Annotated in this window: 90 protein-coding genes and 1 tRNA gene (2 of these 91 running past the window's edge); 35 read left to right on the top strand and 56 right to left on the bottom strand. The window is 31.7% G+C overall.

Features of this window, described 5'->3' with window-relative positions; translation table 11 throughout:
• The 3 genes from N456_RS11550 to N456_RS11560 all read right to left on the bottom strand — a co-directional run.
• Window positions 1–101, bottom strand: the start of a protein-coding gene (locus N456_RS11550; protein ID WP_062057032.1) for an acyl-ACP desaturase. Its footprint begins 901 nt before the window's first position; only the first 101 of its 1002 coding nucleotides appear in the window; its start codon is at window positions 99–101; the stop codon falls past the left edge of the window.
• A 12-nt stretch (window positions 102–113) separates the two neighbouring features.
• Window positions 114–854 (bottom strand): lysophospholipid acyltransferase family protein, encoded by a 741-nt coding sequence (locus tag N456_RS11555; RefSeq protein ID WP_338021419.1) that lies wholly within the window; start codon window positions 852–854, stop codon window positions 114–116.
• Between the two features lie 581 nt (window positions 855–1435).
• On the bottom strand, window positions 1436–1846 hold the full coding sequence (locus N456_RS11560) for a BrxA/BrxB family bacilliredoxin (RefSeq protein WP_062057034.1): 411 nt from the start codon (window positions 1844–1846) through the stop codon (window positions 1436–1438).
• 341 nt (window positions 1847–2187) lie between these two features.
• Here N456_RS11560 and N456_RS11565 point away from each other — a divergent pair, with 341 nt between their 5' ends.
• Complete coding sequence (locus N456_RS11565; protein WP_062057036.1) at window positions 2188–2922, top strand: tellurite resistance TerB family protein; 735 nt, start codon at window positions 2188–2190, stop codon at window positions 2920–2922.
• A 109-nt stretch (window positions 2923–3031) separates the two neighbouring features.
• Here N456_RS11565 and N456_RS11570 read toward each other — a convergent pair whose 3' ends face one another.
• The gene (locus N456_RS11570) at window positions 3032–4177 is read right to left on the bottom strand and encodes a lycopene cyclase family protein (RefSeq protein ID WP_062057038.1); all 1146 of its coding nucleotides are present in this window, start codon (window positions 4175–4177) and stop codon (window positions 3032–3034) included.
• Between the two features lie 107 nt (window positions 4178–4284).
• Between N456_RS11570 and N456_RS11575 the strand changes: the two genes are divergently transcribed.
• Both N456_RS11575 and N456_RS11580 read left to right on the top strand, forming a co-directional pair.
• Window positions 4285–4701, top strand: a complete 417-nt coding sequence (locus N456_RS11575; RefSeq protein WP_148639302.1) for a hypothetical protein — start codon at window positions 4285–4287, stop codon at window positions 4699–4701.
• Between the two features lie 127 nt (window positions 4702–4828).
• Window positions 4829–5755: a DMT family transporter gene (locus tag N456_RS11580; protein ID WP_062057042.1), complete on the top strand. Its 927-nt coding sequence runs from the start codon at window positions 4829–4831 to the stop codon at window positions 5753–5755.
• On the opposite strand, the gene N456_RS24075 is transcribed toward N456_RS11580, so the two are convergent.
• From N456_RS24075 to N456_RS11595, 4 genes are all read right to left on the bottom strand, one after another.
• A complete protein-coding gene (locus N456_RS24075; protein ID WP_148639303.1) occupies window positions 5752–5907 on the bottom strand; it encodes a FeoB-associated Cys-rich membrane protein in 156 nt (51 codons plus the stop codon). The two genes, N456_RS11580 and N456_RS24075, sit on opposite strands and share 4 nt — an antisense overlap.
• A 38-nt stretch (window positions 5908–5945) precedes the next feature.
• On the bottom strand, window positions 5946–8042 hold the full coding sequence (gene feoB, locus N456_RS11585; protein ID WP_062057044.1) for a ferrous iron transport protein B: 2097 nt from the start codon (window positions 8040–8042) through the stop codon (window positions 5946–5948).
• 14 nt (window positions 8043–8056) lie between these two features.
• On the bottom strand, window positions 8057–8284 hold the full coding sequence (locus tag N456_RS11590) for a FeoA family protein (RefSeq protein ID WP_062057046.1): 228 nt from the start codon (window positions 8282–8284) through the stop codon (window positions 8057–8059).
• Window positions 8285–8391: 107 nt separating this feature from the next.
• A complete protein-coding gene (locus tag N456_RS11595; RefSeq protein WP_062057048.1) occupies window positions 8392–9063 on the bottom strand; it encodes an SCO family protein in 672 nt (223 codons plus the stop codon).
• A 159-nt stretch (window positions 9064–9222) separates the two neighbouring features.
• On the opposite strand from N456_RS11595, the gene rseP reads away from it, so the two are divergent.
• Both rseP and N456_RS11605 read left to right on the top strand, forming a co-directional pair.
• Window positions 9223–10575, top strand: coding sequence for an RIP metalloprotease RseP (gene rseP, locus N456_RS11600; RefSeq protein WP_062057050.1), 1353 nt, complete (start codon window positions 9223–9225; stop codon window positions 10573–10575).
• Window positions 10576–10942: 367 nt separating this feature from the next.
• Window positions 10943–11016, top strand: a tRNA-Asn gene (locus N456_RS11605).
• A 432-nt stretch (window positions 11017–11448) separates the two neighbouring features.
• Here N456_RS11605 and N456_RS11610 read toward each other — a convergent pair.
• The 3 genes from N456_RS11610 to N456_RS11615 form a co-directional block, all read right to left on the bottom strand.
• Window positions 11449–11652, bottom strand: a complete 204-nt coding sequence (locus tag N456_RS11610; protein WP_062057052.1) for a hypothetical protein — start codon at window positions 11650–11652, stop codon at window positions 11449–11451.
• Window positions 11653–11815: 163 nt separating this feature from the next.
• Window positions 11816–11986, bottom strand: coding sequence for a hypothetical protein (locus tag N456_RS24450; RefSeq protein ID WP_158447878.1), 171 nt, complete (start codon window positions 11984–11986; stop codon window positions 11816–11818).
• A gap of 121 nt (window positions 11987–12107) precedes the next feature.
• The gene (locus N456_RS11615; RefSeq protein ID WP_062057054.1) at window positions 12108–13697 is read right to left on the bottom strand and encodes a thioredoxin domain-containing protein; all 1590 of its coding nucleotides are present in this window, start codon (window positions 13695–13697) and stop codon (window positions 12108–12110) included.
• Between the two features lie 541 nt (window positions 13698–14238).
• Here N456_RS11615 and N456_RS11620 point away from each other — a divergent pair.
• Entirely contained in the window at window positions 14239–17058 is a 2820-nt protein-coding gene (locus N456_RS11620; protein WP_062057056.1) for a carboxypeptidase-like regulatory domain-containing protein, read from the top strand.
• A gap of 4 nt (window positions 17059–17062) precedes the next feature.
• Entirely contained in the window at window positions 17063–21649 is a 4587-nt protein-coding gene (locus tag N456_RS11625) for a TonB-dependent receptor plug domain-containing protein (RefSeq protein ID WP_062057058.1), read from the top strand.
• Between the two features lie 324 nt (window positions 21650–21973).
• On the opposite strand, the gene N456_RS11630 is transcribed toward N456_RS11625, so the two are convergent.
• The 6 genes from N456_RS11630 to N456_RS11655 all read right to left on the bottom strand — a co-directional run bounded on the left by N456_RS11630 (window position 21974) and on the right by N456_RS11655 (window position 25361).
• Window positions 21974–22363, bottom strand: a complete 390-nt coding sequence (locus N456_RS11630) for a RidA family protein (protein ID WP_062057519.1) — start codon at window positions 22361–22363, stop codon at window positions 21974–21976.
• A 170-nt stretch (window positions 22364–22533) separates the two neighbouring features.
• Window positions 22534–23097 (bottom strand): Crp/Fnr family transcriptional regulator, encoded by a 564-nt coding sequence (locus tag N456_RS11635; RefSeq protein ID WP_062057060.1) that lies wholly within the window; start codon window positions 23095–23097, stop codon window positions 22534–22536.
• Window positions 23098–23208: 111 nt separating this feature from the next.
• On the bottom strand, window positions 23209–23778 hold the full coding sequence (locus tag N456_RS11640) for a Crp/Fnr family transcriptional regulator (RefSeq protein WP_062057063.1): 570 nt from the start codon (window positions 23776–23778) through the stop codon (window positions 23209–23211).
• A 111-nt stretch (window positions 23779–23889) separates the two neighbouring features.
• A complete protein-coding gene (locus tag N456_RS11645) occupies window positions 23890–24279 on the bottom strand; it encodes a TfoX/Sxy family protein (protein ID WP_240315516.1) in 390 nt (129 codons plus the stop codon).
• On the bottom strand, window positions 24251–24916 hold the full coding sequence (locus N456_RS11650) for a DUF2461 domain-containing protein (RefSeq protein ID WP_062057065.1): 666 nt from the start codon (window positions 24914–24916) through the stop codon (window positions 24251–24253). The genes N456_RS11645 and N456_RS11650 overlap by 29 nt, the downstream gene beginning before the upstream one ends.
• An 82-nt stretch (window positions 24917–24998) precedes the next feature.
• On the bottom strand, window positions 24999–25361 hold the full coding sequence (locus tag N456_RS11655) for a VOC family protein (RefSeq protein WP_062057067.1): 363 nt from the start codon (window positions 25359–25361) through the stop codon (window positions 24999–25001).
• Window positions 25362–25456: 95 nt separating this feature from the next.
• Between N456_RS11655 and N456_RS11660 the strand changes: the two genes are divergently transcribed.
• From N456_RS11660 to N456_RS11680, 5 genes are all read left to right on the top strand, one after another.
• Window positions 25457–26848, top strand: coding sequence for a hypothetical protein (locus N456_RS11660; protein ID WP_062057069.1), 1392 nt, complete (start codon window positions 25457–25459; stop codon window positions 26846–26848).
• Window positions 26849–26918: 70 nt separating this feature from the next.
• Window positions 26919–27722 (top strand): molybdate ABC transporter substrate-binding protein, encoded by an 804-nt coding sequence (modA, locus tag N456_RS11665; protein ID WP_062057071.1) that lies wholly within the window; start codon window positions 26919–26921, stop codon window positions 27720–27722.
• Between the two features lie 22 nt (window positions 27723–27744).
• On the top strand, window positions 27745–28143 hold the full coding sequence (locus N456_RS11670) for a TOBE domain-containing protein (protein WP_062057073.1): 399 nt from the start codon (window positions 27745–27747) through the stop codon (window positions 28141–28143).
• Entirely contained in the window at window positions 28143–28814 is a 672-nt protein-coding gene (gene modB, locus N456_RS11675) for a molybdate ABC transporter permease subunit (RefSeq protein WP_062057075.1), read from the top strand. Before N456_RS11670 ends, modB begins: the two co-directional genes overlap by 1 nt.
• On the top strand, window positions 28811–29686 hold the full coding sequence (locus N456_RS11680) for a sulfate/molybdate ABC transporter ATP-binding protein (protein ID WP_062057077.1): 876 nt from the start codon (window positions 28811–28813) through the stop codon (window positions 29684–29686). Before modB ends, N456_RS11680 begins: the two co-directional genes overlap by 4 nt.
• 368 nt (window positions 29687–30054) lie before the next feature.
• On the opposite strand, the gene N456_RS11685 is transcribed toward N456_RS11680, so the two are convergent.
• The 4 genes from N456_RS11685 to N456_RS11700 all read right to left on the bottom strand — a co-directional run bounded on the left by N456_RS11685 (window position 30055) and on the right by N456_RS11700 (window position 35087).
• A complete protein-coding gene (locus N456_RS11685; protein WP_062057078.1) occupies window positions 30055–32085 on the bottom strand; it encodes a T9SS type A sorting domain-containing protein in 2031 nt (676 codons plus the stop codon).
• Window positions 32078–32794 carry a hypothetical protein gene (locus N456_RS11690; RefSeq protein ID WP_062057080.1) on the bottom strand — a complete coding sequence of 239 codons (717 nt, stop codon included), beginning with the start codon at window positions 32792–32794 and terminating at the stop codon, window positions 32078–32080. Before N456_RS11690 ends, N456_RS11685 begins: the two co-directional genes overlap by 8 nt.
• A gap of 449 nt (window positions 32795–33243) precedes the next feature.
• On the bottom strand, window positions 33244–34398 hold the full coding sequence (locus tag N456_RS11695; RefSeq protein ID WP_062057082.1) for a hypothetical protein: 1155 nt from the start codon (window positions 34396–34398) through the stop codon (window positions 33244–33246).
• 284 nt (window positions 34399–34682) lie between these two features.
• Window positions 34683–35087 carry a hypothetical protein gene (locus N456_RS11700; RefSeq protein ID WP_062057084.1) on the bottom strand — a complete coding sequence of 135 codons (405 nt, stop codon included), beginning with the start codon at window positions 35085–35087 and terminating at the stop codon, window positions 34683–34685.
• Between the two features lie 1372 nt (window positions 35088–36459).
• Here N456_RS11700 and N456_RS11705 point away from each other — a divergent pair.
• The 7 genes from N456_RS11705 to N456_RS11735 all read left to right on the top strand — a co-directional run bounded on the left by N456_RS11705 (window position 36460) and on the right by N456_RS11735 (window position 44271).
• Window positions 36460–36921, top strand: a complete 462-nt coding sequence (locus N456_RS11705; RefSeq protein WP_062057086.1) for a PAAR domain-containing protein — start codon at window positions 36460–36462, stop codon at window positions 36919–36921.
• A gap of 12 nt (window positions 36922–36933) precedes the next feature.
• Entirely contained in the window at window positions 36934–39915 is a 2982-nt protein-coding gene (locus N456_RS11710) for a TIGR02594 family protein (RefSeq protein ID WP_062057088.1), read from the top strand.
• Window positions 39899–40390, top strand: coding sequence for a hypothetical protein (locus N456_RS11715; protein ID WP_062057090.1), 492 nt, complete (start codon window positions 39899–39901; stop codon window positions 40388–40390). The genes N456_RS11710 and N456_RS11715 overlap by 17 nt, the downstream gene beginning before the upstream one ends.
• 129 nt (window positions 40391–40519) lie before the next feature.
• Complete coding sequence (locus N456_RS11720; protein WP_062057092.1) at window positions 40520–41848, top strand: M23 family metallopeptidase; 1329 nt, start codon at window positions 40520–40522, stop codon at window positions 41846–41848.
• A 17-nt stretch (window positions 41849–41865) separates the two neighbouring features.
• Window positions 41866–42486 carry a hypothetical protein gene (locus N456_RS11725; RefSeq protein WP_148639304.1) on the top strand — a complete coding sequence of 207 codons (621 nt, stop codon included), beginning with the start codon at window positions 41866–41868 and terminating at the stop codon, window positions 42484–42486.
• A 101-nt stretch (window positions 42487–42587) separates the two neighbouring features.
• Entirely contained in the window at window positions 42588–43544 is a 957-nt protein-coding gene (locus N456_RS11730) for a DUF5675 family protein (protein ID WP_148639305.1), read from the top strand.
• Window positions 43534–44271, top strand: a complete 738-nt coding sequence (locus N456_RS11735) for a hypothetical protein (RefSeq protein ID WP_062057098.1) — start codon at window positions 43534–43536, stop codon at window positions 44269–44271. The genes N456_RS11730 and N456_RS11735 overlap by 11 nt, the downstream gene beginning before the upstream one ends.
• A gap of 258 nt (window positions 44272–44529) precedes the next feature.
• Here N456_RS11735 and N456_RS11740 read toward each other — a convergent pair whose 3' ends face one another.
• A complete protein-coding gene (locus tag N456_RS11740; protein ID WP_062057100.1) occupies window positions 44530–47121 on the bottom strand; it encodes a fibronectin type III domain-containing protein in 2592 nt (863 codons plus the stop codon).
• Between the two features lie 347 nt (window positions 47122–47468).
• Here N456_RS11740 and N456_RS11745 point away from each other — a divergent pair, with 347 nt between their 5' ends.
• Complete coding sequence (locus tag N456_RS11745) at window positions 47469–48005, top strand: hypothetical protein (RefSeq protein ID WP_062057102.1); 537 nt, start codon at window positions 47469–47471, stop codon at window positions 48003–48005.
• Window positions 48006–48011: 6 nt separating this feature from the next.
• Window positions 48012–48506, top strand: a complete 495-nt coding sequence (locus N456_RS11750) for a nuclear transport factor 2 family protein (RefSeq protein WP_062057104.1) — start codon at window positions 48012–48014, stop codon at window positions 48504–48506.
• On the opposite strand, the gene N456_RS11755 is transcribed toward N456_RS11750, so the two are convergent.
• From N456_RS11755 to N456_RS11780, 6 genes are all read right to left on the bottom strand, one after another.
• Window positions 48503–49156: an HAD family hydrolase gene (locus N456_RS11755; protein WP_062057105.1), complete on the bottom strand. Its 654-nt coding sequence runs from the start codon at window positions 49154–49156 to the stop codon at window positions 48503–48505. The genes N456_RS11750 and N456_RS11755 overlap by 4 nt on opposite strands.
• A gap of 77 nt (window positions 49157–49233) precedes the next feature.
• A complete protein-coding gene (locus N456_RS11760; protein ID WP_062057107.1) occupies window positions 49234–51642 on the bottom strand; it encodes a TonB-dependent receptor in 2409 nt (802 codons plus the stop codon).
• A gap of 2 nt (window positions 51643–51644) precedes the next feature.
• A complete protein-coding gene (gene recO / locus N456_RS11765) occupies window positions 51645–52364 on the bottom strand; it encodes a DNA repair protein RecO (protein WP_062057109.1) in 720 nt (239 codons plus the stop codon).
• A 79-nt stretch (window positions 52365–52443) separates the two neighbouring features.
• Window positions 52444–53580 carry a DUF5018 domain-containing protein gene (locus tag N456_RS11770; RefSeq protein ID WP_062057111.1) on the bottom strand — a complete coding sequence of 379 codons (1137 nt, stop codon included), beginning with the start codon at window positions 53578–53580 and terminating at the stop codon, window positions 52444–52446.
• Between the two features lie 195 nt (window positions 53581–53775).
• Window positions 53776–55119, bottom strand: a complete 1344-nt coding sequence (gene gdhA / locus N456_RS11775; protein ID WP_062057113.1) for an NADP-specific glutamate dehydrogenase — start codon at window positions 55117–55119, stop codon at window positions 53776–53778.
• Between the two features lie 102 nt (window positions 55120–55221).
• On the bottom strand, window positions 55222–56361 hold the full coding sequence (locus N456_RS11780; RefSeq protein WP_062057115.1) for a cystathionine gamma-synthase: 1140 nt from the start codon (window positions 56359–56361) through the stop codon (window positions 55222–55224).
• A gap of 114 nt (window positions 56362–56475) precedes the next feature.
• On the opposite strand from N456_RS11780, the gene N456_RS11785 reads away from it, so the two are divergent.
• The gene (locus N456_RS11785; RefSeq protein ID WP_062057117.1) at window positions 56476–57255 is read left to right on the top strand and encodes a DUF3298 and DUF4163 domain-containing protein; all 780 of its coding nucleotides are present in this window, start codon (window positions 56476–56478) and stop codon (window positions 57253–57255) included.
• Here the strand turns inward: N456_RS11785 and N456_RS11790 are convergent.
• Entirely contained in the window at window positions 57252–57707 is a 456-nt protein-coding gene (locus N456_RS11790) for a DinB family protein (RefSeq protein WP_062057119.1), read from the bottom strand. The two genes, N456_RS11785 and N456_RS11790, sit on opposite strands and share 4 nt — an antisense overlap.
• Before the next feature lie 89 nt (window positions 57708–57796).
• Between N456_RS11790 and N456_RS11795 the strand changes: the two genes are divergently transcribed.
• Together N456_RS11795 and N456_RS11800 are read left to right on the top strand one after the other, a co-directional pair.
• Window positions 57797–58144 carry an arsenate reductase family protein gene (locus tag N456_RS11795; protein ID WP_062057121.1) on the top strand — a complete coding sequence of 116 codons (348 nt, stop codon included), beginning with the start codon at window positions 57797–57799 and terminating at the stop codon, window positions 58142–58144.
• Window positions 58145–58147: 3 nt separating this feature from the next.
• The gene (locus tag N456_RS11800) at window positions 58148–59041 is read left to right on the top strand and encodes a DMT family transporter (RefSeq protein ID WP_062057123.1); all 894 of its coding nucleotides are present in this window, start codon (window positions 58148–58150) and stop codon (window positions 59039–59041) included.
• Here the strand turns inward: N456_RS11800 and N456_RS11805 are convergent.
• Window positions 59033–59509 (bottom strand): acyl-CoA thioesterase, encoded by a 477-nt coding sequence (locus N456_RS11805; RefSeq protein ID WP_062057525.1) that lies wholly within the window; start codon window positions 59507–59509, stop codon window positions 59033–59035. The genes N456_RS11800 and N456_RS11805 overlap by 9 nt on opposite strands.
• A 191-nt stretch (window positions 59510–59700) precedes the next feature.
• Here N456_RS11805 and N456_RS11810 point away from each other — a divergent pair, with 191 nt between their 5' ends.
• The 6 genes from N456_RS11810 to N456_RS11835 all read left to right on the top strand — a co-directional run bounded on the left by N456_RS11810 (window position 59701) and on the right by N456_RS11835 (window position 73000).
• Complete coding sequence (locus N456_RS11810) at window positions 59701–60702, top strand: bestrophin family protein (RefSeq protein WP_062057125.1); 1002 nt, start codon at window positions 59701–59703, stop codon at window positions 60700–60702.
• The gene (locus N456_RS11815) at window positions 60702–61667 is read left to right on the top strand and encodes a YheT family hydrolase (RefSeq protein WP_062057127.1); all 966 of its coding nucleotides are present in this window, start codon (window positions 60702–60704) and stop codon (window positions 61665–61667) included. Before N456_RS11810 ends, N456_RS11815 begins: the two co-directional genes overlap by 1 nt.
• Window positions 61668–62022: 355 nt before the next feature.
• Window positions 62023–64716, top strand: coding sequence for a M4 family metallopeptidase (locus N456_RS11820; RefSeq protein WP_062057130.1), 2694 nt, complete (start codon window positions 62023–62025; stop codon window positions 64714–64716).
• A 464-nt stretch (window positions 64717–65180) separates the two neighbouring features.
• Window positions 65181–67985: a S8 family serine peptidase gene (locus tag N456_RS11825; protein ID WP_205410269.1), complete on the top strand. Its 2805-nt coding sequence runs from the start codon at window positions 65181–65183 to the stop codon at window positions 67983–67985.
• A 1116-nt stretch (window positions 67986–69101) separates the two neighbouring features.
• Window positions 69102–72143 carry a M14 family zinc carboxypeptidase gene (locus N456_RS11830; RefSeq protein ID WP_062057134.1) on the top strand — a complete coding sequence of 1014 codons (3042 nt, stop codon included), beginning with the start codon at window positions 69102–69104 and terminating at the stop codon, window positions 72141–72143.
• A gap of 248 nt (window positions 72144–72391) precedes the next feature.
• Window positions 72392–73000 (top strand): hypothetical protein, encoded by a 609-nt coding sequence (locus N456_RS11835; protein ID WP_062057136.1) that lies wholly within the window; start codon window positions 72392–72394, stop codon window positions 72998–73000.
• Between the two features lie 127 nt (window positions 73001–73127).
• On the opposite strand, the gene N456_RS11840 is transcribed toward N456_RS11835, so the two are convergent.
• The 10 genes from N456_RS11840 to hemB all read right to left on the bottom strand — a co-directional run bounded on the left by N456_RS11840 (window position 73128) and on the right by hemB (window position 82340).
• Window positions 73128–73841 carry a 3'-5' exonuclease gene (locus N456_RS11840; RefSeq protein WP_062057138.1) on the bottom strand — a complete coding sequence of 238 codons (714 nt, stop codon included), beginning with the start codon at window positions 73839–73841 and terminating at the stop codon, window positions 73128–73130.
• The gene (locus N456_RS11845; RefSeq protein ID WP_062057140.1) at window positions 73831–74997 is read right to left on the bottom strand and encodes a serine hydrolase domain-containing protein; all 1167 of its coding nucleotides are present in this window, start codon (window positions 74995–74997) and stop codon (window positions 73831–73833) included. The genes N456_RS11840 and N456_RS11845 overlap by 11 nt, the downstream gene beginning before the upstream one ends.
• Window positions 74998–75501: 504 nt before the next feature.
• The gene (locus tag N456_RS11850; protein WP_082422516.1) at window positions 75502–76263 is read right to left on the bottom strand and encodes a LytR/AlgR family response regulator transcription factor; all 762 of its coding nucleotides are present in this window, start codon (window positions 76261–76263) and stop codon (window positions 75502–75504) included.
• Window positions 76226–78193: a histidine kinase gene (locus N456_RS11855; RefSeq protein ID WP_062057144.1), complete on the bottom strand. Its 1968-nt coding sequence runs from the start codon at window positions 78191–78193 to the stop codon at window positions 76226–76228. Before N456_RS11855 ends, N456_RS11850 begins: the two co-directional genes overlap by 38 nt.
• A 27-nt stretch (window positions 78194–78220) precedes the next feature.
• On the bottom strand, window positions 78221–78700 hold the full coding sequence (locus N456_RS11860) for a methylated-DNA--[protein]-cysteine S-methyltransferase (protein WP_062057146.1): 480 nt from the start codon (window positions 78698–78700) through the stop codon (window positions 78221–78223).
• Complete coding sequence (locus N456_RS11865; RefSeq protein WP_062057147.1) at window positions 78697–79776, bottom strand: CNNM domain-containing protein; 1080 nt, start codon at window positions 79774–79776, stop codon at window positions 78697–78699. The genes N456_RS11860 and N456_RS11865 overlap by 4 nt, the downstream gene beginning before the upstream one ends.
• A 163-nt stretch (window positions 79777–79939) precedes the next feature.
• Window positions 79940–80455 (bottom strand): DinB family protein, encoded by a 516-nt coding sequence (locus tag N456_RS11870; RefSeq protein ID WP_062057149.1) that lies wholly within the window; start codon window positions 80453–80455, stop codon window positions 79940–79942.
• Complete coding sequence (locus N456_RS11875) at window positions 80455–80859, bottom strand: c-type cytochrome (RefSeq protein WP_062057152.1); 405 nt, start codon at window positions 80857–80859, stop codon at window positions 80455–80457. The genes N456_RS11870 and N456_RS11875 overlap by 1 nt, the downstream gene beginning before the upstream one ends.
• A gap of 11 nt (window positions 80860–80870) precedes the next feature.
• The gene (locus N456_RS11880; protein WP_062057154.1) at window positions 80871–81257 is read right to left on the bottom strand and encodes a tellurite resistance TerB family protein; all 387 of its coding nucleotides are present in this window, start codon (window positions 81255–81257) and stop codon (window positions 80871–80873) included.
• Window positions 81258–81365: 108 nt separating this feature from the next.
• Entirely contained in the window at window positions 81366–82340 is a 975-nt protein-coding gene (gene hemB, locus N456_RS11885) for a porphobilinogen synthase (RefSeq protein ID WP_062057156.1), read from the bottom strand.
• Between the two features lie 166 nt (window positions 82341–82506).
• On the opposite strand from hemB, the gene N456_RS11890 reads away from it, so the two are divergent.
• Together N456_RS11890 and N456_RS11895 are read left to right on the top strand one after the other, a co-directional pair.
• The gene (locus N456_RS11890; protein WP_062057158.1) at window positions 82507–83391 is read left to right on the top strand and encodes an ABC transporter ATP-binding protein; all 885 of its coding nucleotides are present in this window, start codon (window positions 82507–82509) and stop codon (window positions 83389–83391) included.
• A complete protein-coding gene (locus tag N456_RS11895) occupies window positions 83388–86990 on the top strand; it encodes an ABC transporter permease/M1 family aminopeptidase (RefSeq protein WP_062057160.1) in 3603 nt (1200 codons plus the stop codon). The genes N456_RS11890 and N456_RS11895 overlap by 4 nt, the downstream gene beginning before the upstream one ends.
• 420 nt (window positions 86991–87410) lie before the next feature.
• Here the strand turns inward: N456_RS11895 and N456_RS11900 are convergent, their stop codons facing one another.
• From N456_RS11900 to N456_RS11910, 3 genes are read right to left on the bottom strand one after another with little or no spacing between them, the layout of a single operon-like run.
• Complete coding sequence (locus N456_RS11900; RefSeq protein WP_062057162.1) at window positions 87411–88475, bottom strand: acyltransferase; 1065 nt, start codon at window positions 88473–88475, stop codon at window positions 87411–87413.
• Window positions 88476–88526: 51 nt separating this feature from the next.
• The gene (locus tag N456_RS11905) at window positions 88527–90308 is read right to left on the bottom strand and encodes a 3D domain-containing protein (RefSeq protein ID WP_082422517.1); all 1782 of its coding nucleotides are present in this window, start codon (window positions 90306–90308) and stop codon (window positions 88527–88529) included.
• 57 nt (window positions 90309–90365) lie between these two features.
• The gene (locus tag N456_RS11910) at window positions 90366–92126 is read right to left on the bottom strand and encodes a glycosyltransferase family protein (protein ID WP_062057166.1); all 1761 of its coding nucleotides are present in this window, start codon (window positions 92124–92126) and stop codon (window positions 90366–90368) included.
• A gap of 501 nt (window positions 92127–92627) precedes the next feature.
• Here N456_RS11910 and N456_RS11915 point away from each other — a divergent pair.
• A complete protein-coding gene (locus N456_RS11915) occupies window positions 92628–94139 on the top strand; it encodes a carboxypeptidase-like regulatory domain-containing protein (protein WP_062057168.1) in 1512 nt (503 codons plus the stop codon).
• A gap of 353 nt (window positions 94140–94492) precedes the next feature.
• Here the strand turns inward: N456_RS11915 and N456_RS11920 are convergent, their stop codons facing one another.
• The 9 genes from N456_RS11920 to N456_RS11960 all read right to left on the bottom strand — a co-directional run bounded on the left by N456_RS11920 (window position 94493) and on the right by N456_RS11960 (window position 109237).
• Window positions 94493–95158 carry an ABC transporter ATP-binding protein gene (locus tag N456_RS11920; RefSeq protein WP_062057169.1) on the bottom strand — a complete coding sequence of 222 codons (666 nt, stop codon included), beginning with the start codon at window positions 95156–95158 and terminating at the stop codon, window positions 94493–94495.
• Between the two features lie 103 nt (window positions 95159–95261).
• Window positions 95262–97769, bottom strand: coding sequence for an ABC transporter permease (locus N456_RS11925; protein WP_082422518.1), 2508 nt, complete (start codon window positions 97767–97769; stop codon window positions 95262–95264).
• 27 nt (window positions 97770–97796) lie between these two features.
• The gene (locus tag N456_RS11930; RefSeq protein ID WP_062057173.1) at window positions 97797–100223 is read right to left on the bottom strand and encodes an ABC transporter permease; all 2427 of its coding nucleotides are present in this window, start codon (window positions 100221–100223) and stop codon (window positions 97797–97799) included.
• Between the two features lie 66 nt (window positions 100224–100289).
• On the bottom strand, window positions 100290–102680 hold the full coding sequence (locus tag N456_RS11935) for an ABC transporter permease (RefSeq protein WP_062057175.1): 2391 nt from the start codon (window positions 102678–102680) through the stop codon (window positions 100290–100292).
• Window positions 102681–102725: 45 nt separating this feature from the next.
• A complete protein-coding gene (locus N456_RS11940) occupies window positions 102726–103475 on the bottom strand; it encodes a head GIN domain-containing protein (protein WP_240315517.1) in 750 nt (249 codons plus the stop codon).
• Window positions 103476–103486: 11 nt separating this feature from the next.
• Window positions 103487–105916, bottom strand: a complete 2430-nt coding sequence (locus N456_RS11945; RefSeq protein ID WP_062057178.1) for an ABC transporter permease — start codon at window positions 105914–105916, stop codon at window positions 103487–103489.
• A gap of 55 nt (window positions 105917–105971) precedes the next feature.
• Window positions 105972–106667, bottom strand: coding sequence for an ABC transporter ATP-binding protein (locus tag N456_RS11950; RefSeq protein WP_062057180.1), 696 nt, complete (start codon window positions 106665–106667; stop codon window positions 105972–105974).
• Window positions 106668–106683: 16 nt separating this feature from the next.
• Window positions 106684–107934: an efflux RND transporter periplasmic adaptor subunit gene (locus N456_RS11955; RefSeq protein ID WP_062057182.1), complete on the bottom strand. Its 1251-nt coding sequence runs from the start codon at window positions 107932–107934 to the stop codon at window positions 106684–106686.
• A 1-nt stretch (window position 107935) separates the two neighbouring features.
• Complete coding sequence (locus tag N456_RS11960) at window positions 107936–109237, bottom strand: TolC family protein (protein WP_240315518.1); 1302 nt, start codon at window positions 109235–109237, stop codon at window positions 107936–107938.
• Between the two features lie 273 nt (window positions 109238–109510).
• Here N456_RS11960 and N456_RS11965 point away from each other — a divergent pair, with 273 nt between their 5' ends.
• Together N456_RS11965 and N456_RS11970 are read left to right on the top strand one after the other, a co-directional pair.
• Window positions 109511–110875 carry a sigma-54-dependent transcriptional regulator gene (locus N456_RS11965; protein ID WP_062057186.1) on the top strand — a complete coding sequence of 455 codons (1365 nt, stop codon included), beginning with the start codon at window positions 109511–109513 and terminating at the stop codon, window positions 110873–110875.
• Window positions 110875–112227, top strand: coding sequence for a sensor histidine kinase (locus N456_RS11970; protein ID WP_062057188.1), 1353 nt, complete (start codon window positions 110875–110877; stop codon window positions 112225–112227). Before N456_RS11965 ends, N456_RS11970 begins: the two co-directional genes overlap by 1 nt.
• 43 nt (window positions 112228–112270) lie before the next feature.
• Here the strand turns inward: N456_RS11970 and N456_RS11975 are convergent, their stop codons facing one another.
• The 4 genes from N456_RS11975 to N456_RS11990 all read right to left on the bottom strand — a co-directional run.
• Complete coding sequence (locus tag N456_RS11975) at window positions 112271–112678, bottom strand: hypothetical protein (RefSeq protein WP_062057190.1); 408 nt, start codon at window positions 112676–112678, stop codon at window positions 112271–112273.
• A 52-nt stretch (window positions 112679–112730) separates the two neighbouring features.
• Window positions 112731–113333 carry a hypothetical protein gene (locus N456_RS11980; RefSeq protein ID WP_062057192.1) on the bottom strand — a complete coding sequence of 201 codons (603 nt, stop codon included), beginning with the start codon at window positions 113331–113333 and terminating at the stop codon, window positions 112731–112733.
• Between the two features lie 222 nt (window positions 113334–113555).
• Window positions 113556–114458, bottom strand: coding sequence for an oxygen-dependent coproporphyrinogen oxidase (gene hemF / locus N456_RS11985; RefSeq protein WP_062057194.1), 903 nt, complete (start codon window positions 114456–114458; stop codon window positions 113556–113558).
• Window positions 114459–114723: 265 nt separating this feature from the next.
• Window positions 114724–115343, bottom strand: the 3' portion of a protein-coding gene (locus tag N456_RS11990; protein WP_062057196.1) for a hypothetical protein. 523 nt of this gene lie beyond the right edge of the window; 620 of the gene's 1143 nt are visible here — the last part of the coding sequence; the start codon falls outside the window, past its right edge; its stop codon occupies window positions 114724–114726.

Raw genomic sequence — 115343 nt, forward strand, 5'->3', positions numbered from 1 at the left:
TGCCATATCTTATCTACCGGAATCAAAAATCTATCTATAAAAGATTCAACTTTCTTTTCTAGCAATTGCATTACCTCTAATCTAATATTATCTATAGCCATGATAGGGTGGTATTATGTTCTGACTGCTAAAGTAATCCTTTCTTCTATTTTTTCTAGTAATATTTCGGGAACTTTATCTATTGACATTGGTTCTAATACTTCTAATGTCATATGTACCCCTATCTCCATAGGGAAATTACCTAATCTAACAAGTTTCCAACTATTATTAATCGTTATTGGTACTATCAATGCATTTGGTGCATTTTTGAATAAAATTTTTAAACCTGTCGGAGCAAATGATTTAAGCTTTCCGTCTTTACTACGTGTCCCCTCAGGAAAAATAACTGCCGAAAAATTGTTCTTTTTTATAAATTTACCAAATTCTGACAAAGCAGGAATCGATTGTTTAGGGTTTTTTCGATCAATCAAAACATTTCCTCCATGCCGTAAATTAAAAGAGATACTCGGGATACCTTTTCCTAGCTCTATTTTAGAAATAAATTTTGGCTTATATTTACGTAAATACCAAGATATCATTGGAATATCAAACATGCTTTGATGGTTAGAAACCAAAATCAAAGGTTGATTTTTTGGTAACGAATATTTATTTTTAAAACTAAAGGTTACCCCTAAAGTGTGTAAACATCGTAATAAACACAGATTCATAATATTTACAACTCCTCTATGTCCACTAGCTCCGCCTAATTTAGCTCCTAACCACTGTAGTGGGTGAAAAATCACGAGTGTTAACCCAAAAAATAAATAAAAAACTATAGAAAGCGGATACCTTAGTACCTTTTTTATTGCCCCCATTATACTATATAATTAATAAATTTAACTTGTGTAATTGCTCTGCAAGGTCTTATATTATTTTTAGTTGACCAATAGTTTGAGAGACTAAAATTATTCATTATAAAATATTATTCTTAAATATTAAAGTATCTTTTCTTGACTCTCATTAATATAGAGAACACTGCTCAGGAAATTAATTTTGATTAATAACATATAATTAATTCTTAGACTTATCGAAATCTCTCCTTAAATAGGAACTAAAGTCTGTAACATCGATAAAACAAATATACTTAGTATATTAAAAATTATTTTTTTACCCTGTACTAAAATCTCATTGATAATTGAAAGAAATATAGACATACCTACTGAATGTCTATAAATGATCAGGAAACACATAAATTATTAAATAATTCGTTATGTTAACAAACATTTTAAGTACAAGTACTTAACAAAGCTACACTAACACCGGTTAATGGAGGAGAGAGATTGTTGTTGTTCTGCAGGTGGTACTCATCTAGGTGTTCCTTTATGCTAAATGTGCTAAAAGAGTAAAGAACAAAAATCCGGTAATGTAACCAGATTTTTGTTTCATTCTTTCAATTTTAGCAATGTTCGTTATATGCATCTTTAAGGTTATCTGCGATCATCTCTGCAGGGCGTCCTTCAATATGATGACGTTCTAACATATGTACTAGTTCTCCATTTTTGAATAATGCCATAGATGGTGATGATGGAGGAAATGGCACCATAAATCCACGTGCCTTATCTGTTGCTTCTCTATCAACTCCTGCAAAAACAGTTACTAAATGATCTGGTTTTTTATCATTCTCTAACGATGCTTTTGCACCAGGACGAGCATTTGCTGCTGCACATCCACACACTGAGTTTACAACTACTAATGTCGTTCCTTCTTTTGCTATTGCTACTTCTACTGATTTTTCTGTATGTAATTCTTCAAAACCAATAGTAGTAAGATCTTCTCGCATTGGTTTTATTAAATCTGCTGGATACATATCTTTTATTTTTTCGTATATTATTAATCCACTACAATTTTTAATTATTAGATGAAATCTATCTAAAATCTTGACTTTTAATTAGAATAAATACTTTGACTATAGTGATTCCTAATCATCAAGATATATTACATCTTATAATCTGATGCAAAGTTACAAATTATGTACCACATAAAAACAACTGACAAGTCGTCTGAAAAATTCATCTAAAATTGCCAAAAAATAAAATCTAATCTACATTTAACTTCTTAATAAATCCAAAGAAAGTTTTATGAATACTAAAACATTAAAAAATACTTTTTTTAATAATTAACTTATCTTTGACCCATAAATAAGAATCAATGATTAAATGGTTTGCCGCTATATTGGGCTCTATATTTTTCAGATTTCCTGGAGCAATTGCTGGCTTTATACTAGGGAGTTTTCTAGACAGTGCACTACGAAAAAATAATATCGAATTTAAAACGGTTTTTTCACAAAAACCCACAATAACCCCTGCAGATTTTGAACTTAATTTATTGTCATTATCATCTATCGTTATTAAAGCTGATGGAAAAATAAATCAAACAGAACTCGATTACGTAAGAAGCTATTTTGTAAGTGCCTATGGCAAAGAGCGGGCTAATGCTACCTTTAGAACGTTTAATGAAGTGATCAAAAATAGGGAGATTTCTGCACAACGTATCTGTATGTATATCAGTCAGCATACCCGATATCCTTCTAGATTACAGATCTTACATTTTTTATTTGGTATTGCTAATGCTGATGGAATGGTCAGTACCTCTGAAGCTGAAGAAATTAGAAAAATTGCTGGTTTTTTACGAATAAATTTTAAAGATTTTGAAAGTATTAAAGCCATGTTCTTTAAAACTGATGACCATGCTTATAAAATTCTAGAAATTGATAAAACTGCTACTGATACAGAAGTAAAAAAGGCATTTAGATCTATGGCAAAAAAATATCATCCTGATAAAGTACAGCATATGGATGAAATTCATATCAAAGGCGCTGAGGCCAAATTTAAAGAAGTACAAAAAGCATATGACCAGATTAAAAAAGAACGGGGAATTACTTAAATCCACGTTATGTAATAAAAATCACATCCTGAACTACTGCAAATACTACTTACTTATCACCTTGCTAAGTTTTATAGTTTTATCACAAAGTTATATTACATAATGCATGTTAAATCTTAAAAAAACGTTGTGAAAGCGCTTTTAAAAATTTTCCAGCAGGTAAACTTGTTGTAATTTTAAGATCTTCAAAAAGCGTAGTCTTTTCATCTAGGAATTTTAAAATTTTTGAACTTTTATTTTTCTTAAATAAACTCGAAAACAAAGAAGCTCCAATATGATTATCTCGATAAAGTACGTCAATAAAAAGTAAATCATAATACCAAAATCTAGTTTTTTGATCAAATTTTGAGAAATCTTTAGCTTGTTTCAGAAAAGGAATTAGTTGCTGTACTTTTTTTAATGAATTACTAAATGTATATCCTGTACTAGGTTTGGTCCATCCTCCAGCAGTACCTATATGTAATACATTTTTAGAATTATACTTATTAAAGTTATAACAGGTCATTGGGATACATCCTTTTTCTTTTTCAGAGATTTTATATCGAGTAATCCCTTTATTTTGTAAATATTTTTTGATTTCATCTTCATACTCCTGTTCTTCTAAGAGATCTTTAGAAAATAAGGTGTACTCAAACAGTGCTTCTGTTTCAGAAATAGGGAGCACATACATAAACCGTGTGTTTTCTTTCTGAGCTACTGTAAAATCCATAAAAGTAGCCATCTTAGTATCAAAGGAAGGTTCTTTTGTCTTTACAAACCATCCAAGAAAATGTTGATTCAAAACAGGATAACGACTCTGATTTTTATATGCTAATGATAGGACTACACTATTAAAGACTTTATTTCCTAGATATGCATGAGCGTCTGTTTTTATACTAACAATATCTCCTTGATCTACTATAGAAATGATCTTTTCTTGTATAATCGTTATATTCGATTTTTCTTGTAAAACCTTTAAAATAAAATCATAAAAGTCTTTACTTCTAATGAGTTTATAGTAATAAGGTGAAATCACTATTTTTTTTGAAAAATTATCACTTCCAAAATAAATAGAATCCCATTTTTTATGTACTATCTCATCCCAAATGCCTGAACCTTTTTCCCAAAAACACCAAGTACGATCATTTTGATTTTTTAATACTTTATCTATCAGTAAAATCTGCTTTTGATCAAAAAAAGGGTCTAATATCATGTGATACACCAACATTAAACCTGAAGCTCCTGAGCCCGAAATTATATAATCGTATTTTTTCATATCTTATCAATATAAAATATAAAATGAAAAATTCAAGCATAGTATGTATATGATACTATATTTTGATTCGTTATTTATACATGTCAGCATCTAATTATATCAAAATCATGAAAAAAATCATATTTATACTATTCCTATCTATACCATTTATTGCTTTATATGCGCAAGATTCGATAGCGACTACTCCTCCAAAAATTATTACAAAACTCAAAATTGGAAATACTGCTACTTTTGATACTAAAAGTATTAAAATCATTAAATTAATAGGTGACTCTAGATGCCCTGTAGATGCAACTTGTATCTGGGAAGGAGAGGTAACACTATTAGTCGGGTTGTATGAAAATGATGCTCTAAAAGAAGAAAAAGAGCTGGTTTTTTCTAGTAAAAATATTAACCCAGACCATTTAGAAAAACTATTAACTTCTGGTCAAAAAACTATATATGCACATAGTATAAGTCCTCAGGCCTCTACAGAGGAATCTATCGATTCTTATGAATATTATCTAAATTTATTGGTGAGATAAAATTTATACTGTGATTATATAGGTTACAAACACTACATCTAATAACATTACAGTCATGGCTGTAATTAGTTAATTTTTAATGCTATTTTTAAAACTTTTTAAAACAGAGTTTTACTAACTTTACCAAATGGTTTCTAACAAGGTAAAAGCTCATTTAGCGTTATTAAGTGTTAATATTATATATGGAGCAAATTACTTAGTCGCTAAGGGTTTGATGCCTAATAAAATTGAAGCCTCTGCATTGGTATTTCTTCGAATTAGTGGTGCTGGATTATTATTCTTGATCCTTAAGCTATTTATTAAAGAAAAAATTGATAGAAAAGATATCACTCGCTTGGCATTATGTGGTTTTTTAGGGGTTGCGGTTAATCAATTTTTTTCTATGAATGGATTAAGTCTGACTTCTCCTGTAGACGCTGCTATCATTATTACTGCCATACCAATTTTTACAGTAGTCATTAGTTATTTTTTATTAAGAGAACCATTAACATCACGACGTATTCTCGGGATATCTATTGGAGGAATAGGAGCTATTTTACTAATATATTTAGGGAATTCGGGTTTAGGAACAGGCTCTTTATTAGGTAATATTTTTGTCTTTATTAATGCTTTAGCATTTGCATTCTATCTAGTCCTCGTAAAACCACTAATGCTAAAATATAAACCTGTTACTGTAATTGTTTGGACGTTTTTATTTGGTTTTATATTTATGTTTCCGTTTTGTGTAGAAAAACTAATGTATACTGATTTTACAGCTTTTACAGTTCCTAATTGGGTTTCTTTATGTTATGTTGTGATTGGGCCTACTTTTTTAACATATTTACTCAATATGTTTGCATTACAATTCGTAAAACCGACTGTTTCTAGCAGCTATATTTATCTTCAACCTGCTATAGCCATGATACTAGTTGCACTTACATCGTATTGGGTTGTCAATAGCCAATATAAAGGGGATCTTACTATAGGAAAACTATTATGTTGTCTATTAATTTTTAGTGGTGTATATCTAATCAGTAGTGGATCTCTTAAGTGGTTAAAAAATAAAAGAGATTAATGACAACCACAACCATCACTACCACAAGAGTTTGATGGTTTTTTACTTGCAGAAGAAGTTGAAGAGGTTCTCCAAAAAAACTTCTTAATTAAAAACCCAATTGCAATTGCAAAAATTAAGATTACTAATATGTTTTGGATTAAAATATTCATAGTATATATAAGGTTGTATAAAAATACTAAAACTTAATTTATTTTAACACTTGATATGCAATCAATGCTACTCCATATGCAAAAATACTCATAAAAATAAGTTGCGTCATTGGCCATTTCCATGTATTGGTTTCTCTTTTTACAATAGCCAATGTACTCATACATTGCATCGCAAAGGCATAAAACAACAATAAAGAGATACCACTGGCTAAATTAAATAAAGGACCTCCTGTCTGTGAGTTTACCTCTGATGCCATCCTATTTTTTATCGTTTCCTCCTCTTCACTCCCTACACTATATATCGTTGCTAATGTTCCTACAAAAACTTCTCTAGCTGCAAAAGAACTAATAATCCCAATTCCTATTTTCCAATCATATCCTAGAGGGGATACTATAGGCTCTATTGCCTTACCTGCATACCCAATAAAAGAATACTCGAGTTTATATGATGCTATTTTATGATCTAATTCTTCTTGTGCTAGATTAGGATGTAACTCTGATATAATCTCTTCGGCATTATTAAAATTCTCATTAGGTCCAAAACTTGCTAATACCCATAAGATAATAGAAATTGCCAAAATGATTTTTCCTGCACCAAAAACAAAAGCTTTTGTTTTTTCGATTACATTTATCGCTACATTTTTAAATAATGGCACCTTATATCCTGGCATTTCAATTACAAAATAGGATTTACTTTTAATTTTCAGCACCTTATTAAGTATCCATGCTGATCCTACTGCTGTTCCAAAACCTAAAAAGTATAGCAACATTAATGTCAGACTCTGGTAACTAAATATCCATCCTACTTTTTCATCAGGAATAACTAATGCAATGATAATTAAGTATACTGGTAATCGTGCCGCGCAAGTTGTAAATGGAACTACAAGAATTGTGATTAATCTTTCTTTCCAGTTTTCAATATTTCTTGTAGCCATTACTGCAGGAATAGCACAGGCTGTACCCGAAACTAACGGCACAACACTTTTACCACTTAATCCAAATCGTCTCATTATTCTATCCATAAGAAAAACTACCCTACTCATATAACCGCTTTCTTCTAGAATAGAAATAAATAAAAATAGAAATGCTATCTGAGGAATAAAAATAACGATCCCTCCTAATCCAGGAATAATTCCTTCGGTAATCAGATCAACTAATGGGCCTGATGGTAATATTTCTCTTGTCGCTTCACTAAGCCATGCAAAACTTTCATCAATAAGATCCATAGGATAAGATGACCAATCATAAATTGCTTGAAACATTACTAAAAGTATTACTAAAAAAATAAAATACCCCCAGAATTTATGAGTCAGTATTCTATCTAGTCTTTCTCGCATTCCTGTAGCTGCTTTCTGATCTATTGTAAGCCCTTTTTTAAGGATTGTATTAATAAACTGATATCGTTTAATAGTTTCCTTTTGTTGTAATCTTTTAAGTTCACTTTTAGATTTAATTTCAAAATCAGAAGTTATAGATATTTCTTGCTTATCTACTTTTCTAAAATTAATATCCTGTGTGATTACTAACCATAGTTTATATAATGATTGATCAGGAAATGCTTTTTGTAATTTATCAAAATACTCCGGAGCAAAAGATAGTGCATTAACACAAGGTTTTTTAGACAACGACGTATACGATTCTATTAGTTCTTTTAACTTATCTATACCTTCGCTTTTGCGAGCACTAATTAAGGCTATTTTTGTATTTAATTCTTTTTCTAACAGAGGAATATCTAATGAAATCCCTTTTTTAATCATACGATCTGCCATGTTGATTACTAAAATCGTAGGAATTTCTAAATCTTTAATCTGCGTAAAAAGAAGCAAATTTCGTTTAAGGTTTTCTACATCACTTACTACTACAGCAACATCAGGGAAATCTTTATCACTTCTATTAAGTAACAACTCTATAACTACATTTTCATCTAATGAAGATGCATTTAAACTATAAGTTCCTGGTAAATCTAAGATATGTGCTTTAACACCACGAGATAGTTTACAAACTCCTTCTTTTTTCTCTACGGTAATCCCTGGGTAATTTCCAACTTGTTGATTAAGTCCTGTCAGCAAATTAAAAACAGATGTCTTTCCGGTATTTGGATTGCCGATGAGTGAAACTTTAATTTGCTTGGCCATAAAAAGAAATGCTGTTATATAATTTCGACTTCAATCTGAGCAGCAATTTCTTTACGGATTGCAAGATGACTACCATTTATATTAAGATACATAGGACATTGAAAAGGAGCTATCTGTAGTAACTCGACTTCGTTTCCTGGTAAACACCCCATCTCTAACAACTTAAGCGGAATACTATCCGAAGTAATTTCACTAATTAAAGCACGTTGACCTCGCTTAAGCGTAGCAATTGTAGTCTTCAAAATTTATTTAGATTAATTTTAAACAAAGCAAAAGTAATGTAAAAAACTCTATTGAAAAAGTTAAAGCTTTAAAATAAAACTCTTGTCACAACAGGAAAAAGGTTCTCTTACTTATTTTCGTTTTTTAGAACAGAGATATCTTCTAATAACTGATCAATATCTTCTGGTTTCGTACCATCATAAAAACCTCTAATCCGTTTTTTTGTATCAACAAGAATAAAGTTCTCAGTATGCACCATATCATAAGGGCCGCCATCTCCATCAGACTTAGCCGCCAAATATGATTTACGTGCTAGATCATAAATTTCTTTTTTATTGCCCGTAACTAGGTTCCATTTAGTATCATCTACCCCTTTTTCAATAGCATATCTTTTTAATCTGGCAACACTATCTATTTCTGGGGTTACAGAATGAGAAAGCAGTAGTACTTCTTGATCATCTTGTAATCTATCCTGAATTTCTTTCATATGCCCAGTCATAATAGGACAAATCGTTTGGCAAGTAGTAAAGAAAAAATCCGCTACATAAATTTTGTCTTTATAGTTCTGTTGGGTTATCTCTTCGCCATTTTGATTCGTCAACTTAAAATCCGAAATTTTGTGATATTTACGCACATCTTGCACAGTAGTATCAACCAACTCTGTATTAACCATATCCGGTTCATATACAGGCAGAATTCGGTTAGGTTTAAGAATAGAATATATTATAGAAATGATAATAGCGGATAATACAAAAAGTACTACTGCAAAAAATTTATATTTAGAAAAAAATTGAAGCATACTAAATTATTGTGTTCGCAAAATTACAAGTATTATCAATATCTAAGCCTTATATTTTCATTAAAAAAATCCTAAATCCTAGAACTGTATAGCAGATTTTTTTCATATACTCTTCTAAAAGGTTACTTTTGCGTGATTTAATTTTGAATATACGACTATATGAGTCCATTTTTTATAAAAGCGATACAATTACTATTAAGTTTATCTCTTCTGATAGTATTACATGAATTAGGGCATTTTATTCCTGCTAAACTATTTAAAACAAGAGTAGAGAAATTCTATTTGTTTTTTGATGTAAAATTCTCATTATTCAAGAAAAAAATAGGTGAAACTGTATATGGTATTGGTTGGCTACCATTAGGAGGATATGTAAAAATTGCTGGAATGATTGATGAAAGCATGGATAAAGAGCAAATGGCTGGACCACCACAACCATGGGAATTTAGATCTAAACCTGCTTGGCAACGATTGATTATAATGTTAGGTGGAGTAACTGTCAATTTTATTCTGGCAATACTAATTTATGCAGGAATTGCATATACTTATGGTGATAAATTTATCAAAGCAGATAGCCTAAAAGATGGGTTCCATGTTTCTAACACCGAGATAGGAGATAAACTAGGTATACAAACAGGTGATAATATAATTACAGTAGATGGTAATCCTGTAAAAGAATTTAGCAAATTACCTTTAGAAATTATCAATGGTAGCCAGTTTACTATAAAAAGAGATGGAGCTACTATTACAAAAGAGATTCCTGTTGATTTCATAGCTAAATTATTAGATATGGAAGAAAAAACTTCTTTTATAGAACCTCGGGTACCTTTTATTATCGCTGATGTCCCTAAAGAATCTCATAACACAGGAATTGATTTAAACAAAGGGGATGAAATTATAGCAATCAACAACCAAAAGGTAACCTATCTTGATCAGATACTTCCTACCATTAATCAAAACAAAGGAGGCTCTGTATTGCTATTAGTAAAAAGCACTACTGGACAAGAAAAAACGATTACTGCCAAAATAAATGAAAATGGTAAGATCGGAGTAGTCAGAAATATCGATTATACAGAATTAGAAAAAAGAGGATTACTTACTATAGAAACAATTGAATATTCTTTTTTACAGTCTATCCCAGCAGGTATTCATAAGGGTGTATCTATTCTTAGCAGTTATGTTAAGCAAATGAAAAAGATATTTAACCCTAAAACAGGAGCATATAAAGGTGTAGGAGGATTTGGTGCTATAGGAGGTCTTTTTCCTGATCAATGGAACTGGGGAGCTTTTTGGAGTACTACTGCTTTCATATCAATTATTTTAGCTTTTATGAACATATTACCTATACCTGCATTAGATGGTGGACATGTAATGTTTTTATTATATGAAATTATTACTGGTAAAAAACCAAATGATAAATTCATGGAATATGCACAACTAGCTGGCTTTATAATACTAATTACTCTATTACTGTTTGCAAACGGTAATGATGTCTATAAAGCTATTTTTGAGTAGGCTTACTCTTGCTAGAATATTTAGCAAATAATATATATCGAAACAGCGATTAAAAATATTTTTAATCGCTGTTTTTTTATTTTTATAAAGCGAGTCTTATAATTTAAAACTAGCTCGCATTGATTTTATTATGGTATTAGTTATATAAAAAAAGACATCCTATTCAACTATATTCAAAAAAAACAACTCATATTCAGCTATATATACATTTTCTTTTAATGAATCATAATTATAAGCAATATCGTATCCATAAAATAAGAACGTAAATAATATGAAAAAAGTAAAAAAAAGTTTTTGAGATCTAAAATAATAGTATATATTTGCACTCGCAAAACGAGAAAACTAATCTCTATTTGCAGAGGCAAATTCCTCCTTAGCTCAGTTGGTTAGAGCATCTGACTGTTAATCAGAGGGTCCTTGGTTCGAGCCCAAGAGGAGGAGCAAAAGTTCAGCAGAAATGTTGAACTTTTTTGTGTTTATAGGCGTATCTCAGTAACACAGGATCAAGGAATGATCCTGAAAAACACTCTGGCTTATTTTCTAATGCTCTTATTTAAGAACGATTCATGGGAGCTATCTATTAAAATTTCAAAAAAAATAGGTAGACTGTAAAACCTACCTATTTCTTATAAACGTAACCCTACTTAGAGCTTTTCCTAAGCTTAACAGTATTTTTTTCATGATTATAAAATTAATACTTGTTTAGCCTTGAACATTTTAAAAACATTCAAGATTTGTATCTCTTCTTCATAAAAGGATACTTTCCTTAATCAACAACCTCAGAACAAACTCACAAGGTTATATTTCTGAAATGATTTTTTACTACCGGAACTTACCTCTAGGAATTAAGCTGTTTATGAGGGTTAAAAAAAGTTATCTGCAGCTAGCACAACAATATCCTGTAACAGTACTATCATTTCCTCCATCATAAAGGAATTGTGCATCTTCTACTGAATAGTTCTTAATCCACCCTGTACCTTTTACATAAACACTACAAGGTCCATCTCCTCCTCCATTAATTTGTTTTTGCTCTATTCTACTTAAAGCTTTCCCTACGTTTAAAATTGATTTTTTCATGATTATAAAATTAATATTTATTTAGCCTTGAACATTTTTAAGACACTCAAGGTTTATGTCTGTGACTATACAAAAAATTGATACTTTTTAACTGATAAAAAATAGCCTTATCAATAGTAAATCCTCTACAATGATAACCTAACCCCCTCTTTTATATCAATCATTATGAAATATAAAAGCGCGTTCCTACACATTGATCTTTATGATTACAATATCCGCCATCTTTTTCGCATAAGCTTACATTACATGGATCCTGTTTCATTGAACCACCATTAATACTTTTTTGCGCTACTTTACTTAAAACTTCTCCTAGATTTAAAATTGATTTTTTCATGACTACGTTTTATAAATTACTTTTATAGTGAACAATTAAAGACACTCACCAATATGTCTATTCTTCGCTAGAGAATATTGTTATACAAATCTTTTTTATAAGTTTTGTTTTTTTATATTATTTACTGAGCTATGGCAACTGCTCCGTAATTTTCTTCTAGATCTTCTATAAAAAAGATAAGGTCTGATCGCTTGTATTCTTTGGGGTAGAATTTGCCATTAATTAAGATTTCTGGGGTAAAATTGATAGCATTATTTTTACACCAAGTATTTTCTTTTTCTAATACCGATATAAACCTTTCTTTATCAGTGCATTCTCTCCATGTCTTTAACCAATGATCAGGCTTACCGTTCTCATAGATTTCTGTCATAGCTTGTAGACATTCTTTTGCTCCTTTTTGAGAATAGATTTCTAACATTCTACAGGTTATTTTTACCACATTACTATCTTCATCTTCTGTATTTATATTAAATCGTATGATAATCTTCACTTTGCCCTTGTATTTATGTAGAATTTCATCTACCTGCTGATGCACCGGTTTACAGTGTCCGCAAAATGGGTTAGTCACTATCACGATTTCTAAATTCGATACTGGATTACCAAAAACAATCTCTTGGTTTTCATCAATTATAGTATCTATCTGATGCGATTTATTTAACATCCCTTCGAACAAGACAAAGTTTCTTTTAAATTTAATTGCTTCTATTTTATCTTTACGTAATGTTGTTATCTCTAAGATAAGTGGTTTAATAAAGCTCCATAATAGCCATATACTGACTACTATTATTCCTAAAACCACAAAATCAACAAGTACAAAATTGGTAATATACATATCTGTTATTACAGAAATCAATGCTTGTAACCATAAGACTCCTATAATACTTAAACATAATAAGCACCATTTTTTCACTACGATATATTGATAGTATAACGAGTATAGTGTTATTGGGATAGTCAGTAAACTTATTGAGTAAGACAATACTGGATTAAGTATCTGGATAAAAGTTAGGGTTACTAATACCGAAAAATATAGCATACTAAAATCGCTTAACTTATATCCTTTAATAATTTCTGCTCCTTTTGAGCTTAACACAGCATCACAATCTTTCTGATCATCTGTTTCTGAGCAAAACGCATCTCCAATTGAGGTTTGCAATCCTAACTCTTGTTTTACAATAGCAATACTTACTACAACTCCTATTATAGATAATACGAGATGACAAATACTAAAAACAGAATCTGTAGTTTTAAAAAGTAAGAAAGCAACAAACAATCCTAATATTCCAAAAGCAATATATTTCCTTTTTGAATTTGATTCTAATAAGGATTGGTTATTTCCTTGTTTCTCTACAGCAACGATGATTCCTGTAAATTTTTTCAAAAACTCATCCTCAGACAGTATCTGTTTTTTATCTGTTGTAGTATAAACAAGATAAGCGCTCTGCTTTTTTTCAACCACCACTAAGTCTTGTTTTTCTGACTCTTGTATCTGCGCAATAAAGTGATTTGGTAATTGCTGTAGTGTTGCCGAATCTATAGAAACTTTGGCTGCCACATTTTCTATACTAAAATGGTCTAACACCCCCGTTATTGCATGTAGACTAGGGTAAGATGGATGGCTTTGAATTTGAAATTCGAGCTCTGTTCTATCAAAGTAAATTTTATTTCTTTTGAGTAATTTCTGTACTAAGTCTGTTAATGAAGGCTTCAATAGAATCTAATTTTATTTACTAATTACTATCTCATTGCATAGCATTTTACCCTAACAACATCTCCTTATTATATGACTACATTTTTAACAAACACTTTCTAAATCAAGTGTAGATGTTCAGTAAAAAATCTAAAAAATAATACTGATAAAAATCGTCTTAATAGTTTAAAATATATTTTATGCTATTCTTTTCTGATTGCAAATAAAGATAGAAGTAAAAGCCTTGTTATAGCAAGGAGAAGAACTAATGATTTATAAATTTTGATATATGTATTTATAAATTTTAACTACTTTTTTTAAACCATAAAACAATTATTGTTGCTTAGTTAGAAATCACATATTTTATATCTACTCTAAAACTTCGTATAATTGATGTTACACAATTTTATGCTCTAAAAACCTGTACATTCATTTTCTATCCTACTGTGATATTCCATTATTTGTATATGATCGAGCACTTACCTCATCAAAATACCCCTTTTACTCATTCTTATTTTTATAAACCTACCAATATATCTAGATTTGAGCAAAGATTCAATCTATGCTATTCATCAAACAGTACTTTATTTCTTTTATCATTTTACTCTTTACCAACATAGTAGGGTATACCCAAAATGGTATCATTTCTGGAGTTTTAGAATATGAAGACGGACCATTACCTGGTGCTAACATTATCGTTAAAGGAACATCTAATGGTGTTACTACTGATTTTGATGGTAAGTATAGTATAGAATGCAAGGTAGGCGATACACTACAGTTTATATCCATAGGTATGACTCCCAAAGAAATTAAAGTAACAACAGAAATGTTTGGTAATCAAAAGCTAACTCCTTTTCATCAAACAAAACCAGTACATAAAATCATAAGTAATGACTATCTACAAGCATTAAAAACAGTTATTGATTCTCTATCAACAACTCCAGAAATATCCAAAAATGGAGTATCATACAACAGTGATAATGGCTATCTTGATATTGATAGAATTAAATACATTAAAGAAGATCATCAAAAAATTAAGATAACCTATTTCAATCCTGATATATATTATCGAATTAGATTTAATAGTAGTGTTGGACTACAATTTGTAGATCGGCAAAAAACTCCCAAAACACAAAACACATATGCCCAAGGAAGACCTTTTAATGGCACAAATCAGTGGTTTGGCGCAGATAACAACGAGCTGTTTTCATATGGCCCTACAATTAATTCCCTAACCTTTGATGGCTCTAACTACTCATATGACACTAATGGAAGGTTAATCAATGGAGTTTCTAGGGATCGTACATTACCGTATAACAACCAACTATTCGAGCCTAGCTTAATCCTATCCAATACGTTAAACTTAGCTGCTTTTAATTCTAAACACTCAATTGACTTAGATGCCAAAAGAAAAACTCAGGAGGACATATTTCAGACCACAAAAAACAATACCACTAAGCTTGGCATTACTTACAAGTTTAAGAAAAAAATCACAGCCTTCTTTACATCTAATTTCAAAACTAACAATCAACCAAATACAAACGGTTTTCTTACTAATGTTTTACTTGCATCTTATGTAACTCCTGTTACATTTCAGAATAATCAAGGGTATATAACAAACAACACTGCACAACGTAGTTTTAGCCCTACTCGATTTAACAACCCCTTTTGGCTATTACACCTTAATCAAAACAAAAACTCTTCGACATCAACTACCATAGGCGCTAAAAGCAAATTTAAAACCGATAAACACTTAAATATTCACTCTTTTTTAAGCTTCAACAAACAAAAAAACAAGCTTAATTTTGCACTACCAATACATACTGTTGGTTTTGAAAATGGCTATGTTAGTAGAAAATACTTCTCTGAGTACACTCTCCACACTGATATCGGAGTAAACTATCAATTTTGGAGTGATAATTTCTCGTTAATTAAGGTCAACTCATCTCTAAAAAACAAAAACACATCACTTAATTACAGCTTATCAGAATATGGCAATTTCTCAGATCTTAGTTTTAATCGTGCTATTGACAACACTTTAAATGATCATCATTTAAGAAACAATACTTTACGCATGTTAAATGAAATAACATTTGACTTTGATGTAGGTTTTGATGCAGATCTAACACTTAGAAACAACTCAGTTACATCCTCTTTACAAGGTAATCAATTCTTCCTACCATCAATATTAGCATATATGAACATATCACAACTATTAAGACATTCTGACTGGCTAGACAGGCTTTCAATTGCAATAGGTGTTTCTAAGGAAGCTAAAGGAATTCCCTTATACTACAATAACTTAAGCCATAATAGCCTTACCATTACTCCTCTAGAGTCTCAATCATTATTAGCTAATAATGATTTGTTCAATTCTAAAGAGTTAGAATTTGAAAAGAGCACCACATTTGACATCGAAAATGCTATTGGTTTGTTTAATAATCGTATAGAAATAGGCTTAAATTATTATTATTCAAAAACAAAAGGGAGTATTTTTCCTATTCTTACCAATGGAACATTTAAACTTCAGAATAGTGCAACTATAAAAAACGAAGGAATAGAAGGTAGCTTAGAATTTCGTCTAAATGATGAGTGGAGAAACTTCCAATATCAACCTACTTTTCTTTTTTCTAAAAACAGATCAAAAGTTATAGAGCTCTCAGACAATAAAACTTCAATCCCCATTGCTGGATTCAAAACCATATCAAAAAACCTAATTGTTGGTGAACAAACAGGAGCAATTGTAGGTTCCGCATTCCTAAGAGATCCTAATGGCTCAATTGTAATTGATGACGACGGATATCCAATGGTAGATCCTGAACAGAAAATTATAGGAAATACAACTCCTGATTTTAATATCAGTATAAATAATAGCTTTAGGTTCGGAAAACTGAAATGCAATTTTTTGATCGATTATCAACAGGGTGGCGATGTATGGAATGGAACCAAAAATGTTTTAAATTACATGGGTAGATCACAAGAATCTGCTCACCTAAGAAATACTAGGAATTTTATTTTCACTGGCGTCAATCAATCAGGAACACCAAACACCAAACGCGTTGATTTTGCAAATACAAGCCAAGATGTATCACTTAATAGATGGGTAAGATATGGTTATACCGGAGTAGACGAAGAGGCAATAGTCGATGGAACTTTTATAAATCTTAAATCTATTAGTATCTCATATGATACTAAAGGTAAAAATACATTTTTTAGACAATTAGAACTAAGTCTATACGCTAATAACCTATTCTCTTACACAAAAGAGAAAGGCATCTCTCCATATTCTTCATTATTTGATTATTCTGCAGGTAAGGGGTTAGACTACTTCAATACTCCATTGATAAAAGAAATCGGTTTTAAGGTTAATATAAAAATATAAGACTATGCATATTAGAACAATCATATTATCTATTCTAACGCTACTATCACTATCATTCAATAGCATAGAATTTAGATCTAATAATCATATTGAAAAAATATACACCCAGACAGATAGATCTTTATATTTTCCTGGAGAAACAATTTGGTTTAAATCATACATTACCAATACCGAAAACAAAATTTCTACACTGAGTGAGGTAATGCATGCGGAGCTACTATCTCCAAAAGGTACTGTTGTCAATGCCATAAAGCTATCCATTAATCAAGGATACGCTTACGGAGATTTTGAAATTGATAATGATTGGGTTGGTGGTATCTATAAGGTAAGAATGTATACCCATTGGATGAAAAACTTTAGCACCGATTGTTATTTCGAAAAAGAAATTGTAGTTCAGAAAGTAATTAGTCCTAACCTATTAATGAAACTAGAGTTCGAAAAGAAAGCATATGGAAGTGGATCAGAAGTCACTGCTCATTTTGAAGCTAAAAACTTAAAAAACATTCCTTTATCAAATCAAGAAATTAAATACGAAGTTAATATCAAAGGAGAAAAGTTTCTCTCAGAAACCATCAACACTAATGCTAAAGGAAAGCAAGACATCACATTTAAACTGCCTGATCATCTTACAACAACCGATGTGATTCTAAACGTATTAGTGCCGCATAAAGGCTCTAGAGAATCAATTTCTAGAAGTGTTCCTATAACATTAAATACTATCGACTTGCAGTTTTTTCCAGAAAGCGGTACTGCTATTATCGGAACCGAGAATACAATTGCTTTTAAAGCAGTCAACAAATTTGGAAAACCTGCTGATATTAGTGGAGAGATTGTAAATGAAAAAGGAGAAATCATCAAAACCTTCGACAGTTATCACGATGGCATGGGAAGTTTTATCTTTACCCCTACTTCAGAAAAATATTCTGCTCGGATCACAGCACCCTTTAAATCTGATTCATTAATTCCCTTACCTTCAATTGATAAAATTGGGACAAAATTTAGCCTTAAAAAGAAAAAAAACACCTATCTGATTGATATTTTTTCCTCCAATACTAATATCACAAAACTATCTGTATCCAATTCGTATAACGAAATATTTACTAAGAAAGTAACATTATCTAATCATAAAGCCACAATCAGACTCAATAAAAAAGTTTTACCTACAGGAATTATCAAAATTGCATTGCATGATGTACATAATACCATAATAGCAGAACGATTAGCCTTTGTAAATAAATCAAATCAACTGAATATTGATATTTCACTCGATAAAGAGCAGTATGAAACTCGCGAAAAAGTTACTGTAAAAATCAAAACTACAGATCAATCCAACACTCCTATTCCTTCAAATATATCTCTTAGTATTGTTGACAATAAACTGGTCTCATTTGCAGATGACAAACAAGACAATATATCCTCATACCTTCTAATGTCATCTGAATTAAAAGGTAAAATTCATAAACCATCGTTTTACTTTGATCCAAACGAGAATAAAGCAGAAATTGCTTTAGACTACGTAATGTTAACTCATGGTTGGAGAAAATACATAAAGAATACCATAACACTACAGAACGCTATTTTTCCACCCGATACACAAGCAACTCAATACGGAAAAATTGTTGACAAAAACAACATCCCAACACAATCTCATATCCTGATTTTTGATCAAAACTCAGAGAAGGTTACAAAATTTGAGACTAATGATAAAGGAGAGTTTTCTTTTAAAATAAACCGTAATGGTAACCTAGTAGTACTTGCTTATACTGATACTGGTAAAAAGCTATACATTCAGAAAACAAAGTTTATACATAGCACATCAAATAAAGATGAACAAAAAGCCTATGACCAAACAAAAAAGCTAGATTTTAAACAATTAGACATAAAAAAACCACTACAAAAAACAGTTAAAGAAAAAGCAATAATATCTGACGAAATAGAAATCCAACTAAGTGATGATGATGCTAATCTAGAGGAGGTAATCATCACCAGTTATGGATTACAAAAAAGAAAAATTCTTTCAGGAGCAGTGGCTACTTTGGTCAATAATACTACTATCTCCACAATGCGTATTGATAATATTGCGCAATTACTACAAGGAAGAGTTTCTGGCATCACCACTACCAATACTCCCAATCTATACGGAAACAGCTCTAATATAGCTATCAGAGGAGCAAATTCTATAACTGGGAGTTCTCAACCTCTACTTATAATAGACGGTATTCCACTTGATCTAAACGAAAAAAATGGAGCCACTTTGCACAATATAGAATCCTCTGAAGTCGAAAAAATTCATGTATTAAAAGGTGCAGCAGCAGCTTCTTTATACGGCTCTAATGGCATTAATGGAGTTGTACTCATTACCACAAAAAACCAAAATTTCAATCATTTTTATGATAGTAAATCATTGAACAACAAAAAATATAAAAACTATACCGCACAAACATTCTATTATCATAATAAGATCAACACCCACACTAGCAAAAAGTTTTATATCCCCATATACAATAGCAAAGAATTACCTTTAGATAGAAATGATTTTAGACAAACTATCTATTGGAATCCTGTAATCCAAACAGATAAAAACGGAGAAGCCTCTTTCGAATATTATAACTCCGATGCAATAACCTCATTTATTATTACCGCTGAAGGTACTGGTTATAATGGATTAGTTGGAAGAAAAGAACTGAAATATGCTACAAAAAAATTACTCCATATTGATTTAAAAACACCAAACTATATGGCTCTTAATGACACTATACAATTATCAATTGTAGCCTCTAACGAATCTAACACTCTAATAAGCACAGCACTTAACATAGACCTCCCAGAGGAATTAAAATTAATCAGTAATTTTAAAAATGATAGCCTACATATAGCACCTAATTCTAATCAAACCAAAACAATTACAGTAGTTCCCATAAAAAAATCTCAAAACACTACCATAAAAATCAGTGCACATAGTAATAACTATACTGACTACATTGATAAAAACACTATCATTATTAGTCCTTACTTCCCTACTCAAACCTCTATCTCTGGGCACACCAACAATTCTTATCGATTACATATCAACAATCTAGTTGATGGAAGTTTAAAAGCTGATTTCTCTATCTATACAGATATTGTTGGAGATGTGATGGATGGTATTGAATCGTTACTAAGACAACCATCCGGATGTTTTGAGCAAGTTTCATCAAGTACCTATCCCAATATTTTGGTTCTAAAATACCTTAAAGAAACAGGAAAAAGCAATCCTGATATAGAAAATAGAGCTATGGATTTTATCAAAACAGGATACAAAAAACTTGCTGCTTATGAAACCTCTGAAGATGGTTTTGAATGGTACGGGCACACCCCCCCGCATGAAGCTCTATCAGCATATGGACTTATGGAATTTATAGAAATGAAAGAGGTCTACAACAAAGTAAGTGAACCGATGATCAACAGAACGATTAACTACCTCCTAAGTAGAAAAGATGGAAAAGGGGGATTTAAACAAAATAAAGGAAAATATGGATTCTCTGCCGCTCCCGAACATATCAACAACGCCTATATAGTATACGCCATTACAGAATCCGGCACAAAAGTAGCTATTGAAGAAGAGTACAACCACTCTTATAATGAAGCTCTAGAAAGCAAAGACTCTTATAGAATGGCATTGATGGCATGTGCCAGTTGGAACTTAAACAAAACCGAGAATGCTCGCAAGCTAATGGATGAAATCAAAAAGAATATTGAAGAATATGGATTCCAAAAACTACCTACTGAACATACCATTACGCGTTCATATGGTAATGCTAAAGAAATTGAAACTACTGCTTTTACCATTTTAGCATTACTAAAACAAGGTAATTCTGAATACATCATTAGCCAAGGAATAGAATTTATGTTATCCAAAAGAAAATACAATCGTTTTGGTTCTACTCAATCTACCTCTATGGCTCTAAAAGCATTAATTGAATATACCAAAACTCAAAAACAAAAAACAATACCTCCTAATAGCATTATTGAATTAGACATAAATGGTAAAACAATACAAACTGAGCTAAAGGTAAATAACGAAGGAAAAATAGTTCTCAAAAATATAGAACAATATATCTCAGAAGGACAACAACATATAGAAGTGCGTTTTTCTAATGCTGATACTACATTTCCATATCTATTAAATATAACATGGGATAGCACTATTCCTAGTTCTTCTGCCAAATGCAAGCTAGAATTAAAAACCGAAATCACAGATGCGGTTCATAGTGTAGGCGAAAATTTTAGAATGAACATTAGCGTACACAACAAAACCAATCAACCCCTACCAATGACTACAGCCATTATAGGAATTCCATCAGGAACTGCTGCTCAGCCATGGCAATTAAAAGAAATCTTAGAACAATATAAGGCAGATTATTTTGAAGTTTTTGACAACTACCTAGTCTTCTACTGGAAAGAATTTGGAGCATCCGAAGTAAAACAAATTCAATTAGATCTAAAAGCAGAAATCTCAGGGAGCTATCAAGCACCTGCAAGCACTGTTTATTTATATTACACTGATGAAAACAAACATTGGATAACAGGAAACAAAGTGATTATTAATTAAACCACATTGTCAGAAACAAGCCCCTAAATAAAGAAACGTTATTCGCAGAAAAGCAATTTAACCCATGTAGGCATTGGGATTATGCTGAGACAGATTATGCTGCTTTATCCGAACTCAATTATTATACAAAAAAAGAAAGGCAATATTATTTCTATAAAAAAACAACGGGTTTGTATAAGAGTAGTAACGGGTAAAATGCATTTGCTTTTCGGATAACAATATACTAAATTAAAAGAAAATAGTAGTTTGAGTTAAGCCCTAAACCGCTATTACTTTTATACGTTGTTGGGCATTCATTTTTTATCCGAATATCTTAATCAAATATTACTTTACTACAGTAACCTCTAATTCTACTTTTAATGTTTCAAAAAGACTTTTTACTTCTAATAAGGTACTTGTCTGCTTTATATTATGTTTAGTTATCCAATTTTGGAAAATATCAAAACAAGAAAAAAGCTCATCTGTCGAAGTGGTATATACGTTTAATCTAACTATATTTTCACATTTGTATCCAGCTTCCTTAATAACTTTTTCTAAATTAGTCAAAGATTCGATTAGTTGAGTTTTCATATCTTCAGTACTTGATTTTCCATCAGCATTTGTAGCTGTTTGTCCTGAGATATATAAAGTTCCTTCAGGTTTCGTTACTTCTATTGCCTGTACATAGCTTCTTTCGTTCTGCCATTTCCAAGGATTAATTATTCGTTTTTCCATTTGTTCCTTTTTTTTGTTTTGTGCATATGTTGACACAGTAGTTAATAATATAATTGCTAATAATTTTACTTTATTTTTCATAACTATAATTTTGTATTTACACTACAAATATTTCAATAATAATATTGTTCGGGCGTGACAAATATCACAATTATAAAGAGATGAAAAATTTAAGAAGAAAGTCGACTCAGTGTCTCACGTGAAACCCCTAAATAAGAAGCTAAAAGGCTTTTTGGAACTCGTTGAAATAATATAGGATGTAGTTTAAGTAATTGTTCATATCTCTCCTTAGCATTTGAAGTTAGAAAAGATAAAATTCTATTTTGTGAAGCAATATGTCCTGAGTTGGATTTTTCAAGAAAGAAACGCTCCATTTTGGAGAATTCAGTTGATAGTTTTTTGTAGTTTTTAAGGCTTATGGAAAATGATATAGTATCTTCAATACATTGTAATGACATTTTAGCTTTAGTTTGTGTAAAATAAGCTGAAAAATCACTTTCCCACCAGTCTTCCATTGCAAATGAGACAACATGTTGTTTCCCTTCTTTATCATTATAAATTAATTTTAATAGTCCACAAACAACAAAATAACAGTGTTTTACATTTTCTCCTTCTCGAATTAGGAAATCATTTTTTTTGTGTTTTTCAAATGAGAAATGTGATAAAACAAAGGAAAATTCATCATCTGTAAGAGGTACTAAATTTTCAATATGTTCTTTTAATTTTTCTTTCATTATGCAAGAATACTAATTTGGGATATTACCCTTAAAATGATGCCCAACTCCTGTCTATGAGCAATTCAAAATTTCTAAACGATTGTGTTTTTTTAGCAAAACAGAATCTTATCAAAGATTTGCTTTAACCTTACTGACAAATTCTGGTGATAATCCTAAATAAGAAGCCACCATATACTGAGGTACTCGTTGCATAAATTTAGGATTTGCCTGTATAAATTTCTTATACATATCTTCTCCCGAAAGACTATGCATGTATTTTATTCTATTGAGATATGCAATATGGGTCTTTTCCATAATAAGTCTGAATAACCGATCAATCTTAGGGAGTTTTTCTAACAACTCATCAAAACAATCTCGATGTAATTGTAGCACTTCTAAATTTTCAATAGCCTGAATAAAATTTTCTGATGGCTTATTATTAATTAGACTCACATAATTAGTAAACCACCATTTATCAATTCCAAAATCCAAAATTCGTTCTACCCCTTTTTCATCTATATAATAAGAACGTATACATCCTTTTATAATAAAATATCTTGCCTTACAAATTTCCCCTTCTCGTAGGAGATACTCTTTCTTTTTAAATTTTCTTACCGTAAGATATTTATAAAATAGTTTCATCTCCTCGTCAGAGATATCAATATAATTTCTAACATATTCAGCTAATCCTGTATCCATAATTTAGTACATAAAGTGCCATAAAAGAAGTATTCCAAACATTCATTCTTTCACTACATAAATATAAGTACCTCTCATAGAACTACCCAAGTAAAAAATGATAAAGAAATCTTATTTTTTCTTACTTCGCTTTGCTAGAGGGTTAAAATCTAAACATAATTGAACCCAATATTCTAGATCTTTATCTAGATCAAAACCATCTGGAGTAACAAATACAAACCCCCTCATAGGTCTACCAGTAAAATCCATCGGTTGGCAACCTTCTCTTTTCATAGCTTCTTCAGTAGCCTCTATTCCAATACGAGCCATCAATAAATCCATCTCCTTTTTCTTACTATAATGAATGCCACAACACATCTTATCATCAACCATAAAGCATAATCCTCCCATCATTTTTTTTTCATAAAAATCTGCCTTTCGTTCTCTAAAAATCTGCCGAATACGATCGGCTATAAACTCATTATATGCCATATTATTGAATTGCTTCTGATAAATACTCATTTACAGGACGCATCGTTTTCCAATATGCTAGTAGCACTTCAATCAAAGTAGTACTAGTAATCAAACTTGCATCTTCTTCTCCTACAAAATAAAACTGTTTATTAGCTATTAAAGGTTCATTACTATAAGCATCCTTCCACTCTTTAGGAATACGCTTAATGGTTTCCCCTTTAATCTCCCCAAACTTTTGTATAAAATCTTTATGCTCTATAAGTCGTCTAAATTCTTTTGGATCCTTACTAATTACTGTTCTTATTTTTTGTAATTGTTCTTTTGATGGACTAAAACACCCTCCCATAATTCCTATCGATTCTGATGAGAAACGTAGAAATATCCCAGGAATACTTTTATCCTTGCGCCCTCCACTAGAAACAAAAGCCGTGTAATGAAGATTATAGGGTGATTTATCTTTAGAAAAACGGATATCTCTATGAATCCTAAGCACGCAATCCTTAGGTTCAATCTGTAGATCCGGATCTAGTACCTGTAGTTCTTGTATAAGTTTACTCAAAAACGCTTCAAAAGGTTTCTTTACACTAGTTTCATATCGTTTTTTGTTTTCATCAAACCAATCCCTTTGATTATATGTGGCTAGTTCTTTAAAAAAAACTAAAAAATCTTCTGTAAAATAATTCATTCTTCTTTAATTCAGAAAAGGCTTGATAGTCATCTCCAGTATTCACTATAGAGGTAACTATCAAACCTAGCAGTTATACATCTTATTTCATAGAATGAAATGCCACTCTATTTCCCTCTGTATCAAGAAAAGTGGCCATATACCCATTTTCTCCTAATGAGGTTTTAGGCATTAGAATCTTTCCTCCTGCTTTTTCTACACGAGCCAAAGGAATAGAAAGATCATCACCACCATTAAGATATGCAAAGGTTCCTTCTTGCGATGGCTTATTACCATTACCATGAGTAATACACCCTCCTACTCCTCCATCCTTGTATGGAAAAAAGGCCATTTTAAAATCCATCTCCATAGGTTGTAGTTGAACATCCAACAATTCATTATAAAATTGTATAGCTCTTTCAAAATTAGTACTTGGTATTTCAAACCAACTGATTGCATTAGACATAATAATATAAGTTATTGATTAGTATTATTTTCCAAAGATAATATGATCATATGTGTCAAAAAAAATATATTTTTGAAAAAACATAGGATTCTAACATGAAAAAAAACGAAGAATTATTCTATTTGATCAAGTCGTTATCAAAAAGCGAAAAACGATATTTTAAACTAAGTTCGCAAGCAAATGATAACACAGAATACCTGCATCTTTTTGACGCCATAGAAATGCAAAAACAATATGACGAACCTAAAATAAAAGAGCTTTTCAAAGACAAAGCATTCATCATACAACTAACCACTATTAAGAACTACCTAAAACAGCGTATCTTACAATCCCTACGCAACTATCACTCTAGAGTTTCTAAAAATGCAGAACTCATGGATATCATCCGTAATGTAGAAATTCTATATCACAAGGGACTGTATACTATCTGCTTAAGTGAATTAAGTCGAGCAGAAAAGAAAGCTACCAATTTTCAACAAGATGTCCTATTATTCCACATCTATGACTGGAAAAGAAAAGTACATCAAGCTGTACGCCCTCAGGATTTTGAAACTCTAAAAACAATCACCCTCCAGCAAAAAAACACCTTAGAATCCACCAATGAATATATCGAATTATTACTAGCCAATATTGATCCAGATAAATTCTCATTATCCCATAAGAAAAATCTTTCTCTACAAAATAAAACCCTTAAAACACTGCATAAATACAGAAAACAAATACTTATAAAGCATACCGAAAAAGCAAAACAAACCTTAGAAGATCTTATCAAAGAATGGGATCAAAACCCAGAATTATTAAAAGAGTATTTCTCCATGTATTTCTCTATAAACAATAATCTTCTTGGTTTTCTTGTATTCAAAAAACAATACAAAGAAGCTTTTGTAAGAATTTTACTTCTAAAGCAAAAATCTCTTACCATTGACAATACCTCTGCAGCGCTAATTAAAGAGAAACTAAGACTCTACAACATAGAATTAGAAATCCACAGAAATCTAAAAGGATTACATACTACTCATGAAATAATTGATGAAATCCAAAGCTTCATATCACAACATAAATCTGTTGCTCCTAATAATTACTGGCTATCTTTTAAGTTTCAATTCGCAACTATTTATTTCCTAAAAAAAGATTTTAAAAAGGCACTACATTGGGTAAATGAAATCCTTAATCACCAAACCAAAAAAGACCGAAAAGACTTAATCACTTACACCTTGTGGCTTAATCTATTGATCCATTATGAACTAAGTAATGGGTTTACAATACGCTATTTAATAGATGCTTTAAAAAAACAACTTAAAAAACAAAAAAACATAGCTCCCTATGAAAAATTAATACTAAAATTTCTATCAAAAACTGTAGAATATACCACCTTAGATAAAAGGAAAGAATTTATAATACTAAGAAAGTTACTAGAAGAAGACCCTATCCCTAATCATATATTAGGATATCTTGATTTTACAGAATGGATCAATAAGAATTGTTAACCTCCTATAAAACAAGAAACCTTTCTTTTTTAGTTATTTTTGTAGCTATAGCAAAGGAGTTCCAAAAATAATGAAACGCATTAAAAATAAATATATAAAAACAACATTCATAATCCTTGTCGGTCTACTATTAACTACCTCGTGCACACAAAAACAAGATAAAAGAATAACTATTGCTGTAGCAGCAAATATGCAGTTTGCTATCAAAGAATTATCAAAAAAATTCACAGATCGAACAGGTATAAAATGTGATCTAATCATCAGTTCATCTGGTAAATTAACTGCACAAATCAAAGAAGGCGCTCCGTTTAATATATTTATTTCTGCAGACATGAAATACCCTACAGAGTTATTTACTACTGGTTTTACTACTAGAGATCCAAAGATATATGCCTACGGAAAACTAGTACTCTGGTCTATGATTGACAGCCTACACCCGTCGATTAACACTTTAAACAGTTCTAATGTATATCACATTGCAATAGCAAATCCTAAAACAGCTCCATACGGAAGTGCTGCTCTAACAGTATTAAAGAAACAGGATCTTTATAAATCTATAAAAGATAAGTTAGTTTATGGAGAGAGCATATCTCAGACTAATCAGTTTATCGTTTCTAAATCTGCACAAATTGGTTTTACCGCTAAATCTGTAGTTTTATCTCCTAAGATGAAGAACAAAGGAAACTGGATCGATATCGATGAAGATAACTACGCTGCAATAGCACAAGGAATCGTGATTTTAAACAAGCACACAACTATACAAAATGGTGCAGAAAAATTTTATAATTTTATGTTCTCCACAGAAGCAAAAAAAATTCTAACGGATTTTGGTTATTCAATCAACAACCTCGAGGGGACATTAAACCCTCTATGAGGGAGTAAAAACGCAGTACTCTATGAATAGTATAAAAGGAGAAATAGTTACTATACAAACCAACGGAAGCTTATCGCTGGTTACTATAGACAGCAATGGGATTTTTTTTAGCGCTATCATAATAGAAACCCCCAACACAGCTTCTTATTTAAAAATCGGCAACCAAATTAAAATGATTTTTAAAGAAACCGAAGTTATCATAGATAAAAACCCAAAACCTACAATTAGCATACAAAACAGGGTTCTTGGTAAGATCCTTACTATTACAAAAGGAGAACTCCTCAGCAAACTAACTATCGATACAATGGTAGGACAACTAACTGCGATCATTACCTCCGACGCTCTTTATAAGCTTCAATTAGAAGTTGGAAATACTGTTACTACTATGATTAAAACTACCGAAATAATGCTATCAGAATGATGGATTGGGAACCTTTAGTATTAACATTTAAGCTAGCAGTAGTAACCACTATAGTGCTATTCTTTATCTCGATTCCTATTGCATATTGGTTAGCCTATACAACATCTCGGATAAAACCAGTATTAGAAACACTAGTAAGCATGCCGCTCGTATTACCCCCTACCGTGTTAGGGTTTTACCTATTAGTAGCATTTAGCCCTGCCAACACGATAGGAAGTTGGCTAAATCATCATCTGGGATTACAGCTTATTTTTTCGTTCGAAGGGCTGGTTGTAGCATCCGTTCTCTATAGCTTACCGTTTATGGTACATCCCATACAGGCAGGATTTTCTAATCTACCCCCTACCATTGCAGAAGCCTCCTACGTATTAGGAAAATCAAAAATTACAACACTTTTTAAAGTACTACTTCCTAATATAAAACCATCACTACTCACAGGAGTTGTACTCGCTTTTGCCCATACTATTGGTGAGTTTGGGGTCGTATTAATGATTGGAGGCAATATCCCCGGAAAAACAAAAGTAGCCTCTATTGCTATATATGATGAGGTCGAAGCTCTTAATTATAGTACTGCTAATTGGTATTCTTTTATCCTATTTATAAGTACATTTAGCATCTTATTACTAGTATATCTAATCAACGGAGGGCATCTAAAAAGATTTTGGAAATGATACATATAGCGTTGCAAAAAAAATTAATAGCTGCTAATGGAGAAATGCTACTTGATATTGATATCAGTATTGAGCAAGGAAAAGTAGTTACATTATACGGAGACTCTGGAGCAGGAAAAACCTCTATCCTTAGAATGATTGCTGGGCTATTGCAGGCAGACAAAGGAAGTATCACAATCGATAAACATATATGGCTTGATACTGATCAAAGAATTTGCCTAAAACCTCAACAACGAAAAATAGGATTTGTATTCCAAGAATATGCACTATTTCCTAATATGACCGTAAAAGAGAATCTACTTTTTGCCTTAGAAAAAGGACAAGATAAACACATTGTAGAGGAGCTAATAGATATCGTAGAACTCGGTAACCTGCAACATAGAAAACCTGAATACCTCTCTGGAGGGCAAAAACAAAGAGTTGCACTAGCAAGGGCAATGGTAAGAAAACCTAAAATTTTAATGCTCGATGAACCGCTCTCTGCATTAGATTCTAAAATGCGAGCAAAACTACAAGATTATATTCTTAGAATTCATAAACAATATAATCTAACAACACTACTAATAAGCCATGAAATAGGCGAAGTCATCAAAATGTCTGATACGGTATATGTTATCGATCATGGAAGAATATCAAAACAAGGAAACCCTATTGATGTATTTACCACGAAACACATTAGTGGAAAATTTCAGTTTTCAGGAGAAATAGTGCAGATTATAAAAGAAGATGTAATCTATATTGTGACTATTCTAATAGGTACAAATTTTGTGAAAATAATTGCCCAAGAATCCGAAATAGAAACCATGACTATTGGCGATAACGTAATTGTTGCATCAAAGGCATTTAATCCTTTACTTCAAAAAATAAATTAGACAAAAACACCTAACCATTTAGCACTATCCCACTAAATCTTTATATCGAATTCAAGTATACCATAAAAAGGTTTCATCGACTTCATGAATTGATACAGAACCACCTTTCCATAGTTTCTACTAATGACTCTATATACATTTTCACCTATAAACCTGAGTTTGATATAACAAAATTCACGTCAGTCAGAGTGATTTTCGATAGAAAATAGTATCGAAGACAAGTGAATTTTCCATCAAAAGCCTTGTCATCTTGAGCTTGTCAAAAGGTCGATACAATTTGATGGCTTTTTAAAATCAAGCCCTTACATCGAATTCACGTTATAAGATCTGCAATAAAACAAATTATTACTCCTAGATTAAGGATAGTTCTATCTTTTAATTATTTTATAACGAAATATTTCGTTTTCGCTGAGTAATTCTAGAATATATATTCCTGTTTTCAAAAACTCGAGATTAATATCCTTATTGATTATTTGTTTTGATACTATTAATGCTATTCCATTTGAACCCTTGATATTATAACTAATTATGCCTTCTGATGATTTCAAGTGAATGATATTAGAAAAGGGGTTTGGATATATAATAGGCTTTCCTTCTTTTTTTGAAGAATCGTTTAGAGTTTTAATCTTTTTTAGATTAGATGACTTGCCTATTATTAAATCTTTTTTAAAGGTTGATGGATTTCCTACTTTTTTCCCAAAATGATTTAAAACTGGTTGAAGATTATCATTTATTATTAATTCATCATAATACACCGTATTAGTGATATTAATAGGGACTCTATTTCCTGCGAATATGGTGCCATCTTTTACAACTTGTCCATTGGGAGCTGTAGCACCATTTACTATCGGTCTGAATTCTTTTTTCAGTTCTCGGTATTGTGTTAACCCAAAATATAAAGGTATACTATTATCCATATTAGGACCGTAAACAATTGTTTTATCTAAACTTAAAGATGGTCCATATCTCAGATCATTATCATTAGGATCTGGAGTTGCATGATAACCTCCTACTGCATTATCGAATTTCACTTTATGGAAATTGTCATCTAGTCCATTACTTATCCACATTTCCATTACTCCATCAGTTTTATTGAAATTTGAATGAGGGAACTCGAAAGGAGTTAAAGTATTTACATCTGACACATGATTTTTATTTACGTTCTGCCATTTAAATCTAAATATCACATCTATCCAACGACCACTTATTGAATTCTCTAAATAGAACTCTTTTGAAAATCTAGATATTTCTGAAAGACCATAACCAAATGAGAAAGTATTGTCATCTACATAACTCAAATGCAAGATAGCAGAATTACTTTCTCTTACTACACTAGGGTATTTCTCTTGATGAATGTTAAGTAGAATAGTGTAATCTAAAGAATCAGTTTTAAACTTAGAATCGATATAAAAACTAATGCCATAATAATAGTCAGTATCTTTTCTGTTATGAGTATAATATGTAAATGGGTTTCTAGTAGATCTACTATAGAAGTAATCTTTAATGACGTTACCTGAATTATCTATATATAAATCACCTAGACTATTAATATGATCAGAATGAAGATCATTACTGGATGGAATGGTATTGTTCATCATACCTGATCCCTTCCTAGGAGACGGAGAATTTCTTCCTAAGTTTCCATCATCATAAAACCAACCAAAATGTTTTTTCCCATCTGTATGAAGAATCTCAACAGCTCCAAAGCCACCTACTTGGGGATATCTATACTCTTTGAAAGACTTATGACCAACTCCATCTGTACCCTGACTAGGAATTTCAGGATTAGGAATATAAGGGTTATCAAAATCAATTATTTTATTCCTCTCCTCTTTATATATAATAAAAACATACATATAATCAATATAATTCCCGTTTTCATACAGGTTTATAATATATGTATCATAGATATCATGTTTAAAGCTAATGCATGTAATAGGATCGTTTAATTTATTAAACCTTAACCTTAATTTATTTAAACTGGTTTCTAATGTTTTTATATATTTCTTTTCGGAAGAATTATTTTCACAATTTTGGGTAATGACAATATTTAAATCGGCATTAGTAATTTGTTGAGTTGTCTTATAGTCTTCTGCATTTGTACATCTAAATATTTTCCAAGTATACATTTTGTTAGAATCAATATTTTCAACTTCTAATTCGATAGGTGTATCTATTCTATGGAGAACTGTAGTTCTTACAATGTCATTTGATATATTATCACCATCAAAATCGGTAGACCACTCCACTGTTGAATTATTACTCTTTATAAAAATATCTTGAAATATTGTTTGATTAGACGTTATATATGGTGTAGAAGTATTGTCTATTTTTTGTCCAAAAAAATTCTGAAAAATCAGAAAACAAAATAAGAATAGCATTAAATGTATTTTATTCATTTTCTAGCGCTTTTAGTCTGTTTTCAAGTTCTTTGTTCTTTTTGTTTAATTCTATAACATAAAGAGTTAGTTCTTCATTTTTTTTAATTAATTGAGGCGTTATTTCAGTTAGATTCATTCCTTCCTTTAATATAGTCTCTTCTGTACTAATTTCTGGAAGACGCTTGTTTTGTGATATATACTTCTCAAGGTTTTCTATGGTCATTAGCCTATAATTATCATTAAAAACACTATCCCACCATATATTAGTATTTACAAATAATCCTCTAGGGTTTATTCTGCAAATTTCTTTGGCAACTGTTTTTCTTGAAGTAGCATTCCAGTCAGCTACTGTAAAAAGAATTTCCCCTTCATTCTCCCAATGATATGAATCATCTGTTGAATTGTTTTCTGTAAAATATCGTCTAAAATGCATAGCAGCAATTTCAGTTTGTTCCCAATCTCCCCAATATGAAAAATATTTAATAGCACTTCCTAAACCATTAGTAACTCCTGCACTAGACTCACTTATAGGCTTAGTAGTCATTTTTCTTACTAATTTTATTTGTGTCACAGATTCACCATCATCTCCAGGATGAATCAGCTCTATTTGATTTGCAGGCATTACATTTTTAATAGGTCTTTTTTCAGGATTATTGCTATTAGTGATTTTTCCTGTTATTTCTAAAATTGTTGCATCCGATGGCAAAGATGTTGTTTGGGCTAACAAATTAAAACTAGTAATTAAGCACAGAATACTGAGTAAAATGTTGATTTTTTGTTTTTCATGATTTTTTATTTTTAATCTTTACTAACACTACTATCTCCAAAAGCCTACTAAACATATAAAATCGCATCAAACATCCTTTATCACTTCCATAAATTGAATACATGTAAAAAAAACGTCAGTCAGATTAATTTTCGACAGAAAACAACATCAAAGACAAACAACTTTTCAATCAAAAACCTTATTATTTTCAGCCTATCAAAAGATTGACACAACTTTCATTCATTTCATTATAAAAAAATCATTCTATCTGAAAGATTTTTTTAATCAATTCCTATCATCCAACTAAGATCACAACTACAGATTCCAAAAACGATATTACCTATACTTTGAGCTAATCATAATAAAAACACTCTTTTTTCTTTCATAACAATTTCAAAGTACAACTGGTATTACTTCACAATTTTAGCAGTTACATTTAGTTTGGCTGGTTGTAATACATCATCTACTTTTTCATTATATTTTAATCTAGGGTAGAATACAGCAGTTGTTTTATAAGTTCCTTCTGGATAATCTTTTGCAATAACAGTAGCACTTATAGCAGCACTTTCTCCAGGTATTAACCCGGCAGGGGGCAGTGTTCTTCTTACTCTAATCACTTGTGTTGGAGTACTTGGATTTTGATTTTCTTGAGTATCAGCTTTCCCATAAACAAGCATATGATTTCCTTGATTTATCCATTTCGTAACTACGAATGTTTTAGAATTTCCTTCTATCACATCCGGGGTTGTAACAGATATTGTTTCCACTTTAAGAGGGTTTACCACATCTACTATAACAGTAGTTGTTTTAGATTTTTTATTATTCCTATCTTTAACTGACAAAATAAAAGGATTGGGGTATTTAAAATTTATACTTTTACCCGTTGCCGGATATTCTGTAATAGCAGTATTTGGCGCTTGCGAAGAATCTTGCGAATAGTACAGTTTTGCACCATCATAAGTAATTGTAGGGACTAAATCTGTAAAATCTGTTCCTAATGGTACAAATACGTATATTTTATCTAATCCTGTATCTTCAATAACCTTAGTAATCCCTATATCATTAGGTAAACTTGGGTTTTTACTTTTTTCGAATGTAAATTTTGTTATTTTTAAAGTTTCTGGCTGAACAACTACCTCTTTTACAATACTAACATTATAATGCAAGAGTTCTTCTTTACTACCTAAAGCTTTAGTTATGGTATAAACATTTATTTTCTCATCAGTATAAGACAGTTGTACATCATTACTAGGAGAAATACTAAACTTACTCAGATTAAGTTCTGAAGATGTAATTGATGCACTTATTTTATCTAAATCCGTAGTACTAGGCACTGTAATTTTAATTTCGCCATATTTTACTTCTTTATTATCTACAATCTTAGGATCAACAATAGCTACTGTTGTAGATTGTATACTAAATAATGGAAAACTCAAAAGTTTCCCTTCTTTTATAAGCAAAACATCTGGGGTTTCATTACCTGAAGACTCATCATTAGAACTACATCCAATCATAATACCAATAGCAATAACTCCAACACTTAACACTATAAAAATATTTTTCATCCTTTATTTTTCCCAAATTAGTTTAACGGACAAACCTATATTATTTTAGTATTATTTCTACTACAATCTACGTTATAATAGAGTTAATAAATTATGCTATCAGTAATCTGATATGCTATAACTCATTATTAGTACATCATTTAAATCGTTAGTTCTTACAATGTAAGAAACAATCTACCCAAGCCAAGGGCGTAAAATATGCATCCAAAAAGATGTTCTAATTTCGAAACAAGCCTAAGATAAGAGAATTAAAATTAATAATCTATCGATTAAACACACACGTTCTATGTTTTCTTAGCTTGCTCTATTTTACTATTATACTCCTTCTGAAGATTTGATCTCTTAATCTGATAACTTCGTCTATCAATAGTTTTCCAATAATAATCTCTGTTTAAAGTCTTTAATTTCTCTTTAAACTCCTTTACTATAGATCTACATTTTACTTCTTCAGGATCAAAGTTATAATCAAGCTTTGACAGAATCACAAGACCCCAAAAGGGGGTTATAAATGTAACTAAAACCCAAAATAAAGCATTTCTATTCATTTCTCTTGAGTTTATAAAAGCATAACCTGCTGGAATAACCCTAATTAACAAACTAAATAGCAATACCACATTAAAAACTACACCTTTGGGCAAGTACCAAGTTCCGTTTGTATATAATATATTCCAAACCAGTAAGTAGTACATTAAGAATAAAGCTCCAAGGCCTATTAAATCTTCCCTATTTTTTATATACTTTTTAATTTTTCAAGATTTTATTAATTTATCATTGAGCTCTATTTTAGCCACATACGCCCAATTAGACACCTATCCACTATTATGTAGTTACAAATATATAATTTTAATATCTCTTAAATTATGTGTGGTTACTATCCCTAATTGAAGTATTTACAACCAGTATAGGTATGCTATAGAGATATTACAAGACTACTCCAAAATACTTTAGGAATATTTATAACTACCTCTCTAAGGCATCTAACCCCTATATACTAGGATTTAATTATTAATTTGTAAACTTTTATATCAATACCTTATATCTACACTCTAATGATAAGGGAGGTACACCATCTCGATACCGGCTCCGAGCCAGTCAGAGGTAGTTAGAGCTGATAAATTGCCGCTTCGAAGTGATCAATTATCAAATCGAGCTGATCAGTTGACCCTTTTTTTTGATAAGTTAATGCCTCGAGCTCATCTCCTCACCCTTTTTTTTGATCCTATAAGGGCTGCTGACCCTAAAGAAGGTGGTTCGAACTACCTTTGTATCACTTCGAACTACCTCAGCAACCCTTCGAACTATCTCAATACCCCTTCGAAGTACCTCAATACCCCTTCGAAGTACCTCAGTGACCCTTCGAACCCTTCTTAGCAACCTTCGAACCCTCATAAACACTGGGTAGTATAGAAACTCTTCAGTAAAGTGTGTCACCAAGTATAAACATTTAACTTTGTGATATTATGGAAGAAAAAAAGAATGGGAGTGTTCATTAAAATATAATTTAGATCATTTTTGTTGTATTATTTTATACCGGGTAGTGTTCAGATAGTTCTGAATACAATTTTAATCCTGTTATTATGCGAAACATCTACCTGTAAATCATATCAAAGAATAAACCACTATAGATTTAAAATCCATTCTTATAACGAGTATTATCGATTCTGCATCAGGTGCGGAAAGACAAACCTGTAAAAATGTGTATCGCAACTAAAGTAACTGTAATAAAATTGAAGGATTTTAACCTTTAACTAAATACGTAGCTTTTAATATCATAAAAGAGAAACAAAATTTTAAAAAAAAGGGTCTTTTTCCCCTCATTAATGTATTGTTCCCTTGCTTATATAGCATTACTTTTGGGAATAATATATCGAATACACTAAATATACTAGTATACCAACAAAAAAACACATTCGATAAAAACTCATTAAACCGATACAACATGTCATTACAAACCACTACTACTGTTTACCTATCAATAGCTAAAGTAGCCCCCTACCTTAGTAACCTCACTACCACACCACAGCACATCACTACACAAGTAACTGCAAAAATCAACTAACTATGCCAGGACCAGCAACCACAGTAGGCAGTATGCACCTATGTCCCATGTGTACAGGTACCGTACCCCATGTAGGAGGCCCCGTAATAGGCCCAGGAGTACCCACCGTATTAATCGGCAATAAACCCGCCGCCATTATAGGAGATCTATGTACCTGCGTAGGACCACCAGATACTATTGTTACAGGAGTATCCTCTGTACTAATCGGTGGTAAACCTGCCAGTACCCTAGGCGATACCACAGCACACGGCGGTAGTATTACAGAAGGCAACCCTACCGTACTAATCGGTACAGGATGTAGCCAACCAAGAGCAGTGATGCCCATTGCAGAAATACCGTTCCCCACCATCTCTATTGTTAATAGAATACTCGGCAATACCAGAGAAGCACAAGCCAATCAACAAGAGTTACGAGAACAGGCAAAAAAACATGGATATCTTAGTTTAGTAGATTTTAGTATATAAAGAAAAGTAACTATGAAAATTGACTATCCTATACTCCCATCAGACCATATTGACTCAGATGAGTTTACAAAAGAAGAGTTAATCGCTAAGTATTATGGGCATAAAAATCGTTTTGGATTTTTTCCTATAGGTAGACTAAACTCTTGGCATGGTGGTATTCATATAGAAGGATCTAGTACCGTAAGAGCCATTGCTGATGGTAGGATTATTGCTTATCGAATACCCAAAGATTATCTCACAGAAAAAGATACAGACAGACAATATACCAACAGTTTTATCCTGATACAACACCATTTTGAAACCCCAAAAAAACAAAAAATACGCTTTTATAGCCTGTATATGCACCTGTTACCAAAAAAACAAATGGAACAAACGGGTAATGTTCCTGATTTATATGCACAATATAGTATCAATGTAAAAACAGACAAAGTCCCACTGGGAACTATAGTGAGAAGGTATAGTCCAAAAGTAAAAGATACTTATCCAGATAATGGACGAACAGCAGAATACATGTTCATACCCAGAGGAAGTGTAATAAAAGAAGAAAAAAATGTGCCTGATACACATTGGACTAAAACTGTCGAAAAATACAAAAAGGTATATAAAGTATGTGTTTACAAAACAAAAAAAATATGCATAAATAAAAATTACCTGATTAATAAAGGCGATAACAACTGGATGGTAAAGCATACCGCTAAAGAAAAAGATCGTTTTACTACTTCGACTACAAAAGGAGCCATGATATTTGATAGTATCGAAGGTACATATATTGGGATGGAATGCAAGGATACCGAGCTAAAAATAGAACAAACAAAAAATAAAAACTGGTATAAAATCAAAAAGACAGAACAATACATTCTGGTAAAAGACTGCACTCCTCTAAGCAAAAAAACAAAAGACGATGTCGTATTTGATACGACACAAAATGTAGATACATCTATCAAAGCAGGGCAAGTTATCGGTATCCCTGGCAAATATGAGTTCGAAAAACAAAAATATTACAACACCCTGCATTTAGAGGTATTTACAGATGATACAGAAATAGAAAACCTGATCAATAATGTAAAAAAAGACAATAGCCGTACAACTTATATCGCAACAAGCGGTCAAACACTACAATTGGCAAAACCCTGCAATTTTTTAAAAGCCAATACCAAAGTAAAAATTTACCAGACTAAGGGTGATTATACACAAATCGGATTTGAAGACGTTTTTTATGAAATAGCCAATAAAACAACCCACCTTCACTGGACCAAAAAAAGATCAATATATGTTAACGGAAAGAAAAAAACGAAATCAACCTATACCATTATAAAAGAACATTTTGATACTGTTAATAACGAACTCGAAAACCTTTTGCCAAATGAAAACACTAAAGTATATCTAAAAAAACAACTTGCAGGTAGCAAAAGAATAATTGGGTATGGCACTGTACAATCAGGTCAAAAATATTGGGTACCTTCTAGTGAAGTCACAGGAGAAATTGAGCAATGGGTATCTCTAACCGCAGATATAACCACGTTTTATGAAAAAGAACCCGCCGACACCGATACCGACACTACACTTACTCAGGATATTGGTATACGTAAAACTGCCAATATCAAAGACAACGATGCTATAGAATGGTGGAAAGTAAAAGGTAAAAAAACACATACAGACAAACAAGGGTGGATCAAAAAAAGTGAGCTTACCGAAATAAACCCTTTTGACTGGACTAGCGAGCATTTTGGATGGGAGCTATTGCAAGACCCAGACAACATATATTTTTATCAATTTGGAAATACCGTAACAAGCAAAAACCCAAAAGATTTGGTAAAAAAAGTATGGCAAAAATTAACTACCTTTGATACAGATAGAGACAAAGTACTCTCTGTATACGAACTACAAAAAGCCATGACCTCACAATCTGCTATATACAATCTAAGCAAGCTAATTTGTCAGCATGCCAGTGAGTGGAATACTGCCAGCAATATGGCTGATTTTAAAGACGAAGTACTTGCAATTTACCAAAAAGGTATCGATCAAGAAGAAGTAACCGCAGAGAAACAGGCAATGACAGAAGCCCGTGATGCCAAAATAGTCTTACTAGAAGATAAGATCAAAAATCTATGCTTTTGGGATCAAATCACAAGTGGTGATATTATAGCAATGCCACAACGTAGAGAAGCCTATATAGATAGTAAATACAACCCAAAAAAGAGAATATTCCCTAAAGGAACAAGTGCAAAAGAGATCCTATTAGGTAAAGAATTTGACGAATTAGAAAAAGAACGAATCCCAAGACAGTTTCCTAGCGATAGTAACAATATTTATCACCTACATCCGATTGCTTTCGTGGAACATATGAAATTGATATCTGCACCAACTACACCCCCGTGGTTAGAGGTAGCACTGGCAGAGGCTAAAAAGGCTAATTATATAGAAGAAAAACACAGCCCTCTAAGCAGTATGATCAAGTCATATCATACCTATGCTAATTATCCACAAGGAACTCATTCTACAGCATGGTGTTCTTCATTTGTAAATTGGTGCTTAAATGAGTCAGGAAATAAAAATATTAAGTCAGCAGGTTCTCAAAGTGTATTATGGAATGAAGGCAAGTTATTTAAACGTATTGAAGAACCCGAATTTGGTTGTATTGTACTATTTACAAACTATGTACAAAGTAATGGTAAGCAAACATCTTTTGGTCATGTAAGCTTTTTGTATGGAAAGGATAAGAAAGGAGATTTGATCTGTTTAGGAGGTAATCAGGGTAATAGAATTAAGTATTCTAGATATTATACTGATAAAGTCTGTAGTACTTTTAAACAATTCATCAAATCTGAAGGAAAATCAGTAATGGTAGAGCAGAAGTTTAATGGTTTCTTTTTACCGATAGGTTATCCTGCAGGAAATAATACAGAATTAAAAGAAGTGGACATAACCAGATTAAATAACGAACTGGCTGGCAAAGCCGTAAAATCAGATAACAAAAATGAAAGTACTCGTTAGATTATTATACTTATTATTTTTTCTTTTTACTTTAACATCTTGTAAAAAAGGGATAAATAAACCACCTATTGATTTAGTTGAAGTAGAAAAAACTCAAAAAGAAGTTTCTAAACTAGATTCTAAATCAGAGCAAAAATATAATTTTTCAAATTTCCTTGATGATTTTAAAAAGGCGGTAAAAAATAAAGATGATGAGTTCATTGAATCTAACATTAAGTTACCTTTAGAATATACAATGACAGGAGAATCAGAAATTATTAAAACTTACAATGATTTTAAAAAAAGCATATCCATAGAATACATTTTAGAAAGCGAACCTTATAACAAAACAGATAATGATTCATACGATGTAACATATAGTAGGTCTACAGATATTGGAAATGGAGTTGAAGCTTATTATGGTATAACTTTTTTATTTAGAAAAGAAGATAATAAGTTTTATTTATTTAAAATTGATGAAGTTGAAGCAATATAAGTATCTAGCTCTGCAAAGTTAGCAACTTGGTAGCGGTATGAGGTAAGCGGTAACAAATATAAGGTTAAGCCACGGCAATGTTTTGTTGTGGATTTTTGAAATTTTGCATTGCAAAATTTCAAAAAACAGATGTTTAAGAACAATAACTATCGAGACAAAGTACTCTCTGTATACGAACTACAAAAAGCCATGACCTCACAATCTGCTATATACAATCTAAGCAAACTAATTTGTCAGCATGCCAGTGAGTGGAATACTGCCAGCAATATGGCTGATTTTAAAAACGAAGTACTTGCGATTTACCAAAAAGGTATCGATCAAGAAGAAGTAACCGCAGAGAAACAGGCAATGACAGAAGCTCGTGATGCCAAAATAGCCTTGCTAGAAGATAAGATCAAAAAATTATGCTTTTGGGATCAAATTACCAGTAGCGATATAGTACCTATGCCACAGCGTAGAGAAGCCTATATAGACAGTAAGTACAACCCAACACATAGGATATTCCCCAAAGGAACAAGTGCAAAAGAGATCCTATTAAGCAAAGAGTTTGACGAATTAGAAAAAGAACGAATCCCAAGGCAGTTCCCTCAGGATAGTAACAATATTTATCACTTACATCCTATTGCTTTTGTAGAACATATGAAACTCATTACCGCGCCTAGATATGAACCTGATCATGGGGATTGGTATGACCCTATCGTGAATCCACAGGTTAGAGGACATTATCCGGGAGGACATTTAGGTATACATAGTGAACATAAAGGATGGGACACAGATCGTAGTAGGGCAATTAAACGAAGAAAAACAAGCTCTGGAAGCACTAGAATGCATCACGGTTTAGATATTTATGCACCTATTGGCACACCTATTTATGCTTGTCAGGATACTACTTACATTGGGAGGCATACTTTTCAAACGAAAGCGGGAGGTTTTAATCTTAATTTCCAAGTTAAATTTAAGGAGAAGAAGTATATAATTGGGTATTGTCATATGATTCATTTTGAAGAAACTGAATTTTGTTTAGGAGGTTCAGCAAAAGAAGGGGATTATTATCCAAGAGAATACCATACTTATGAATCATGTTTAAATACTAGAACCATCCATTTTAAAGATAAAAATGGTAAGAATGTAAGTGGTAAGGGGTATAAGGTAACCTATAACCCTACAGCTAATACCCTGACTATTGATAAAATGGTCGTGGATTTAGATATTGCTAAAAAAACCTTTAAAAAAGGGACATCTACATTATTTAAAAAAGGTGATGTTGTCGGTTATGTTGGCATGACGGGTAATGCCGTACAACACCGAAATACAGCACACCTCCATTTGTTTATGTATGATATAGCTGAAGGCAAAGAAAAAGAACCTATGAAATTATTGAAAGACTATATCAATAATGAAGAAGAAGGCGATACGATGAGTAAACAAGATGGGTATACCCCAAGTTCAGAATGGTAGTTAAAAATTTACAGCTTATGAAAAATACGTTTTTAAATATTGTATTGATAATTTTATTAATTGCCTGTAAGAATACCCCTGACACAACCGTTTCTAAGGTTGTAACACCCAAGGAAAAAAGCACACCTGTTAATCATCAACAGACAAAGGATACTGCTAAACAAAAAACAGCTATTGAGAAAACCTTTGACAATAAATTGTCTCAACTTGAGGAATTTAAAAAATATTCAGATGTCGGTTGGCATACTATTATAGATCAGACTAATGAAAAAGAACTTAATAATAAATATTCGAATTTTGCTTTACATACTCTAGAAACTATTGAGAAAATTAGAGAAGGGGTTAGTAGGCGTAAAGGAGTAAAATACATAGTAATGGTAAATGGGAATAAAATAGTCAACTATACAGAAATAGATTATACTAATATTCCTAAAGGTTCACAGTACTATATTGATGGTATCCAATACAAGGGTAAAATAGATAAGGAGTTAGTAGCTTTTGCTAAATCATGGGATGAAGACGAAGAAGAGATCATTACAGAGATTTATAAAGTTTATAGAGCAGACAAGGAAACTGGTAAGATATTAGAAATTCCTACAGATGGTGTTACGATTATAGCAGATTATTGGAGACCTTAAAGTTTTATTCCCCAGCTGCAAAGTCTCCCGACTTAGCGTCCCATCGTAAAGTTTGTAACTTGGTAGCGATCTGAGTAAGCGATAACGATATAAGAAAAGCCATGACCTCACAATCCGCTATATACAATCTAAGCAAGCTAATTTGTTTGCATGCCAGTGAGTGGGATACTGCCAACAATATGGCTGATTTTAAAGACGAAGTACTTGCAATTTACCAAAAAGGTATCGATCAGGAAGAAGTAGCAGAAGAAAAGCAGGCAATGACAGAAGCCCGTGATGCCAAAATAGTCTTACTAGAAGATAAGATCAAAAATCTATGCTTTTGGGATCAAATCACAAGTGGTGATATTATAGCAATGCCACAACGTAGAGAAGCCTATATAGATAGTAAATACAACCCAAAAAAGAGAATATTCCCTAAAGGAACAAGTGCAGAAGAAATACTATTAGGCAATGAGTTCGACGAATTAGAGAAAGAACGAATCCCAAGACAGTTTCCTAGCGATAGTAACAATATTTATCATCTACACCCTATTGCTTTTGTAGAGCATATGAAACTGATTTGTGGAAATGAAGGAGTAATTGAAATTACGAGAAAATGGGAGCATTGGACTGGCAGCAATTATAATAGTACAACAATTAGTAGTTTTGAAGTAGGCGGAACTAAAATTAAGGGGTATATAGCAGAACCATATGGTGCTGAAACTATAAAAAGTGGTAAAGACAAAAGAATACCTGTTGGTACTTATAACCTTACATGGCATACTTCTGATAATTTTCCTAAGAATAAATATGTTAAAAAGGGAAGGCCCATTCTTGAAAATGGATTTCCAAAATTATATAATGATAAAGTATCTGAAGATAGAGGTATTTTAATTCATGTGGGTAATGATGGCGAAGATTCAGAAGGTTGTCTTTTGCCAGGTAAAGGGTTAAAGAAAAAAGATGAAAAAGTGGTAGGCATCAAAAGTAGTACTGATATGTTCTATGAATTAATCTCTTATATTGAGAAAAATGGTATCAACAATGTCAAAGTAATGATTAAAGATGAAATATAAAATCATAAGAATACTAGTTTTATTTACAACTTTATTTTCTACGTTCAATACTTTTTCTCAAGATTGCAGTGCAGAATTATGGTATAATACTTTTGTAAATAGATTAGGCACAGAATTAAAAGAATGCATTATATCAGAAGATGGAAAAAATGATTTTAGTGGTATATTGTTACAAGATAAAACTTTGTATATCGGTTATATAGGTAAATCTAAAAAAAGACTAAGAATAAACTTTAATTCTATTAAAAAAGATAAGTCTGTAGATGACAAATATAATGTTATAGGAGAAACGACTGTTGGAGAAAACAAAAGAAGTTTTGAAGGCTATATTTTATTAGATAACATTTGTTGTTTTAAGGATTTTTCATACGGGGTAGATGACTGGATGGAAGGAAAAGTTAAAAATCAAGGTATAGTAAAAGGTAAATTTTACTTTTCTGAAAATTCTAAATATAGTGCGACAGGTTTTTTCGATGGAATACTGGTTTTAAAATGGTTTGTAGATAATAATGGCTTACTAAAATATGATGATATCGAAAGTGATAGAGACTCTTATGCAAATAACGAATTTTTAGGTACATGGACAAGCTATAAGACAGGTAAGTCATCCCCTGTAGCTTGGGGGCAATATCGTATACCTTGTGCTGGCGATCTAGATATAGGAGCAGCAGAATTTATGCCTAATGAAAAATATCATAAATATGGTTGGGCAGATTATAAACCGTAGCAGTATGAGTAAGCAATACAATATATAAGTAATCCACAGCAGTAATGTTGTGGTTTTTTGAAATTTTACAATGTAAAATTTCAAAAAACAGATGTTTAAGAATAATAACCATCGAGATAAAGTATGCTCTGCCCGAATAAAGGTAGCAACTCCAGAGTATAAACAAATTAAAAAACAGCTATAGTTAAACGAATAACTATAACTGTTTTCACATCCTTTAAACTTAATCTAAAAAATTATTTGTATTTCACGACTCACTTATTGTTTTATAAACCGAGTAATATGATGTGTTTCACCAGAAGTAACTTTTAAGATATACGTCCCTTTTGGTAAATGATCTACCTCTATTGAAGAGGTAAAAGAATCACTAGCTACTGTTTTTCCTAATATGTTTATAATACTATATGTTGCTGCCTGAGAGGGGCTAAAAGAAATATTTAGAACGTTATCACGTACTGGATTAGGGTATACACTAATTTTTTCTGATGGTCCCACCAAATCAGACTTACCAGATTGCGCATCACCACAAGAGATAATAAATGTCCATCTTGTTTCATTTTTCTCCCATAAACCACCTCTGTATACTACTCGATCTCCTGAGTTATAACGAACTCTTGATGCCCACTCATCAACTCCGGTACATGAATTACTATTACATTTTCCAAGGTTTTTCCACCCACTTGCTGTTCTTTCATACGCACTATTTTTATAAACTACTCGATCTCCAATTGCATAACGTATTCCTGATGCCCATTCTTGTAATCCATCGCAAATATTTGATGGCCTCTCTTCCTTGGTCACAACAGATACTATAGTACTAAAACCAGAAATATTCCCCGCCGCATCTTTGGCCTGTACTTTAAACTCATATTTAGTATTAGCAGTTAATCCTGCTACATCATATGATGTACCACTAACACTAGTAATTAAAACATCATCTTGATAAACATCATACCCTGTTACACCAATGTTATCTGTAGAAGCGTTCCACGATAGAGACAAAGAGGTTTCCTGAACATTCGAAACTACCAAATTACTAGGAACACTTGGTGCCTCAGTATCTTTGGACTCTAATGTAGTTACAGATACTATAGTACTAAAACCAGAAACATTCTCCGCCGCATCTTTAGCCTGTACCTTAAACTCATACTTAGTATTAGCAGTTAATCCGGTTACCCCATATGATGTACCACTAACACTAGTAATCAATACATCACCTTGGTAAACATCATACCCTGTTACACCAACGTTATCTGTAGAAGCGTTCCACGATAGAGATAAAGAAGTTTCCTGAACATTAGAGGCTACTAAATTACTAGGAACACTCGGTGCTTCAGTATCCGTAACATTTTCTTTAGGGTATTTACCTGAAATCGAAAATAATCCTAAAGAAGAGTAATCAGAATATCCTGTAGATAGATTTCCTTCCCCTACTCCATCTATTTCGATATAATAGGTTCCTCTCTGTAGATTCGTATTGATAGATGCTTTTAATCCTTGCGGATCTGAAGATGTAATTTCATCTCCATTACTATTTAATAATCTTGCTTTTATATTTAAGTTTGGGTGGTATGGATTAGGGTCAAAAGAAAAACTCACTTCTCCTCCCGAAGTTCGAAAAGAGAATACATCTTTATCAGAAGTTTTTTCTATAATCCCCTCATTATCTGATTTAGGTACATTACCATTACCATCAGATACTAATTCTGTAGCACCGCTTATTGTATTACTATGATCATCTTTTCTATAACCAAAACCATTTCTAGAATTAGAAATGATAGCTAAATCATTCTGAGTATTATTGGCATTATTATATTCTCCTTTACTCCAATGTCCTAATGTTTTATTAGCACTCCACCCCATTATTGGACTCCACTGCCCATGACCAGAATAATATTCTGTTCCAGACTTTGTGCCATCATGCTTTAAACCGAGGGTATGACCTACCTCATGAGATCCTGTTTCTCCTGCAGATCTTGTTCCTAAGTTATATACCCAGCATGGATCATCAGAGTTCCAACTAAAAGAATTTAGATATGCTACTCCTCCTGCTCCTGGAGCAGCATCATTTGTTGGTGTAAATATCGCCATCATTCTTCTATTTTTTGGAGTCGCATCAAATACATCTCTTCTGGTAGTAACATTTATATTAAAAGGATTAAAGTCATCAACCATAATTCTCCATACTGCAAGAATTTTTTCATCACTAAAGCCTGCTGGTTGTGCATTAATTGTTTTACCACCAGCCCATCGAGTACCAGAAACTACCTCTCCATCAAAATCAAGATAAATCACATGAGACGCTCCAGGAAGACTCTCTAATTGTACTTGCGCTTTCTGTACTGATCCTGAATCAGAATCATCATTAATTGCGCTTTTTTGTTGCTCAAAATCTACACATAATATACTATGGATATCTTGTTCACTAGCCAATACTTGTCCATTATTGTTAGATGAGATCTTATATGCTCTTTTCTGATCGTAAAATATAATCTCTCCAGATACTTTACCATCCTTTTCTATAAAACTAAAAACAGGTTCAGTAGTTTTACCTGCTTTAGCTGTCTTAGCTTTATTGCCCAAGACATTACCCGTCACAAAGTATCCTTGTTCATCGTTTTTCCTAAGATTAATCTTAAGGCTATATACCTGATTATCTGGAAGCTTAATATTAAGTCCTGTTGATTTACTATAAATTGAAGATTGTGAGAAGTTATTTACAGTTCCTATAACAACTTCTTTTTTCTCCTGAGCAAAAGAAGAAAAAGAGATAATCACTAAAAAAGCTGTACAAATTACTTTTTTTAAGATACTCGAAAATATATTTTTTCCTGAGTTTAAATTTTTCATACTATTGAGTTTGTGTTAATGTAATTTTAACCATTATAAAAGGTTAATTGTTTATAAAAATAAGTTGAGTATTTAAGGCTAAAAGTACTATCTCCTCTTTTCTAAATCAGGTCTATTTTAGAATTCATCGGCATCTAATTAGAATTCGTTATACTTCAGTAAATAAATGATTATTCAAAAAATAATAGACTTCATAGAAACCATAAAAATCATAACACATAAAAAGTTTTAAATGATTCTCATCATTTATCATAGCTTGTATACAGGTATGTTTATTTTTTGATTGTTATAGTATTATCATTTTGATATAAATATGCTATTTTTGAGTCTTTACTAAAAAACACAAAATGCGAATAGTTCTTTTTTTAGGAATCTTACTAATTTGTTTTAGTTGTCAAAAAAGCAATACTACTAATACAAATGAAAAAATACCTATTGCTAAACTTGATAGTCTTTCTAAAGAAAAAATTAAATTAGAACTCCTTAAACTTTCTCCAGAAGCTGCTAAAAGTCTTGAAAATTTTGAAGATTTTCAGAATATGAAAAATATGATTGCATCACTACGCAATGCAAATCCGTTTTATGTCAATAAACATGCAGATAGTATTGATTTATTGATTAATATATTCAAAGAGAACCTTGACAAAACATTAGATGTAAATACGATTAACTCTCGTATTAGCGTATTGTCTACAGAAACAGGTTTATTAAAACTGATTGCAAAAACAAAGAATCCTGATTCAAAAAAAATCATGACAGCTAATAGTAAACTAATCAAAGCATATAATAGCTTAATCATACAATTAAATGAACTATCGTTAGCAATACCAGATGCTATTGAAAAAGAACTTTTAAGAACTGAAGGAGATCCTAAAAAACAATAATGAGTTATGCTAAAACAGCTTTTATTTACACTACTATTAACATCTAGCTATTGTTTTTCGCAACAAAATAATGAAATTAATACAATCATAGAACAATGGCATAAAGCTGCTGCCGATGCTAATTACAAGAGCTATTTTAGCTTAATGACCAAAGATGCGATCTTTATTGGAACTGATCCTACAGAAAACTGGGATAATACTGAATTTAAAGCATTCTCTAAACCCTATTTTGATAAAGGAAAAGCGTGGAGTTTCTCTACTCTAGAAAGAAACATTTTTTTAGACAATACATCTAATCTAGCGTGGTTTGACGAATTACTAGATACACAAATGGGTGTTTGTCGCGGTAGTGGTGTACTACAAAAAACAGCTAACGGATGGAAAATAAAGCACTATGTGTTATCAATAACCATCCCCAACGAAAATGTAAAGCAAATTACCGAGATTAAAAGAAGTTTTGATACTAATTTGATAAAAAAATTAAGACCCGAAAAGAACTAGAACAATGAATTTTTAAATTCTAATAGGTTAGAAAAACAATTCTCTGCTCCATTTTCTAAAAGTAATGTTCTATTTTTATCACCTATACCTACAAAGTCGAGTGATAAGTTCTGAGCCGTTTTTAAATCCCAAAGACCATCACCTACTGATATGATTTTATCAAAATTTTTATGATCATAAAATTTTTTTGCCCTCTCTATAGCATCCTTTACAAAACCCTCTCTTGATTCATGTGTTTTTGAAGTTGCTAATACTTTCTCATCATACCATAGCGCACACTGATCTAGTTTAATCATCGCTGGTTTTGGTAATGCTCCTGTCGCAAAACAAAAAGGAATGCTCCGGTTTCTTAGTTCCTGAAGTAATGATGCAGCTCCTTCGATTTCTTTTACAGGATTAAATACACTCATTTGATGCACTAAATCAGTTTCAAAATCTTCTAATAACCTATCAGGAGGTGTTTCTTTAAAATTAAGTTCATAATTATATCGCAGTGCATAGCTGTCGCTATGGTGTTTATAATTATTATAATCTGTATCGATATCAGAAATACCCATAGCTGATAATGATCTTGTAACTGACATCAAATACATAGGTACACTATCAGTAAGCGTACCATCAATATCAAATATAAATAATGTGTTTTTCAAAAAAATAGCTTTTTTATAACGTTTTCACTTAATTTTTAAATTATCATACTCAGTCATTAAATAATACATAATTTCTATTATAATGTGTACTTTAGCGATACAATGAAGTTTCTTCCTGCTCCTGTAATACCAGAAGAGTATGATCTATATCTCTGATCTGTAATATTTTCTATAGATACTATTGCTTTTAAACTTTTAGCAAATTGATACTGTGTTCTTAGATTAAACGTATACCAAGATGGAGAGTATGGATTACCTTTTTTATCTGTTGCATATAAAAAACTCTTATTTTGCTCTGATGAAGAAAGATTCTCATAATCTAGTTTTCCATTATAAACAGCAAATGCATCTACAGTAAGTTTAGGCAATATATAGCTAACTTTTGTTGTTCCAAATTGCGGAGATACATGTCTTGATGGCTCTAGATTACCCTTATCATCTTCTTCTTTTCCTCCAACAAAAGTATATTGAGAATTTACCTTAAAATTTTTAGCGAATTTATACTGTAACCCTACTTCTAATCCATATATTTTAGCATTTGCGGCATTCTGAATTGCTTGTACATTACTTAATTCTCCTCCAAATTCAATTTCTGTCACACCATCTAAATTAAAATCTCTACGGATTAAAGCATCATTAAGATATGTATAATATGTCGATAGATCCAAAGATAGATTCGTATCTAAATTTAATTGCACCCCTAATTCTCCATTATAGGCATATTCAGATTTTATATCTGGATTAGGCACCACTACCGAACCTGGCTCAGAGTCAAAAATTTTACCTACATCATCAATATTAGGAGCTCTAAAAGCTGTAGAGAAGTTCAATTTCCACTGTATCATCGTATTAGGAAACCAACTTAATCCAGCTGTACCAGTAACTGACTCGGTATCAATATTTGCTTCTGTAAAAGGAAAATCAAAAAACTTGGTATCAAATGTTGAGTATAAAATAACTCTATTATATCGTAATCCTCCCTGAAATCTTAGTTTTTCATTTAGTTTACGCTTTAAACTCGTATATACAGCGATAGATTGCCAAGTAGATTCATTTGGATATCTAGATGGAGCATCCTCAATACTGTTAGTATCAATATTAAGCTCAGATCCATTAGAGTATACTTGATTTAACACATATTCTAACCCATAGTATAGAGTTGTTTTATCATTGAGTTTTTTTTCAAAATCCCAATTAAAAGAATATGCATCTACTTGTTCCTTAGTTTTTGACAAGATAGCACTTCCAAAACCTCTATCATTCCTACTCTCTTCAAAATACTGATATGCTGCTGTAATTTTCATTTCATCATATAATATACTTCTAGATTTTTGGGATACCTGAAAATTTCCCATTAACCAACGTTGTGGTCCATAAAACCATTCCGCAGATCTTAAGTTTCCTTTTTTTCTTCGTATCAAACGATCATAACGAGGATAATCAGAAGTTTCTGTATAAATAAGACTTACATTAAAATCCCAATTTCCATTAGGCTTAAAATATATTTTTTGTAATGCATTAATTTGGTTATACCCTGTAAAAACTTGTTTCTTGGGATCATCATTTTGTACTATAACATCTTCGCCATTAACGGTTCTTACATATTCATTTCTTAAATAATTATCGGGACCGTGACTTCCCATTTTTAAATCATCAAAATCTGTATAACTCACACTCGTTAAAAATGCCCATTTTTTTGATCCAAAATTAAAATCTATATGCCCTGTTTTCTCATTACTAGCACTAGCATATCTTACAAGAGCGTTACTATTGTACACATGTTTTTCCTTTTCACTTGATAATTTAGGTTGCACTGTATAAAAATTCATCACCCCTCCTATAGCATCACTACCATATACCACAGAACCTGGCCCTAAGATCACTTCGGTTCTATCTATAGTAAACGGATCTACTGATAGTACATTTTGAACATTACCTCCCCTAAAGATTGCTGTATTCATACGTACTCCATCTACAGTTAACAGCAATCGATTTGTAGAAAAACCTCTGATAATAGGACTACCTCCTCCTAGTTGGCTTTTCTGAACAAATACTTGTCCACTATTTTGTAGTAAATCCGCAGAAGTCTGAGGTGTAGACAATGCTATTTCATTAGAAGAAATACTCACAATTTTTTGAGTAATCTCCTTCTGTTCTTGCTTCCATTTAGAAACTGAGATAATAACTTCTGATAGCTGATTTTCATCTGGTTCTAAATACAAAAAATGTGATTTTATCACTTTAGATTTGAGTCTCTGCAACCCCATATGTGAAACATGGGCAAAGTATAACATCTCTGTATCAGAAAATGCAGAAATATCTACAACTCCATCAAAATCTGTTATCGCACTCCTAGACTTATCTTTGTTATGAACTGCTACATTAGGAATAGGCATATTACTTGATGCACTATATATCGTAATTTTTTGAGCATTACCAAATAATGGAAGTAATATGACTAGCAAAAAAAGAGTAAGCAATCGCATTTTTAATTAAAAATTTCGTGTAAAACAGATAGTGATTTTGGTTTCTTAAAACTGTACAAATGTAGCTCAAAATATACTAATAGCATAGTAAGAAGCTCACTTCGTATACCCTTAGATAGTTTAACACTCATACTATCCTCAAAAGTTGTTCCTAAAAATTTCTTAAAATAGGTTACCTGATCTCCTGATACACAATACATAGTACTACTGCTGAACTGAAAAACACCTTCTTCAAGATTAAAATATGCTCCTTCTATATGAGATACATCTGGATAGAAACCTAAATATTGAGTTAATTTAATTAAAAATGTAATATGAAAGTTACCTATAGTATTGTGTGTATCTAGCCATATCAAAGCAGTTTCGAGATACTCAAACAAATCGATATTCGCTTCTTCTTCTTGTATCGAATTTTTAAGTACTTCTGCTATAAAGAAGACTAACGAGTTTTTTATAAGATCAGTATGTAATGTAGTGTATACTGATTTAATCTTAGCATCTTTAATTCGCTCTAATGATCCCTTATTTTTATGAAATGCTTCTATTTCTAATAGCGTAAGTGGCTGAAATAATGATGCTCTAATTTTTCCTCGTTTAGATTTTAAAACACCTCTTATCAAATAAGATCTTAATCCACTAGTTTTTGTAAATAAAGAAACGATTAAGTCTGCTTCGCTGTAGCGTAAAGAATGGATTACTATTGCTGGTGAGTTGATCATCATAACTAAGCTAAAATAAATTAAAAAAAACCGTTTAAGAAGATTCTTAAACGGTTTTTGGAAGTAGTATTGTATATTTAAGTTATTGCTTACCCTCTAGTCTAAAATTGAAATGCCAAGGATGATCATACCAAACATCCCAATCCTCAAGAGAAGTCTTAAGTTTTTCTTTAGACGTTCCACTCCAGCCAGTAGCTCCACAAAGACCAGAATCAACATTATTATTACCAGATGTACCACTAGAGATACCTAGTTCCTCTCCTTTTACCAAATACCAAGTAAAATTATAACTTTCTCCTCCTTTAAGAAATACATTCGCAGAAGATAGATCAAAATCTATCCAACCTCCATTAAATGGGCCAGACACATTCTTCTTCAACGTTTTTTCAATAACACCATCTACATTTCTAATATCCAATCTTAATTCTAAATTTTTAGAATAAAGAGCTCCAGTTTGAGAACTTCTAAATGGATCCGTTAAGAAAAAACCAAATTTTATCGGATAAGTATCTTTCTTTACTTTTATAGTTTGACCAGTACCGACATTTCTGGGACCTATTTCAGGGTATTCAGGCACAACTCTATCATCACCGCCAAACCATTTCGAAGCATTTCTAATATCACATTGTACGGAAAAATCTTTATCCATCAATTGAAGATCAACTTTATATTCTTTACTTTCTCCATTTTCTGCTGTAACTGTAAATACAACTGGGTTTGTATAATCAGAAATCGTTTTTGGATCTGGGCTTATTGTTGCTTTGTCTGAAATTGTTATCATTGGAGTTAATGAAGTTAAAGAAATCTTCGGTAACACTCTTTTTTTAATTATTCCACTCTCTTGATCAATATCTACATTCGTTTCAAAAAAAGATGTTTTTATTTGAAAAGATGTTACCGCCTTTTCTGGGCTTAGCTCCCTTTTTATATCTATCACATAATTACTCTTCTCTCCATTCTCAGCAGTAACAGTAAAATTAATAGGGTCTTTAATAGAGCTAATAGTGCTTGGATCTGGCGTTATAGTGGCTTTGTCAGAAATAGTAATTGCTAATGCAACCTCCAAATCATTAACCGTATAAGGAACTACACCACTTACTTTCTTATCTTTAATTTTAAAATCTTTCGAAAAATCTCCGCTTGTTAGTTTAACTAATGTAATAAAATTATCATCACTTAAAATCACTTCTTCATCCTTATTACAAGAAGTTGTAATCATTAAAATCGAGAGTATACATACTTTCCCAAATGTAATCAGTTTTTTTTTTCATCTGTAAATTAATAGTTTAAATTGATTAGTATAGAACTGGGTAGGACTTTATATAAAAGTTGCGAATATATATATAATTTATAGATAAAGCCGTTTAGATGGTTATCTAAACGGCTTTATTTTTATTTTAAGGACGTCGTATACTTAGATCACTCCCTGTGCTAGCATTGCATCGGCTACTTTTACAAAACCTGCAATATTTGCTCCTTTTACATAATCTACATATCCATCATCATCCGTACCGTACTCAAGACATGCAGAGTGGATATCTTCCATGATTTGTTTTAATTTATCATCTACTTCCTCACGAGTCCAATTATATCGTAATGAGTTTTGCGTCATTTCTAATCCAGATGTCGCTACTCCTCCTGCATTCGATGCTTTACCTGGAGCAAAGAAAATTTTAGCTTTATGAAAAGCTGCAATAGCTTCTGGAGTACTTGGCATATTCGCTCCTTCACTAATACAAACACATCCATTAGCAATCAGTGTTGCTGCATCATCGCCATCTAGTTCATTCTGAGTTGCACATGGTAAGGCTATATCACATTTTACCTCCCAAGGCGTTTTTCCTTGGTGAAATTCTGCTGACGGATACTTAGTAGCATATTCGCTTATACGACCTCTTTTTATATTTTTAAGCTCCATTACAAAAGCTAGTTTCTCTGCATCAATTCCATCTGCATCATAAATATATCCTGATGAGTCAGAAAGTGTTACTATTTTTCCTCCTAATTGAGTCGCTTTTTCTGCTGCATATTGTGCAACATTTCCTGACCCAGAGATTGTCACGATCTTTCCATCAAAAGACTCTCCTTTGGTTTCTAACATATTTTTAGCAAAATACACCGTACCATACCCTGTTGCTTCTGGTCTGATTAATGATCCACCCCAAGTAAGCCCTTTTCCGGTCAGTACTCCTGTAAATTCATTACGCATCTTACGATACATACCAAATAAGAATCCTATTTCACGACCTCCTACTCCTATATCTCCCGCAGGAACATCTGTATCAGGACCAATATGTCTAAAAAGTTCGCTCATAAAACTATGACAAAAACGCATAATCTCATCATCAGATTTTCCTTTAGGGTCAAAATCAGATCCCCCTTTACCTCCTCCCATAGGAAGGGTAGTTAAACTATTCTTGAACACTTGCTCAAAGGCTAGGAATTTCAAAATACTTATATTTACAGAAGGATGAAAACGCAACCCTCCTTTGTAAGGTCCTATCGCAGAATTCATCTGGATACGATATCCTCTATTTACATGGATTTCTCCTTTATCATCTACCCAAGGTACTCGAAACATAATAGCCCTCTCAGGTTCAACCATTCGTAACAGAATATTTTTTCCGTTATAAATTTCATTTTTAGCTATGTATGGGATTACAGTTTCGGCAACTTCTTGTACTGCCTGTAAGAACTCAGGCTCGTGTGCGTTACGAGCTCTTACTTCTTCCATGAATGCATCTATCTTTGCTTGCATATGTTAATTGAATTAATAGATTCTTATCTATAGGTTGAAATATCATGTCAAATATATGATATTCCTAAAAAAACAAGTTTATTTTTTTAATTTAATAATACTCTAACCAATGGCTTGTTCTAAATCTGCTATTAAATCATCGATATCTTCTATCCCGACGCTTAACCTAATTAGTGAATCAACCACTCCTGTTTTTTCACGTTCTTCTTTTGGTATCGATGCATGTGTCATACTTGCAGGATGCCCTGCAAGGCTTTCTACTCCACCAAGAGATTCTGCCAAAGTGAAAATTTTAAGATTCTCTATAATCTGAATTGCTTTATCATAATCACTTCCTTTGGTAACAAAAGAAATCATACCTCCAAAACTATCCATTTGTTCTACAGCAACATGATGATTAGGGTGATCTTCAAAGCCTGGCCAATATACTTTTTCTATTTTAGGGTGATTTTTTAAATATTTCGCAATAGCTTCACCATTTTCACAATGCCGTTGCATACGTATATGCAACGTTTTAATCCCTCTTAACACCAAAAAACTATCTTGTGGTCCACAGACAGCTCCACTAGCATTTTGAATAAAATAAAGCTGCTCTGCTAATGTTTCATCTTTTACAACTAACGCCCCCATTACCACATCGCTATGTCCTCCTAGATACTTGGTAGCACTATGCATCACAATATCAGCACCAAGATCCAAAGGTCTTTGTAAATATGGAGTAGCAAAAGTATTATCTACAGCCAATAACAAGTTATGCTCTTTTGACACTGTAGCTATCGCTTTAATATCAACAATATTCATCATAGGGTTCGTTGGAGTTTCAACCCATATTAATTTAGTATTATCAGTTATATAATCGGCTACTTTATCAGCATTCTCCATACCGATAAAATGAAATTTAATCCCAAAACCTTCAAAAATCTTAGTAAATAAACGATAAGTACCTCCATACAAATCATTTGTAGAAATTACCTCATCCCCAGGTTTTAATAGTTTAATTACCGCATCTATCGCAGCAAGACCTGACCCAAAAGCTAATCCATATTTTCCGTTTTCTATACTAGCAAAAGAATCTTCTAATGCTTTTCTGGTTGGATTATGTGTTCTACTATATTCAAATCCTTTATGCCCTCCTGGAGTAGTCTGCGCGTATGTTGATGTTTGATATATCGGAGGCATTACAGCTCCATATGCCGGATCATGTTGCTGTCCTCCATGAATTGTTTTAGTGTTAAATTTCATCTATATATTAGTTTTTAACAAGAATAAATTAACTTGCTGATTTTATCATAAAAAAACAGAACAAATGTATGATTTAATTCATTCTAATCATATTTCATTGAATACCTTTAGTAGATGATTAACACAAAAACTAACATCAATCCAAAATTCATTTTTTTAGCTGTTATTTTGATAGGGATATATAGCTGTAGTAACAAAGAATTTTTCACTTTTGAAAAACAAGTCTTTACAGCAGATACTTTTTTGGATTGTAAAAGCACAAACTGTGCAACTATAGTAGTAAATTTAGTAAAGACTATCGAAAAAGATCAAACAACTACTAGGGTAAATAAAGAAATAGAGAATACTGCCATTGCTATTTTAAATAGCAATGATAATGCATCTAAATCAACTCTCAGAGAAGCTATTACTGAATTTAATACTTCATATCAAAATGACAGTAAAAAGTTTCCTGATGAAATCATTCCTTATGAAGTTACTATTGATTCTAAACTTACTTTTCAATCACATAGTCTAATTTCGGTTGTATTAGACTCTTATATATTTACTGGTGGTGCCCATGGAAACTCTAGCATTACTTATCTTAATATTGACCCCAAGAATGGAAAACAGATTTCTAATGCTTCACTATTCAAAAATTATGATGCGTTTAAAAGTTATGCTGAAAAAATATTTAGAATAAAAAATAAGATCTCAGAAAGTGAACCTATTAATAGTACTGGTTTCTTTTTTGAAAATGATGTTTTTAGCCTACCAACTACAATAGGTTTTTCTGATACAGAAGTTATACTCTATTATAATCATTACGAAATTAGCTCCTATGCAGAAGGAGGTATTGAATTAAAATTAAAAAAAGAAGACGTTGCCTCTTTTTTTAATTTTAAGATTCTCTAAATAGATTTTTTAAGTGCCAAAATATATCCTAGATGAATCCCTTCATGAAAATTATTAAAATTTAACGCGTCTTGTACTGATTTTAATACAAATCCAGTACTCGTCTCGTAGTCATTAAATGTTTTAAAAATTTTATTGTTTACATCTTTTTCTGTCTGATCTAATGTTGTAAACAAAAGCTCTTTTATTATTGAAACTTCTTCCGCAGTAGCCAGTTTCTCTGTCTTGGTCCCCTTTTTATATAAACCTACTAATTCGTCATCAATCATCATAGGCAATCCACTCATTTTATACACCAATAATTGCTGAGTCACAACGACATGAGCGATATTCCAAATCAGGTTATTCTTAAATCCTTCAGGCACTTTATTAAGTTGTTCTAAAGAATGGTTATCCAGTATCTTTTCTAATAATTTTCTATTAACACGAGTTATTGTTATAGGATCTTGCATAAGACTCTTAATTTTTAGCCAAAAATATGAGTTTTAATTGTGAAATGAATTTTCTTTGTGATGATTTTGACACTTAAAAATAGTCTGCTTTGAAAAAAATATATCACTTATCTACCTGCGATACATGTAAACGCATTATAACTGAATTAGCTCCATCTTCAGAATTCACCTTACAAGACATTAAAAGTGAATCAATTACCCTAGATCAAATTGAAGAAATGCATGCTCTATCAGGAAGCTACGAAGCTTTATTTAGCAAAAGAGCTAGATTATATAAAGAGCGTGATCTCAAAAACAAGAGCCTTTCTGAAAAAGAATATAAAGCATTAATTCTAGAACATTATACATTTCTGAAGCGCCCTGTTATTATAGTTGAAAACCAGATTTTTATTGGAAATGCTAAAAAAACAGTAGAAGCGGCTAAATCAGCAATATAATCAATGAGCAAAAGAACTTTAGCACTCATTGCAGCCAGTTTTGTAGCTTTATTTTACGGAGCTAATTATACAATTGCCAAAGACGTAATGCCTAATTATGTGCAACCCTTTGGGTTTATTGTTATTCGGGTTTTTGGAGCAGCTATACTCTTTTGGGCTATTAGTTTCTTGGGACCAAAAGAAAAAATAGACCGTAAAGATTATTCCAGAATTGTAGTTGCATCTTTATTTGGGGTAGGTATAAATATGCTAGCCTTTTTTGAAGGTTTAAACCTTACCACTCCTATTAATGCGTCTGTTTTAATGGTTACCACTCCTATCATAGTGTTGCTATTAGCGATAATTTTTCTAAAAGAAAAAATAAGAGTATTGAAAATAGTAGGAGTTTTAGTAGGTTTATCAGGAACACTACTCATTATTCTCTATGGTACAGGAGGAGCTAGTTCAGCATCAAATCCAAATTTAGGAAATTTTCTAGTGTTTGTCAATGCTACTTCCTACGCATGCTATATTATTATAGTAAAAAAAATCACTCAAAAATATCATCCATTTACTTTTATGAAATGGATGTATAGTATCGGATTTCTGTTTGTATTGCCTTTTGGATTTTCACAACTATTAGAAATGCAACCCGACATGATCCCGATTGAGGGATATCTAAAAATTGGATATGTTATCCTTTTTGCTACTTTTGGCACTTATATCCTTAACATTTTTGCAATTAGAGAACTAAAACCCACCACTGTAGCTGTTTTTATATATCTACAACCTTTACTAGCATCAATATTTGCTATAGGGTTAGGAAAAGACACATTAGATAGCATTAAAATTGCTGCAACAGTGCTCATTTTTATAGGAGTTTATTTAGTAACTAAAAAACCTAAAAAATCAATCTAAATCTACCGGAGTTTTTGCAAACTTTCTAGTATCTTTTTTAGTAAGAACTCTAAAATTTTCTGGATGCTCTATTGTATTTAAAAACTGATGCATTTCTTCGGGCAACGGAATTAGTTTTCGTGTCTCTAAATCTATCCAAGCTCCCATCACTTCACATCGTGCAAAATTTCGTCCTTTATGATCGTAATAATTATGTGTAAATTCAAAAAACATTCCATCTTCACTTAATCCAGAAATTTCGACAGATACGTTTACTGGATTACCATAAAAAACTTCTTTAAAATAATAAACATGCTCATAGAATACTACCGGACCAATATTAAGTTTAGCTAATGAACGTTGATCAAAGCCTTTTTCCATAAGAAAAGCCATTCTTGTATGCGCTCCATATTCTATATATGCCTTATTAGCTAAATGACGATTTGCATCAATATCGTTCCATCTAATTTCAAATTTTTTTAAATACATCACTTCTATTTTATGAATACCAAAAATACAAAACATTTGCTATGCACGCATAACAGAAGCACTTTAATAAAAGGTTTATATTTTTTAGTGAATAATCAACCATTTAATCCATACCTCCTCGTTTAGAAATTTTACGATCTATAAACTTTGAAAAGCTAATGAGTATTCATTATTTTTAACAAAAAAAATTTATGTATATTAAACGGAATATAGGTTGGGGGCTTATCCTGAGATATGTATGGAAAAATGTTATTTTCTTCACTCTATATTCTATAAGTATTTTTTCAATATATCATTTTTTAGAATGGAAATTTATAAGCATTCCTTTTCAGCCACTTTCTGTAATAGGTATAGCTGTTGCTTTTTATATTGGTTTTAAAAATAGCCAAAGTTATGATCGGTTTTGGGAAGCACGCAAAATCTGGGGTGGTATTATCAATTACTCTCGTACATGGGGAAACCAAGTACTATGCTTAGTGGAAGATGATAAAAAAACAAAACAAGTTCTTATATACAGGCACATTGCTTGGATTAATGCCTTAAGAATACAACTCAGACAACCCAACTCTTTTAGCCTAAAAGAAAATGCCACACTAGAAAAACTGTTTGAAAAGCATGGTGAACAAAAGCCACCATGCGATGCCACAAAACATTTCATTTCTGAAAAAGAATACACAGATCTTACTCAAAGAAAAAATCCTGCAACCCATATAATTAAAAATCAAGGATTACATCTTAAACAACTTCTAGAAGAAGGTAAAATCACTGAATTTGACAAACAATTATTTCATAATATATTAGAAGAGTTTTATAACCTTCAGGGCAAATGTGAACGTATCAAAAACACTCCTTTTCCAAGACAATATGCCTATTTTAGCACTCTTTTTACTTGGATATTTATTCTTTTACTCCCTTTTGGATTATTAAATATTTTTGAAAATGAATTAAACGAAATGAATCACGATATAAAACAATGGTTTATCCTTTTAATGGTACCGCTATCTGTATTAATCAGTTGGTTTTTTTCTACCATGGAAAAAATCGGAAGCAATAGTGAAGACCCTTTTGAAGGAAGAGCTAATGACGTACCTATGACAGCATTATGTAAAACCATAGAAATTGACCTCCGAGATATGCTAGATGAAACAAATTTACCCGAAAAAGAAAAACCAAAAGATAACATCTTATACTAATGCCAATAATAGAATCTCAGTACACCCCTTCTATGTTATTTAAAAATGGACATATATCTACTATTTACCCTAATTTATTGAGAACAATAAAAGGGATACATCAAAAAAGAGAACGTGTTGAATTGGATGATGGAGATTTTATTGATCTAGACTGGAGTTATACCTCCTCTCAAAACTCAAAAAAACTGGTAGTACTAATTCATGGACTTGAAGGCAATGGACAACGACAGTATATTCTTGGAGTAGCTAAATTATTAAACCATAATGACTGGGATTCTGTAGCAATTAATCTCAGAAATTGTAGTGGAGAAGTAAACCGCCTTTACCAATCATACAATGCAGGATCAAGTGAAGATTTAGATCAGATTATTACACATATTATTGCAAAATATAGCTATACAAATATAGCTATATGCGGATTTAGTTTAGGAGCTAATATCACATTAAAATATCTAGGTGAAGGTCGGGTAATACCATCAGAAATAAAGAGTGCAATGGCTGTTTCTGTACCTTGTGATCTTTATAATTCACTTACAGAAATAAATAAACCCCAAAATTATATCTATCAAAAACGATTCATTCGTCATCTAAAAAAGAAGTTATATGACCGACAAGTACAATTTCCTGATGCTATCACTATAGCTGATATCAAGAAATGTAAATCCCTTCTCGATATAGATAGTTTATATACTAGTAAAGCTCACGGTTATATAAACGCAATGGATTATTATTCTAAATGTAGCTCTAAACAATTTCTTAAAAACATACAGATCCCTACTCTTATACTTAATGCCAAAAATGACTCATTTCTAGGAAATCTTTGTTATCCAATTGATGATGCTAAAAAAAATAAAAATCTATTTCTAGAAATGCCTGATTATGGTGGACACGTAGGATTTTATCTCGCAGGAAAGGTATATTATAATGAATTAAGAGCTTTTGAGTTTTTTGAAAAACAACACTAATGTAACCCTAGTTATAACACCTAAAAACAAAGCATTACTTAAGATTCAATTAACAAAAACAAGTCTCCTTTATTTTTAAAATAAATTCCAATTACACTATCTTCTATTTACAGATAAAAGGCACTTTTTTTATAGAAAAACTAAAGTATTTAGGTAGTCTTTAGATGAAAAAACATTAAAAAATGTAAGATTTGACTTACATTACGTTGTATGAAAAAGAGTATATTTATAGCGAACTGTTATACAAAGGCATTTTTATTACTTTCATCGAAAAAAATTTTATTACTGATAATAATTTAAGATTTTTGAGTGTTTATTATGAATTTCATAATAAAATAACTCAAACTCAACAAAAATGAAAAATTTTAAAAGAAAGCCTATGCTAGCAATAGCATTAGGGCTCACTTTTTCTTGCTTAACTGCGCAAGAAAAACAAGAAAGCTTTAGTCAACCACCTACATTTATTGAAATAAATGACAATGAAGCAAAGCAACTCAAAAGTTCAAAAACTATTTTTAACAATTACCTTGGTTTAGATGAAAGTAATACTTACTTAAAAATAAAACAAGAAACTGATGAACTAGGATTAACTCATGATAAATATCGGCAAATTTACAAAGGTATTCCTGTAGAATTTGGTACTACAACAATTGATCTTAAAAATGGAAAAGCAAAATCATTACATGGCGAATATTACAATGTAACAAACCTAGACATAACACCAAAAATATCTCAAAACCAAGTATTACAAAAAGCGATTGCTTACGTAGGTGCTAAAGAATATTTCTGGGAAGATGTAGAAGCTGCTAAAACAGCAGATTATACTAAACCTACTGGAAAATTGGTGGTTCTACCAAATCTAGATTCTAAAAATAAGGACGGAGCAGTAACTAAATATCATTTAGCATACAAAATTGATATTTATGCAAAACAGCCTCTAAGCAGAGGTTATGTATTTATTGATGCCCATACAGGAGAACAGCTAGATTATCAAACAACTATATATCATACAGGAGAGCATAGTAATTCTTCTAAAAATCTAAAAATTATTCCATCAAGTAAAAGTGTTCTCGAGCATTTTGATGAAGATGTATTTGCAGACGGAAATGCTGCAACACGATATTCTGGAAATCGCACAATAACTACTCGTCAAATTAGTGGTTCTTATGTCTTAAGAGATAATACAAGAGGTGGAGGGGTCAATACATATAATAGTGGAAAACAGAGAAGTTACCCAACCACAAATTTTACAGATAGTGATAATAATTGGACCGCTACAGAATATAATAATGCTGCAAAAGATAATGCTGCATTAGATGCACATTGGGGATCTATACAAACCTACAACTATTGGAAAGATAAGCATAATAGGAATAGTTATGATGGAAACGGCGCTGCTATAAATAGCTGGGTACATTACGGTACAGATTATGATAATGCTTTTTGGTTAAATGGACGAATGACCTATGGGGATGGAACATCTAATGGTCAAGAAGGAAACGGAGTTTTTGATGCACTAACATCTATTGATGTAGCTGCTCACGAAATTGGTCATGCTGTAACAGAACATACTGCAAATTTAAGATACCAAAGAGAGTCAGGTGCTCTTAACGAAGGGTACTCTGATATTTGGGGAGCAGCTGTAGAGCATTTTGCTAAAGGAAATGGAAATGATTCTGCTCCTTCCGAAAACACATGGCTTATTGGTGATGAAATTGATAGACGTAATGGAAGCGTAGGATTACGTTCTATGAAAAATCCAAAAGATACTAAGGGTCCTGATACTTATAGAGGGACAAACTGGAAAGCAGCTACTGTAGGTGAGGGATGTCAGACTCCTATTAAAGAAACCAATGACTATTGTGGGGTACATACCAATAGTAGTGTATTAAATTTTTGGTTTTATCTAACAGTAGCAGGTAGTTCTGCTACCGATGGAGTAAATGATAATGGAGATACCTATAATGTAGCAGGTATTGGTATGGATAAAGCTGCAAAAATAGCATATCGTGCTGTAAATCTATATTTATCTGCGAATTCTACATTTGCTAACGCTCGAACAGCTACAATTAGAGCTGCTAAAGAACTATATACTGCAGGGGGAGCAGAAGAGAAAGGCGTAACAAATGCATGGCATGCTGTAGGAGTCGGAGCAGCTTTTTCTGGAGGAGGTAATCCAACGGATTATTGTGCTTCAAATGGTAAAAGTACATCTGATGAGTATATTAGTAAAGTTGCACTGGGAACCATCAGTAAAACATCTGCAGCAGGAAGCGGAGGATATAGTGATTTTACAGCAGAATCTACAAAGCTAACTAAAGGTAATTCCAATACCATTACTGTTACACCAAAATGGACTGGAACAACTTATGATGAAGGATATGCGGTATGGATCGATTATAATCAAGATGGTGATTTTGCAGATACCGGAGAATTAGTATGGAGTAAAGCTGCCTCTAAAACAACACCTATTAGCGGTAGTTTTACAGTACCTTCTAGTGCTAAAAATGGAAAAACAAGAATGCGTGTTTCTATGAAGTACAATGGTATTCCTACTTCTTGTGAATCTTTTAGCTATGGAGAAGTAGAGGACTATAGTGTTGATATTGATGAGACAAATGGCGGAGGAGATACTGATCCTTGTACTGGGGTAGCTCCTTATGATGGTAGTACAACATATCAGGTAGGTGATCGTGTAACGTATCGAGGTCAATTATATGAAAGAATAAGTGGTGATTGGAAAGTAATCGGATCTTGTGGAACTCCTGTAATAAGTTATAGTGCTACTTCATTAATGAACGATAATTTATTAACAGACAGTACTTCACTATTTAAGTTTTATCCTAATCCTGCAAAAGGTTTTATTATGATTCAAATAAATGGTCTTGCTGATGCAAACTATAGAATTATCAACCAAATCGGGCAAACCGTAAAAAATGGAAAAGCATCCCAAAACAAAGTAGAATTAAATGACTTACCATCAGGTTTATATTTTATTTCTGTTACATCAAACAATGAAACTTTAACAAAAAGATTCATCAAACAATAAAATAATTTATTCCAAAAATTCCCTGAAACAAAATAAATTGTTTCAGGGAATTTTTATTATATTATAACTCCTAAACCTCAATATCACAACTACGATATTAAAAACAAAACCCTTAATTCTCTCATATACAACATAAAGAGATCACAAGTACTATAACAATGATATCTATAATTACTTCTTAAAGCGTCCTTCAATTAGGTTTCATTTTAAAATTTTATACACATTTTTTTTAAAATATCAAAATTTTAAACAAAGTAAATTCGAAAGGTTTTTCTTGCAACAATGTTGCATTAATTTCATATTCTAGTTTTGTAAAGCGCTTTAACTTCACTTGATCGAAAAAAATTTTATTAGTGATAATAATTTAAGAATTTTAGATGTTTTCAATGAATTACATAAAAAAATAACACATTTATCAACTTAAACTCAACAAAATGAAAAAAATCAACAAAAGCCTAATTAACATGTCAGGCTTAAAAAAGTTAGAAAATTTAAGATGGAGTATCCTTCTTATGTATGTAATGGTTTTTATATCCGGAGGATTATTTGCACAAACTCCAGTACAAAGAACGCAAATTATGCAAGAAAGTAATCTTGTAAAATTAAATCAATTGCAAGAGACTTTAGAGAAAAAGATTAATTTTCAAAAAGAAACAGCCATGCAAGCTGCAAAAGAAAATGGTTGGGAAGTTATAATCGAAACTGCAAATGGAGGTTTTGGAGAACTTCAAAAACTAGGTCCAAATGGAGAGCCTATTTATTATGTACCTTATAATGTAAGTGCTGCCAAATCGACTAGAGCAGATCATCTTAACTCTGGAGGGTCCTTAGGCTTAAATTTAGATGGTCAGAATATGACTGTCCATGTATGGGATGGAGGTCCTACAAGACCCACTCATCAAGAGTTTGATGGTGCTGGTGGCAATAATAGAATTACTATTAGTGATGGGGTTACCACACTCGTAGGAAATAGTGCCCATGCACAACATGTAACAGGAACTATCGTAGCTTCTGGAGCGCAGGCCAATGCAAAAGGTATGGCACCACAAGCAAAGGCTAAAACATACGAGTGGAATAATGACAAAACAGAAGCAACTAGTGCTGCTGCCAATGGGATGTTACTATCTAATCACTCCTATGGTTATGGTGCTAGCAGAATCCCTGATCAATATTTTGGTGCCTATATTGATGAATCAAGAGATTGGGATCAGATTATGCATAATGCTCCTTTCTATTTAATGGTTGTGGCTGCTGGTAATGATGGTAGAGATAACTCTTCTAATGGAGCTCCCTTAAATGGAAACTCTGCATATGATAAATTATCCGGGCATGGTACTTCTAAAAATAACTTGGTTGTGGCTAACGCGCAAGATGCCAACATCAATACGGATGGTAGCCTAATAAATGTTACCATAAATAGCGGAAGTAGTGAAGGACCAACTGATGATTTAAGAATCAAACCAGATATTACGGGTAATGGAACTCAGGTATATTCTAGTGTTACACAGAGTGATAGTGCATATGAAAGCTATACAGGAACATCTATGGCATCACCTAACGTAACTGGTACACTATTACTATTACAACAACATTATAATAATAAAGAAGGGAATTTCATGAAAGCTGCTACCTTAAAAGGTTTAGCGCTTCATACTGCCGATGATATTGGTCCTTCTGGTCCTGATGCTGTGCATGGATGGGGATTATTAAACGCAAAAGTTGCTGCAAAAGCAATAAGCGATAAAGGTAGTAGCTCTAAAGTTGAAGAATTAAACTTAACTAATGGTCAATCATATACTATAACTGTAGAATCTGATGGCAGCAGTCCATTATTAGCTTCTATCTCTTGGACTGACTTACCAGGTGCAATAGTTTCTGCGACAAATTCTAGTACTCCTGTATTAGTAAATGATTTAGATATTAGAGTATCCAAAGGCTCTACCACATACACTCCTTATAAATTAACAAGTATTACTACTAGTGCTAATGGAGACAATACCGTAGATCCTTATGAAAGAATTGATATAGCTAATGCATCAGGAACATATACCATCACGGTTACAAATAAAGGGTCATTAAGTGGAGGTAGTCAAAATTTTTCTCTTATCGTTACTGGATTAAAAGAAACGTCTACAGTATGTACTGCTACCATACCTAAAGAAGTTACAGCTGCTACCATAGGAACAACAACTGCTACAATTAACTGGACTGCTATCCCTTCTGCAACATATGATGTAAGGTATCGCCAAACAGGAGCTTCTTCGTGGAAAACTGAAACCGCAAGCGCATCTTCTAAAGCACTTTCTGGACTTACAAAATCAACATCTTATGAAGTGCAGGTAAGAAGTAAATGTGCTAATGGTACTACTTCTGAGTATAGTGCTTCTACAACTTTTACTACAAAAGGCGATCAATTAGCCTATTGCGCTTCTAACGGTAAGAATTCATCAGACGAATACATCAGTAAAGTTGTCTTAGGAACAATTAACAAAACATCTGCAGCAGGAAATAAAGGATACAGTGATTTTACATCAGAATCTACAAAGCTATCTAAAGGTAGTTCTAGCACTATTACTATTACACCAAAATGGACTGGAACAATTTATAATGAAGCCTACGCTGTATGGATCGATTATAACCAAGATGGTGATTTTGCAGATACCGGAGAATTAGTATGGAGTATAGCTGCTTCCAAAACAACTCCTGTTAGCGGTAGTTTTACACCTCCTTCTAGTGCTAAAAATGGAAATACAAGAATGCGTGTTTCTATGAAATATAATGGTATTCCAACCTCTTGTGAATCTTTTAATTTTGGTGAAGTAGAAGATTATAGTGTTATTATTAGTGAGGCAAATGGTGGAGGAGATACTAATGTTTGTGCTGGTGTAGCTGCATATGACAATTCCAAAACATACCAACCAGGTGATCGTGTAACTTCTCGAGGATACCTTTATGAAAAAACGAGTACTGGCTGGAAACTTATCGGACCTTGTAACTCGTCCTTCAATAAAATTTCACAATCATCTCTAAGTTTAACAGATAATTCGTTATTTAAATTATATCCTAATCCTGCAAAAGATTATCTTATGATTCAAATGAATGCTTTTAATGATTCTAGCTTTAGAATTATTAATCAAGTTGGGCAAACCGTAAGAGAAGGAAAAACTTCTGAGAATAAAATAGAATTAAAAGACTTACCGTCTGGATTCTACTTTATTTCAGTTACATCTGGTAATAAATCTCTAACAAAAAGATTTATTAAACAGTAACATCATAACAATTCAAAAAAAAAGCTCTGGAACAAATAGTTTCAGAGCTTTTTCTTTTGTATGAATTGAAGCGTTCTTAATTACTTATAAAATAAACTATTCTAAGTATTATTTTATAAGTAATTCATTTTTAAGATTTATTAGTGAAAAATATTTTTTATAATAAATCTTAAAAAAAAGTTAACAACAAAGTGTGATTTGTTAAATTAAACCTTTATATTTGATTTTATTAACGTCTTCACACAATCAATTAATTTGGCTTATCATCCGTACTATTATTTAGTACTGTTTTGCTACTCTACTGTTTTTATCTATTAATTTTGTTAAAAAATAAAATTAAAGAGATAGTAATCATATTAGGCAGTATAAATTTTATACTAGCTGGTTAGTAATTATATAATAGGAAATCGTCGGGTTCACCTATCTTATATTGATATATGAGTCCGGATGTGTTGGGGGACACAATTGAGTGTATAATTACTAAATCCTTTCCTTATAGCAATATGGGAAAGGATTTTTTTTGTAGAATTACGAATCATCATATAGTAATTCTATAAAAAAGACAATAAATAATCCCTCTAAATATCACTTTCTTCAAAACACTTATATAGCTTAAAGTGATTCATTTACAATGATTTTTCTTATTTTTATAGTAACTAAACTCAAACAAAACTCAATTAAAATGACAAAACATAACAAAAATGCCATTGCTATTTTGGCATTGAGCTTAATTGCACAGAAAAAAAAGAAATCTCCAAAGAATATTAAAACCTAGTTATTCTTTTATTTCGGAAGAGGTAAACTTTAAATTCCTTCAGACATATTTTCAGGATCACCTTTATCAATAGTAAAGGTAATCCTTAATTTGGATATTATTAATCTTCATAAAAAATTAATGATACTTTTCTACACCCTATAAGTACACTATTAGGATAGTGTCTATACCTTCTAATCAACAACCTCGGAGCAAGCTCACTAGGTATGCTTCCGAAAAAAATATTTTAATATCGAGGCAAGCCGGGGAAATAAACCCTCAATGAGGGATTAAACTTATCATTTTTCACTTATAATCATGTAGAAAATAAATACTATTACTTAACTCTTAAAACACAAATCATGAAAAAAAATGGAATTACTAAAAAATCGCACATCATTTGGACATGTGTTATTTTTTTATTGTGCAACATTTGCACAATACAGGCACAAGAAAAATATTACAGGGTTGTTTTTGATATTAATAAAGAACAACTAAAATCTTTGTATGAAAAAGGTCTTGATGTAGATCATTATCATTATAAAGACGGTAAAGTTACTGCTGAAATTTCTGCTACAGATCTTAAATTACTCAAAAAAAATAATATAAAGTGCAACATAAAAATTCGAAATCTGGCTAAACGCAATCCTAGAATAAATAAAAGAATTGACAGACGTAATGTTCGTAAAAATAATAAGATTAATGCTGCTGTAGTACCCTCTCCTAGCAATTTTTCTTTAGGTAGTATGGCAGGATTTCATACTAATGAAGAAGCCATTGCTGCTTTAGATAAAATGCGACAACTCTACCCTCAACTTATCACTACCAAGTCTTCAATAGGAACTACTGTAGAAGGGAGATCTATTTATATGGTAAAAATAAGTGATAATGCAGATACAGATGAAAATGAAGATGAGATTCTTTTTACATCCATACACCATGCTAGAGAACCCATAGGGCTCTCTCAAAATATTTTTTATATGTGGTACCTGCTAGAAAATTATAATTCTAATTCAGAAATCAAAACATTAGTGGATAATACTGAATTATACTTTATTCCTATTATAAATCCTGACGGATATGTGCATAATCAAAAAACGAATCCTAATGGATCTGGATATTGGAGAAAAAACAGACGTAATAATGGTAATGGTACATATGGCGTTGACCTAAATCGTAATTATGGTTATCAATGGGCAGCACCAGGGGGGTCTTCATCAGATTCTAGTCAGGATAGTTATCATGGCCCTAGTAAATTCTCTGAACCTGAGACAAAAGCAATGAGAGATTTTGTAAATAAACACAAATTCATTGCTGCTCTTAATTATCATTCTTTTAGTGATCTTTTGATTCACCCTTGGGGATATAAAGCTAATACATTTACCCCAGATCAAAGTACATTTGTAAAAATGTGTAAATATATGACCGAAGAAAATTCTTACACATATGGAACTCCTAATCAAACCGTTAATTATACTGCCGGAGGAAATTCTGATGATTGGATGTATGATACTACACAAAACTCTAAGCCTAAAATTTTTGCAATGACTCCCGAAGTAGGGTCCAGTAATGATGGAGGGTTCTGGCCACCCTCTAGCAAGATAATCCCATTATGTAATGAGGTAACTCCTTTTAATATAAAAATTATGCGAATGGCTGCCAAGTATGCAAAAGTAACTCCTACTAACGCAAATCAAACTATCACAACTACAACTGGCAATATTGGATATTCTATCAAACGTTTTAGTGTTAAACAAGCGAGCTGGAAAGTTAGCCTATCTTCTAATTCTACGTATATAACTAGTATAGGGCAGCCAAAAGAATACAACAATATAACTTTTTTAGAAAGTGAAAATGGTAGTATTGATTTTCAATTAAAAACGACGACTCCTAAAGGAACTGAAATCCCTATAATCATCACCATCAATAATGGTTCATGGGCATATACTACCAATGTTACAGTTACCTATAATGGCGATTCTACTACTTGTACAGCAAGTGTTCCTACTGGAGGTAAAGTTACAAACCTAACAAATACTACAGCTACTATTAGCTGGAATGCTATTGCTAATACAAAGTATGATTTACGATATCGTAAAAAAGGAACTGCTACATGGACAACATTAGCAGTAGATGAAACTTCTAAGGTTATTTCTGGTTTAATAGCTTCTACAGCTTATGACGTTCAGGTAAGAAGTAAATGTGCAGATGGCACTATTTCTGAATACAGTACAGTTATTAGTTTTACTACTAATAATAGTGGTGGTACTTACTGCGATTCTAATGGTCAAAAGACAACAGATGAGTATATTAGTAAAGTGACCTTAGGAACTATTAGTAAAATATCTACAGCAGGAACTGGAGGGTATAGTGATTTTACAACCGAATCTACTAATCTATCTACAGGAAGTTCTAATACAATTACTATTACACCAAAATGGACAGGAACGACTTATAATGAGGGGTATGCTGTATGGATTGATTATAATCAAGATAATGATTTTGCAGATTCGGGAGAATTGGTGTGGAGTAAAGCGGCTTCTAAAACAACGCCTGTGAGTGGTAGTTTTACAGTACCTTCTGGTGCTAAATCCGGAAAAACAAGAATGCGTGTTTCTATGAAATATAATGGTATTCCTACTGCTTGCGAGTCTTTTGAATATGGAGAGGTAGAAGATTATAGTGTTGTTATTGGTGGTGGAAATGGAGGAGATACTCAGTCACCTTCTGTCCCAACAGGAGTATCAGCTTCTAATATTACACCAACAACATTAACAGTATCATGGATAGCAGCTACAGATAATGTAGGAGTAACTGAATATGATGTATATCGAGGCACTACCAAGATTACTTCTGTAACAAGAACTACAGCGAATGTTACTGGATTAACAGCCAATACAACATATCAGTTTAGTGTTAGAGCTAAAGATGCTGCAGGGAATGTATCTGATGCTAGCGCCATTTTAAGTGCTACGACTACAGGAAGTTCTGACCCTTGTGCCGGTGTAGCTCCTTATAATGGTTCTACGACATATCAACCAGGAGATCGTGTAACGTATCGAGGTAGATTATATGAAAAAACAAATACTAGTTGGAAACAGATTGGAACGTGTAGCTTTTTTGCAAGAAGTGCTTCTAGTACCGATACTTTAGTAGATGATAATTCATTATTCGAATTTTATCCTAATCCTGTCGCTGGAGAGTATGTAAATATTACTGTAAATAATAACTTATGGAAAATAGGTAGCATGTTAATTATAGATGTTAAAGGAAATATAATACAAGAGATTAAACTTAAGAATAAAGAAACTCAGATAAATACATCGAAGTTCCCTACAGGCACATACTTCTTGACGCTTTTTAATGGATCAAAAAGTTATGCAAAACAGATGATTATCAAATAAATAGTCCTTAGAAAATAGTATAAGCATAGTTGATACGTATTTACTTATGACTATGCTTATATTTTTTTACATGCTTAAATGTTTCATTAAAAAAGTGTATCTATATCAATAAAAAATGTAACTTAGATGTACTACTTCATAAACAATAATTTCCCTATATTTTATTGATTAATAATAAAAATAGAACTATTTATTTCTCATATATACTATTAAACCTATTAAATTAAATCTAAAAAAAACGGAAACCAATGATTACACCTCCTATAGAGAAATTATTAACAGTAATGAATCAAAAAGGATATAGAGTTTATAATACTCCATCCATAGACTGGAACATCAATATTGTGGGAATACGAAATAAAAATCTCATTCCAGACAAGTTCGATGACACTTTAATCGTTTTTAACAACTTCCTAGATCATTGGCATATTTCTTATTACCCCATTACCACAGATCCTAGCGTATTTTACTTAAAAAATCCTGTAAATTCTAAAGGGACTGCTATTTTATTAGAGGGTCAATATAAGGGAGTCTATAAAATTGATAAACATAATAATCGATATCATGCACTTTGCCAAAGACTAGCAGATGTTTCGGTATATAGAGATAATGACAAAAATGGTAGTTTAAAACTCAATACTGATACTATAGAAACTGGACGATTTGGTATCAATATACACAAAGGCCCTAAAAATGGGAACTGGGGAACAGACAACAATGCTGCTTACTCTGCAGGATGTCAGGTATTTGCTGACTCCAGACATTTTAATGAATTCATGAATAAATGTCGGAATGGCGAAAAATCATTTGGGAATAAATTTACCTATACTTTACTAAATGAAAAGGATTTTGATTAATCTATTAATTTCTTTTTATTTAAACTCGACTTTATCAACATTTTAGTCATAATATGATTGCTATAGAAGAAAGGAAACAAACCCTTTCTTCTTTTTTTTACTTTAAAAATATAGTACTCCCTACTTATTATACAGAGATTATTTCGTTCTCTTCTAATAATTCTTCTTGCCGTAATCGAAGTAAAACCTGTGCTACCGCAACAGTATCTTTTTCACAATACATAATAATCCTATCTAGATTTTGCTCTTCATAAAAAACCTGTCGCACCTGACTTCCATCAATATCATCTTTTGGTGAAGGAATCCCTAAAATACTTGTCATTAATTTTAAAGAAGTATAATGTTTATAGTCTCCAAATTTCCATAAATCCAAAGTATCTAAATGGGGTATTTCCCAAGGTTTTTTGCCAAAAAGATTAAGTTGTTGTGGTAGTGCTATCGTATGAATAATCATCCTACGAGCGATATATGGAAAATCAAACTCTTTTCCATTATGCGCACAAAGCAAATGGTGTTGTTTACTAAAATGGGTTTCAATTAAATTTTTAAAATCTATTAGCAATTGTTTTTCTTTTCCAGAAAATGTTTTTGTTCTAAAAGACCTAGTTGTTCCTGTAATCACAAAGTATCCAACCGATATACATACAATTTTACCAAATTCTGCCCATATTCCTGCTCGTTTATAAAACTCTTCTGGAGAAAATTCTTCTTTTCGTTGATATTTAGTCTTATCACCCCATAGGTATTTCATTTCCTCACTTAGATTTTCAAAATTTTCTTGTTCAGGTACTGTTTCTATATCTAGAAATAAAATATGTTCTAAGTTTAATTTACTGAGCATTCTCTAGCATTTTATAAGCTTCCTCTATATATACGAAGAAGTCTTCTGTAAATGATTCTCCTACAACAAACTGACCTCTATTATGTCCCAATCGTACAATCATAATATTATCTTCTGGAATACCAATTACATATTGTCCTAGAATACCTCTCATAACAAATATTTTTTTATCCAAATGGTTTGATATCCAGAAACCATAGCCATACATTGGAGCATCATCAAATCTTGGTTTTATTGCTAATTCTGTAAACTCAGCAGGTAACAATTGTTCTCCTGCGAATATTCCTTTATTTTTAAACAACATCCCAAAACGTGCAAAATCCCTTGCATTACTAGCAATACAACAGTATGCTTTTTCCATTCCACTTTCTTTACTATCTAATTGCCAGATTGCTTCATGCTGCATTCCCATAGGTTTCCAGAAACTTTCACTAAGGTAAGTGGATAAACGTCGTTCTGTAGCTTTTTCTATTACCATCCCTAATAGCTGCGTACTACCACTTAAATATTTATATATTTTCCCAGGTTCATCAACTACTTTTAAACCTAACATAACATCTCTGATATTAGGATCATAATATGCTCTTGCTGTGATAGAAAAAGGGCTTGTATAGCTCTCATCCCAATTAAGCCCAGAGGACATTGAGGAAAGGTCTCCAACTGTTGTCTTTGCTGCTAGACCGTCAGAGAATTCTGGTAAAAAATCTCCTACCGGCTGATCCAAACTTTGAATATGTCCGTCCATAATTGCTTTTCCAAGTAAAGCTGTAATAATGCTCTTCGCCATAGAAAAAGAATTGGTTTTGGAATTTTTACTATACCCATCTGCATAGTTTTCATACCAAATACTATCGTTCTTTACAATCATAAATGCAACCGTTCCTAGCTTTTTATTAATGACGTTTAATCTATCTGTAGCTGCTATTTTATTATATTCTGAATGTATTGGCCATGCTATAGTGCTATTTCCTTTTTCAATAGTACGATTATCAAAATATGAATGATCATCTATATATGCAGTAGTATGACCTGTCATATAAACTACTCTAACTCCTTTTAGAATATAATCATAATCAAAAATGTATAATAGTGCAATACAAAGTAGGAGAATGATGAGGAATGCTTTTAACAAAAATCTGAGTACTCGTTTTATCATTATATATAAGATTGATGTATTAGTAGTATCCTAACGAAAAATCGTGATGTAGCTAATGTATGAAAATTAATTACAGTTAAATAATGAAGAGTTTATAAAGCTTCATGTTTTTATAATCTCTTCATTATTTAACTTTATTTAACTCGCTTCATTATGCACATCTATCATCGACTCAAAACATTTAGAGTCTTCGTTCTTCAAATATCTCAGTATTCTTCATTATATAAACACATAATAAAAATAGAGTGTCCGGAAAACCGGACACTCTATATGGAAAATAAATTAGGTAAAATTAATTACATTAAGACAATTATATTCACTTTCCTGTCTAACAACGATGTGTGCTAAAAATTGAGCTTGTGTACCAACAAAACTACAGTAAACGCATTTACTTTTTATCTAGCATTACGTGTTTGGTTGTTATAAATGTATATATGGCTTATTATACTGTATGAAGTGTTTTTTATAAAGTAAAAAATAAGCATCCTATCAGTATCCTATTGGTTATATTACGTTTAGTTTACTATATAAAGCTTTCTTAGAATCTTTGGCTATGGGTAATGATTTATCATCTCCCATTATTACATATCCCCCTTGATCTTTGGCTACAGTATTTACATAATCTAAATTGATTAGGTATGATCTGTGAATTCTCATAAAACCAAAAGGTTGTAGCTTAGATTCTATATATTTTAAATTTTTAGAGATTACAATTTCTTTTTGGTTTTCTCTAACAAAAGTGGTGTAATTACCATTACTCATACAATACATAACTGTTGGGATCTTTATAACATGCGTACCTCTGGAGTCGGTAATCGAAATTTTTGGTACTTCATGAGTTTTGGAATACAACTTTTTAAAATCTTTTAAAGAACCTTCATTAAGTTTCTTTTTTTCAATTAGTTGGGTTGCTTTAGTGATAGTTCTTACCAATAAATCTAATTTAATAGGCTTTAACAAATATCCAAGAGCATTATATTGGTATCCATCTATAGCATATTGGTTGTGTCCAGAAACAAAAACAATTTTAAATGTAATCTCATTCAATTCATTTAAAACATCAAAAATACATTGCTCTCCTAATTGTATATCCAAAAAAACCAAGTCTGGATCTACTTCTGGTAATTTATTTAATATAGAGTCTTTATCTTCTGCCTCTCCTACTATTTCTACTTCTGGGCAATAGGCTTGTAAAAGTAATTTTAGGTTTTCTCTATCTTTTTTTTCATCATCGATTATGAAACATTTCAGGGTTGGTGCCATCATTGTAAATATCTTTAATTGTTGGTAAATTAATTATCACCTCAGTCCCTTTAGGTCTTTTATGCTTACAAAAAAGATCTTTTATATGTATGCTGGGATGGCTTTTTAAAATTTTACTAAGGATTTCTAAACGTTCATTCGTGTTTTTTGTTGCCATAGACAAATGAGTTAAACTTTTATTTTGTTTAGAATGTGATGTTGTTGCTTTTCTACCAACACCATTATCTATTATTCGGCATAGAATAGTTTTTTTATTTTTAACAACTTTTATTTTTAATTTTCCTTTTTCTGATAGTTTAGAAAACCCATGAATGATTGCGTTTTCTATAAAAGGTTGTATGATCATAGCGGGTATTTTGGGGTTATCTTCTATTATTTGTTGATCTATGTCATAAACTACATCAAACTTTTCTTCGAATCGACCTCGTTGTAACTTTACGTATGATTTTATAATATCTAACTCATCATTAAAATCTATGCATACACTATCTGATCCATTTAGTACATCTCTAATTAGACTAGATAGGTCTGTCATATACTCATTAGCTTTTTTACTTTCATTTTTGAGAATAAAATTTTGTAAAGTACTAAAGGTATTAAATAAAAAATGTGGGTTCATTGAGGAACGTAAGGAAGTAAGACGTAGAAGCATTAATTTTTGATTAACTTCATAATATTTTAGTTTGTTTTTATAATTTCTACATAATAAAATAATTAATATTACAAAAAGTAAGCTTCCTGACAGGTAGCTAAAAAACCTTATATCACTTACTTTTTTTTTGATTTTAAGATTTGTCTGTTCTAAATTAGATATGATAACTTCTTTGCTCCGTACTATGTTTTTTGCTAATTCTTTATTGACCTTAATTTTTAATTGCTCTAACTGTAATGGTTTTATTTCTCTTAATATCTTTAGGCTTTGCTCTAGCTTACCTAGTTTTTCATACGTTTTTGAAAGATCCTCTTTAGTAAGAATTAAGCTGGATACATCTTTTTTGTCTACAAAATATCTATGAGCAGTTAAAAAATAATCTAAGGCTTTATTGTACTGTTTTAACCCATACTGAATGCTTCCTAGGGTATGCATTAATGTAGGATATAAATCATCATCTCTTTGATAATAAGATATACTATCTAAATTTATGTTATTATGAATGATTTCTAATGCTTCTTTATTTTTTTTCTTTAGGTAATAAGACCAAGCAATGTTATTATAAGCCATAATACAAATTCTGTTTATAGGCTTTTTATGACAATATTGAGTTGTTATTTTTGAATAGTGCTGTATTGAATCAGGCTCACTATCAGAAAAGGCAGCTGATATATTTAGATATGCAATTCTAATTTTAGTGGTATCGTCTTTAGGGATATAGATTAGTGATTTTTTAGAATCTTTCTTTGCTCGCTCTGTATCTCCAATGGTTCCAAATAATTGCCCCCTATGGTTATAAGCCATTCGATACAGATCAGGGTAATCACAATATTCTAAATACTCCAGTACTTTATTATAATATGTTAAGGCTTTTACATATTTCCCTAATCTACTATAGATATAACCTAATTCTAATAAGGCTTTGAAAACTTCTTTATCGTCTCCTGTTTTAGAACTATACATAATCAAGTCATTAAGCACCCATATTGCAGTGATATAGTCTTTGACTGCGTATTGTTCATAAAACTCTACTGTTTTAAAACCAATAGAATGAACATGATCAATACTATTGGTTTTTTTTGCTAATTCGTATGCTTTAGTATACGCTAATTCTGCCTGTATATATGCCTTATTTTTAGATAAACTATCAGCCTGTTTAATAATAGAGTCTAAGGTGTTAGTTTTTATTACGATCTTTTGATGTGTCTGTTGAGCAGTAGCTGTCAGCCCACATATTAAGGTACAGAAGAGATAGGTTAATTTATAAATATTGGTTTGCATTAGGTTTTAAGATATAAAAAATAAGTTTCAGAATAGTGATTGCTGTTTTACAGGATTCTCATGTGCTAGCAGCCATTTTTTTCTCCATAAGCCTCCTGCATAACCTGTAAGGGAGCCATCGCTACCAATTACCCTATGACAGGGTATAATTATCCATAATGGATTTTTTCCATTAGCACTTGCAGCAGCTCTTATGGATTTTGGATCTCCAAGTCTTTTAGCAATATCGAGATAGGATACTGTTTTTCCAAAAGGGATCTTTAACAATTCATCCCATACTTTTTTCTGAAAATCAGTTCCCGAAGGGTTTAATGTTAAATCAAAATGAGTACGGTCTCCCTCAAAATATTCTCGTAATTGTACAACTGTATCTTGTAAGTAAGGAGGTATCATTGTAGATGGTATAATTGTAGTTTCTTTGGTTACAGAAACACTAGTAATACCATCTTTATCGCCTGATATAGTAGCAATTCCTAAAGGGGTTTCTATATATGCCTCAGTACTCATTCTTCATTTTCTATAATACCGAGTCGTCGTGCTCGATTTTCCCAATTTTTACGAGCTAGATCTTGCATATTAGCATCTGTATCACTCTCATCAACAATTTCTAATCCTAATAATGTCTCTATAACATCCTCCATCGTAACTAAACCACTTACTGAACCATATTCATCTACTACTAATGCGATATGTTCTCGTTGCTCTACTAGTTTTTCGAACAAATTTGGAACTGCCATATTACGATCAACAACTAATAGTTGTCGTTTAAGATCTCCTAATTTTTTATTATGATGGTCCTCTGCCATCTCTTTATAGATACTATCTTTTAACACATACCCTGTGATATGATCTAGGTTATCTTTATAAATTGGTATTCTGGAGAATCGTAATGTTTTATTATTTTCAAAAAAATCGGCTATACTTTGATTTTCTGGTGCTATCTTTAGTACACTTCTGGGAGTCATGATATTCTTGGCCAAAATAGCTTTAAAATTTAATAGGTTCTTAATCACTTTGGACTCTGATTCTTCAAAAACACCTTCTTCTTTGGCAATATCAGTCATTGCTGTAAAATCTTCTCTACTTAATACCGATCCATGGTGTCCTTTACTTCCTATTAGCTTAGTTGTAAGTCTTAAAACCCATAAAATCCCAGTATATTTTAGGGGTATTATCAAAACAAGTAATGCTTTAGAGGTAAAATTAGCTAGCTGTTTCCAGAAAGTTGCTCCAATTGTTTTAGGAATAATCTCTGATAATACCAGAATAAGCATCGTCATAATCGTAGAGACAATACCAACCATATTAATCCCTAATACCTCTACCTTATAAGGTAGCTGTTCTGCCTGTACTCCTACCAGAATTGCTCCTACAGTATGTGCTATCGTATTTAAGGTAAGTATTGCTATTAAAGGTTGATCTACATCTTTTTTTAAATTCTCTAATGTAGTGGCGTATACTTTTCCTTCTTTTTTCTTTAGATTAATAAACGTTGGAGTGACACTAAGTAATACTGCTTCTAATATGGAGCATAGAAAGGAAAAGAAAATAGAAAGTACGGCGTAAACAATTAGTAAAGTCATTGTGTTATATTAATATTGTTTATGCTAAAATAATGATTTTTAAAATGTATTTTAAAATCAAATCTCTACATATAATTTTATATACCTGTATCCTACAGGTTGCTATTTTTAATACTTATACAATTATGGTATAATGATCTTATCTAGAAAATATCTAAATCAATCACCAGCCTACATAACGTGGTGGTTCAATAACATTTAGATTAAGATATACTATCAGCTGTCCCCGATGATGGGTAACATGATCCTGTAATAAATTAAGGATTTGGAGTTTTGTTTTTCGTCCGGCAAAAAAATCAACTTCTGAAGAAAACTCATCTTTATTTGTATTCTGCACCTGTGTATATACTTTATCAAACGTTGTTTTAAGTAGCTTAATGATTTCTTTTTTGGTTTCTGGTAAGTTTTCTGCTGACTTATCTTTATCTATTGGTTCTTTAGAGAAATAAGTAGTTCCTAGCCAATGCATATTTTTATGAATATGTAATAATTGATCTTTAAAGCTCATTTGTCGTTCAGTAGGTTTAAACTTATATTTATCCTCTGGCATTTGTGCTGCCATTTCTAAAAGATACTCTTTAGAATTGTTCCATTTTTCTAAAAAAGCTGCTTTAGGAGTTGTTTGCTGTGATATCACAGAACCTGATATCAAAAAAAAGAGTGTTACTAGTCTAATCATTATTTTATTTTTCCTTGACTTACGTCTGTCATATACGTTTCTAATGCTTTTAACTCTTCTGAACTAAATGTTTTGATAATTGCAAAATTTGTTTTCATTACTGAATATGTATTAGGGTCTACAATAGGTTCAGATTTTTCTTTTAAAAATGCTAATAAATCACCATTTTTTTCTCTGTAAACCTTCATAATTTCAAGGATACTTGGTCCGATTGTTTTTTTATTTACTTTATGGCAAGTATAGCATTTTCCTTTACCATTAAATACGCTTTCTCCTAGATTATAAGGATTCATCTGTTGTTTATTTGTCCCAATCTTAATTTCTTCTTTTTTACCTTTCTTATCAGACTGACATGATATGATAAGTAAGGGTATTACTATAATTAGCAATCTTATCTTCTTCATATATAAATTGATTACTTGTATTTGTCTTTAATTTTCTCGATATCGTTCTTAAACCGTTCTAATAAATCTCTAGAAAAACTCGTGATCACTTTTTCTTCTTTGCTATCTATACCGTTATTAACTTCTGCAATTTTGGTAAGTGCATATATCATAAAATCATATTCTTCATCAGGACCATTATCAGAGAACACTTCTATTACTTTTTTATATAATGTTTCGACATCACTTTGATGCTCATTTTCATAATCAAAAGACCATTTAATAACTGCACCTTTTGGATGTCCTCTTAGAATTTCTTCAAGAATTTTGACTTCTTCTTTTTGAATAATACCATCACTCATTGCGATTACATATAATAATTCTCCAAACGTCTGATATAATCTATCTCTACTTACCATGGTTTATCATTTTAATCAGATCTCGCAGGTATTTTTAACATCTGTGAGATTTATAATTTATTTTTCAAAAAAAGAATACTCTTACTAAAAGTTAATTATAGTGATATATTACCCTAATAATTTAACGACATCCTTAGCAAAATAGCTGGCTATAACTTGTGCCCCTGCTCTTTTGAATGCCATGATTTGCTCCATCATTACAGTATCATGATCTAACCATCCTTTTGCAGCAGCAGCTTTTACCATAGCATACTCACCACTTACCTGATATACTGCAACAGGAACATCAACAACATCTCTTACATCTCTTACAATATCTAGATAGCATAACCCTGGTTTTACCATCACAATATCTGCTCCTTCTTCGATATCTATAAGCGTTTCTTTAATTGCTTCATCCCGATTAGCAAAATCCATTTGATATGTTTTTTTATCTCCAAATCCTGGTGCTGAATCCAAGGCATCTCTAAAAGGACCATAAAATGCTGAGGCGTACTTAGCACTATAACTCATGATCCCTGTATTCTTATAATTTTCTTTTTCAAGCAATTCTCTAATAGCCAAAATTCTACCATCCATCATATCACTAGGTGCTACAAAATCAGCTCCTGCCTGTGCATGGGATAATGCCATTTTTGCCAAGATAGTACATGTTTGATCATTAACAATATACCCATCCTCTACAATCCCATCATGACCATAAGAAGAATAAGGATCTAATGCTACATCGGTCATTACTAACAGTTCGGGTGCTACTTCTTTAACGGTTTGAATAGCACGTTGCATTAACCCATCAGCGTTTATGGCTTCGGTACCCTTATTATCTTTTAGATCATCGGGTACTTTTACAAAAAGTAATACTGATTTTAACCCCATAGCCCATAGTTCCTTTACTTCGTCTTTAAGGAAATCCAAGCTATACCTATAATAATTTGGCATCGAAGGAATTTCTTCTTTGATACCTTTTCCCTCTACTACAAATAATGGGACTAAAAAATCATGAGGTGTAATTGTATATTCTCTAACCAAAGAACGAATTGCATCATTGGTTCTTAGTCGTCTGTTTCTGCGAAGTTGCTGCATTCTGAATTGTAAAATTTAATTGTTGTAAAGATACTATATATCTTTTATCAAAAACTATCCATGAGTGAGGATATACTAAACATGCTATAAAGGTAAACTGACTTTAAAAAAATATCAAATCATGTAACAAAACCTTAACAAACACTACTAATATTGAAAAAAAAGTATGCTTACCATAAAAAGTCTTAATAAAACGTATCCTAATGGAACGCAAGCGTTAAATGATGTCAATCTATCTTTAGACAAAGGAATGTTTGGGCTTTTAGGTCCTAATGGCGCAGGGAAATCTTCATTAATGAGAACTATTGCTACTCTACAATTAGCGGACTCAGGAACGATTACATTTAATGATATTGATGTTTTTAAACAACCAGAAGAACTGCGAAAAATAGTAGGATACCTACCTCAGGATTTTGGAGTATACCCAAAAGTATCTGCAGAGATGATGCTTAATCATATTGCTAAAGTAAAAGGGATTACTAATACACAAGAGCGCAAGGGTTATGTTGCTGATTTATTAAATAAAGTAAATTTATATAAATTCAGAAGTCGTAATCTTGGAGATTACTCTGGTGGGATGAGACAGCGTTTTGGTATTGCACAAGCACTAATTGGTAACCCAAAATTAATCATTGTAGATGAACCAACTGCTGGTTTGGATCCCTTGGAACGGAATCGTTTTCATAATTTATTAAGTGAATTAGGAGAAAATGCAGTTGTTATTTTGAGTACTCATATTGTGGATGATGTAACGAATTTATGTCAGAATATGGCGGTTTTTAATGAAGGTAAAATTCTAGCGCAAGGTAATCCACAGGAACTCTCAGAGACCTTAAATGGTAAAGTTTTTAGAAAAAAAATCAATCAATCTGATCTAGAGCGTATTGAAAGTGACTATATCGTATTATCAAATTACCTAAGAGGAGGAGAATTTTATGTCAGTATATATAGTGACTCTACTCCTAGTGAAGGATTTGAACAAATAACCAATGGTTTAGAAGATTTCTATTTTTACTGTATTAATAAAAAACAGCAGGAGGCAATACTATGATAGAACTATTCCTATTCGAACTAAAATATCGTTTAAAAAGACCTGCTACTTGGATTTATGCTGTATTAGGACTTACTATAGCACTACTATTATCAGTCTTTGAAAAATCAGTAACAGCCCAATTTGTCAATAGCCCGAATGCTATTGCTGGGGTTATTGGAAGTGTTTCTGTTATTTCTATTTTCTTTTATGCTGCTATTATGGGGGTTCCCATTTTTAGAGATAAAGATCATAAAACATCTCAAACTTATTTTACATACCCTATATCAGAAAAATCGTATGTACTAGGACGTTTTTTAGGAAGTTATACTATAGCTTCTTTGGTTAATCTTTTTATTGTTTTAGGAACTATTATTGGATTTGGGATAGCTATTTTTTTGGATCGCCCTGATTATGGGAATTATGATAGTTTTAATCCAGTATCCTACCTTCTTCCTTTTATATTTCTATTACAAATTAATGCACTAATTATTGGCGCATTGTTTTTCTCTCTAATGGCATTCTTTAAAAAAATGCCTATTATCTATCTGGGGGGTATCTGTCTTTTCCTTTTATATAATATTTCAGGGAATCTGATGTCTAGTATCGATAATCAATGGCTAACGCCATACTTAGATCCTTTTGGAAATAGAGCATTTGCCTATCTAAAAAAATACTGGTCAATTAATGAGTTAAATAATAATCAATTACCAGTTTATGGTAAATTCTTAATCAATCGAATGCTATGGTTAGGGTTAGGAACTCTATTTTTTCTAATTACCTATTTTAGATTTGATTATAAAAAGTTTTTACGTTCTGGTCAGAAAAATAGAAAAACAGAAACGAATACATATACTCCTTCACTGATCACTTCTGTAACACAGAATTTTACTAAAAAAACAGATTGGAATAATTTAATATCCTTAAGTAAGATTGAATTTTTATCTATTATTAAAAATTCGATCTTTATAATTTTACTCATCATTGGGATACTCTTTTCTATATTTAGTATTTATAATCAGAATGAAACGTATGGAACTCCTAATTTACCACTAACTCGATATGTGGTTACCTATATCAATGGAGTGATCTCTTTCTTTTGTGTTGTGATATTAGTGATCTATTCTGGAGAAGCCGTACATAGAACTCGAAAAAATAAAACTTTTGTATTCTATGACGCCCTACCGATACGCGATTCTAGTCTTTATTTTTCTAAAATCATAGCACTTGTCGGTATCGCACTAGTACTTACATTGGTTAATATTGTAATTGGTATTTTGTTTCAAACTTTTCATGGTTATTTTCAATATGATCTTGGAGTATATTTTACATATAATTTTGTTTTAATACTCCCAGGGTTTTTAATGACAATTCTACTTTCATTTTTTATCCATGTAGTGATTAATAATAAGTTTCTGGGTCATTTTATTGTTATACTCGTATACTTTGGACTACCAATCTTAGTTACGTTAGCCTTTAAAAGTAGTAATCCACTATTTATTTTTACCAGTACGACACCTTTTTTTCTAAGTGATCTTAATGGTTTTGGTCATTATTTTACAGGAGTTACATGGTTAAACATGTATTGGTTATTAATGACTTCGATAGTAATGATTATTGGTAAACTATTTTGGACCAGAGGTTTTTTCTCCTCTTCTAAGGAACGATTCGCATTAGCAAAGCAGCGATTTACTACTAAAACAATTTTAGCTTTTACAATTGTCGTTATTGCATTTATAGCGGTAGCAGGATATAGTTATTATAACCTAAAGGTTTTAAATACGATGGAAGATGGTAATTATGCAGAAAAAGTAGCTGCAGATGCAGAAAAGAAATATGCAAAATACATAGGGCAACCTCATCCGCAGGTGACTGATTTAAAAGCCTATATCGATGTTTTTCCAGAAGACCGAAATGTAAGGGCTAAAGGAGATTTTAAAATCATTAATAATTACTCGACTCCCATAGATACCTTATTACTAGAGGTACAATATCCTACGACACACACTACTTTAAAGAGTGTGCATTATAATGGTACACCACTAACTCCTATAATCAGAGACTCAGTGTATAGAATGTATTTCTATAAATTGCCAAAAGCGATGATGCCTAATGAAAAAGCAGCATTAACGATAGAGGTCATTGCAGAAACCAAAGGTTTTTCTAATAGTATGGAAACCGAAGTACTGTATAATGGTTCCTTTTTTAGGGATAATATATTTCCTAGATTTCATTATGAGCGTACTATGATTGATAATGGAACACGGGTAAAATATGGATTAGAAAAACTAGACTACCTGTACCCTCCTAGGACAGATTCTTTAGCCATTAAGAAAAACCTATTTAATGAAGATGCTAATTATATTAATTTTGAAGCCATAGTAAGTACTGCTATTGATCAAACTGCTCTAGCTCCAGGAAAATTGGTAAAAAAATGGCAAGAAAACGATAGAGCTTATTATCAGTATAAACTAGAGTCACAAACCGATCTATTCTTTAATGTAGTATCAGCAAAATATGATGTAGAAATTTCTAGTTGGACTGCTCCTAGTGGTAAAAAAGTAGCTATAGAAATCTATCACTCACCAAAGCATAAACGTAATCTGGCTTATTTTATCAAAGGCACTAAAGCAGCATTAGAATATCTTTCTAAGAATTTCTTAGAATACCCTAATTCGGTGATTAGAATCGTAGAGTTTCCTGCACATTCTAAGTATGCTCAATCATTTGTAACCACCATTCCATATTCTGAGGATTTTGGATTTGCAGCCAATTTTGATAAGGCAGAGGATTTTAATTATGCATTTAGAGTAACAACTCACGAGGTAGCACACCAGTGGTGGGGGCATTTAGTTACCCCTAGTAAAACATCAGGAGCGAATATCATTTCTGAGACCTTAGCAGAGTATTCTTCGCTGATGACCATGAAACATGAATATGGTGAAAATGGAATTAAGAATTTTCTAAAATATTCCTTAGATTCTTATTTACGTAGTAGAGCTTTTAGTTTTAAACCAGAGCGTTCTTTAGTAAATGTAGAGATAGGGCAACACATCTGGTACGAGAAAGGATCTATGATTATGTATGAGTTACAAGATATTATAGGAGAACAGAAAATGAATACAGCACTCAGAACATTTTTAACAGAGTACAAGAATTTTGAAAAAGGAGTATACCCCACATCAGAAAACCTCTATGAGGCGATTTACTCCGTAACTCCGGATTCCTTAAAATATGCAGTAGAAGATGGGTTTAAAAAAATAGTACTCTATGAAAATAGAGTTGTAAAATCAAAAACTAAGAAACTACCTAATGAACGATATGAAACTACTTTTACGGTAGATTCTAAGAAAATATATTATGATGATACTGGTAAAGAAGAACATACTGATCCTACAACTAACTATATAGAGATAGGATTGTTTGGAGAGGATAGTGTAGATGCTCAAGAGGTTCCTCTAAAAACCCCATATTATCTAGAACGAAAATGGTTGCAACCTGGAGAAAATACTTTTACTATAGTAACGGATAAAAAACCATTAAAAGCAGGTATTGATCCTTATAATAAATTAATAGACAGAAACTCTGAAGACAACCTTCAGTTTATTGAAGAAGACTAAATTTAACTCCTCACAGAGGGTTTACTCAATAGCATTCCTCGACATTTGTCTCAGGTGTAGCAAAGAGCATCAAAACTTTTAGCTACTTTTTTTAGATCACGATCAAAAAGCGCTGTTTTGATCGTGATTTTTTTATGATCAGAATTTAATTATTTAGTAACAGCATCATAAAAGCTGTAAAGAGAACTTCTAAAGAGTATCAAAATCAATAGAAAAACTAAGCGATATAGGCTTGGTTACCTATCTATTAGCAATAGCTACGGGACTTATGTATATCAGTTGGGAACTAGGTAGAGCTGCTGCAATATTATAAATAGACATACGAAAAATTACGATTTTTCTGAACATATTAAAAAAATAAAGCTTCATAGAGATAAGTCTCTATGAAGCTTTATTTTTTTAATGCTAATCATCATGGGGTTACCCTGCGATGATATTCCCTAGTTTTATCTTTTTCATTATACTGATCACCAGTGCTGAAACGACTAAGCAAATAATTGACACCATAGGAACGCTAACTGCGGGGTGTGCAATGGCAGTGTGTATTCCTATATAAGCCAATAGATATGTAATCAAAATATGTACTAGGTAAATGCCATAGCTATGCTTGCTAATAAAGCACACAAAGGTTAATAGCCAACCCTCTTTGATCGATAGGTTTTTAAAAAAAAGAAAGAAACCCATAGCACTGATTACCACATTAATTCTAAGATAATAATAGAATTCTTCTTTAAAAACTCCTGACTGCTCGGATATATAATAAGTGCCTAAAATGGTAATGGCATTGCCGAGTATAAATAGCAATAATGCAAAACTCTTATTGTTTAATAGTTGGTTCGTATTATTTCTAAGGAAATAGCCGAATACCATATAGCACATAAAACTCGAAAAATAAGAGGTATCTATTGCTGGCATATAGGAGTGCAAAAATGAATAGTGAAAGGTAATTACAACTACCCATAGCGTTAGGAAGTATAGTATTTCTTTTGATGTTGCATTTTTAATCCATTTGCGAATAATGGGTATAAATAAATATGCTCCGATTAGTGTATATACAAACCATAGGTGTACATGACTACTATGTAATAGTTTATCTCTTATAAATATTAAGGTATCAACACTCCCCATAACCACATCATTATCAGACATTTTATGATACAAGTCATAGCCAATATACACAAAACTCCAAAATAAAAAAGGGGGTATTAGTCTCATAAATCTTTTTTTTATAAAGTTTTCTAAACTATAATCTCTCGATAATAATAATGCTCCAGAGATCATAAAAAATATAGGTACGCAGAATCGGACACCTCCATCATAGATATTCCCTACCCACCAATGCTCCATCGAATCGGTAGTAAACGCTCCTAATAAATAGCCCGAAGTATGTAAGAAAATCACAGCAAAGGTGGCAAGCGTTCTCAATACATCTATCCAATATAGGGGTTGTTTTTCTGTAGTATATGTTGTTTTTTCTAAACTCATTTGATCATTTTGATTGGTTGTATATAAAATTGTAAAAGGTTTGTTTTTTCGTTAATAGGATAAAACATGAACCGTTAGTGATTCTGGTAACTGACTAGCGATTTCTTTATACCATTTATAACTGCCTGCAAATACATCGATATGATTTCCTTTTATAGACCAACCGGTATCATTGGCATAAAAAATACCATCGTGGATATTTCCATCGGGTAATTGTAATCCATCATACTCTTTGATATACACTTTAGAACCTGTAGGTAGTAAATCAGGGTCTACAGCAATGGTTTTAAATAATTTTAACTCATCACCATTCATGTCTACTCCCCACTTATACTTGGTTTGGTCTAATTCTATAAATTTTGGAGCACCATTATTTTCTGAGATTAGGTTGATTAATGATTTTTTTCCGTTTTTTCTTTTTACATATGCAGTACCTTCTACAGTAGCTCTTTTGATTAATCCAGTATCGTATGTTTCTCCTTGGAGCAGGCATGTAGATAAATCTGTTCCCATAAAACATTCTTTACCTCCTTCTATTTTCCATTCTTCCTTTTCTGAATCAAAGATCCAATAAAATGTCATTTTACACTCTAGAGAAGAAATCGGGTTTAAATGATCTGTTCTCTTTTTTATTTTAGTTTTTTTTATCGGTTTAGGATTATTTAACCAATCCAATAGCTCTATATTACTGACTAGTTTAGTATCAGGAGTTTTCAAAATATAGTTTAAAAAGTTTCTTATAACCCATCTTCTATCCTCTCCATTGGTTTTAATCCTAACATCATCTTCCCAAATTTCTCGTTCATTAAACTGATCGGTATAATACTCGCTATGGCAGGCTAGAGTAAATGGACATCGATTCCCTTTTAGTCGGAGGTCATATGAATATTTTAGGGTAGCCAATACTTCTTCCTTAGTCATATTAAACCTAAAAAATAGATTGAAATCAACACCTGATATTTTTCCATACTGTGTGCTAAAAAAAGAATGCTTTAGATATAATTTTTCTCTGAGACTAGTTGTAATCCCGTATTTTTTACATACCTCATCTGGTGGTACTGTAAATACATAGTTTGGAATCTCCCATAACCCTGGATGGTTACCATTTTTAGACACTTCTTTATTCCACCACTCAGGATTCGGAAACTTTCCTTTTCCTCCATTATCAAGGGTATATGGCCAATAAAGGTTTTTTCCGTCGATCTGTAATTGGTATCCTTCTTCGATACTACTGTCATATAGCATATTCGTTTTTTTTAATGCAATAAATAGACTGTCGTTATAGGATAAAAAAGGCGCTCTAAATCCATAGATATCTCCTCTATCAACTCCTACTCCTCCTGCCATTACTGGGATTCTTAATTGGTTATTATTTCGCTCTATTTCGTGGACCCACTCGCTAATAGAAAAATTTTTACCTGACCGATGGCTAAAAGTATGGTTGCCAATCTCATGACCTTTTTTGTAGGCTTCTTTCCATGCCATTCGATTATACCTGTGACTTTTTGTACTACGTTCTGATATATGTGATGCATTTACATAAAATGAAAAATGGGATTGCTGTGTTCTAGCAAGGTTTATAGAGTCAAAAAGATCTATCAAAAATCGTAATCCTCCACTAGATCCAGAGCCTTCTATGCCTGATAAACTATTATCATCAAAACTCAATACTACAAACTGAGGCACCTCTACAGGTTTAAGTCCATTAGGTGGCATTGTAGAGGGTAAACACTTATTGAGATGGTATTTTTTTCGAACTTTATTGGTAACATTAGAACACGAAGAAACAATCAGAAATAGTAATACTATTCCTATGAGACATATTATTTTCATAGATTTTTTTATTTGATGCTATTGATTCGTATATTTTTTATTGTAATTGATCAACTATTAACATGAAGCAACTAGGTTTTGATTCTTATTTTTAAATAGATAGACGATAGATAAAAAGAAGACAGGAATGATTTCTACTAGCTCAATGCTCATTATAAGAGTAAGTATAATAATTTGTACAACATCATTGGTTAGAAATACAATCAAAAGAAAAACTGTATTTAGTATAAAAAAAGAGGATAATAAAAAAAGTTTCTTAGTAAAAGTATTTTCTTTTGGTTGTTCCATTGCATTTCTCCATGCCTTATTCTCCTTTACATAGTGAGATTCTCTATCTAGTAATAATTGAGATTTTTTAATATCAAAACGAAACTTTTCATCTTCTTCAATCCCTCTGGTACCCCATGATTTATCATCAATATTGGCTAATCCATAAATAGGGATCAATAACTTATACAGTACTGGACCTACTAATAAACTGAGAAAGAATTCAGAAATCAGAATCGATAAATCTTTTCCATTTGATGCATTACATGTAATCGAGACTAAAATAAGTAGTGGTTTGTATATAAATAATAATGTGATCGCTACAGGTACTATCCAGTATAAGTGTAGTACTCCACAGAATAACCCATAATTAACTAATACAATAAAAATAAAAAGATTACTTACAATCCACCATTTTACATTCCGTAGACGTTGATTTGTTAATGTAAATCCAAAAAAAACAATGTATAACCAGAATAAAAAAGCTATGTTTTTTTGGGGATAATAATCCCCAAAATATCCATAAGAAGCGACTATTACAAGGCTTGCAACTCCTAAAAAAACTCCGATTAATTGCGAAAAAATAATTAACCACTGAACAAAGTGAGATCGACTTCTTTTTAATAATGGAGAGTTGGTAAATAAGAGTTGAATAGAATTGATGATGGTAGAATTATTCCATCTACGCTGCTGTCTTAAAAACTCTATTGTTTTAGAGGGCGCAATTGTAGTTGCTGTTGCTTTTTTTTGATATAGTGTTTTATAATTTTTTTGTATTAAAAGAGTAGTTAAATACCTATCTTCTCCCAGATCGAGTTTATTAATCTGAGAAATACTATTTCTATTAGGGATCTCGCTTAATTCTGGTAAGCATTCACAAAATGCACTATAACGAATCATAGAAAATGCACCAGGTAGTACAACACATCTTTGAAAAATTGTATCGGCAGACTTGTATAAAGAATGGCAGATAAAGTAAATATAATCCTGAATTAGAATAAGAGGGTTAAGGCTAAGATTAGATACTTTTAGAAGACCTGTTACGCCACCACAGCTAGCATCTTTTTCAAGCTCGTTTACAAGATGTTGAATATCTTTTCCTCTAGTATGAGTATCACTATCTAAGGATAAAACAGAAAAAGGCTCTTCTCCTCTACACTTAGCAATATATTGCGAAATTTCTGCAAATAGCATCATACTATATCGTTTCCCTTTGATAAGGTTATCTCCTTTAATACAAAAATAGAATGGGATGTCATCGATACAGCCTTTAACAATAGTACATCCAAATACCTGATGTATATCATAATTATTTTCTTTAAATAAATAACTGAGCAGTATTTTATGTGTCGATGTTTTAGGTTGGTTGTCATTTTGCCCATCTAATACTATAAATAAGAGCATTCTTTTTCTTAGTGAAGGTGTAATATTTGACCTAGAAAATATGCTTAGAGAGTGAATTAATTCTTCTTCTGATTCATTACAGACAGGTAAAAAACAGAAAATATCAGCCTTTTTATCAATATCAAATAATCTAAAAGATTCTTTCATTTTATATAGGTTTTAAGTACATTAAAGCTAGTATCAAATTCAAACTATAAGAATTAAAAAACGTTAATAAAATCTTAATAATTAACAATATATTATTCTTATAAATTAGGCAGTATGTTTTTGTTAAAACAACATTACTAGGTTTATGATATTATTTATAATCACTTAGTAAACAGTATTTTATGCAAGTTTAATTATAACTTCAAGTTGCTTTTTTAGTTAAAAATCATAAATTAACGCTCTAGTTTCACCTAAGTATTTTAATTAATAGACAAAACTAATTATCTTAATTTTAAGTTAATATTACTTTTTCTATTACGCCAATGTTTAGTCGAATTATCGACAGTGATAATCGGGGAAATATTAGTCTATTTAGTACTACTATTTATAACATGCATGTAACAATTGATTCATATTTCAGTCATCTTTTTTATAGAGATTAAGCAACCTTTTAGAATACAATTTTGTCTATAACGTAAAATCTCACGAAGTTTTAAAATTATGATCTATACTAAAGTAGTATTCACCTCTTTTTTGATATGTTTTGTAAGTTCTATAGCAATAGGACAAACCATCTCTTCTAAAATTGTAGATAAAAAGACCAATGAACCTATACCATATGCTACAATACAGGTGTCAGAAAATCAAGGTGTCATTACTAATAAAGAGGGGAAATTTAGTTTAAGTCTGGATAATTCACTTTCAAAAATCGATTCTATTTACATTTCTTCTATGGGATATGAAAAAATTGGTGTTGCTATAAAGAATGCTACTGATAGTATTATCTATATCGAACCAAAAGCAATAGAATTAAAAGGCGTTTTTGTTTCTAATAAAAACCTTACCGCAGATGAAATCATAGACAAGGTTAAAGAACGAGTATCCCAAAATTATAATTTAGAGTTATCCAAAAAACAATTATTTTTTAGAGAATCTGAATTTAATAGTATCAAAAAATTAGATGTGAAATTTAAAAAATCAACTATCGAAGAACTCAACAAAAGGTTTATTGATAGTCTTACTTCTAGTATTCCAAGAAAATCTGAGTATTACACAGAAGTATTATGTAATTTTTATGGCAATTATGAAAAAGTAAAACTTCATATCACTAAAGCTGCAGAACTTTATGACAAAAATAATATAGGTTCTATGGATGATATGTCTAAAAAATTAGAAAAAATTTTTAAAGACAATGTAAAACCTAATTCATACCTAAAGATTAAATCAGGCTTGTTTGGCACCAAAATACAAGTTGACTCTATCTTAGCCAAAGATGCAGAAGCAACAACTGCAAAGAATGAAATTGATAGCCTAAAGAAAAAAAAGAATACAACTGATTTTTTAAAATATCAAAAATCAAGACTAAAAAGTATTCTGTCTAGTTTTTTCTTTAATGATGATGTAAAATCAAATTTTCTAAACAAGTCAGGGCGATATGACTTTGAACTTATTGATTATACATACATTGATGACAATAGTGTATATGTTATTAACTTTTCTCCCAAAAGAAGTGAGGACTTTAAAGGTACTTTATATATTAATACTGAAGATTTTGCAGTAATTAGGGTTGATTATAAAAATGTAAAGCTTCTTAAAAATTTTAAACTTCTAGGACTCATGTACCAAGATAATCTTTATCATAATAAAATCATTTTTACTAAAGGAAAAAATAATAAATATGATCTAAAGTATCTAGAATCACATAGAGGGAATCTCTTTGGTTTTGACCGCTCATTAAAAGTAATTGAAAAAAATAGATTTGTTAAAGGAAAACGAAAACAAAATGAATTATCCCTTGGTATTGATGCTATTGTGAATAATACAACTAAATTCGAAATCATTGTTTTTGATTCTAATCCTCTAACAGAAATTGATTATAAAAACAGTGCCGAAAACAAAAATATTAAACCAACATACTTATCTAGATATAATCCTGAATTCTGGAAAGGATATAACATCATAGAACCTAATTCTGCTATCCGACAGTTTACTACACCTTATGAAACTGAATAAATCAGCACCCTCGGAGCAAGCCAATGTCATTAAATTAATTTATGTGTTTTTGATTATTAAACATTTACAAAAACAAAAAAGTCTTTTGTTTCTATCATAAATTACAGCCTATAGTTTATCCAGAACTAAGCCAAAGGGTTGGAGTGACAAGCAGAAAATATTATTTTTTTATTCATTCTGGCGTAGATCAGAATCCATTAGTAACAAAATCTTAATCAATGACCTAAATCCTTACCTAAATGACATTACGGAGCAAGTTCAGAGGTATGCTTCCTAAAAAAATAAGGAATATCTTTTTCTAATCTTTTAATCCAGAGTTCAAGGTTTTTATACTCTATTTATAACAATGTTTGTTAGCATTCAATACATCCATCTAATAGATTAAGTACTCGCGAGCCATATGCTGCATTTTTTTCGGAGTGTGTAACTTGTATAATCGTTACTCCTTCTTTGTTTAATTCTTTAAAAATTCCCATAATCTCATCTCCTTGTTTAGAGTTTAGATTTCCTGTAGGTTCATCTGCCAAAATTAATTTTGGGCTAGCAATAAGTGCTCTGGCAACACCCACTAATTGTTGTTGTCCTCCACTTAATTGAGAAGGAAACAGATCTTTTTTACCCACAATATTAAAACGGTCTAGCATATCTGCAACTAAAGCTTTTCTCTCAGAAGAACCTTGTTTTTTATAAAGTAATGGCATCTCTAGATTTTCCTTTACAGTCAATTCGTCAATCAAATGATATGCTTGAAACACGAATCCTATATATTGCTTGTATAAATTAGCTCGGTGTTTTTCTTTTAATGAATGAACTGATTCTTCTAAAAATGTATAGGTCCCTTCATTAAAATGATCTAACATACCAATGATATTCAACAAGGTAGATTTACCTGATCCTGATGGTCCCATAATGGAGATAAAGTCTCCTTCATTAACCCAAAAATTAATATCTTTTAATAAAAAGACGTTCTGCCCTCCTGATTGTACCCATTTTGATACATTTTTTAATTGTAATAGCATTATTGATATTTTTTAATTGTACTTATTATATATTTAGAGCGCATACACTTCATAGAATTAGTTAAGTTAAGATTAGTGTAAACTCATAACGTTTAAAAATAATTTACTCCATTCTTAAATTTTCAATAGGATTAGATGATGCTGCTTTAAGGGTCTGAAACCCTACCGTTAATAGGGTAATTACTAACGCACTTATGCCTGCCAAGATAAATACCCAAATATCTATTGGTGTTCTATAAGCAAAATCTTTGAGCCACTCATTAACCAAAAGGTAGGCAATTGGTGAGGCAAAAGCAATAGAAATAAGGATCAGTTTTGTAAATTCTGATGAAAATAAAAAGGCTAGTTCTGATACTTTGGCACCTAATACTTTTCGGATTCCTAATTCTTTAATACGTTGCTCTGCTGTAAAAGCAGCAAGACCAAATAGCCCAAGACAAGCTATAATGAGTGCCATAAGTGTAAATATACTAAGTATGACTCCCATTCTTTGCTCAGCTATAAATGTACTTTCAAAATTCTGATCCATAAAACTGTACTCAAACGGGACAGAAGGGTCTATCTGAGTAATATTTTCTTTAACCCCTTCTATCAGTGCTTGTAAATCATTGGCATTTTTAATAACCGCAGGATTAAGTCGCATAGAATAATATGACAACCCCGTACCATAATCCCAAACTTTATCATTTTGATGATGAATGATGACTAATGGTGCAATTTTTTGTTGTACACTATTAATATTAAAATTTTTAACTACACCCATTACTTCAAACTGATCTTCTCGACCTGATGCTAAAGCTATTTTTTTTCCTATGGGAGAGTCTGTTGTATAGGTTTCTAGAGCCCCCCACCCTAAAGCTTTAACAGCTTCTTCGTTTAATATTACCTTATATTTATCATTGGATCGAGAAGAATCAAAGTTTCTTCCTGCAATAAACTGTACTCCTAATACATCTAGATAATCTTCTTCTGTTCTAACATTTCTAAGTTGTACTACTTGGTTTTCTGACTCTAGTGTTTTATATCGATCTCCAGACCATATATTAGGAGGTAATCCAAAGGATTTTCCTACTTTAGAGAATGCAGGGTTCATCGCAAATGTTGTTTTAAGTGCTTCGGTATCAAACCCTATTTGTTCGATATTATGAATCTGAAGAATATTATCTTTTTCAAACCCTAAATCCAAAGAAGAGGTATATACCAATTGTTTTTGTACAAATAGAGTGCAAATGACCAAAGCTATAGAAATCGTAAACTGAAATATAACTAATCCATTTCTAATTCCTTTTCCTCTAAACTTTGCACTTACTTTTCCTTTAAGCGTTTCTACCGGTTGAAACATTGACAGATAAAAAGCTGGGTAACTCCCTGAAATTAAACCTAATCCTAATATAAATAATAGTAGTATTCCTAGAAATAATGGATTCCCTAAATATGGAATCAGATCGAGCTGTACATTGGCTATAGTATTAAATATATGTAAAGAAAGTTGTACGAATAATAACGCAAAAATAGTTCCTATTAAAACAAAGAGCGTAGATTCTAGCACGAATTGCTTAATTAATGTTCTCCGTTTAGACCCTAAAACTTTTCGCACTCCGATTTCTTTTGCCCTCTTAGATGATCTTGCTGTAGAAAGGTTCATAAAATTGATACTAGACAGTACAAGTACTAAAAGCCCTATAGCTCCAAATATTTTAACAAACATTGGGTTTCCGGTAGGTCCAAAGGAATGCATTGCTGGGGATTCTGACAGGTATATTTCTTTAAGAGGTTGTAGATATAGTGACCAATCGTGTCCTGCGGTAAATTCTTTAAACGTTTGGTTAAAGATACGCTGTGTTGTTGGAGGTGCCCATTTTGGTGGAATTGCCTGTATTCTATCCGTAAATGCTTGTATATCGGTTCCTTCTTTTACTAATCCATAGGTAGAAAATGCTGTCCATATCCATTTCCAATCATGGACTCGTAATTGGTCTGAAAAACTTTTTAATGAAACAAGTATATTAAATTGAATATGTGATTTATAAGGAACATCTGCAAGTACTCCTGTTACGGTATAGGTTTCCCAAGAACCATCATCACTTTTAACCTCTACAGTTTTGTCTATTGGATTTTGATCTCCAAAATACCGCTTAGCTGTTGTTATTGTCATCACCATGCTCATAGGTTCGCTAAGTGCAGTTTTAGGGTTTCCTTGTAAAAATTGAAACGAAAATATATCAAAGAAGTTTTCCTCTGCAGCAAAATAATGTTCTTCTTTATGCAGATTAGCCAGTGCATCAGTATTGGTTCTGACAATCTGTGTCCCAGTTCTAAATAATCGTGTTACTTCTTCAAACTCTGGGGCATCTTCTCGCAATGCTATAGCAACATTGGCTCCTGTATTAGAAGATTTTTCATTCCAATCATCCCAAATGTTTGGTTGATTAATTCTATAGATGCGCTCTCCTTTTTCATGAAAAGTATCATAGGTCATTTCGCTATGAATGTACAACCCAATAATAAAACACGTGCTAATACCAATACTTAGCCCTAATATATTAAGAATCGTAAATTGTTTTTGCCTCATAGCATTTCTCCATGCTATTTTGATATAATTCCGGATCATAATTTTTCGTTTTTTGATTGATCTACCTTATTCATCTCTTAGTGTAGTTGCAGGGTTTTTATTAGCCACTATAAAACTCTGCCAACTTACTGTAAGTAATATAATACTCAATGTTATTACTCCTGATAATATAAATATCCACCAACTCAGGCTTGTCTTTAATGCAAAGTTTTCTAACCAAGAATTCATAGTATACCAAGCTATAGGAATTGCAATTATAAATGCAACCCCTATCCATTTAAGAAAATCAATATTTAGTAATTTCAGAATTCCAAAAACACTGGCTCCGTTTACTTTTCTTATTCCTATTTCTTTTTTGCGCTGTATACAGGTGTAAGATGATAATCCAAACAAGCCTAATGCAGCAATAAAAATAGCTAGCATGGTAAAAACTCTGAATGCTGCACTGAATTGCTTATCATCATTATATTGCGCATCAAATTGCTTATCGACAAACGTATAATCAAACGTACTCTTAGAAAACGTTTGTTTCCATAAGTTTTCTATCTGAGTAATGGTTTGCATAAACTCTGATGTAGAAATTATAGTTGTATCAAATTTTACCAACATGTAATTATCGACTCTGCCGTGGCGAATAATTAATGGTATTACGGGCTTTTTTAATCCAAAATGATGATAATTTTTTATCACTCCTATAATATTCCAGTCTTCGCTCCAAAACTTGATTTTTTGTCCCACAGCTTCTATTGGATTACTCATACCGATCATCTTTGCCATTTCTTCATTGATAACTACTTGTCGGTTTTTGTATGTACTATGAGATAAAAAAGTATTTCCTGCAACAAATTTCATATCCATCATTTCAAAATATTCAGGGCTATTTATTTCATAATTATAATATACTTTATTGTTATTGTTTGTCCCATCGGGATAGATAATTCCCATGGCAGATGATAAATTCATAAAATCATCACCTGGAAATGTTTGGGTAGTCATTACATGAGAAACATTAGGCAGTTTTTTTATCTTATTTTTCATAAGCTCGAGCTTTGTACTCAGAATACTATCTTTTTTAGTTAGTAACTGCCCTGAAAAAGCCACGATATTGTTTAATGAGGTTTCTAAAGGTTGATTTTGCAGGTGGTTAATCTGGCGTGTAATGACTATGGTACCAATGATAAGCACAATTGTTGCTACAAATTGTATAACTACTAGTCCTTTTCTGATATGTAATCCATTGGTTGAAGTTCTTATTTTTCCTTTTAGCGCTTTTGAAGGTTTATAGCTACTTAACAAAAAGGCAGGATATAGACTTGCTAGCATTACTCCAAAAACTACAATACCAAAAACAGGCAGAAGCTGTTTTATAGTTCTCATATCTAATATCAATTCACCACCAGTAGTAATTTTATTATAAACTGACAATACTAGCATACTTATAGCTATTACTAAAAGAAACGCTACCAGATTAAGAATAACCGATTCTACAATTGATTGTATGATTAACTGTGATTTCTTTGCCCCTGTTACTTTTCGAATTCCTATTTCTTTAGCACGTTCTAGAGATTTAGTAGTAGAAAGATTAATGTAGTTCAACCAAGACAGTATTAGAATAATAAAAGCAATGGCTGTTAAGAACTTTACACGGGTAGCACTTCCGTTTATTTCGGTTTCATAAGGTTTATTAGAATACAAATGAATATCTTCTAGAGGTTCTATGTTATGACGTTCATCAAAGTTATCACTAAAATCAAGAGTCATTATTTTTGTTTTTAACGTCTTGATATTCGCATTTTTATCGATTTTGAGATATGTGAAAAAATGATTTTGATTCCAATTAAGCTCTCTTTCATATTTGTCAAATGTATTCCAAGTATTGATCGTGCTATACGAAATCAAAAAATTGGTTTTCATATGGGTAGTCTCAGGCACATTATCCATTACTCCTGTTATTCTGAGCATGGTTTTATTTCCTCCTACAAAAGCGAATATCGAGTTACCGATAGGGTTTTTATCTCCAAATAGTTTAGAGGCTAGGTTATGGGTCAATATAATGGTGTTAGGTTCTTGCAAAACACTGTTTATATCACCCTTTAACAATGAGTATCCGAATACATCAAAATATGAAGGATCTGCTAAGGATCCATTTTTTTCTTTAAAAACCTGACTGTTATAGGTAAATACTATCTCATCAAATTTATATAAGCGTACTTGCTCTAGAACTTCAGGAAATTTTCTTTTTATAGTTGGTCCCGTAAGATTATATGTTTGAGCATCCCCCGGTTCGTATATGTTACCTTTTTTATAATCCATATATACCCGATATACATTTTCTGATCCTTCAAAGGTGTCATAACTACGCTCATAATTCACATATATCATGATCAAAGTAAAAGAGGCAAGCCCTATCGCTAATCCCAGAATATTGAGAAATGAATAGAGCTTGTTCTTTAAAAGATGTCTAATTGCTATTTTTAAATATAAGGTGTACATGGATATATAGTTTTTAGATTCTCATAGTACCGAACTTGATTTGGCACTTCTATAACGTTCTTATAATTACTCTGTTCTCAAACTTTTTATTGGGTTAGCTAAAGAAGCTTTTGTAGCATGGAAACATACTGCTATAAATGCAATGAATAATGCAGATAGTCCTGCCAATGCAAACATCCACCATTGTATACTTATTCGGTAAGCAAAATCTTCTAACCAATAATTCATTATAAACCAAGCTACTGGTGAGGCTACAATAAAGGCTACACCTACTAGATTTATAAATTCTTTAGATAAAAGTTTTACAATCTTAACTACAGAGGCTCCTAATACTTTACGAACACCTATTTCTTTTTTACGCTGTAATGTACTATATGCTACTAATCCTAATAATCCAAGACAGGATATTAATATTGCTAGTATCGTAAATGATATAAATAGATTTCCAAAACGTTCATGGGTACGGTATTGTTTATCAAATGCTTCATCCAAAAAATAAAAGCCAAACGAATCATCGGGTAAAATTGCTTCCCACTTCTGCTCTATAGAAGATAATGTTTCTTTGATATTATGAGTGCTGATTTTTACTGATAAAACATCTGTTCTATCAGGAGCAATAGTCATAGTCAAAGGTTTAATACTTTCTTCTAATGACTTAAAATGAAAATCTTTTATCACCCCTATTACTTGCCCTTCTTTGCCCCATTGAGAAAATTTTGCCCCTAATGCTTCTTCGGGAGAGCTGTATCCTAATACCTTTACGGCTGCCTCATTAAGCACCATAGCTTCTGTAGAATCTGTTCCAAAATCTCTTGAAAAACTTCTACCAGCAATTACTTTTAACCCGAATTGAGGAATAAAATTATAATCCGTAAAATAAGCAGCTATATTGATGACTTGCTCTTCTCCATTTTTGTTCTTAATTAAAGAATAGGCTATATTATTTCCTCCTCCTGGAACACTAGAACCAAGACTAGTAGAAATTACTCCTGATAGAGTATTCAGATTATCTTGTAATTTTTTCTGTGCTGGTGAAATATTGGTTTCTAAAACGACGATCTGCTCCTTATCAAATCCCAATTCCTGATCACGCATATAATCCATTTGAGTATAGATAATTATAGTTCCTATAATTAATGCTATAGAGATTGTAAACTGCATGATTACCAATCCTTTTCTAAGTAGTATTCCTTTTGTTCCTGTAGAAAAGCTTCCTTTTAGAACCTTAACGGGTTTAAAAGATGATAAAACAAAGGCTGGATATGTTCCTGCAATCGATCCAATTGCTATAGCAATTATAAACAGTATTCCTATATGGGTGAAGTTAGAAAAAATACTAGGGCTTACAATTTTTCCTGATAGGGTGTTAAAAAGAGGTAAAAATATCGCAATAAGTACAATAGAGAGTATAAAAGATAACAGGGATATTATGATTGATTCTCCTATAAATTGAAAGGTAAGTTGTCGCTTTTCTGCTCCTATAACTTTGCGCACACCTACTTCTTTTGCTCTTTCTACAGAGCGAGCTGTAGTTAAATTAATAAAGTTTATACTGGCTATTAAAAGTATAAAAATTGCAAGTATAGAAAATATATAAATAGAATTGATGTCTCCACTTATTTCGCTTCCTCGAGAAGAATATAGATACACCTCATTTAATGGTTCAAGAAAAAGAGAAACATACGATTTATTTTCTCTCATATCGTCTCCAATATTTCGTTCTAAAAAATCAGGAAATTTAGATGCTAAAGCTACTGGGTCAGCATTAGGATTTAATAGAAGGTATGCAGATGGATCATATGTTCCCCAATATTGATCAAAATCGGTTAGAACTCCTTGAGTATATGTCGTCATAGAAATAATAATATCCGCTTGTATGTGTGAGTTTTTTGGAAAATCTTTCATAAGACCTGTAACCGTAAAATTTAAATCATGTATATCTTCATTTTTGATTTTTAAAGTTTGTCCTATTGCAGGTTGATCTCCAAAGTATTTTTTTGCTGCAGTCTCAGATAAGACGATACTATAAGGCTCTTTAAGCACAGTATTCTTATCTCCTTGTAGTATTTCAAAATCAAACATCTTAAAAAATGTAGAATCGACCGCTATTGCATTATTTTCTTTTAGTTTTATTTTTGAATTGCGTATATCTAGACTAATATCCATAACCCGAACTGCATCCAAAACTTCTGAAAATTCTTTTTGTAAATGTGGAGGCACTGCAATTGCAGGCTTATCAGTTTCCATGGTACCTGTTGGCATTTTTATATTAGCAACTACTCGATAAATAGTATCTGACTTAGAGTGAAAGTGGTCATAGCTTAACTCAAAACCTACATATAATAGCATTAAAAAACCTGCTGCTAATCCAATAGCGAGTCCAGAAATATTAATAAAAGAAAACACTCTGTGTTTCCACAGGTTTCTAAAAGCTATTTTAATATGAATTTTAAACATAATTATTCGTTTTTTGATATTAAGATCTAAATAGAATGATGAGCTCTAGTTAATTTGTTGAATAGTAGCTTTCCCTATAACGATCCCTTTTTTTACTATAGGATTTCCATCATACGCTACAGTAGCTTCGCCATAAGCAGTAATTTTTAATTGATCTGAGACATTGATTCTAAAATTACCTTCGCCATATGCTGTGATCTTAGTTTTTTTGGTACTCATTCTTAAGGAATTTACTGTACTCTCTCCATACATGGTATATTTTTGATTATTTGCTATTCCTTCTTTAATTTCTAAATAATTTTCTCCATAAATAGCTACTTGCAATGAATTTACTTTTAAAGAATTTATTGTCACTTTAGATTCTCCATATATTTTTAGCTTAAACTCATCTACTTCTATAGGGCTCTCACATATAATTACTTCTTCTCCACCTATTGACAGCTCTTTTACTTCCTTATAGGTTACAATAGCAGTTGCCATAGTTTCTTTATAGATCGGTTTTTTACTTTTCCATCCTTTTTCTGTGGTTTCAACATTTTTAGTTATCATTTTGGCGCCATCAAGATAGACTTGAAGTGTTCTCCCTATCACTTCGATATGTATTTTATCGTGCGATAAACGTGCATTTTTTATACTAACACTTTCTTTATCTCCCTGTATAAAAGTTGCTTGTATATGTGGACTTATAATTACTTTATCAAAAGGTTGTACTGCTATAGTTGCTGTCTGTCCATAACAAAGGTTAATACAAAAAAGTAAGATGGTAAGTGCTATGTGATACATAAATTTTATCATGACATTATAGTTTATTCTGTTCGTAAACTTTTGGTTGGATTAGATGTTGCGGCTTTAAAAGCTTTCATACATACTGTTGCTAATGTTATCACCATAGTAATGCTACCTGCTAAGACAAAAATCCACCAGCTAATAGAAATTCGATATGCAAATCCTTGTAACCAATTTTCCATATAGTAGTAGACTAATGGTGTTGCAATTACTAAGGCAATGATTACTAGTTTTATAAAATCTTTAGTGAACATGCTCATCACATTGCCTACTGTAGCTCCTAGTACTTTGCGAATCCCTATTTCTTTTTTCTTCTGTTCTGCTAAGAAAGAAATTAGCCCAAACAGACCTAAGCAACTAATCAAAATAGCTAGGCATGTAAATACGATTGATATCTGACTTAGTCTTTTCTCCTCGGCATATAGTTTTTCGACTTCTTTATCTATAAAATTATAGACAAAAGGCGTGCTGGGGTTTATTGCTCTCCAACTCTGTTGGAGGTTTGTCAATAGGGTTTTATAATCTTTAGTTTCTGCCTTAACAAGTAACCAACTAGGCTCATTATCATGAAAAAGCATGATTGGAGCTATTGCCTCTTTTAAAGAAGTGTAATGGTAATTTGCTACAACTCCTACAATCTCAAACATCGAAACTCTACCCTCATAAGTCTGTACTAATTTAGTAGCCAATGCATCCTCTATATCAATATTAAATATATCGATAGTAGCTTTATTAACAATAACCTGAGTACTATCATTAGCTCGTAAGCTTCTACCTGTTAGTAGTGGTGTTCCAACTGTTTTAAAATAAGTATCACTAACCCCATTATACATCACTAATGTTTGATTTGAAGGATCTTTACCTGGGAGGTGTAATCCTAAGTCTCCCATTATATGTTCTGAAGGGTAATGATTGCTCCCCGCAACATGTTTCACTCCCGTAACTTTTGACATTTGAGATCGTAATGCCTCAAATTTTTGTTTGGTATCATCAGTTCCTAAACGAATAGCGATAAGGTTTTCTTTGTTAAACCCTAAATCTTTGGTTTGCGAATATTTTACTTGCTTATTTATAATAATTACTGCTGTAATTAATGCTATTGAAATAACAAACTGAAATACGACTAATCCCTTTCGAAAAATCCCATTCCCCGTTGATACATTAATGGTTCCCTTAAGTACTTTAATTGGTTTGATTGCTGATAAAATCATAGCTGGGTATGCTCCTGCAAATAGCCCACTAAGTATACTTATTACCAATAGAGGCATCAAAACTTTGATATTTAATAATGCACTGGGGTCTACATTTCCTTTTGTAAGTGTATTAACTAAGGGTAATATCAAAATTGTTATTGGAATACTGATCACCAATGCGATTAGGGATAATACTACTGATTCTCCTAAAAATTGTCGGATTAAAGATCCTCTATTAGCACCTACCGCTTTTCGTACTCCAATTTCTTTGGCTCGTTTATTGGCACGTGCTGTACTGAGATTAATAAAATTAATACAAGCTACCAACTGAATAAATAACGCCAAAATAAGTAATAGGTATAAATATTGAATATTTGAAACGTTATCAATCTGATTAGAAATCCCTTTAGAATACAAATGAATATCTTTAACCTTTTGTAATAATAAGCTTTTATCAAAACCTACTTCAGCTAAATTTTGTGCTCCATGACGTTGCAAAAATGCAGGTAGTTTTTGATCTAATTGTTTTTGATCTGCCCCAGGAAGCAGCTTTATATAACTATGTACAAAATTTTGGGTTGCAAAGTTTTGTTCATTTCTTACAAATTCTCCTAATCCAGGAGAATTCATACTCAAAATATAATTAGGATTAAGATGAGATTTTGTAGTACTATCTTCAAAAACACCTGTAACAGTAAGCTTCAATTCATTCTCTCCACTTCCTAAAATGAGATTTTTATCTAATGCATTTTTTTCTCCGAATAGCTTTTTAGCTAATGTAGAAGATAATACAACGGTATTCGGTTTCTCTAATGCTCCTGTAGTATTTCCTTCTATAAAGGTATAAGTAAACATTTTAAAAAGTGTATTATCTGCCAAATATCCACGAGATTCATAATAACTATCAGTACTGCCTTCTACTCGTAATAAGCCATTATTACCTTCTCCAAAATACACAATACGGCATGCTTCTATAACTTCTGGAAAATCCTCTTTTAAAGCTAAAGCAATCGGAGGAGAACTCGTAGCTGTATTAAGGTCAGCCCCTCCATTATCATTACTTGTAATAATCGTTCGTATCCGATAGAGGGAATCTGCATCCTTATGGTATGTATCATATCCTAATTGTGTATATACAAACATGAATATACTTAAACAGCAAACAGTACCCGCAGTAAGTCCTAGTAAATTTATCCCTGTCTGAAGTTTATTTTTTATAAGATTCCTCCAGGCTATTTTTAAATAATTTTTAAACATAATTAATGTTATTATAATTTGACAAAAAGTCAGTTAAAATGCTACACTACCTTTTTTATACTGTAACTCCAATCGCTCTGTTTTGGCTTTCGGTTACGATCTGTCCATCAAAGAGATTAATTACTCTATGTGCATAATGCGAATCTCTGTCTGAGTGGGTTACCATAACTATGGTTGTTCCTTCTTGATTCAATTCTGTAAGTAGATTCATTACTTCTATTCCGTTTTTAGAATCTAAGTTTCCTGTAGGTTCATCGGCTAAGATTAGTTTTGGAGTAGTTACTACTGCTCTGGCAATTGCTACACGTTGCTGTTGTCCTCCTGATAATTGCTGTGGAAAATGTTTTTCGCGATGTGCTATTTTCATCCGCTCTAATACTTCTTTTACTTTTTGTTCTCGTTCCCTTTTTTTGATATTGAGATAAATCAGCGGGAGCTCTACATTTTCAAAAACAGTAAGCTCATCGATTAGGTTAAAACTCTGGAACACAAATCCAAGATTTCCTTTTCTAATTGTAGTACGCTGATTTTCTTTTAACCCTCCTACTTCTTGACCATCAAATTGATATTGCCCTTCATTTGGATTATCTAACATTCCAATAATATTCAGCAACGTAGATTTACCACAGCCTGATGGTCCCATTATAGCTACAAATTCTCCTGTTTCTACTTTTAAGTCTACATTGTTTAATGCTAATGTTTCTACTTCTTCGGTTCTAAAACTCTTTTTTAAGTTCGCTATTTGTATCATTTTTTGATTGATTTTTTTAGTGTAGTATTATTTTTTCGGCTTCTCCAAAGTTACTATAGTTAGAAATAATTACTTTTTCTCCTGCTTCTAAACCTTCTAATAATTCATAGTATCTAGAGTTTTGTTTTCCTATGCGTATTGCTCTTTTATTTGCTACTTCCCCAGAGGTATCTACAACAAAAATCCATTGCCCTCCTGTATTCTGAAAAAAGCTTCCTTTGGGTAACAACAATGCATCATTTGATGCTCCTAATTGTAACCTTATATTATAACTTTGACCAGAGCGTATGGTTTTTGGTTTTTGATCTACAAAAACCAGATCTACTTTAAATTTTCCGTTACGTACTTCGGGATAAACTTTACGAAGGCGCAGTTGATATGCTGTACCATTACGGTCTAATATTGCAGTCAAATTTCTTTTTATTTTATCAATATAGTGCTCATCAATAGTCGCTTCTATTTTATAGTCTGTTAATACATTGACTTGTCCTATCCGCTGCCCTTGCCCTATGTTTTGCCCTATTTCTGCATCAAGAAATCCTAACTGTCCGTCTGCAGGGGCACGTACATTTAGGTGATCTATACGCTCATACACCATAGAAAGGGTCTTTTTCATTCGGGATAAATCATTATCCAAATCGCTTAATGAAGTATTACGTAACGTATTATCTTGTTCTGTTTGTAGTTTTATGATATCGTATTGTTTTTGTGAAAGTTCATAATTCTCTTTAGAGGTCAGATATTCTTCTCGTGATATCAGTTCGTCTTTAAACAATGCCTGATTTTGTTCATAGTTACGTTTCAACCTTTGTAACTCATATTCTGAATTAACTAGATCTTTTTTACCTGCTATTTGCCTAGAATCAAAAGTAAGCCTAGTCGAACGCAAATCGTTTTGTTTTAATGCCAGATTATTTTCACTAGCAAGAATCTGCTCATAAAGTGCTCTATTTTCTAAAGTAAGGATGATATCTCCTTTTTTTACCATAGCACCTTCTTCAATATGTTTTTCTGTTACTCTCCCCCCCTCGTATGCATCCATGTAAATCGTACTTATTGGAGCAACAGTACCATTAATTGTTATATAATCGTCGAATTTTCCGAAAGTAACTTCTCTTATCGATAATTTTTCTCTTTCTGTTCTAAAAGTAGCTATTGAACTACTAAACACCATTTTCCAACTTACAAAAAGTAGTAATGTTCCTATAGCAATATATCCGTAGTGCTTAGGTCTTAATCCTTTTTTCTTTTCGATTTTTATATCCATTTTATTGTACTCTATTTATATTAAAGACAGGTAATCCTTTATAAAAGTCTAATGTGCTTTTGTTTACTTTTAATCGTAATTGTACCTGAAGGTTTTGATTTTGTGAATTTGCTAATATATTTTTTGATTGATTTAATTCTATAGTACTGATCAACCCTTTTTCATATTTCTTTTGTGATATATCAAAAGATAATTGCTGTGCTTTCATTCTTTGCCTACTCTGTCTATATTCTACCTGCAATGCATCATTCTGTTGAATTAGTTGCTGTATTGTTTTATTCATTTCTTGTTTTTGAGCATCAAAATTAGTTTCTGCTCTCATTACCTCTATTTTTTGTTGTTTTACTTGTGATCGTCTAGACCATCCATTACTAATAGGGATCGTGAGTGATACTCCAATATATTTTGATACATTGTCCTTAAACTGAGTTCTGAAAGGAATTACCTTGCCTGTAGTTTTACTTATATTGGTTTCGTAATATCCTGTCTGATATCCTGCAAAAAAAGATAATGAAGGATATAGCCCCCCTCTGACAATTGCTAGTTGCTTTTTTGCAGCTTTTGCTCGTAGCTCTTGCGCCTTTATAATAGGTACAAAGTTTTTGGCTTTACTATATATAGAGTCTTGATGTATTTGATTAATTACATACTCGTCAATTACTACAGGAGCTGATGTAGTAACAATAGTAGTTGCATTTTCTAAATTCATTTCTTGTACGAGCTTTAGCTTTGCTGCAGCTACATTATTTTTATTCTGAGTAACTAATAATTGATCTGCTAGTAATGTAGCTTCTGATTCATATAAATCTGCTTTGGCTTTTTGCCCAATTTCTACTTGTTTTTTTAGTAGAGTATAGTTTTTTTGTGAAATTTCTTCTTGTTGTATTGATATCATCAGTAATCCTTCCATAAATTGGATATCATAAAAAGCAGACATCACCCTTAGTGCTAGTAAATACTTTTGATGGAGTATTTCTTCTTTTGCAGCACTATGTAGGAATTTTGAAGCTTTTATTGTATTTACTTTCTGAAAACCTCTAAACAAATCAATCTCTGCATTTAACCTATAGTTATTAGAGAAAAAATCGGTGTTTACAATACTATTATTATTAGGGTCTACTGATCTACCATATCGAATATTATAATCCGAAAGCGCGGTGACAGTTGGTAATAAGTTTCTTATCGATTGTCGATATGTTTCTTTATTAGTTTCTTGGTTGTATTTAAAATCGCTAAGTTGTAAATTATGCTTTACCGCATAAGTAATGCAATTATCTAATGACCATGATTCCTGCGAATACATCGTACTTGATATTAAAACTAAGAAGATATATAAAATTTTGCCTGTATAATGTATCATCTATAATTACTTAAAATATTTTTTTTACGCTATCCTATATCCTAATGTTGTGCCAAAATCATAACTAAATACTAATCAGCACTTTAAAAGCAAATTGACTTATTACAAATTAAAAAATGTAAAATTATTTTACAAATAGTGTAAAATTATTTTACACTTATATTGAGATATCCATTAGTAATTGTAGTTTTAAACTTGTAAACAAAATGGCATACTATGCAAGATGGAAAAGTCTTAGTGATTGATGATAATAAGAGTGTATTAAGTGCTCTTGAGATTCTACTACAATTCGAATTTAAACAGGTTGCAACAATTCCTAATCCTAATCAGATTTCTTCATTTGTAGGTTTAGACACAGTAGATATTGTTTTACTAGATATGAATTTTTCTGCTGGGATCAATACTGGTAATGAGGGATTATTTTGGCTTAGAGAAATTAAGAAAAAAGCGCCACATACTTCGGTAATTATGATGACAGCATATGGAGCTGTAGATCTTGCCGTAAAAGCATTAAAGGAAGGTGCTACAGATTTTATATTAAAACCTTGGAATAATGAAAAGCTATTAGCAACTATAAAATCAGCATACTTACTTCGGAAATCTAGGAAAGAAGTACAGGATTTAAAACAAAAAGAGAGGCATCTAAAACAAGTAATTAATCAGGATAGTAATTATATTATTGGTAATTCTAAAGCATTAAACTCAGTTCTCAATTTGGTTAGAAAAGTCGCCAAAACTGATGTTAATGTATTGATTACTGGAGAAAATGGAACAGGAAAAGAACTAATTGCTAGAGAATTACATAGAACGTCTCCTCGAAAAAATGAGGTTTTTATTGGTGTTGATATGGGGTCAATATCAGAAACTTTATTCGAGAGTGAGCTTTTTGGTCACACCAAAGGATCATTTACTGATGCTAAAGAAGATCGTGCAGGTAAGTTTGAAGCTGCAAATAGCGGAACATTATTTCTTGATGAAATAGGAAACCTATCATTACAAACACAAGCTAAGCTATTATCTGCAATACAGAATAGAACTGTAGTAAGGGTAGGATCAAATAAACCAATTTCTGTAGATATACGTTTGGTCTGCGCTACTAATTGTAATCTTAATCAAATGGTAAATAATGGTGTTTTTAGAGAAGATCTCTTATATCGAATCAATACAATTCATATAGAAATACCTCCACTAAGAGAACGAGATAATGATGTTTTGATCTTGGCAGATTTTTATTTAAAAAAGTATGGTGCTAAATACGGTAAACCTTCTCTTCGGATAAATGCTAATGCAGAAGAAAAATTGATGGGATATCGCTGGCCAGGAAACGTAAGAGAACTACAGCATACTATCGAGAGAGCTGTTATCTTATGCGAAGGAAATGTATTAAAACCTGAAGATTTTTTATTAACTAGTAATTCTGTAATTTCTTTAGAAAAAGGTCCTGAAACACTAGATGAAATGGAAAAACTTATGATTGCTAAGGCTCTAGAGGAACATAATGGTAACTATAGTGCTGCTGCAAATCAATTAGGTATATCTAGACAAACCTTGTATAATAAAATCAAAAAATCAAACAACTAATGGTAAGTAGAAATTTATATGTACAGCTAATTTTTAGGGTAATAGCAATTTCTTTAACCTCATTAGTATTAGGTTTTTCGTTTGTCAATACTAATTATACGCTGTTCTTTATTATTCTATTCTTTCTAATACTACAGGTAGTGATATTGATTAGGTACTTAAATCGTACAAATAGAAAAATTGCTTATCTTTTTAATGCTATCAAAAATGAGGATTTTACATTAAAATTTCCAGAAGAAGGAGCTTCAGCATCGTTTAATGAGCTTAATCATAGTCTTAATAATCTTAATCATGTCATCAAAAAAATATTCCTACAAAATCAAATACAAGAACAGTATTATCAAGAAATACTGAAACAAGCAGATATTGGTATTTTAACATTTAATCATAAAGGACATATCCTCTTTAACAATCCTAAGGTAGAAAAACTATTAAATTACACTCCTCTAAATCATATCAAACAATTAGCGCAGGTTGATAAAAATCTATACGAGTTATTTAATACTATTAGAGTATTCGAACGCAAACTTTTTCAACTCACTAACGAACGTGAAACGATAGAGCTTTCTATTAAATCTTCTGAATTAGTATTAAATGGAGAAGTTCTTAAACTAATAACGATACAAGATATCCATAATGAATTGGATGAAAAAGAAACTGACTCTTGGATAAAATTAATTAGAGTGTTAACTCATGAGATTATGAATTCTGTCACTCCTATTACATCAATATCTGATTCTATCCTAAAGTATTATAAGGGTGATAATGGAATCATCCCGATAACCCAGATAGACGAAAGTAAAATTTTAAACACTGCTAAAGGATTAGAAGTAATAAAAAATCAAGGAAATGATTTAATGAGTTTTGTACAATCTTATCGTAGTTTTTTAAATGTCCCTATACCTGATAAAGAAATTATTAAAGTAGATGAATTATTAGAAAAAGTGAAAATTTTGATGAGTCAGGAAATTGATTTTAGTACGATTTCTTTTGATATCGTTAAGAATATCAAAAACCTTGAAATCTATGCTGATGAAAAACAAATCACACAGATATTAATCAACTTATGTAAGAATGCTATCCAGGCGTTAAAAGAGACAGAAACTCCTATTCTTATGTTTATCTCAGGCAATACTCCTGAGAACAAAAAATATATAACGGTTACTGATAATGGACTAGGGATACATCCTGATATTATAAATCAAATATTTGTTCCTTTCTATACTACCAAAAAAGATGGTACCGGAATTGGTTTAAGTCTTTCTAAACAGATTATGCATTTGCATGGAGGCAGCATAACAGTTCGCTCTATACCCAATAAAGAAACTTCTTTTTCTCTATTTTTTGTATAACCTACACTACTTAAATAGGGTATTATCGATAATTTAGAGTTTATTACTTAGGTATTGTATCTAAATGTAGTGTCTTTAGTAAAGCATCAAAATAAATATCTTGCTGATTTGGTACAATATGAACCTTATACGCTGTGTTTTTAATAACATAATATGATGCTTTTTTTGGATCTAGCATTTCTGAATGTAAATGAACAATATTCTGAATAAAATCATTAATTAACACTACCTCATCATAGCTTATCTCTCTACGATATGTGGGTTTATCGCTTTTATATACGAGATAATCACTTCTAAAGCTAATTGATTCTTTAGATCTATTAGAGCGATTAAACTCTAACGTAAAATCCTTAGATGCGAATATTTTATTAATATTTTCTGCTGTTGGCTCTACTGTACGAGCACAACTTACAATAAGCATCATAAATAATACTATCTTAATCCTTTTCATAATTCATCTATAAAAAAGACTAAGATAAGAAGTATCTGAATGCTTCAGGCTTTTATTTTGTAGCTAATTTTTTTATAGAACCTTCAAAATCAATATCTTCTAAATTACTAATTAATAATCCAACTCCTCCAAATTTAGAAGCCACAATATACTCTGTCTGAAACTTTCTTTCTTTTTTATATGCTTTTAAGTATTTAAGCTTAATAACTTTAGAGGATGGAGTAAAGAAAAATCGGCCATGAATTCTTTTATAATTCATTTTTTGCCCATTGGCTTCGTTTAATAATCGATCATTAAGTTCTTGTACAACTCTAGCTGCCCTATGCTCATCAAATGTATAAAAGTCACATGTATAAATAAACACATAATTTTCTACATTATTTTCATCTACAAACAGCTCAAAATCAACTCTCTTATCTTGTACTTTTTTTAATTCATCTAAAGCAACTTTTCTAAACTTAGGCTTATCGATAAGAGAATCTAGTCTATTTTTAAACTCTTCTGGGGCTATTTTTGCGTAACTACTTGTAAGAACAATCGTATTATTTTTAAAGCGAATCGTATTTTTTGAATATTTCGAAAATTTAGATTCTTTAGGTAAAAACTCGCATCCAATGATAAGGATTACGGTTAACAATATTAGAATTTTTTTCATAGGGCACTTGTGTTAATTAGTATAACAAAATCTAAATAAGCCCTAAATGATTGTAATGCAAGTTAATAAAAAAAAATTAATCTACAATTTTTCAACGGTTTTTCAGGTATTTCAACTGATTATACATAGCCCTATCAATAATAAATCAAAGTAGTTTCGTACAATTCTTTATATTACTTTGTTTTTTTACCTAAAATATTTATTCCTTAATATCTATTCTGATTATACCCAATCTATTGGATTTTTTAATATTTCTATTAATCGTGCTTCTTCACTACCTTCTTCTGGATGATGGTCATATTTCCATTGTACATGTGGTGGTAAACTCATTAGAATACTTTCTATCCTTCCATTGGTTTTTAACCCAAATAACGTTCCTTTATCGTGTACAAGATTGAACTCTACGTAACGTCCTCTCCTTACTTCCTGCCAATCTCTCTGATCACTCGTATACTTAAGGTTTTTCCTTTTTTCTACTATAGGTACATAAGCTTCAAGAAAACTATCCCCTACTTCGGTTACAAAATCATACCAATTTTGCATAGACATCTCATTATTTGCTTTGCAATAATCAAAAAACAATCCACCTACTCCACGTCCTTCTTCTCGGTGGGCATTATAAAAATAGGCATCGCATTTCTTTTTATATGTTGTATAAAAGTCTGGATGATACTTATCACAAGAGTTTTTACAAATCTGATGAAAATGTTTCGCATCTTCATCAAATAAATAATAGGGTGTTAGATCTTGTCCTCCACCAAACCAACTGTCTACAATAGTCCCTGTTTTATCATACATCTCAAAATAACGCCAATTGGCATGTACTGTTGGAACCATTGGATTTTTAGGATGCAAGACTAGAGATAATCCACAGGCAAAAAAATCAACATCTCCTACCTTAAAATAGCGCTGCATAGCTTCTGGTAATCTACCATGCACTCCAGAAATGTTTACTCCTCCTTTTTCGAATACTGTACCACTTTCGATCACTCTAGTTCTTCCTCCTCCTCCTTCTGGTCGTTTCCAAAGATCTTCCTGAAATTTAGCTGTACCATCTATCTCTTCTAATTTTGAAGTAATTGTATCCTGAAGTTTTTGTATATATTGATAAAATGTATCTTTCATTCTTATTGCTTTTTTTATAGTGTTAAAAACCTATTAGTTCTAAATAACATCACTTACATATTTTCTCTATAAAAGAGTCCAAAAGTACAAATAATAAATTATCAGTACTGGTAACTCATACCGGTCTATATGAAATTATTTATGTTCTACATAAAATAGTACTATAATCTATTCTATTTTAAAAAATATAGTATTACCTCGCTATTGCTTCTAAGAGTTAATATGATAGAGATAAGACTTTTGATTAATTTTTAACTTATTTTTTTTAATATGAAATTGAAATATTATAGACTTCAGCATTAAAACTATAAAATGAAGAGTCCAAATATAAAATACTAGACACAGCTACTGAAGAGGTATAAAAAACAGTTCCGTTCTTTTTATAAGTAACAATACCATTACAATTAACATTAATCTCAAATTGATCTCCAAAAGTATAAGTACCATAATCTCCTCTATGTATCCCATTCTCATAAATATTTAACCTATACCCTGTAAGGTATATCGCATAATCAAGAGAGTTATAGTGTGAATTCGATGCAGGATCACTATTCAATCCAATCATTCTATACCTATTAATCCCTCCTCCTGCGGTAAAATTAAGGTGTCCTTCATTTCCTAATGGGATTCCATAAATTAAAGAATATCCTTGTTCATTCCAACTGTTTCCTGATGTTCTATCTAAATTTCCTGCTATATATGACATTCGACTAGATAGAGTAATATCACCCGTAGCATAGTTATGACTTATTAAACCTGTTTTTATAACAAAACCATTAGCAAGTGTACCTGTCCCTGCTCCTGTAGTTACCTGAATATCATAACTCCCAGATACTGTTCCTGCGGTTACATTAGCAATTATTTGATTAACACTATTAACAATAA

The organism is Aquimarina longa SW024 (genome assembly GCF_001401755.1).
Classification (GTDB): domain Bacteria; phylum Bacteroidota; class Bacteroidia; order Flavobacteriales; family Flavobacteriaceae; genus Aquimarina; species Aquimarina longa.

Bases quoted from the DNA above. Each gene is read 5' to 3' on its own strand.
- N456_RS11555 (WP_338021419.1), bottom strand. From the start codon at position 854: ATGGGGGCAATAAAAAAGGTACTAAGGTATCCGCTTTCTATAGTTTTT.
- N456_RS11560 (WP_062057034.1), bottom strand. From the start codon at position 1,846: ATGTATCCAGCAGATTTAATAAAACCAATGCGAGAAGATCTTACTACT.
- N456_RS11565 (WP_062057036.1), top strand. From the start codon at position 2,188: ATGATTAAATGGTTTGCCGCTATATTGGGCTCTATATTTTTCAGATTT.
- N456_RS11570 (WP_062057038.1), bottom strand. From the start codon at position 4,177: ATGAAAAAATACGATTATATAATTTCGGGCTCAGGAGCTTCAGGTTTA.
- N456_RS11575 (WP_148639302.1), top strand. From the start codon at position 4,285: ATGAAAAAAATCATATTTATACTATTCCTATCTATACCATTTATTGCT.
- N456_RS11580 (WP_062057042.1), top strand. From the start codon at position 4,829: ATGGTTTCTAACAAGGTAAAAGCTCATTTAGCGTTATTAAGTGTTAAT.
- N456_RS24075 (WP_148639303.1), bottom strand. From the start codon at position 5,907: ATGAATATTTTAATCCAAAACATATTAGTAATCTTAATTTTTGCAATT.
- feoB (WP_062057044.1), bottom strand. From the start codon at position 8,042: ATGGCCAAGCAAATTAAAGTTTCACTCATCGGCAATCCAAATACCGGA.
- N456_RS11595 (WP_062057048.1), bottom strand. From the start codon at position 9,063: ATGCTTCAATTTTTTTCTAAATATAAATTTTTTGCAGTAGTACTTTTT.
- rseP (WP_062057050.1), top strand. From the start codon at position 9,223: ATGAGTCCATTTTTTATAAAAGCGATACAATTACTATTAAGTTTATCT.
- N456_RS11610 (WP_062057052.1), bottom strand. From the start codon at position 11,652: ATGAAAAAATCAATTTTAAACGTAGGGAAAGCTTTAAGTAGAATAGAG.
- N456_RS24450 (WP_158447878.1), bottom strand. From the start codon at position 11,986: ATGAAAAAATCAATTTTAAATCTAGGAGAAGTTTTAAGTAAAGTAGCG.
- N456_RS11620 (WP_062057056.1), top strand. From the start codon at position 14,239: ATGCTATTCATCAAACAGTACTTTATTTCTTTTATCATTTTACTCTTT.
- N456_RS11625 (WP_062057058.1), top strand. From the start codon at position 17,063: ATGCATATTAGAACAATCATATTATCTATTCTAACGCTACTATCACTA.
- N456_RS11630 (WP_062057519.1), bottom strand. From the start codon at position 22,363: ATGGAAAAACGAATAATTAATCCTTGGAAATGGCAGAACGAAAGAAGC.
- N456_RS11635 (WP_062057060.1), bottom strand. From the start codon at position 23,097: ATGAAAGAAAAATTAAAAGAACATATTGAAAATTTAGTACCTCTTACA.
- N456_RS11640 (WP_062057063.1), bottom strand. From the start codon at position 23,778: ATGGATACAGGATTAGCTGAATATGTTAGAAATTATATTGATATCTCT.
- N456_RS11645 (WP_240315516.1), bottom strand. From the start codon at position 24,279: ATGAGTATTTATCAGAAGCAATTCAATAATATGGCATATAATGAGTTT.
- N456_RS11650 (WP_062057065.1), bottom strand. From the start codon at position 24,916: ATGAATTATTTTACAGAAGATTTTTTAGTTTTTTTTAAAGAACTAGCC.
- N456_RS11655 (WP_062057067.1), bottom strand. From the start codon at position 25,361: ATGTCTAATGCAATCAGTTGGTTTGAAATACCAAGTACTAATTTTGAA.
- N456_RS11660 (WP_062057069.1), top strand. From the start codon at position 25,457: ATGAAAAAAAACGAAGAATTATTCTATTTGATCAAGTCGTTATCAAAA.
- modA (WP_062057071.1), top strand. From the start codon at position 26,919: ATGAAACGCATTAAAAATAAATATATAAAAACAACATTCATAATCCTT.
- N456_RS11670 (WP_062057073.1), top strand. From the start codon at position 27,745: ATGAATAGTATAAAAGGAGAAATAGTTACTATACAAACCAACGGAAGC.
- modB (WP_062057075.1), top strand. From the start codon at position 28,143: ATGGATTGGGAACCTTTAGTATTAACATTTAAGCTAGCAGTAGTAACC.
- N456_RS11680 (WP_062057077.1), top strand. From the start codon at position 28,811: ATGATACATATAGCGTTGCAAAAAAAATTAATAGCTGCTAATGGAGAA.
- N456_RS11685 (WP_062057078.1), bottom strand. From the start codon at position 32,085: ATGAATAAAATACATTTAATGCTATTCTTATTTTGTTTTCTGATTTTT.
- N456_RS11695 (WP_062057082.1), bottom strand. From the start codon at position 34,398: ATGAAAAATATTTTTATAGTGTTAAGTGTTGGAGTTATTGCTATTGGT.
- N456_RS11700 (WP_062057084.1), bottom strand. From the start codon at position 35,087: ATGTACTACTTACTGGTTTGGAATATATTATATACAAACGGAACTTGG.
- N456_RS11705 (WP_062057086.1), top strand. From the start codon at position 36,460: ATGCCAGGACCAGCAACCACAGTAGGCAGTATGCACCTATGTCCCATG.
- N456_RS11710 (WP_062057088.1), top strand. From the start codon at position 36,934: ATGAAAATTGACTATCCTATACTCCCATCAGACCATATTGACTCAGAT.
- N456_RS11715 (WP_062057090.1), top strand. From the start codon at position 39,899: ATGAAAGTACTCGTTAGATTATTATACTTATTATTTTTTCTTTTTACT.
- N456_RS11720 (WP_062057092.1), top strand. From the start codon at position 40,520: ATGTTTAAGAACAATAACTATCGAGACAAAGTACTCTCTGTATACGAA.
- N456_RS11725 (WP_148639304.1), top strand. From the start codon at position 41,866: ATGAAAAATACGTTTTTAAATATTGTATTGATAATTTTATTAATTGCC.
- N456_RS11730 (WP_148639305.1), top strand. From the start codon at position 42,588: ATGACCTCACAATCCGCTATATACAATCTAAGCAAGCTAATTTGTTTG.
- N456_RS11735 (WP_062057098.1), top strand. From the start codon at position 43,534: ATGAAATATAAAATCATAAGAATACTAGTTTTATTTACAACTTTATTT.
- N456_RS11740 (WP_062057100.1), bottom strand. From the start codon at position 47,121: ATGAAAAATTTAAACTCAGGAAAAAATATATTTTCGAGTATCTTAAAA.
- N456_RS11745 (WP_062057102.1), top strand. From the start codon at position 47,469: ATGCGAATAGTTCTTTTTTTAGGAATCTTACTAATTTGTTTTAGTTGT.
- N456_RS11750 (WP_062057104.1), top strand. From the start codon at position 48,012: ATGCTAAAACAGCTTTTATTTACACTACTATTAACATCTAGCTATTGT.
- N456_RS11760 (WP_062057107.1), bottom strand. From the start codon at position 51,642: ATGCGATTGCTTACTCTTTTTTTGCTAGTCATATTACTTCCATTATTT.
- recO (WP_062057109.1), bottom strand. From the start codon at position 52,364: ATGATGATCAACTCACCAGCAATAGTAATCCATTCTTTACGCTACAGC.
- N456_RS11770 (WP_062057111.1), bottom strand. From the start codon at position 53,580: ATGATTACAACTTCTTGTAATAAGGATGAAGAAGTGATTTTAAGTGAT.
- gdhA (WP_062057113.1), bottom strand. From the start codon at position 55,119: ATGCAAGCAAAGATAGATGCATTCATGGAAGAAGTAAGAGCTCGTAAC.
- N456_RS11780 (WP_062057115.1), bottom strand. From the start codon at position 56,361: ATGAAATTTAACACTAAAACAATTCATGGAGGACAGCAACATGATCCG.
- N456_RS11785 (WP_062057117.1), top strand. From the start codon at position 56,476: ATGATTAACACAAAAACTAACATCAATCCAAAATTCATTTTTTTAGCT.
- N456_RS11790 (WP_062057119.1), bottom strand. From the start codon at position 57,707: ATGCAAGATCCTATAACAATAACTCGTGTTAATAGAAAATTATTAGAA.
- N456_RS11800 (WP_062057123.1), top strand. From the start codon at position 58,148: ATGAGCAAAAGAACTTTAGCACTCATTGCAGCCAGTTTTGTAGCTTTA.
- N456_RS11805 (WP_062057525.1), bottom strand. From the start codon at position 59,509: ATGTATTTAAAAAAATTTGAAATTAGATGGAACGATATTGATGCAAAT.
- N456_RS11810 (WP_062057125.1), top strand. From the start codon at position 59,701: ATGTATATTAAACGGAATATAGGTTGGGGGCTTATCCTGAGATATGTA.
- N456_RS11815 (WP_062057127.1), top strand. From the start codon at position 60,702: ATGCCAATAATAGAATCTCAGTACACCCCTTCTATGTTATTTAAAAAT.
- N456_RS11820 (WP_062057130.1), top strand. From the start codon at position 62,023: ATGAAAAATTTTAAAAGAAAGCCTATGCTAGCAATAGCATTAGGGCTC.
- N456_RS11825 (WP_205410269.1), top strand. From the start codon at position 65,181: ATGTCAGGCTTAAAAAAGTTAGAAAATTTAAGATGGAGTATCCTTCTT.
- N456_RS11830 (WP_062057134.1), top strand. From the start codon at position 69,102: ATGAAAAAAAATGGAATTACTAAAAAATCGCACATCATTTGGACATGT.
- N456_RS11835 (WP_062057136.1), top strand. From the start codon at position 72,392: ATGATTACACCTCCTATAGAGAAATTATTAACAGTAATGAATCAAAAA.
- N456_RS11840 (WP_062057138.1), bottom strand. From the start codon at position 73,841: ATGCTCAGTAAATTAAACTTAGAACATATTTTATTTCTAGATATAGAA.
- N456_RS11845 (WP_062057140.1), bottom strand. From the start codon at position 74,997: ATGATAAAACGAGTACTCAGATTTTTGTTAAAAGCATTCCTCATCATT.
- N456_RS11850 (WP_082422516.1), bottom strand. From the start codon at position 76,263: ATGATGGCACCAACCCTGAAATGTTTCATAATCGATGATGAAAAAAAA.
- N456_RS11855 (WP_062057144.1), bottom strand. From the start codon at position 78,193: ATGCAAACCAATATTTATAAATTAACCTATCTCTTCTGTACCTTAATA.
- N456_RS11860 (WP_062057146.1), bottom strand. From the start codon at position 78,700: ATGAGTACTGAGGCATATATAGAAACCCCTTTAGGAATTGCTACTATA.
- N456_RS11865 (WP_062057147.1), bottom strand. From the start codon at position 79,776: ATGACTTTACTAATTGTTTACGCCGTACTTTCTATTTTCTTTTCCTTT.
- N456_RS11870 (WP_062057149.1), bottom strand. From the start codon at position 80,455: ATGATTAGACTAGTAACACTCTTTTTTTTGATATCAGGTTCTGTGATA.
- N456_RS11875 (WP_062057152.1), bottom strand. From the start codon at position 80,859: ATGAAGAAGATAAGATTGCTAATTATAGTAATACCCTTACTTATCATA.
- N456_RS11880 (WP_062057154.1), bottom strand. From the start codon at position 81,257: ATGGTAAGTAGAGATAGATTATATCAGACGTTTGGAGAATTATTATAT.
- hemB (WP_062057156.1), bottom strand. From the start codon at position 82,340: ATGCAGCAACTTCGCAGAAACAGACGACTAAGAACCAATGATGCAATT.
- N456_RS11890 (WP_062057158.1), top strand. From the start codon at position 82,507: ATGCTTACCATAAAAAGTCTTAATAAAACGTATCCTAATGGAACGCAA.
- N456_RS11895 (WP_062057160.1), top strand. From the start codon at position 83,388: ATGATAGAACTATTCCTATTCGAACTAAAATATCGTTTAAAAAGACCT.
- N456_RS11900 (WP_062057162.1), bottom strand. From the start codon at position 88,475: ATGAGTTTAGAAAAAACAACATATACTACAGAAAAACAACCCCTATAT.
- N456_RS11905 (WP_082422517.1), bottom strand. From the start codon at position 90,308: ATGAAAATAATATGTCTCATAGGAATAGTATTACTATTTCTGATTGTT.
- N456_RS11910 (WP_062057166.1), bottom strand. From the start codon at position 92,126: ATGAAAGAATCTTTTAGATTATTTGATATTGATAAAAAGGCTGATATT.
- N456_RS11915 (WP_062057168.1), top strand. From the start codon at position 92,628: ATGATCTATACTAAAGTAGTATTCACCTCTTTTTTGATATGTTTTGTA.
- N456_RS11920 (WP_062057169.1), bottom strand. From the start codon at position 95,158: ATGCTATTACAATTAAAAAATGTATCAAAATGGGTACAATCAGGAGGG.
- N456_RS11925 (WP_082422518.1), bottom strand. From the start codon at position 97,769: ATGATCCGGAATTATATCAAAATAGCATGGAGAAATGCTATGAGGCAA.
- N456_RS11930 (WP_062057173.1), bottom strand. From the start codon at position 100,223: ATGTACACCTTATATTTAAAAATAGCAATTAGACATCTTTTAAAGAAC.
- N456_RS11935 (WP_062057175.1), bottom strand. From the start codon at position 102,680: ATGTTTAAAATTCATATTAAAATAGCTTTTAGAAACCTGTGGAAACAC.
- N456_RS11940 (WP_240315517.1), bottom strand. From the start codon at position 103,475: ATGATAAAATTTATGTATCACATAGCACTTACCATCTTACTTTTTTGT.
- N456_RS11945 (WP_062057178.1), bottom strand. From the start codon at position 105,916: ATGTTTAAAAATTATTTAAAAATAGCCTGGAGGAATCTTATAAAAAAT.
- N456_RS11950 (WP_062057180.1), bottom strand. From the start codon at position 106,667: ATGATACAAATAGCGAACTTAAAAAAGAGTTTTAGAACCGAAGAAGTA.
- N456_RS11955 (WP_062057182.1), bottom strand. From the start codon at position 107,934: ATGGATATAAAAATCGAAAAGAAAAAAGGATTAAGACCTAAGCACTAC.
- N456_RS11960 (WP_240315518.1), bottom strand. From the start codon at position 109,237: ATGTATTCGCAGGAATCATGGTCATTAGATAATTGCATTACTTATGCG.
- N456_RS11965 (WP_062057186.1), top strand. From the start codon at position 109,511: ATGCAAGATGGAAAAGTCTTAGTGATTGATGATAATAAGAGTGTATTA.
- N456_RS11970 (WP_062057188.1), top strand. From the start codon at position 110,875: ATGGTAAGTAGAAATTTATATGTACAGCTAATTTTTAGGGTAATAGCA.
- N456_RS11975 (WP_062057190.1), bottom strand. From the start codon at position 112,678: ATGAAAAGGATTAAGATAGTATTATTTATGATGCTTATTGTAAGTTGT.
- N456_RS11980 (WP_062057192.1), bottom strand. From the start codon at position 113,333: ATGAAAAAAATTCTAATATTGTTAACCGTAATCCTTATCATTGGATGC.
- hemF (WP_062057194.1), bottom strand. From the start codon at position 114,458: ATGAAAGATACATTTTATCAATATATACAAAAACTTCAGGATACAATT.